The organism is Chroococcidiopsis sp. [FACHB-1243], assembly GCF_014696895.1.
Lineage (GTDB): Bacteria > Cyanobacteriota > Cyanobacteriia > Cyanobacteriales > Chroococcidiopsidaceae > Chroococcidiopsis.
Genome location: NZ_JACJQX010000005.1, coordinates 113420 through 219565, shown reverse-complemented (window position 1 = coordinate 219565; position 106146 = coordinate 113420). Strand labels below are relative to the sequence as shown.

At 45.1% G+C, this 106146-nt stretch carries 107 protein-coding genes, 1 tRNA gene and 2 pseudogenes (1 of these 110 running past the window's edge); 51 read left to right on the top strand and 59 right to left on the bottom strand.

The features are described from left to right. Positions 1-98: 98 nt before the first annotated feature. Positions 99-512, bottom strand: coding sequence for a response regulator (locus H6G17_RS06010; RefSeq protein ID WP_199316536.1), 414 nt, complete (start codon positions 510-512; stop codon positions 99-101). A 198-nt stretch (positions 513-710) separates the two neighbouring features. Beyond that, positions 711-1097 (bottom strand): hypothetical protein, encoded by a 387-nt coding sequence (locus H6G17_RS06005; RefSeq protein WP_192155102.1) that lies wholly within the window; start codon positions 1095-1097, stop codon positions 711-713. Positions 1098-1894: 797 nt separating this feature from the next. On the opposite strand from H6G17_RS06005, the gene H6G17_RS06000 reads away from it, so the two are divergent. The 8 genes from H6G17_RS06000 to H6G17_RS05965 are packed head-to-tail and all read left to right on the top strand — an operon-like array spanning position 1895 to position 5881. Then, positions 1895-2233: a hypothetical protein gene (locus H6G17_RS06000; protein ID WP_192155100.1), complete on the top strand. Its 339-nt coding sequence runs from the start codon at positions 1895-1897 to the stop codon at positions 2231-2233. Further along, positions 2233-2949, top strand: a complete 717-nt coding sequence (locus H6G17_RS05995) for a hypothetical protein (RefSeq protein ID WP_192155098.1) — start codon at positions 2233-2235, stop codon at positions 2947-2949. The genes H6G17_RS06000 and H6G17_RS05995 overlap by 1 nt, the downstream gene beginning before the upstream one ends. Then, on the top strand, positions 2936-3238 hold the full coding sequence (locus H6G17_RS05990) for a hypothetical protein (RefSeq protein WP_192155096.1): 303 nt from the start codon (positions 2936-2938) through the stop codon (positions 3236-3238). The genes H6G17_RS05995 and H6G17_RS05990 overlap by 14 nt, the downstream gene beginning before the upstream one ends. A 29-nt stretch (positions 3239-3267) precedes the next feature. Then, on the top strand, positions 3268-3993 hold the full coding sequence (locus H6G17_RS05985) for a hypothetical protein (protein ID WP_192155095.1): 726 nt from the start codon (positions 3268-3270) through the stop codon (positions 3991-3993). Then, entirely contained in the window at positions 3993-5045 is a 1053-nt protein-coding gene (locus tag H6G17_RS05980) for a hypothetical protein (protein ID WP_192155093.1), read from the top strand. Before H6G17_RS05985 ends, H6G17_RS05980 begins: the two co-directional genes overlap by 1 nt. Before the next feature lie 46 nt (positions 5046-5091). Next, positions 5092-5352, top strand: coding sequence for a hypothetical protein (locus tag H6G17_RS05975; RefSeq protein ID WP_192155091.1), 261 nt, complete (start codon positions 5092-5094; stop codon positions 5350-5352). A gap of 3 nt (positions 5353-5355) precedes the next feature. After that, positions 5356-5658: a hypothetical protein gene (locus H6G17_RS05970; RefSeq protein ID WP_192155089.1), complete on the top strand. Its 303-nt coding sequence runs from the start codon at positions 5356-5358 to the stop codon at positions 5656-5658. A 34-nt stretch (positions 5659-5692) separates the two neighbouring features. Then, the gene (locus tag H6G17_RS05965) at positions 5693-5881 is read left to right on the top strand and encodes a hypothetical protein (protein WP_192155087.1); all 189 of its coding nucleotides are present in this window, start codon (positions 5693-5695) and stop codon (positions 5879-5881) included. Here H6G17_RS05965 and H6G17_RS05960 read toward each other — a convergent pair. From H6G17_RS05960 to H6G17_RS05950, 3 genes are all read right to left on the bottom strand, one after another. Next, positions 5875-6057 (bottom strand): hypothetical protein, encoded by a 183-nt coding sequence (locus tag H6G17_RS05960; RefSeq protein ID WP_192155084.1) that lies wholly within the window; start codon positions 6055-6057, stop codon positions 5875-5877. The two genes, H6G17_RS05965 and H6G17_RS05960, sit on opposite strands and share 7 nt — an antisense overlap. Positions 6058-6435: 378 nt before the next feature. After that, a complete protein-coding gene (locus H6G17_RS05955; RefSeq protein WP_192155082.1) occupies positions 6436-6837 on the bottom strand; it encodes a hypothetical protein in 402 nt (133 codons plus the stop codon). Beyond that, complete coding sequence (locus tag H6G17_RS05950; RefSeq protein ID WP_192155080.1) at positions 6827-6985, bottom strand: ribbon-helix-helix protein, CopG family; 159 nt, start codon at positions 6983-6985, stop codon at positions 6827-6829. Before H6G17_RS05950 ends, H6G17_RS05955 begins: the two co-directional genes overlap by 11 nt. Positions 6986-7415: 430 nt before the next feature. On the opposite strand from H6G17_RS05950, the gene H6G17_RS05945 reads away from it, so the two are divergent. From H6G17_RS05945 to H6G17_RS05930, 4 genes are all read left to right on the top strand, one after another. Then, positions 7416-7682 carry a hypothetical protein gene (locus tag H6G17_RS05945; protein ID WP_192155078.1) on the top strand — a complete coding sequence of 89 codons (267 nt, stop codon included), beginning with the start codon at positions 7416-7418 and terminating at the stop codon, positions 7680-7682. A gap of 212 nt (positions 7683-7894) precedes the next feature. Next, positions 7895-8782 (top strand): hypothetical protein, encoded by an 888-nt coding sequence (locus tag H6G17_RS05940; RefSeq protein WP_192155076.1) that lies wholly within the window; start codon positions 7895-7897, stop codon positions 8780-8782. Further along, positions 8748-9611: a hypothetical protein gene (locus H6G17_RS05935; RefSeq protein ID WP_192155074.1), complete on the top strand. Its 864-nt coding sequence runs from the start codon at positions 8748-8750 to the stop codon at positions 9609-9611. The genes H6G17_RS05940 and H6G17_RS05935 overlap by 35 nt, the downstream gene beginning before the upstream one ends. Before the next feature lie 10 nt (positions 9612-9621). Then, positions 9622-10026 carry a hypothetical protein gene (locus H6G17_RS05930; RefSeq protein WP_192155072.1) on the top strand — a complete coding sequence of 135 codons (405 nt, stop codon included), beginning with the start codon at positions 9622-9624 and terminating at the stop codon, positions 10024-10026. 349 nt (positions 10027-10375) lie between these two features. On the opposite strand, the gene H6G17_RS05925 is transcribed toward H6G17_RS05930, so the two are convergent. After that, a tRNA-Val gene (locus H6G17_RS05925) sits at positions 10376-10449 on the bottom strand. A gap of 99 nt (positions 10450-10548) precedes the next feature. Between H6G17_RS05925 and H6G17_RS05920 the strand changes: the two genes are divergently transcribed. The 5 genes and pseudogenes from H6G17_RS05920 to H6G17_RS05900 all read left to right on the top strand — a co-directional run bounded on the left by H6G17_RS05920 (position 10549) and on the right by H6G17_RS05900 (position 13905). Further along, a complete protein-coding gene (locus tag H6G17_RS05920) occupies positions 10549-10821 on the top strand; it encodes a DUF3596 domain-containing protein (protein ID WP_206757144.1) in 273 nt (90 codons plus the stop codon). Positions 10822-11581: 760 nt separating this feature from the next. Next, positions 11582-11725 carry a hypothetical protein gene (locus H6G17_RS33115; RefSeq protein ID WP_192155068.1) on the top strand — a complete coding sequence of 48 codons (144 nt, stop codon included), beginning with the start codon at positions 11582-11584 and terminating at the stop codon, positions 11723-11725. Next, positions 11703-12079 (top strand): annotated as a pseudogene (locus H6G17_RS33335) (transposase); the annotation flags it as partial. The gene H6G17_RS33115 and the pseudogene H6G17_RS33335, both read left to right, overlap by 23 nt. Before the next feature lie 154 nt (positions 12080-12233). Beyond that, positions 12234-13259 (top strand): 2-hydroxyacid dehydrogenase, encoded by a 1026-nt coding sequence (locus tag H6G17_RS05905; protein WP_192155066.1) that lies wholly within the window; start codon positions 12234-12236, stop codon positions 13257-13259. A 220-nt stretch (positions 13260-13479) separates the two neighbouring features. Then, positions 13480-13905 carry a CAAD domain-containing protein gene (locus tag H6G17_RS05900; protein ID WP_106547809.1) on the top strand — a complete coding sequence of 142 codons (426 nt, stop codon included), beginning with the start codon at positions 13480-13482 and terminating at the stop codon, positions 13903-13905. A 183-nt stretch (positions 13906-14088) separates the two neighbouring features. On the opposite strand, the gene H6G17_RS05895 is transcribed toward H6G17_RS05900, so the two are convergent. The 3 genes from H6G17_RS05895 to petH form a co-directional block, all read right to left on the bottom strand. Further along, positions 14089-15081, bottom strand: a complete 993-nt coding sequence (locus tag H6G17_RS05895; protein WP_192155064.1) for an S-layer homology domain-containing protein — start codon at positions 15079-15081, stop codon at positions 14089-14091. Positions 15082-15367: 286 nt separating this feature from the next. Next, entirely contained in the window at positions 15368-16717 is a 1350-nt protein-coding gene (locus tag H6G17_RS05890) for a homoserine dehydrogenase (RefSeq protein WP_192155145.1), read from the bottom strand. A gap of 69 nt (positions 16718-16786) precedes the next feature. Continuing rightward, positions 16787-18049: a ferredoxin--NADP reductase gene (petH, locus tag H6G17_RS05885; RefSeq protein WP_192155062.1), complete on the bottom strand. Its 1263-nt coding sequence runs from the start codon at positions 18047-18049 to the stop codon at positions 16787-16789. Between the two features lie 551 nt (positions 18050-18600). Here petH and H6G17_RS05880 point away from each other — a divergent pair. Further along, on the top strand, positions 18601-19611 hold the full coding sequence (locus H6G17_RS05880) for a phosphoribulokinase (RefSeq protein ID WP_192155060.1): 1011 nt from the start codon (positions 18601-18603) through the stop codon (positions 19609-19611). Positions 19612-19783: 172 nt separating this feature from the next. Further along, positions 19784-21175, top strand: coding sequence for a glycoside hydrolase 100 family protein (locus H6G17_RS05875; protein WP_192155143.1), 1392 nt, complete (start codon positions 19784-19786; stop codon positions 21173-21175). Between the two features lie 115 nt (positions 21176-21290). Here the strand turns inward: H6G17_RS05875 and H6G17_RS05870 are convergent, their stop codons facing one another. Beyond that, positions 21291-21791, bottom strand: coding sequence for a bifunctional nuclease family protein (locus H6G17_RS05870; RefSeq protein ID WP_015153061.1), 501 nt, complete (start codon positions 21789-21791; stop codon positions 21291-21293). A 322-nt stretch (positions 21792-22113) separates the two neighbouring features. Here H6G17_RS05870 and H6G17_RS05865 point away from each other — a divergent pair, with 322 nt between their 5' ends. Further along, positions 22114-22776: a riboflavin synthase gene (locus tag H6G17_RS05865; RefSeq protein ID WP_192155059.1), complete on the top strand. Its 663-nt coding sequence runs from the start codon at positions 22114-22116 to the stop codon at positions 22774-22776. Between the two features lie 60 nt (positions 22777-22836). Here H6G17_RS05865 and H6G17_RS05860 read toward each other — a convergent pair whose 3' ends face one another. Continuing rightward, positions 22837-24093: a M23 family metallopeptidase gene (locus H6G17_RS05860; RefSeq protein ID WP_192155057.1), complete on the bottom strand. Its 1257-nt coding sequence runs from the start codon at positions 24091-24093 to the stop codon at positions 22837-22839. Positions 24094-24249: 156 nt separating this feature from the next. Continuing rightward, positions 24250-25071 carry a biotin--[acetyl-CoA-carboxylase] ligase gene (locus H6G17_RS05855; RefSeq protein ID WP_242038253.1) on the bottom strand — a complete coding sequence of 274 codons (822 nt, stop codon included), beginning with the start codon at positions 25069-25071 and terminating at the stop codon, positions 24250-24252. Between the two features lie 122 nt (positions 25072-25193). Here H6G17_RS05855 and pgeF point away from each other — a divergent pair, with 122 nt between their 5' ends. Next, positions 25194-26033, top strand: a complete 840-nt coding sequence (gene pgeF, locus H6G17_RS05850; protein ID WP_192155055.1) for a peptidoglycan editing factor PgeF — start codon at positions 25194-25196, stop codon at positions 26031-26033. Positions 26034-26101: 68 nt separating this feature from the next. Here pgeF and H6G17_RS05845 read toward each other — a convergent pair whose 3' ends face one another. Together H6G17_RS05845 and H6G17_RS05840 are read right to left on the bottom strand one after the other, a co-directional pair. Then, complete coding sequence (locus H6G17_RS05845; RefSeq protein WP_192155053.1) at positions 26102-26275, bottom strand: DUF4278 domain-containing protein; 174 nt, start codon at positions 26273-26275, stop codon at positions 26102-26104. A gap of 167 nt (positions 26276-26442) precedes the next feature. Next, positions 26443-26682 carry a hypothetical protein gene (locus H6G17_RS05840; RefSeq protein WP_192155051.1) on the bottom strand — a complete coding sequence of 80 codons (240 nt, stop codon included), beginning with the start codon at positions 26680-26682 and terminating at the stop codon, positions 26443-26445. 110 nt (positions 26683-26792) lie between these two features. Between H6G17_RS05840 and H6G17_RS05835 the strand changes: the two genes are divergently transcribed. From H6G17_RS05835 to H6G17_RS05825, 3 genes are all read left to right on the top strand, one after another. Then, a complete protein-coding gene (locus H6G17_RS05835) occupies positions 26793-26972 on the top strand; it encodes a hypothetical protein (RefSeq protein ID WP_192155049.1) in 180 nt (59 codons plus the stop codon). Positions 26973-26976: 4 nt separating this feature from the next. Continuing rightward, complete coding sequence (bchI, locus tag H6G17_RS05830; RefSeq protein ID WP_192155047.1) at positions 26977-28101, top strand: magnesium chelatase ATPase subunit I; 1125 nt, start codon at positions 26977-26979, stop codon at positions 28099-28101. Positions 28102-28234: 133 nt separating this feature from the next. Continuing rightward, positions 28235-28531, top strand: a complete 297-nt coding sequence (locus H6G17_RS05825) for a hypothetical protein (protein WP_015153068.1) — start codon at positions 28235-28237, stop codon at positions 28529-28531. Positions 28532-28551: 20 nt separating this feature from the next. On the opposite strand, the gene H6G17_RS05820 is transcribed toward H6G17_RS05825, so the two are convergent. The 5 genes from H6G17_RS05820 to H6G17_RS05795 all read right to left on the bottom strand — a co-directional run bounded on the left by H6G17_RS05820 (position 28552) and on the right by H6G17_RS05795 (position 31123). Next, positions 28552-28971: a DUF309 domain-containing protein gene (locus H6G17_RS05820; protein WP_192155045.1), complete on the bottom strand. Its 420-nt coding sequence runs from the start codon at positions 28969-28971 to the stop codon at positions 28552-28554. A gap of 118 nt (positions 28972-29089) precedes the next feature. After that, entirely contained in the window at positions 29090-29455 is a 366-nt protein-coding gene (locus tag H6G17_RS05815) for a ferredoxin thioredoxin reductase catalytic beta subunit (RefSeq protein WP_192155043.1), read from the bottom strand. Positions 29456-29675: 220 nt separating this feature from the next. Beyond that, entirely contained in the window at positions 29676-29825 is a 150-nt protein-coding gene (locus tag H6G17_RS05805) for a hypothetical protein (protein ID WP_192155038.1), read from the bottom strand. 59 nt (positions 29826-29884) lie between these two features. Then, a complete protein-coding gene (gene nblB / locus H6G17_RS05800; RefSeq protein ID WP_192155036.1) occupies positions 29885-30544 on the bottom strand; it encodes a phycobilisome degradation protein NblB in 660 nt (219 codons plus the stop codon). Between the two features lie 117 nt (positions 30545-30661). Then, on the bottom strand, positions 30662-31123 hold the full coding sequence (locus tag H6G17_RS05795; protein ID WP_192155034.1) for a CBS domain-containing protein: 462 nt from the start codon (positions 31121-31123) through the stop codon (positions 30662-30664). Positions 31124-31505: 382 nt separating this feature from the next. Between H6G17_RS05795 and H6G17_RS05790 the strand changes: the two genes are divergently transcribed. Further along, entirely contained in the window at positions 31506-34310 is a 2805-nt protein-coding gene (locus H6G17_RS05790; protein WP_192155025.1) for a hybrid sensor histidine kinase/response regulator, read from the top strand. Beyond that, positions 34307-35359 (top strand): diguanylate cyclase, encoded by a 1053-nt coding sequence (locus H6G17_RS05785; RefSeq protein WP_192155023.1) that lies wholly within the window; start codon positions 34307-34309, stop codon positions 35357-35359. The genes H6G17_RS05790 and H6G17_RS05785 overlap by 4 nt, the downstream gene beginning before the upstream one ends. A 36-nt stretch (positions 35360-35395) precedes the next feature. On the opposite strand, the gene H6G17_RS05780 is transcribed toward H6G17_RS05785, so the two are convergent. Continuing rightward, on the bottom strand, positions 35396-35773 hold the full coding sequence (locus H6G17_RS05780; protein ID WP_192155013.1) for a YggT family protein: 378 nt from the start codon (positions 35771-35773) through the stop codon (positions 35396-35398). A gap of 247 nt (positions 35774-36020) precedes the next feature. On the opposite strand from H6G17_RS05780, the gene H6G17_RS05775 reads away from it, so the two are divergent. Then, a complete protein-coding gene (locus H6G17_RS05775; RefSeq protein WP_192155012.1) occupies positions 36021-37844 on the top strand; it encodes an EAL domain-containing response regulator in 1824 nt (607 codons plus the stop codon). A gap of 50 nt (positions 37845-37894) precedes the next feature. Here the strand turns inward: H6G17_RS05775 and H6G17_RS05770 are convergent, their stop codons facing one another. Continuing rightward, positions 37895-39223, bottom strand: a complete 1329-nt coding sequence (locus H6G17_RS05770; protein WP_192155010.1) for an oligosaccharide flippase family protein — start codon at positions 39221-39223, stop codon at positions 37895-37897. Positions 39224-39769: 546 nt separating this feature from the next. Here H6G17_RS05770 and H6G17_RS05765 point away from each other — a divergent pair. After that, positions 39770-40534, top strand: coding sequence for a YebC/PmpR family DNA-binding transcriptional regulator (locus tag H6G17_RS05765; protein WP_192155139.1), 765 nt, complete (start codon positions 39770-39772; stop codon positions 40532-40534). Positions 40535-40666: 132 nt separating this feature from the next. Beyond that, positions 40667-41935 (top strand): FAD-dependent hydroxylase, encoded by a 1269-nt coding sequence (locus tag H6G17_RS05760; protein WP_192155008.1) that lies wholly within the window; start codon positions 40667-40669, stop codon positions 41933-41935. A 27-nt stretch (positions 41936-41962) separates the two neighbouring features. Here H6G17_RS05760 and cynS read toward each other — a convergent pair whose 3' ends face one another. Beyond that, positions 41963-42400 (bottom strand): cyanase, encoded by a 438-nt coding sequence (gene cynS / locus H6G17_RS05755; RefSeq protein WP_015153079.1) that lies wholly within the window; start codon positions 42398-42400, stop codon positions 41963-41965. A gap of 89 nt (positions 42401-42489) precedes the next feature. Here cynS and H6G17_RS05750 point away from each other — a divergent pair, with 89 nt between their 5' ends. Together H6G17_RS05750 and H6G17_RS05745 are read left to right on the top strand one after the other, a co-directional pair. Next, the gene (locus tag H6G17_RS05750) at positions 42490-42633 is read left to right on the top strand and encodes a hypothetical protein (protein ID WP_192155006.1); all 144 of its coding nucleotides are present in this window, start codon (positions 42490-42492) and stop codon (positions 42631-42633) included. A 524-nt stretch (positions 42634-43157) separates the two neighbouring features. Beyond that, on the top strand, positions 43158-44066 hold the full coding sequence (locus H6G17_RS05745) for a phytanoyl-CoA dioxygenase family protein (protein ID WP_192155004.1): 909 nt from the start codon (positions 43158-43160) through the stop codon (positions 44064-44066). Between the two features lie 81 nt (positions 44067-44147). On the opposite strand, the gene H6G17_RS05740 is transcribed toward H6G17_RS05745, so the two are convergent. Beyond that, the gene (locus tag H6G17_RS05740; RefSeq protein WP_192155002.1) at positions 44148-45344 is read right to left on the bottom strand and encodes a hypothetical protein; all 1197 of its coding nucleotides are present in this window, start codon (positions 45342-45344) and stop codon (positions 44148-44150) included. A 260-nt stretch (positions 45345-45604) separates the two neighbouring features. Here H6G17_RS05740 and H6G17_RS05735 point away from each other — a divergent pair, with 260 nt between their 5' ends. Beyond that, positions 45605-47194, top strand: coding sequence for a glycoside hydrolase family 57 protein (locus H6G17_RS05735; RefSeq protein WP_192155000.1), 1590 nt, complete (start codon positions 45605-45607; stop codon positions 47192-47194). 57 nt (positions 47195-47251) lie between these two features. On the opposite strand, the gene H6G17_RS05730 is transcribed toward H6G17_RS05735, so the two are convergent. The 10 genes from H6G17_RS05730 to H6G17_RS05685 form a co-directional block, all read right to left on the bottom strand. After that, positions 47252-47479 carry a hypothetical protein gene (locus H6G17_RS05730; protein WP_015153083.1) on the bottom strand — a complete coding sequence of 76 codons (228 nt, stop codon included), beginning with the start codon at positions 47477-47479 and terminating at the stop codon, positions 47252-47254. A gap of 175 nt (positions 47480-47654) precedes the next feature. Then, positions 47655-48422, bottom strand: coding sequence for a hypothetical protein (locus H6G17_RS05725; RefSeq protein WP_192154998.1), 768 nt, complete (start codon positions 48420-48422; stop codon positions 47655-47657). A 490-nt stretch (positions 48423-48912) separates the two neighbouring features. Next, positions 48913-49377, bottom strand: coding sequence for an NADAR domain-containing protein (locus H6G17_RS05720; protein ID WP_192154996.1), 465 nt, complete (start codon positions 49375-49377; stop codon positions 48913-48915). 270 nt (positions 49378-49647) lie between these two features. Next, positions 49648-50568 carry a LysR substrate-binding domain-containing protein gene (locus H6G17_RS05715; protein ID WP_192154993.1) on the bottom strand — a complete coding sequence of 307 codons (921 nt, stop codon included), beginning with the start codon at positions 50566-50568 and terminating at the stop codon, positions 49648-49650. 279 nt (positions 50569-50847) lie between these two features. Further along, on the bottom strand, positions 50848-51636 hold the full coding sequence (locus tag H6G17_RS34535) for a BMC domain-containing protein (protein WP_199316534.1): 789 nt from the start codon (positions 51634-51636) through the stop codon (positions 50848-50850). 180 nt (positions 51637-51816) lie between these two features. Further along, positions 51817-52449: a transferase gene (locus tag H6G17_RS05705; protein ID WP_192154991.1), complete on the bottom strand. Its 633-nt coding sequence runs from the start codon at positions 52447-52449 to the stop codon at positions 51817-51819. 234 nt (positions 52450-52683) lie between these two features. Beyond that, positions 52684-54384 carry a ribulose bisphosphate carboxylase small subunit gene (locus tag H6G17_RS05700; protein ID WP_192154989.1) on the bottom strand — a complete coding sequence of 567 codons (1701 nt, stop codon included), beginning with the start codon at positions 54382-54384 and terminating at the stop codon, positions 52684-52686. A 55-nt stretch (positions 54385-54439) separates the two neighbouring features. Further along, complete coding sequence (locus H6G17_RS05695) at positions 54440-54754, bottom strand: EutN/CcmL family microcompartment protein (RefSeq protein ID WP_192154987.1); 315 nt, start codon at positions 54752-54754, stop codon at positions 54440-54442. A 6-nt stretch (positions 54755-54760) separates the two neighbouring features. Then, positions 54761-55102, bottom strand: coding sequence for a carbon dioxide-concentrating mechanism protein CcmK (locus tag H6G17_RS05690; RefSeq protein WP_015153091.1), 342 nt, complete (start codon positions 55100-55102; stop codon positions 54761-54763). A gap of 74 nt (positions 55103-55176) precedes the next feature. Further along, positions 55177-55485 carry a carbon dioxide-concentrating mechanism protein CcmK gene (locus tag H6G17_RS05685; protein ID WP_015153092.1) on the bottom strand — a complete coding sequence of 103 codons (309 nt, stop codon included), beginning with the start codon at positions 55483-55485 and terminating at the stop codon, positions 55177-55179. A 669-nt stretch (positions 55486-56154) separates the two neighbouring features. Here H6G17_RS05685 and H6G17_RS05680 point away from each other — a divergent pair. The 3 genes from H6G17_RS05680 to H6G17_RS05670 all read left to right on the top strand — a co-directional run bounded on the left by H6G17_RS05680 (position 56155) and on the right by H6G17_RS05670 (position 60957). Beyond that, positions 56155-58002, top strand: coding sequence for an NAD(P)H-quinone oxidoreductase subunit F (locus H6G17_RS05680; RefSeq protein WP_192154985.1), 1848 nt, complete (start codon positions 56155-56157; stop codon positions 58000-58002). Between the two features lie 138 nt (positions 58003-58140). Beyond that, positions 58141-59637, top strand: a complete 1497-nt coding sequence (locus H6G17_RS05675; protein WP_192155135.1) for an NADH-quinone oxidoreductase subunit M — start codon at positions 58141-58143, stop codon at positions 59635-59637. A 189-nt stretch (positions 59638-59826) separates the two neighbouring features. Then, positions 59827-60957 carry a CO2 hydration protein gene (locus H6G17_RS05670; RefSeq protein WP_192154983.1) on the top strand — a complete coding sequence of 377 codons (1131 nt, stop codon included), beginning with the start codon at positions 59827-59829 and terminating at the stop codon, positions 60955-60957. A gap of 75 nt (positions 60958-61032) precedes the next feature. Here the strand turns inward: H6G17_RS05670 and H6G17_RS05665 are convergent, their stop codons facing one another. The 10 genes and pseudogenes from H6G17_RS05665 to H6G17_RS05620 all read right to left on the bottom strand — a co-directional run bounded on the left by H6G17_RS05665 (position 61033) and on the right by H6G17_RS05620 (position 67330). Then, positions 61033-61371, bottom strand: coding sequence for a HepT-like ribonuclease domain-containing protein (locus H6G17_RS05665; RefSeq protein ID WP_192154981.1), 339 nt, complete (start codon positions 61369-61371; stop codon positions 61033-61035). Then, positions 61343-61675, bottom strand: a complete 333-nt coding sequence (locus tag H6G17_RS05660; protein WP_192154979.1) for a nucleotidyltransferase domain-containing protein — start codon at positions 61673-61675, stop codon at positions 61343-61345. The genes H6G17_RS05665 and H6G17_RS05660 overlap by 29 nt, the downstream gene beginning before the upstream one ends. A gap of 447 nt (positions 61676-62122) precedes the next feature. Next, a complete protein-coding gene (locus H6G17_RS05655) occupies positions 62123-62539 on the bottom strand; it encodes a PIN domain-containing protein (protein ID WP_192154977.1) in 417 nt (138 codons plus the stop codon). Further along, a complete protein-coding gene (locus H6G17_RS05650; RefSeq protein ID WP_192155133.1) occupies positions 62536-62781 on the bottom strand; it encodes a hypothetical protein in 246 nt (81 codons plus the stop codon). The genes H6G17_RS05655 and H6G17_RS05650 overlap by 4 nt, the downstream gene beginning before the upstream one ends. 143 nt (positions 62782-62924) lie before the next feature. After that, positions 62925-63263: pseudogene (locus H6G17_RS32490) on the bottom strand (type I restriction enzyme HsdR N-terminal domain-containing protein); the annotation flags it as partial. A gap of 388 nt (positions 63264-63651) precedes the next feature. Continuing rightward, entirely contained in the window at positions 63652-64395 is a 744-nt protein-coding gene (locus tag H6G17_RS05640; protein WP_192154975.1) for a carbonic anhydrase, read from the bottom strand. A gap of 103 nt (positions 64396-64498) precedes the next feature. Next, the gene (locus H6G17_RS05635; protein ID WP_015157004.1) at positions 64499-64795 is read right to left on the bottom strand and encodes a nitrogen regulatory protein P-II family; all 297 of its coding nucleotides are present in this window, start codon (positions 64793-64795) and stop codon (positions 64499-64501) included. Positions 64796-64799: 4 nt separating this feature from the next. Continuing rightward, a complete protein-coding gene (locus H6G17_RS05630) occupies positions 64800-65771 on the bottom strand; it encodes a sodium-dependent bicarbonate transport family permease (protein WP_192154973.1) in 972 nt (323 codons plus the stop codon). A gap of 256 nt (positions 65772-66027) precedes the next feature. After that, positions 66028-66669, bottom strand: a complete 642-nt coding sequence (locus H6G17_RS05625; RefSeq protein ID WP_192154971.1) for a Uma2 family endonuclease — start codon at positions 66667-66669, stop codon at positions 66028-66030. 34 nt (positions 66670-66703) lie between these two features. After that, positions 66704-67330 (bottom strand): hypothetical protein, encoded by a 627-nt coding sequence (locus H6G17_RS05620; RefSeq protein ID WP_192154969.1) that lies wholly within the window; start codon positions 67328-67330, stop codon positions 66704-66706. A gap of 118 nt (positions 67331-67448) precedes the next feature. Between H6G17_RS05620 and cobU the strand changes: the two genes are divergently transcribed. Both cobU and H6G17_RS05610 read left to right on the top strand, forming a co-directional pair. Further along, positions 67449-68027, top strand: coding sequence for a bifunctional adenosylcobinamide kinase/adenosylcobinamide-phosphate guanylyltransferase (gene cobU, locus H6G17_RS05615; RefSeq protein WP_192154967.1), 579 nt, complete (start codon positions 67449-67451; stop codon positions 68025-68027). 111 nt (positions 68028-68138) lie between these two features. After that, on the top strand, positions 68139-68564 hold the full coding sequence (locus H6G17_RS05610; RefSeq protein WP_192154965.1) for a hypothetical protein: 426 nt from the start codon (positions 68139-68141) through the stop codon (positions 68562-68564). A 31-nt stretch (positions 68565-68595) separates the two neighbouring features. Here the strand turns inward: H6G17_RS05610 and H6G17_RS05605 are convergent, their stop codons facing one another. Then, positions 68596-69561, bottom strand: a complete 966-nt coding sequence (locus H6G17_RS05605; protein WP_192154963.1) for a ribonuclease Z — start codon at positions 69559-69561, stop codon at positions 68596-68598. 1127 nt (positions 69562-70688) lie between these two features. Here H6G17_RS05605 and H6G17_RS05600 point away from each other — a divergent pair. After that, complete coding sequence (locus tag H6G17_RS05600) at positions 70689-73535, top strand: polysaccharide biosynthesis protein (protein WP_192154961.1); 2847 nt, start codon at positions 70689-70691, stop codon at positions 73533-73535. Between the two features lie 86 nt (positions 73536-73621). Here the strand turns inward: H6G17_RS05600 and H6G17_RS05595 are convergent, their stop codons facing one another. From H6G17_RS05595 to H6G17_RS05575, 5 genes are all read right to left on the bottom strand, one after another. Beyond that, positions 73622-73783 carry a hypothetical protein gene (locus tag H6G17_RS05595; protein ID WP_192154959.1) on the bottom strand — a complete coding sequence of 54 codons (162 nt, stop codon included), beginning with the start codon at positions 73781-73783 and terminating at the stop codon, positions 73622-73624. A 207-nt stretch (positions 73784-73990) separates the two neighbouring features. Continuing rightward, complete coding sequence (locus H6G17_RS05590; RefSeq protein WP_199316531.1) at positions 73991-74860, bottom strand: class I SAM-dependent methyltransferase; 870 nt, start codon at positions 74858-74860, stop codon at positions 73991-73993. Between the two features lie 36 nt (positions 74861-74896). After that, entirely contained in the window at positions 74897-75781 is an 885-nt protein-coding gene (locus tag H6G17_RS05585; protein WP_192154957.1) for a DMT family transporter, read from the bottom strand. Continuing rightward, entirely contained in the window at positions 75778-76542 is a 765-nt protein-coding gene (locus H6G17_RS05580) for an SDR family NAD(P)-dependent oxidoreductase (protein WP_192154955.1), read from the bottom strand. The genes H6G17_RS05585 and H6G17_RS05580 overlap by 4 nt, the downstream gene beginning before the upstream one ends. Positions 76543-76725: 183 nt before the next feature. Further along, the gene (locus tag H6G17_RS05575; protein ID WP_192154953.1) at positions 76726-77301 is read right to left on the bottom strand and encodes an XRE family transcriptional regulator; all 576 of its coding nucleotides are present in this window, start codon (positions 77299-77301) and stop codon (positions 76726-76728) included. A gap of 172 nt (positions 77302-77473) precedes the next feature. Here H6G17_RS05575 and H6G17_RS05570 point away from each other — a divergent pair, with 172 nt between their 5' ends. Continuing rightward, positions 77474-78667, top strand: coding sequence for an NAD(P)/FAD-dependent oxidoreductase (locus tag H6G17_RS05570; protein ID WP_192154951.1), 1194 nt, complete (start codon positions 77474-77476; stop codon positions 78665-78667). Positions 78668-78714: 47 nt separating this feature from the next. Here the strand turns inward: H6G17_RS05570 and H6G17_RS05565 are convergent, their stop codons facing one another. Continuing rightward, the gene (locus H6G17_RS05565) at positions 78715-79434 is read right to left on the bottom strand and encodes a diacylglycerol/polyprenol kinase family protein (RefSeq protein WP_192154949.1); all 720 of its coding nucleotides are present in this window, start codon (positions 79432-79434) and stop codon (positions 78715-78717) included. A gap of 40 nt (positions 79435-79474) precedes the next feature. Here H6G17_RS05565 and H6G17_RS05560 point away from each other — a divergent pair, with 40 nt between their 5' ends. Together H6G17_RS05560 and yidD are read left to right on the top strand one after the other, a co-directional pair. Next, positions 79475-79678 carry a hypothetical protein gene (locus tag H6G17_RS05560; RefSeq protein WP_192154947.1) on the top strand — a complete coding sequence of 68 codons (204 nt, stop codon included), beginning with the start codon at positions 79475-79477 and terminating at the stop codon, positions 79676-79678. A 42-nt stretch (positions 79679-79720) separates the two neighbouring features. Beyond that, on the top strand, positions 79721-79963 hold the full coding sequence (yidD, locus tag H6G17_RS05555; RefSeq protein WP_192155129.1) for a membrane protein insertion efficiency factor YidD: 243 nt from the start codon (positions 79721-79723) through the stop codon (positions 79961-79963). Positions 79964-80067: 104 nt separating this feature from the next. On the opposite strand, the gene H6G17_RS05550 is transcribed toward yidD, so the two are convergent. Together H6G17_RS05550 and H6G17_RS33110 are read right to left on the bottom strand one after the other, a co-directional pair. Then, the gene (locus tag H6G17_RS05550) at positions 80068-82176 is read right to left on the bottom strand and encodes a serine/threonine-protein kinase (protein ID WP_192155127.1); all 2109 of its coding nucleotides are present in this window, start codon (positions 82174-82176) and stop codon (positions 80068-80070) included. Between the two features lie 189 nt (positions 82177-82365). After that, positions 82366-82530 carry a hypothetical protein gene (locus H6G17_RS33110; RefSeq protein ID WP_206757142.1) on the bottom strand — a complete coding sequence of 55 codons (165 nt, stop codon included), beginning with the start codon at positions 82528-82530 and terminating at the stop codon, positions 82366-82368. Between the two features lie 370 nt (positions 82531-82900). Between H6G17_RS33110 and H6G17_RS05545 the strand changes: the two genes are divergently transcribed. Both H6G17_RS05545 and H6G17_RS05540 read left to right on the top strand, forming a co-directional pair. After that, entirely contained in the window at positions 82901-84010 is a 1110-nt protein-coding gene (locus tag H6G17_RS05545) for a WD40 repeat domain-containing protein (protein ID WP_192154945.1), read from the top strand. Next, positions 84010-84699: a M15 family metallopeptidase gene (locus H6G17_RS05540; RefSeq protein WP_192154943.1), complete on the top strand. Its 690-nt coding sequence runs from the start codon at positions 84010-84012 to the stop codon at positions 84697-84699. The genes H6G17_RS05545 and H6G17_RS05540 overlap by 1 nt, the downstream gene beginning before the upstream one ends. A 29-nt stretch (positions 84700-84728) precedes the next feature. On the opposite strand, the gene H6G17_RS05535 is transcribed toward H6G17_RS05540, so the two are convergent. The 5 genes from H6G17_RS05535 to H6G17_RS05515 all read right to left on the bottom strand — a co-directional run bounded on the left by H6G17_RS05535 (position 84729) and on the right by H6G17_RS05515 (position 91998). Next, positions 84729-86306: a DUF6798 domain-containing protein gene (locus H6G17_RS05535; protein WP_192154941.1), complete on the bottom strand. Its 1578-nt coding sequence runs from the start codon at positions 86304-86306 to the stop codon at positions 84729-84731. 115 nt (positions 86307-86421) lie between these two features. Continuing rightward, positions 86422-87969, bottom strand: coding sequence for a glycosyltransferase family 39 protein (locus tag H6G17_RS05530; RefSeq protein WP_192154939.1), 1548 nt, complete (start codon positions 87967-87969; stop codon positions 86422-86424). A 47-nt stretch (positions 87970-88016) separates the two neighbouring features. Further along, a complete protein-coding gene (locus tag H6G17_RS05525) occupies positions 88017-89624 on the bottom strand; it encodes a glycosyltransferase family 39 protein (protein WP_192154936.1) in 1608 nt (535 codons plus the stop codon). A gap of 60 nt (positions 89625-89684) precedes the next feature. Next, on the bottom strand, positions 89685-91238 hold the full coding sequence (locus tag H6G17_RS05520) for a glycosyltransferase family 39 protein (protein WP_192154934.1): 1554 nt from the start codon (positions 91236-91238) through the stop codon (positions 89685-89687). 34 nt (positions 91239-91272) lie between these two features. Beyond that, positions 91273-91998, bottom strand: a complete 726-nt coding sequence (locus tag H6G17_RS05515; protein WP_192154932.1) for a WecB/TagA/CpsF family glycosyltransferase — start codon at positions 91996-91998, stop codon at positions 91273-91275. 229 nt (positions 91999-92227) lie between these two features. On the opposite strand from H6G17_RS05515, the gene uvrA reads away from it, so the two are divergent. Continuing rightward, entirely contained in the window at positions 92228-95257 is a 3030-nt protein-coding gene (gene uvrA, locus H6G17_RS05510) for an excinuclease ABC subunit UvrA (RefSeq protein WP_199316529.1), read from the top strand. Here uvrA and H6G17_RS05505 read toward each other — a convergent pair. Beyond that, a complete protein-coding gene (locus H6G17_RS05505) occupies positions 95244-95420 on the bottom strand; it encodes a hypothetical protein (protein ID WP_192154930.1) in 177 nt (58 codons plus the stop codon). The two genes, uvrA and H6G17_RS05505, sit on opposite strands and share 14 nt — an antisense overlap. 288 nt (positions 95421-95708) lie before the next feature. Here H6G17_RS05505 and H6G17_RS05500 point away from each other — a divergent pair, with 288 nt between their 5' ends. From H6G17_RS05500 to H6G17_RS05470, 7 genes are all read left to right on the top strand, one after another. Further along, on the top strand, positions 95709-98186 hold the full coding sequence (locus H6G17_RS05500; RefSeq protein ID WP_199316528.1) for a tetratricopeptide repeat protein: 2478 nt from the start codon (positions 95709-95711) through the stop codon (positions 98184-98186). Positions 98187-98211: 25 nt separating this feature from the next. Further along, positions 98212-98511 carry a DnaJ domain-containing protein gene (locus H6G17_RS05495; RefSeq protein ID WP_192154928.1) on the top strand — a complete coding sequence of 100 codons (300 nt, stop codon included), beginning with the start codon at positions 98212-98214 and terminating at the stop codon, positions 98509-98511. A gap of 104 nt (positions 98512-98615) precedes the next feature. Next, positions 98616-99407 carry a nucleotide exchange factor GrpE gene (gene grpE / locus H6G17_RS05490; protein WP_192154924.1) on the top strand — a complete coding sequence of 264 codons (792 nt, stop codon included), beginning with the start codon at positions 98616-98618 and terminating at the stop codon, positions 99405-99407. Between the two features lie 158 nt (positions 99408-99565). Then, positions 99566-101323 (top strand): Hsp70 family protein, encoded by a 1758-nt coding sequence (locus H6G17_RS05485; RefSeq protein WP_192154922.1) that lies wholly within the window; start codon positions 99566-99568, stop codon positions 101321-101323. Between the two features lie 22 nt (positions 101324-101345). After that, a complete protein-coding gene (locus tag H6G17_RS05480; RefSeq protein ID WP_192154921.1) occupies positions 101346-101732 on the top strand; it encodes a hypothetical protein in 387 nt (128 codons plus the stop codon). A 63-nt stretch (positions 101733-101795) separates the two neighbouring features. Beyond that, positions 101796-102641 carry a carbohydrate ABC transporter permease gene (locus H6G17_RS05475; protein WP_192154919.1) on the top strand — a complete coding sequence of 282 codons (846 nt, stop codon included), beginning with the start codon at positions 101796-101798 and terminating at the stop codon, positions 102639-102641. Positions 102642-102644: 3 nt separating this feature from the next. After that, complete coding sequence (locus H6G17_RS05470) at positions 102645-103601, top strand: D-2-hydroxyacid dehydrogenase (protein ID WP_192154917.1); 957 nt, start codon at positions 102645-102647, stop codon at positions 103599-103601. Here the strand turns inward: H6G17_RS05470 and H6G17_RS05465 are convergent. Next, positions 103598-106146, bottom strand: the 3' portion of a protein-coding gene (locus H6G17_RS05465; RefSeq protein ID WP_192154915.1) for a carboxypeptidase-like regulatory domain-containing protein. 139 nt of this gene lie beyond the right edge of the window; the window shows 2549 of its 2688 coding nt (coding positions 140-2688); its start codon lies off the right edge, out of view; it ends in the stop codon at positions 103598-103600. The two genes, H6G17_RS05470 and H6G17_RS05465, sit on opposite strands and share 4 nt — an antisense overlap.

Here is a 106146-nt window from a genome sequence, read left to right as displayed (position 1 = left end):
GAGAAAGAGGAAACTATAGTACCAGGCGTGTTAAATTTCACTCGAATCAGTCTAATTAATTTTTTGTTACATACTTGTAAATTTTCCTGTCTACTTACTTAGAAACGGATAATGTTTTCTAACTCATCAATGCTGTAAGGCTTGGTAACGCATTCTAGACAACCTCCTTCTAGAAATCGTTGTTGAGATTCTGCCCTAGCAATAGCAGTAACAGCAACGATGGGAATATCCTTTGTTCGAGGATTTTGTTGAAGACTTTTGACAACTTCTACACCACTGATGCCAGGTAACATCATATCCAGCAAAATCAAGTTTGGGTGGTAGTTTTGTGCAAGAGTTATTGCTGTTTCACCATCCTCAGCAGTAATGAACGAACACTCAACGAACTGGAGTAGCTGGACAAGCAGCTCTAAATTATCTTCATCATCATCAACTACTAAGACTAGAGACTGTTTTAAGTTGTACTGTAGTTGCGTAATTTTCTTCCTATTAGAAATTTCAAGTAAGCACAAGCTTTACTTACTATTAAGATAACTAAAACTATCTATCTAAAGCAATACGTCATCAGACAGTTTTAAGCTGTCAGTCTAACAGTATATTCTGGCACATCTAGTATAGTCTATTGGGTAATCAAGCACCTATTTTAAGCTTACTAAAAGCGTCTCTAAGGCTCATTGTGTCAACACCCAGAATCAATTCAGGTGGCAATACTAAAGATGCTTCCCGACTAGCTTAATTGTTTCTTGCATCATCTGAGCGAAAATGTTAAGTGCATTTATTAATGCAACTCTTGCTTCCAACTGTGACCGTGTAATATGCATCTTCAAGTCTGTATAATAGTCCTCCAGTTCTACCGCTACTTGGGTGTTGGTTTGTGCTTCTTCTGCCAGTTCTATCGCTACTTGGACATAGATGTTTACTTCTTCTACTTTCTGCTGAATGACCTTACCGCATTCCTCAATCAGTTGACCGTATTCCAAGGTTAGTTGGTCGTTATGTTCTTGTATTTCCTTACCCAATTGCTCTATTTTGAGTCCAAGTTCTTGGAATTTCAGCGTGTGTTGCTCCAAGTTGGTAAACACTGTAACTTCAGGCATGATGCTACAAGCAATGGTTTACCAGCAAAAGAATATCTAATCCTACTACGACTAGCTTCTATCGAAAGTTAACAGCACAAATGTTGTATTTATCACTTGTAGCCAACTTGATGACTGTCACAATGCCTCTTGACACGCCTCTGAGCTGGGTGATTATCTTTATGATTAGATGATATTCAATAATGGCGCAAACAAGTACATCCCGTACCCAACTGAACGAAGAGAGGGCGGGAGTCACAGATATTCAAGTCTAGAGTTGTGTAGCAGGGGGACAATTCTTAGACTCAGAAATGTCCCTAGCATAAATTTGTTAGGTGTAATGCAATATAGGAGTCCCAGCAGCGTATCCCCCCGTCACGCCTAGTAAGCTGCTGGACGAACAACATGGTGTCTACACTGATAATGCTGAAGGTATCGATAATGCAAGACTAATCCTGTTAGTGCAGACATAGCAAGGATTATCGCTGGTTGCGCAAATCCTCATTATCGTAACCTTGTATGCAGTATACAGATATTGGATGAGCTGGATGATTAGCCAGATGTAGAGAATGAGAATGTGTTTGCATTTGTAAATCATGGCGATAACAACCGAATCCCATACAAATATGAAAAGATTATGAGAATCCATTCACTGCATCTCACCAGATAGTTAGCCACCTAATCATTGAATAATTCGTGTATCGCAGCAGATAATCCATGTTCTCCATGATGAACGGATGTCTCATGGATAATGCGTTATACACGTATTACAATATAGATAAGGCATGGATACAGTATTCTGTGTACAAGGATAAGGCGTGACTCGCCCATTCAAGAAAGATTCCAAGTATGTCTTCTCGTGGACTATTAGCCCGTTGATGCGAGAGTTCGTGTATCACCTGGCAGGAAACGTAGAATATTGTTCGGCAACATCGTTGCTGCATCGGGCTGTGATTCACTATGCCCTCAAGGAACACAAAATCAGCTATCACGAATTCGTCAAAGATTTGAAGGTGGAGAGTCCTGACGAGTTGAGAATGCAGCTCACGTTATCCGATGCCCGTAGGAGAAACCTTCAGCAAGATTTAAATGAAGCGAGATATGAGCTGCGGCAGGCACGAGAAAAACTTAAAACATTAGGATGGGGTGATAATTGATGATTTCAGCCACAGATTTAGCGCGACTCCAAGAGTTGGGTGTAAATGTTAACACCGAGCGGGTGCATCACCTCGTCAACTCTGGCTACCATTACGATTTTGAAGATAGGCGGTGGTATCATCCAGACAAATTCTATGCCAATGATGCAGCCAAGACCACCGAGGAATTGGAGGAAGAGGTGAGAGGCAGGTCTTTGCCACCTCCAACTGTTACAGGTGGCATGACCACAGTAGTGCTTGATAAAGAGAGATACAAGCCAGCATTCCACGATAACGAGCAAATACGGGAGCATCCGCGCTCTGACGAACCTGTGGTATCTCGCTCTGCCGAGCTTCAGAAGAGATTCAGCAGCCGCTATGCAAATGACTGGGAGCGGCAAGCCCAGAAATTGGAGATGATTCGGCGCTACAACATGGGCGAGGATTTAGAGGGCTGGGTAGTTCGACACAAACCTGGCGGTGGCAACTCCATTGACGATTATGAGGTGTGGAGTCCAACGGAGGTATTGCAGAAGCGCGTTCAGAAACAGCGGCACATGGAGCGCGAGACAGCACGTCAGCAGCTACGGCAGGAACAGCAAACGAGAGAATTCGGCGAATCTGCGCGGATGGTAGAGTTTACCAAGATGTTGAAGGGTATGCCCCGCGAACAATTCCTCGATATCATGCAGCATTTTGGCTTTGTGCCTGGAGGTGTAACAGATGTCCAAGGCTAAACAAGAATCTAGCGATGCGCCTAATGTCAGCATGACTCGCAGCCGTATCAAGCCGATGGGTAGAGTTGGGACGATAAAGATGGAAGATATTCCACCAGAGATGCAACATCTCTATTTAGAAATCGGTGGTCGCTTGTACAACAAAGGCGGTTTATCGCCACAGCAGCTAGCCAAGTTCGACACCCAATACACCACTGCTGAAGGCTACCAGGCTTGTGAGATTAAGAGACAAACCTTTGGTGGTAATGTTCGTGTCATTCGTGATGGTGTGTCGGATACAGAAGCCTAGCACAAATAATTTTGGAGGAAACAAAGACAATGCCAGCAGTGAAGCGCCTAGCAGATAGAGCCATGATGAAAGAGCCACCACCTGAGCCATTACCGTTCTCTAAGTTGGAAGATTTCAAGGACAGTAAGGCAATTAGTCAGCGTTATTGCTTGCCCGAACCCGTATTCAAGGAAGTTGGGAAACAAAAAGATATTGACACATTCTTATCGCAGGCAATCTTAGATTTAATTAACGACAGTCGTGATGTGGTGCGGCTAGAGGAACCGAAATCGAAAGAATCTTGGTACAAAATGGTCAAGAAGGTTCCGCTTCAGAAGTGCTTGACTATGAATTTCAAGCAGGTAGGTGGCAAGGTCGAGCATTATGTCACCACAGAGACGACCATCATCCGCAAGTACATCCCAATCAAGCGAATGCTGAATGTGGTGGAAGGTATGACAGCGGGTACTGTAACCAAGCAGTGCAGTACTTTCATGCTCCCGACACGTCTCTGGAACGAATTCTATCGCCTGTGCGAATACTTCCAACTCACTACGGACGATAGCATCCATCAAGCTGTGGATAGGGCATTCGACAAGATTTACGTCGCTCCCACCAACTCTAACGCTGACAGGCTCAAACGATTTACCGAGCGAGAAGAACGGCAGCAGGAGCAGATGGTTAAATCTATCGCCAAGCGCATTAGTAAAAATCTGCCACAGCGCAGCGACGAGCATAGACAACCTTTGGAGCGGTCGCCGCAGGAGCCAGCATAATGTCTCAGGAACATTCGTATGATGCAGTTATCGCAGCAGGTGCGGTACAACAGCAGCAAGCACAGCAATCGCTTAGGGATGCTGCCGCTCTTGCACAAAAGCATGGTATCGAGCTTGGTCCAGAGGTGAGTGCCGAGCTTGCCAATCCCACCGCCTACACGCCTTGGCAATACGAGCAGCAGATTAGAGATGCTACACCCTCCACATTCTACGAACAAGAAATGTGGATGAACGTGCAGCCACGCCAGCAAGCCAAGCCTGTAGACACTCGCCCTCAGCAGGAAGTTGATTACGAGCAATACCTAATCCAGAAACAAAAAGCCGAACAACCGCAAGAACAAGCCGAGCAAGTCCAAGGTCAGAACGCTCGGCTGGTTGCTGCTAGTCTCGAATATGGCTGGGAAGATTCGGGATTTCAGCAGTATCTCGATAGCGACGACGATGCATATATGAGTATGCGATTATCTCCTCAGCAGTTGCAGCTAGCTAATGAGGTGTGGGGACTGGACGAAGATACAGCACGGGCATACGTTTACCACCACAAACTAACTGCTGATGACCTCGCCCTAATCGAGCAGAGCTTTCTTGGCACTAATCTTGATGCTGCTGGTGATTATGATTCTGTGGCAGCTCTCAATGATGTAGACCGCATCCGTCATACCTATTTCCCCAAGGTGAGTAATGACGAGTGGTCGAAAATCCTGAATGGTGTAATTGATGAATTTGAAAGCTTATCGCCGGAAGAACACGAGAAATACACTGACCCCATAGCTGGTTTCTGGGCTATGCATCTGCGCATCATCTCTCGGCGACAACAGCAGACTCAACCCAAACCTGATGTCGCGGTCAATGATAAGTATCATGGCGACCGCTCCAAAACACAACGCCAGCAGCCGAAGAGAAATACGCAAGGCTTCAGCAATACCGCTCTGACTCCAAGAGGTTTCTTACGTCAGAGCTGGATTGATAAGCTGTCACCTGACGACTATGCCAAGAATGCTGACCGTATAACTGCTTGGTACGTTGCCAAGAAAATTGATTTCAATGCTTAGATTTGGAGTGGTGGATATAGCTGGATGCATAAATTCAGGGGGCAGGATGAAACAAGGCATTAACACCAACAAGCTGCCGCACGCTCACCGCGTTATCAGGCACGAGAACTATAACAAGGCGGTTCCAAAAGAGGTGTTGGCTGCCGCTGACAGGGCAATCCTAATCATGCGGCTGAAGGATGCGCTCAAACACGAAAAGTTCGTACCTGTCGGCATCATTACTGCCCTGTCTGACAAAGATTACGAGGAACTATCAGGGCTGGTGGATGCGCTGATTGGTAAAGGTTTAATCGTGTACAGGGGGTAAATCATGACATCTAACGCATTCAAGACTAACGAGTCCTTTCGAGTAGTGGGAGCGATGACCAGGGTGGCTCTGACCACGGCTCAAACAATTACACTGCCATCAACCGCTACTGGCATATTGATTAGCTTCGAGGGACAACCCGTGAGGCTCACGCTAGACGGTAGCACCCCATCAGGCACTAACGGATTTCTGTTGCCCGTTAACACTTTGTACCGTTTTGATATGCATCAAGGTGGTGTGGTGAGAGTGCTGGAAAGTGCTGCTTCTGCCTTCGCAAATTATCAGGTCATTGTGACGTTGGGTTGAGAGAAAATAGAGATATCCACAGGAGGAAAAAACAATGGCTAAAAGTTCCAACAACGGCGACACACCACGCCGCTACGAAACACAAATCCCAGATTTCAAGCGTGACCCAAAGACGAATTGGAGTTGGGCTAATAGTAACGGTACTTCTAACCTTAACCTCAAATTTGAGAGCGATACTGGCAACTCTAAACCACAGGAAAATAAGCCGAAGATAGATTATTGAATCTCTTCCAAGTCTTCCATTCGAGCGCCAGGGGGTAGCTGATTCACAATGAAGCCAGTACCCTTAATTCTGTATCTCTTGACTGTCATTGCTGGTGGTGTAGTGGGGTCTACAAACACATCTCCCTTTTCTGGAAACTGCTGGAGTTGGTGCGCTCTAATTTGAATTTCTGACATGATATTTACCAAGTCTGTAGATAAATTTATTATAATAGAAGTAAGCCTGCAAGCCCGTTCTAGCCTATATTTAGCTACTATACCTAACTTTATATAAGAAGCGTTTACCTCCTCATTACTAGTTCTGGTTTTACCTTATAACACTGCCCCTTCACTTGCATAGAGGGGCATTTTCATAGCCTATTTTCTGCGGTCGCGGTCTAACATTATGGAAATATTTTATAGCGACCGCTCTAATAAGAATTACAGGTATATGTAGAATCTAAAACTAAATAGGTGAATAATTTTTCGGCTGTTGTTAAACTTGAAATGCTAAAGCAGTGAGATGCATAAAGCAGGCAAGCACCCCAGGTCTAATCGAGGGGTGCTTTGCTGTGTCTAGGTTAATCTCTTGCTCGGTCTTTTTCGGTCTGCCCATAGGAATTTCTTACCAGGATGCCATTCAATATTTAGCGGTGGCTGATACAACTGTATCAAAACTGCTTCTAGGATTTTCTCATCGTCCATTTCGTCAAAACGCCTGCCCTGCTTCAGGCTTATCCAGCTAACCCTAGTGGCTCCTCTTTTACGAAGTTGCTCTAGCTTCATCGGCTTGGGATTGTTCCAACGAAAGTGCATATTTCCAGTTAAGCCAACGTATAAAACCTCATCCTCTTTCATCCACAGGTAGCAGGCAGAGGAGCGCGGCAACTCCTTCAACTCGTCGATAGACACGCTAGGCAAGACATCAGGAAGCAGCGCCAGCAGGTCTTTCAGTAGAGCTGGTGTGTTAACTAGCATCGCCCTTTCTGGCTTTTATAGCCTGCTCTACCAATAATGCTATCTGCCCTGAAACCGTGCGATGTTCTTCTTCGCACATTTTTCTGAGTTCTTCCAGTAGACTCTCTGGAATGCTGATAGAAATCTTGGCTATCTTCTGCTTACTCATGTTTTCCCTCCTCTCTGTCAATACTACCAGGTAGTGCAGATTGCTGTAAAGTATTGTGTCAGTTTTATATGGTAATACCAGGTACTACTATTATAGAGATAAGAGGACAAGGAAGAGATAAACACCCACCTCTCAGGAAACAGAAATCGAAACCAACAGAATATCAACCCCGTGCCTCACTCCGCTAGGAGGATATGCAACTAGGAAAGCTGGTGAAAGCCCAGTAGCCTACGATTCTCTACAGGCTTGCTGCTTGTACAGAGTCCGAGGCAAAAGTCGCACCCACAACGGTTGACTGCGGATACTTGGCTTAATCCCCGATAGGCATCTAGGCGACGAGGGCAACACCATCGGGTTAGGGGCAGGTCAATGGCAGTCGAGTTGTGGAAAAGCAAGAGGACTCCAACCAAATTTTATTCGGAGTAAGTATATGTCGCGGGATAAGTTGAGCGTAGAAGAAAGCCGAAAGATGGCTTTGGAGTTGGAGATATTGACGGCTAAGCTGTGTCAGATGTGCGCTGACGTGAATCACCCATCAGCAGACGATGCAGTTGATTATTTGACGCTGGCACAGTCAGCAGTCCTGAAGCTGTCCAAGGAAGACAGGAGAAGAGACTTGTACCGCATAGCCTATGACGAAGCTGCCAGAGCCGATTATGACTGGCTGGTAAATGAATTCAGCAAGGCTTGGGAATAGTTGACAGGTTTTTGGTGTGAGGAGTGAGCTGTATTCCTCTGTAACTGGGCTAGCTGGTGGTTCGCTAGCCCTTCCTTACTCAGGATTCACAGAACTCAGTATTCAGGAGTTGAAGATATGTGGTTCTTGTTTTTGATGTTCACGGCAGGAGTATTCGCAGGAGCAACCGTAATTGTGCTGCTCCAAGTCGCAGATGATGTAGGGGAAGATTTATGACGACAAATGATTTCATCGATATTGGGTCGAAGCAAAATGCTATAGCCACTGCCAAGTCCAAGCAGAGAAGGGTAGTTGCTACCAGTGACGAGAAAGGCTCGGCTCTAGCCACAACACCGGAGTATGGAACGATTGAGTGGGCTAACTGGGCTATTCAAACCAGCTACAAGCTTTTAAAAGACGGAAGTACCTTACGAGAAGAATTTAGCCTGTGGCTTTTTAAAGAGATTGAAAGTCGGGGATGCACTGCAAAAGAAGCGATAGAAGAGTTTATTGCAAAAGGGTTAGAGATAGAGCCAAAAACAGCATACGGATGGCTCAACTCCCTAGAACAGTATAGACAGTTTCGAGCAGAGAAGAAAGCTAATCCATCCCTTGAAGCAGCAAAGAAAAGAAAACACCGAGACAATTCTGGGATTAAGAAATGTCCCCCAGAGCAGCTTCACACGCTTGAAGCCGATGTAATCGAAAGCCATGAAAATCATGATATGCAGGTGGATACTCCCCAGCCTAAAGCCTTCCCGCAGGCTGAAGAAAATGTATCACAAAATACAGAAATAGAAAAAGTGAAGACAACTGACTTCACTACCGAACCTGACGAGGTAGTAGAAACCGCTAACGAGGGTGAGGAGCAGCTACAGGTTATTAGTTATATCAGCGTCAAGGAAACGAGTCAATACGATTCCTGGCAGTTTCAAATTCAAATCTCAGAGGAGAGCGAGGAGAAACTGTACGACATCGCCAAGAGAAACAAAACCACCCCGCTAGAAATGCTTATCCGTGCCTTGAAAGGGGGGTTGCGCGACTATTTTAATACTGACTTGCAGAAAAGAGTAGGAGAGAAAAACAATGTTGAGCGACAAGCAGATAAAAGCATTGGCTGAAGACAAAAGATTCGACTGGAGCAGTAAAAAGTGCTTTGCTGAGTGGTTTCAAAGATACGGGTCGGAGTTTTTATCAATCAGGCAGATACAGCAGGCATACGCCAACAGTCAGGAATTTTTCGACATTGAGATGATTCCATTCGTACAGTCCAACGTCAACAAGTTGAGCAAGCAAATATTCTTGACTGACGGCTGGATGTTTCAAAATCCAAGAATAGCTAAAGAAAAGTTGATAGGAAAGCCATATCTAATCGGTGGTAGACACAGGTTATTCGCGATTACAGATGTGCTGGGCAAGATAGGCAGTCATACAGGGTTAGGGGAACAGATATTCGAGCAGTTGGTTCGAGTTGAGTTGCTGAAAGACGTGGAGCGAGAAGACATCCCAGAGCTAATCCTAGCCGATAACGGTTCTCGCCGAGTCTCCAAGCCTGAGCGCAACAGCATCCTCGTCCACAAGCACACGAAAAGCCCCGATGCAGATGATTACATTAGAGTGGCGCTCACGTCAGGCGCTAGCCCAATCCAGACAATAAACGCAGTAGCAGCATATTTTCTCAAGAAAGAGGTAAAAATTCGAGAACTGGACGACAGAAAAGCTTACGCAGTAGGGAAGGTATTGGGTGAATACCTGCTGTATGGCAATCGCCCCATTCGTAAAACAGAACCAGTAGCCATCAAAACCGTGACTGAATTCAAGCAAAAAGTCACCAGGTTGTGGAGTTGTGTCAAGGAAGTGGTGAAGCAGGATAGACACCTCAGAGCCGAGGAAATATCGAGTAAAGCAATTCAATTGTACGAACGAGAACAGGTTAACCCGCAGCAATAGGAGGAAACACATGAAAACAATATCGGTAGAAATGGTTGAGCGCGATTTGCTGGGAGTGGCAAGAGTTTGGTTGTTCGAGTACCGGAAACGAGAGTACATCGAAGTCAAGTCAGCAGCCAGGTCAGTACAGAAAACAGAAGACCAACTCCAGAGGTGGTTGGATGCAAACGGATACCTAGTTTTTGATTTCATCGCCTGGAAGGACACGCCAGTTAGAGCAGTTCTGATTAACACGTTCTGGGAGTGGGTGAGCTACGAAGCCGATGAACTAGATAACCCCTTTGCATTCCAGCTCTATAACAGAGCAGTCAAGTTCGGGCTAAAGACGCTGCTAGATGAAGCTGAATCGCAAGGATACGGATATATCGAACTACCTAAAGAATTAGAGGTGATAAGCTGCGCTTTAAAAGGATAGACGGCAAACGAGGAATTCGAGCTGACGATTTTGCTAAAGCATTGGACTTGACAGAGGAGGAAGTAGTGCGGACTCTACAAGACCCCGAATTCTTGAAGTCAATCGATAGAAGTAAGGAATGGGAATAACTAACGAAAGACAAATAAGACCGTTGACCAGTCTTCCATTTTAAGTTTTGTGTATCCGATGGAGTAAGGGCATACTAAAACCGCATACTAATTCCTACATAAGTGACGGCATCAAGCTAGGACGTATAGCTCAGTTGGTTGTGTCTGCTGGCTGAATAGCCAGAAACAGCCGCCAGCAGACACGTTAGGGCGCTACGTTTCTTAAGCAGGGTTTTAGGGAATGGACGTAACTGGATTCGAACCAGTGACCTCTACGATGTCAACGTAGCGCTCTAACCAACTGAGCTATACGTCCGTGGATTAACAAAGATAGCATAGACAAAGGTAGAGATGCAATCACTCGACCGAAAGATACTGCCAATATCTGCTCTGCCGTACTCAAAAACATACTCAAATGGCAAGAGCAAAGAAAGGAACAGTATCAATGGAAATTATTCGTAATAGCATTAGGCTCAGGTTTAGAGTCGATGGGAAGCAGAAAGCATACCACATTGGTTTGCATGACAACGATGAAGGTAGAAAGAAAGCAAAGTTGATAGCCAAGCAAGTTGAGTTGAATTTACTAACCGATCGTTTCGACCAGACCTTTGAGCGGTATAGAGTTTACCCCGTCAATCGGGAACTCCCCAACAATAGGGCTGTGTCTCAGCTACTAACCAGAGCATAAAATAGTGAACAGTCTAGACATCTGCATATGCAAGGATAAGTGGTTGGCTGATTCAGCGACAGACCAATATGCACTCACAATAAACCCGGTGAAGAGAGAGAATCCTAAAACCAGCGTCAAACGAAAAATTGAGAACGGTGGCGGAAGTGGGGTAGTAAAATGAGTTGCTGTGTTTCTGTTTACTGGTCAACATAGAATATGTTGTTTCACGGTTCGCAATGGCAAGCCATTGCGAACCTTCGCATACCCGATATTCTTGGGTGTGGTAAGTAAAACGGTTATGTCAGCTATTCGACATAAACTAGTTCTTTTATTATGTCAGATCTCAGACATATTGCTATGCTCTCGTTTAAGCTACAAAAAAATTGAAAACAGCGATCTTTACTTGGTCGTCTATGTGGGAACGAATTCAGAAAATATAAGCCCCGTTAGCACTCCACCAAGAGCTTGTTTGTATTGGAGAACACAGGCAGACTTAACACGGGTTCATCCCTTTAGGCGAGGAACTAAATTAGGCAGTAAAGTAATGTGGCTGACATAGGGAATAGATTTTCAACCCGTATAGTGGAACGCTTTTGATAGAGAGCGTCAAGTGCGATCGCCCTCCAGCTAGAGGAACTTTTTTCTAGCAATAGATCCAAGGATTGCTATAAGCGTTTGTACTGTTGCCTAAGTCATCCGAATTTGCTGTCAACATTGAGAGCGAGCTAGAGAGGTCTTTTCATCCCGTCAGTCATCCGTTCTCAACCCGAGCGCACCGATGTTTTTAATGTTTGCGTCGTCCAAACCATCCCCAATTCCGGCGAAAAACCGCCTTCTGGCAGCTTTGCCCTTAGAGGAATACGAGCGCCTGTTTCCCGACCTGGAGTGTGTCTCCAGTCGCACTCCGTTTAATCAAGTCTAACGACTTAGTAGCCTATGAAGATTTAAATGTGAAAGGCATGGTAAAAAATCGGCGTTTATCCAAATCGATTCTTGACACTAGTTGGTCAACTTTCCGCCGTTGGTTAGATGATTTTGGCTATAAATACGGGAAGGTAACCCTCATAACAGTCAAAATTGCTCAACCTGTGGTAGAAAAGTGCAGAAGTCTCTATCTACTAGAACTCATGTTTGTCCTCATTGTAATTGTGTGGAAGATAGGGACATTAATGTAGCGATTAATATCTTGCAAAAAGGACTAAGTACCGTTGGGCAAACGGAATCTTATAAGCTTGGGGAGATGGGAGCCTCTGGCTTCATTGGAGCAATCCTGTGAAGTTAAGTTATGTCTCTGAACCAAGAATCCTCTGACTTTAGGACGAGGAGTGTCAAATCTTTACAACAGCACAACAGCTAAAAGTGCACTTTTTTGACTGTTGACTTTTCGATATTGACTTTTCACTGTTGACGTACTGAGTAGAGGAACAAGGATGAAAGTTGCTGTATTTAGCACCAAATCCTACGATCGCACCTTTTTAGAAACTGCTAACGCCGAATACAAACACGAACTGGCATTTTTTGAACCTCGTCTGACCTGCGAAACGAGCATTTTAGCAAAAGACTATCCAGTAGTTTGCGTCTTTGTCAACGACCAATTAGATCGTCAAACCTTGACTTGTCTAGCCGATCGCGGTACGAAGTTAATTGCTGTGCGTGCTGCCGGATATAACAACATAGATATCATCGCTGCTACTGAATTAGGTTTACCAGTCGTGCGCGTACCAGCCTACTCACCCTATGCAGTAGCAGAATATACTCTAGGGATAATTCTTGCCCTGAATCGTAAAATTTACCGCACTCATTATCGCGTGCGCGAGGGAAATTTTTCGCTGGAAGGTTTGATGGGTTTTGACTTACACGGCAAGACAGCGGGGATCGTTGGCACTGGAAAGATTGGGGCGATCGTCGCGCAAATTCTCCATGCTTGCGGCTGTCATGTGCTAGCGTATGACAAATATCAAAACCCTAACTGTCAAGCTTTAGGCGTGCAGTATGTCTCGCTTCAGGACTTATTTGCCCGTACTGACATTATCAGCCTTCACTGTCCGCTAACACCAGAGACATACCATTTAGTTAATTCTGAAGCGATCGCCATGATGAAAACAGGTGTAATGCTAATTAATACCAGTCGTGGAGCGTTGATCGACGCAAAAGCAGCTATTAAAGGCTTAAAATCCGGTAAAATTGGATATCTTGGTTTAGATGTCTACGAGCAAGAAGGAGATATTTTTTTTGAAGATCTCTCAAACACCATCGTGCAAGATGACGTGTTGCAGCGGTTGCTGACGTTTCCCAACGTCCTGATTACTGGTCATCAAGCCTTTTTTACCAAAGATGCACTGACTAGTATTGCCCAGACTACCCTTGCCAATATTAGCGATTTTGAAAGCGGAAAACCTTGTCCTAATCAAATTAAAGTAGAGTCTCCTCAAGCGGTTGCTAGCAATGTCAAGTAACTTAATTTACAACTTATAACAATCTAAGTGCTGACTAACTCGATCTGATTTATCTATCTTGAAGTCGATCGAGTAGTCTGTGGAAGTTAAGTATATTTGAACAATAACCAAGAACTTGTTTTGAATTTTTGATTTTCAAACTAATCAGTTCAGTAGTACATGCAGACAGTTGCTAAATCAGCGATATTAAAGTAGTCATCATCAAAAACAAGGTAAAACTATGGAATCTCAGATACAACAACAAGAATATACCACCACACCTGAAGGAATGCCAGCTAGCGAACCCGCAGGCACTTTGGCGCTTCCTCCCGCGCCTCAGTCAAATACGCAATTGAAAAAACTCGGCGCTCAAGTCCGAGCCTTTCTGGACGAACTACCAGAATACATTGCCAAGTTTTATAACGAAAACCAAAAGCCAATTACTGTTGCTATCTTGATTGTGGCAGCATTTGTCACTGTTAAAGTCGTTTTGGCAATCTTAGATGCTCTCAATGATATTCCTCTGCTTGCACCAACTTTTGAATTAATCGGGATCGGTTATTCTGCTTGGTTTGTCTATCGTTACCTACTCAAAGTAGAGACACGGGAAGAATTGGGGCAAGAAATTCAAGCTATTACCAGTCAAGTCGTTGGTAGCAAGAAATAGTCCGCAGCAGTAGCGGAGATCTGCATAAAAACACAAACAAATAAAAGCGATCGCCCAATACGATTTGTCTTAGCGCGATCGCTTTTTCAGTTGTCAGTTGACAGTGAAGTGACTGGTGACTAGTGACTGGATGAAGAGTCTAGCCAAAGCGTCACTATCCACTCACCAACTACCAACTACCATTTATTGCTGTTGAACTCCAGCAATATAAGGAGATTGAATCGGATCGAGCCGTCCTGCTTTTACCAAAGCTTGGTAAACGATCGCTGCTACATCAGCACGGGTAGCGTTGCTATTAGGATTGAGCTGTTTTGCATCGGGATAATTTACAGCTAACCCAGCTGTAGTCGCTGCGGCAATTTTCTCTCTGGCATAATTGGGAATTTGGTCTGCATCCACGTACAATTCCTTCAAGACTTGCTCTGGTATAGCAGGTGGTGCGAGGTTTAAGCCACTAGCGAGAGACACTAAAACTTGGGCTTTAGGAATTTCTTGCTGGGGTTGAAATGTATTATCAGGATATCCCCGTAAAAACCCAGTTTGAATGGCACGATTAATCGCTGGAACTCCCCAGAAAGTATCGGGAACATCTATGTATTTAGTCTGGTTATCGACTCCAGGCAATTGATTGAAGGCTTCCTGCAAAATCGCAGCATACTCAGCTCTCGTCACCGGATCGGTGGGTTTGAAATAGCCTCCGGGGAAACCGTTGACGATGCCGCGCTCGGCAAGAGCCGTAATAAATGGATATGCCCAATAATCCGCAGGTACATCTTGAAACTTAACTTGTTCCGCTGGAGATGATTCTGGAGATGCTGGAGTGGTTGGTGTAGTGGGAACGGGGACGATTGCCGGAAATGGAGCTACGGGCTGTCTGCGAGGAGTAGCAGGCGTTTCGGGAGCGATCGCCTCTGGTACGGGACTGGGGAGCGGCGCTAGTTCCGTCCTCGACTCGGGACTAGCTTGCGGCTGGGGAGTCAAAGCCACAGGCGATCGCGCTTCTGGGGCAGTCACCAACGGTAAGATATTGGGAATCTGAAAACCTCGCCCCGAACGAGACAGCGACCAAAATAAGATTCCACCGAGCGCAGCTAAAGCCAGCACGACAGCCAGAAATTCATCAAATCCCAACGGAGTTCTGGAAGACCGAGGATCGGGAGGTGGGGAATTAGTCATTCATTTTCGCCCATCATTTCAATTCCTAATAGGAATTAATATATACCCACCTTCAATCCATGTGTACGATACCACATCTCATGTGATGATTATATTTAATTCATATCGGAATAGATATAACTTATAACATTTAGCGATTACTCTACCTTAAGACCAATTTTTTCAATTAGTTGTTGAGGTGCGGTGCGTGGTGCGTAGGTAATTGGTGGTCTTCTCCCTCAGCTCCCGAGAGCAACCTTGCGCCTCCTCAGCTCTCTTCTCCCTGCTCCCATCTGTCCCTGTTCCCTCACTCTCCGCTCCCCTCTTCCAACACGCGCAAAATACTAGGAATACTATCAATTGCTTCAAGCTGGCGAATTTCTGCTAAAGCTTGATGAAAATCGCCTTCGCGCACGTTGTGGGTGACAACGACGATTTCGGCTAAATGTTTGTGAATTCCCGTCTGCACGACAGATTCTAAGCTGACACCGTGGGAACCGAAACAAGTCCCCAACTTACCAATTACCCCAGGATGGTCTTTGGTGAGGAAGCGGGCGTAAAATCGGGTGACGAGTTCTGACATGGGGGCGATCGCGCAGTAGTCTTGATGAGTGCAAGCGAGTAATGGGTGGAGTGAGGCGCTTTCTGTCTCCAAGTGTCCTGTTTTCAACACAGCAGCAACATTTAAAATATCCGAAACAACGGCGCTAGCGGTTGCTCCTGCCCCTGCCCCAGGACCAAAAAACATCACCTGTCCGAGGGGTTCGGCTTCCACCAAAATTGCGTTGTAGACCCCGTGAATGCTGGCTAAGGGATGCGATTGAGGTATAAGAGTGGGGTGAACGCGGACGGAGAGCAGAGGGGCTGAGGGAGCTGAGGAAGCTGAGGAAGCTGAGGGAGTTTCTCTTTGGGCGATCGCGAGTAATTTGATTGTAAAACCGAGTTTTTGGGCGTAAGCAATATCTGTTTGGCTGACTTGACGAATGCCTTCACAGTAAACATCGGGTAGCTTGATCCTGCCACCGTAAGCTAAGGAAGCGAGAATAGCGATTTTATCGCCAGCATCTAAACCGTCTACATCGGCAGTAGGGTCGGCTTCAGCATATCCGAGTTTTTGTGCGTCTGCCAGTACGTCATCAAAACTAGTCCCTTCGGCTTGCATCCGCGTCAGAATATAGTTTGTCGTACCGTTGACGATACCAGTAATAGCATGAATCCGATTCACACCTAGAGTTTGTTTCAGGGGTTGAATGACTGGAATGCCTCCCCCAACAGCCGCCTCTAGCATGACGTAAACTCCAGCAGCGTTGGCAGCATCAAAAATTTCATTGCCGTAACGGGCAACTACAGCCTTATTCGCCGTGACGACGTGCTTGCGATGAGCGATCGCCTCCATAATCAGCGATCGCGCTGGTTCCAGTCCTCCCAATACCTCAACGACAATCTCTAATTCTGGATCGGTGACAATCGCCTGTAAATCTGTCGTCAATATCCCATCTGGTAGGTTGACCGCACGGGGCTTATCGAGCGATCGGACTCCAACTCGATAAATTTCCAACTCCTGCATTAGAGAATGCCGTCCAGCCCTATCCTGCAATAGCTGAACCGTCCCCGTTCCTACCGTTCCTAATCCTAGTAAACCAACCTTAAAAGCCACAACTTTCCCACTTAGTTCGCCAAAAACAATTGTAGGGTGGGCAATGCCCACCCTACTAGCCACTAGCCACTAATAGGTTTCAACGTGCCAGCGTCCGGCTTTCTTCATCTCTTTCTGATAGTCCGACCACTTGATACCAGATTTAGCCGCCTCCGCTGCTAGTGCTTCGTCGATCCCGCCTTCCATACCTTTTAAACCGCAAATGTAGGTGTGGGTATTTTCTTGCTGGATCAGCTTCCACAGTTCTGCTGCTTGTTCGGCTACTCGGTCTTGAATGTACATTTTGCCACCTTGAGCATTTTTCTGCTCGCGGCTGATGGCATAAGTGAGACGGAAGTTATCGGGATACTGCGCTTGTAACTCTTCTAGTTCTTGCTTGTAAAGGATATTGGGAGTTTGAGGAATACCGAAGATCAACCAAGCAAAACCCTTAAATTGATACTCAGGGTTGGTAGCTTTTTCTTCATCCTTAAACATCCGCCACAGGTAAGCTCTAAACGGAGCAATACCAGTACCCGTTGCCATCATAATAATGTTGGCATTGGGGTCTTCTGGCAGCAACATTTCCTTACCGACGGGTCCGGTGATCTTCACGTCTGCCCCTGCTTCTAAGTGACAGAGGTAAGTCGAGCAAACACCGTAGACCGTCTCGCCTGTTTCAGGGTGCTTGTACTCCAATTGACGCACGCACAGAGAAACGGTTTTGTCATCCATTTTGTCACCGTGACGGGTGGAAGCAATGGAGTATAGCCGTAGCTTTTCCGGCTTACCGTTTTTGTCTTTCCCTGGAGGGATGATGCCGATACTCTGACCTTCTAGGTAACGAAGATCGCCACCGGAAAGATCGAAAATTAAGTGACGAACAGTACCAATTCCGCCTTCGCCAACCAATTCTTCATTGGAAAGACACTTCCCAACAAAAGGAGCATTGGGACGATAGGTATTGACGGGGACATCTGCGTGTTTGGCTTTCTCAGGCTTTGGCTGTGCTTGAGTCATGGGCTTGCCTTTATTTTCTGCTTTTTTTTGCTCTTGTGGTGCAGCTTTTGCTGCTTCTTGTTTTGGAGCCACAGCAGGGGCTTTGCCGTTACCGTTGCCATCAACTGTCAGAAGTTGAATATTGACAATTTTGCCTCCCATACGGGCGATCCGCCGCATTTCTTGGTTCATGCGGTTGTAAGGCACTCTCATATATACGCTGCCACTTTGACGAATCGGGTAGCCCATTTGGTCAGTTGTTTCATTCTGACGTAAGCCCACCACTTCGTATACAAAGACGCGGCTACCAGCTTCGGTGTTGGCGGCTGCATCAGCGGCGTTGGAATTGTACATCGATTAACTCTCTCCGAACCCTACATCACTACTGAAAACTGAAAATTGGTGTTCTAAAACAGCTCTCATGAGAGAAAGATTTCTGCTTCTGCAAAAAAGAGTCGCGAGAAATACTTCCAAAAAGTAGCTGTGATGAACTTTTATTATTCTCACCCGTAAAGGAGCGCCTGGGATGGCAAATTCCTTGCTTAACTCCTCTACCAGACTACAAATTTAGTCACTTGCAGAATGTTAAGAGCGATCGAGTTTTGTTTTTTTTAATAAAAATGTGCAACAAAACCTTAGCATAAGTACTAAGCCACTAGACGATATAGCCCAAAAGTAGCCTTGTAAGGGCGATCCCCTTCTGGTAGGATCTACTATAACAGTAGGACTAAATACTTAGCAGCTCTCAGGCGATTTCTTCCATCGGGAAGCGCGATCGCAACAGCTGGAGCTTGGAGGCAACCCAAGCAATACAAGTTAAGACTACCAGATTAAGTTCCAGGCTACCAAGTAAGCCAAACAAACAACATACAAAAACAGCCCATCTTGTCAGTTAGAGGAAACCTATGATCAGTAAGCCGGATCGCGTGGTTTTGATTGGCGTAGCCGGAGATTCCGGTTGCGGTAAATCCACGTTTTTGCGCCGTTTAACAGATTTGTTTGGAGAAGAGTTAGTCACCGTTATTTGCTTAGATGACTATCACAGCCTGGATCGCAAACAGCGCAAAGAAACAGGAATCACTGCCCTCAATCCCAAGGCAAATAATTTTGACCTAATGTACGAGCAAATCAAAGCTCTGAAAAACGGTCAATCAATTGAAAAGCCGATTTACAACCACGAAACCGGATGCATTGACCCGCCGGAACACATCGAGCCAAATCATATCATTGTAGTTGAGGGCTTGCATCCGCTGTATGACGAACGGGTGCGATCGCTACTTGATTTCAGCGTCTATCTTGACATCAGCAATGAAGTCAAGATCGCTTGGAAAATTCAACGCGACATGGCAGAACGCGGTCATCGCTATGAAGACGTGGTTGCTGCAATTAACTCTCGCAAACCCGATTTTGACGCTTACATCGAGCCGCAAAGAGAATTTGCCGATGTTGTGATTCAGGTGTTGCCAACTAACTTGATCAAAGAAGACAAAGAGCGGAAGGTATTGCGCGTGCGAATGCTGCAAAAAGAAAACGTACACGGCATGACACCAACTTATCTATTCGACGAAGGCTCTACCATTCAGTGGACACCTTGCGGACGTAAGCTGACCTGTTCCTACCCAGGAATGCAAATGTTCTACGGGTCAGACGTTTACTACGGTCAATACGTCTCCGTACTAGAAGTAGATGGGCAATTTGACAACCTAGAGGAAGTTGCTTACATCGAAACTCACCTGAGCAACACCTTTACCAAGTATCAAGGTGAAATGACTCATTTATTGCTCCAACACCGCGAATATCCAGGTTCCAACAACGGAACTGGTTTGTTTCAAGTCCTGACAGGCTTGAAGATGCGGGCAGTATACGAAAGCCTCACCGCCAAAGAAATCAAATTGGCAGTCACGGCAAAAGCCTAGCGTGTGAGCTGAGGGAGCTGAGGGAGCTGAGGGAGCTGAGGGAGAAAAATTACTACCTCTTCCTTGTCTTTCTTTTCCCCTACTCCTTCTTCTATTCCCTGCTCCCTACTCCCTGCTCCCTACTCCCTTTAAAATGGAGGTTGCTCAAAAATTTGCGGGGACTAACTGGTTCATGTATACAGAAAAGGAGCTACTGAGTGAGGCGTGGACGAGACTAGAAGCATCGGTTTTAAAGTTTGAGAATGAACCAATTGGTACGGTAGCTGCTGCAATAGATAAAAGCACCCAACAATTCAATTACGGGCATTGCTTTATTCGCGATTTTGTGCCTTCAGCCATAGCATTTTTGACTAGAGGTCAGGGTGAAATTGTCGCTAATTTTTTACGACAAACCTTGAAGTTACAGATTAATGACAAAAATATCGATGAAGTTAGGGCGCATATGGATGGCGTAAGACCAGGTATAGGTCTAATGCCAGCTAGTTTTGAGATTGTCGAAGAAGAGGGAAAACAAGTTGTCAGAGCCGATTTTGGCGAACGGGCGATCGGCAGAGTGACACCTGTAGATTCTTGTTTATGGTGGCTAATTTTACTGCGGATTTATCAAAGAGCTACAGGCGACCAAGAGTTAGTTCAAGAAGCAGGATTTCAGCGGGGAATTAGGTTAATTCTCAATCTCTACATGCTGAAGCAATTCGATATGTACCCGACGCTGTTAGTTCCCGAAGGGGCATTTATGATTGACCGTCGCATGGGAGTTTACGAGCGTCCGCTAGAAATTCAAGCTCTATTTTACGCGGCTTTACTAGCAGCAGATGAATTGCTGTTACTCAAAAATAAACAGGACATTCATACAGAAATCGAGCAGCGACTGGCAAGATTGAAAACGCACATTCGCGAACATTATTGGCTCGATTTGGATAAAGTGAATGAAATTCATCGCTACGAAAACGAGCAATTTGGCGAAGAAATTTGTAATAAATTTAATATCTACCCAGAGTCTTTAGAAACTTGGGCGATCGATTGGGTTCCTAAAGAAGGGGGTTATCTGGCTGGAAATTTAGGTCCAGGGCGGATGGATTTTCGGTTTTTTGCAATTGGAAATTTGATGTCAGTAATTTGCTCTTTAGCAGATGAAGAGCAATCCCAAAAAATCATGAATCTCATCAGCAAGAGATGGATCGATCTAGTAGGGAATATGCCGATGAAGCTTTGTTTTCCTGCCATAGAAGACAAGGAGTGGGAATTAATTACAGGTTGCGACCCAAAAAATGTGAGTTGGTCTTATCATAATGGGGGTAGTTGGCCCGTTCTGTTATGGTTTTTAGTCGCAGCAGCTTTAAAAGTGGGGAGAAAAAGTGTTGCCGAACGGGGAATTAGAATTGCCGAAAGACGTTGGTGCGAATATAAAGATAAAGATCGCTGGCCTGAATACTACGACGGCAGAAAAGGCAATTTAGTCGGCAAAAAGGCAATGCGCTATCAGACTTGGACGATCGCGGCTTACATTGTCGCTAAAGATTTAATGGAAAACCCGCAGCATTTAGAATGGATTACATTTTGACACTTATCACTTAGCGATCGCTCTTGACTCCTGTAGGGGCGGGTTTTGAACGTAGTATTGCCTGAACTCGTCAATCTTTTGCTAAACCCGCCCCTACGATAACTGGTCACTGATTTCAGCCTGTACGAAACTCGCCACCTCCTTGAATCAAATCTTCTGGTCTAATGTTGGAGAGAAACTCTCGAAAAGCTTTCAGTTCAGCTTCATCTGCTTCGCGATCGACGGGAATTGAAGCATCAGCTACCACTTCCTCCATCACCCAGATCGGGCTATTCAGGCGTAGGGCGATCGCGATCGCATCGCTGGGACGAGCATCAATTTCTTTTTTGACCTCACCCTGGCGGGCGCACAAAACTGCGTAAAACGTCCCATCCTGAATTGAATGAATGACTACTTTTTCCAAGGTCATACCCCAGACCTCTAGAATATTTACTATGAGGTCGTGAGTTAGAGGTCTGGGAGGTTTTTGATTTTCCAAAGCGCCGATAATCGCCTTTGCCTGATCTTGATTGATGTAGATGGGTAATGCTCTACGCTCTTTACCGTCTTTCAACAGCACGATTGGACTGCGGTTGACCGCATCTAAAGCAATGCCAGCGACTTTCATTTCGATCATTTGCGTAGCCTCTAAAACTCTCTAGGCAAAGGGTAATTGGTAGATGGGGTTGAAGGTGTTTGATTCTGTATAGCAAAAATAAACATACTTTATAGCCTTACATAACAACTTTTCCGATCTGCTATCAGCAAAGACAGAGAATTGCCCTTAGTTCTTTGCTGTACGATAGCCTATCCTAAGTATGCCCTGATTGTAAGCTGAATTTATGGATTTAGCGTGAGTAAATTTTGCCAGAATCAGTTGTCTAAATTGCATCCAAGACCGCTCGGATGAGACAAACTAGCTAAACTGGGCAAAATTATCGATTTTTGGGAGAAAAAATGTGTTTACGGGATTAGTCCAAGCTTTGGGTCAAATTCGAGCGCTAGACAACTATTATTATCAGATAACTTGCTCTAGCGACGAGAAAAATTTAATTTTGCCAGATCTCGCGCTCGGGGATAGCGTTGCGGTGGATGGAGTTTGCCTCACGGTCATGGAGATTCTACCCCAAGGATTTATCGCCGCAGCCTCGCCGGAAACCCTCCGCCGTACTACCCTGGGACAGCGCGAAGCTGATGCAGGATATGTCAATCTAGAAACCTCTTTGCGTGTCGGTGGTAAAGTGGGAGGTCATTTTGTCATGGGACACGTAGATGGAACGGGGTGCTTGGAAACGGTAGAAGAAACAGCTACCTCATGGGAAATGAGCTTTACTGCAACAGAAGCGATCGCCCGTTACATCGTTCCCAAAGGTAGTATTGCCATCAACGGTGTCAGCCTTACCATTGCCGATCTCGACCCTACCAGAAATTGGTTTAAAGTCGCCGTCATTCCCCATACATACGATTGCACTAATTTGCGCGATCTCCGCCCTGGCAGTTTGGTTAATTTAGAAGCTGATATTTTAGGCAAATATGTCGAAAAACTGCTGAATTACAACTCTCCCCACTCATCTGTAGAAGAGTTATCGCCAGCATTTTTAGTCGAACACGGGTATTTGTAGCGTGGTGCGTGAAAAGACGCGAGAGCCTATAGGTTTATTCATTCTGACTTCTGACTTCTCCTAACTTCTCACAGGGTTGCGATCGCCACGAAGTGCATTAACTAGCTGGACTACGGCAGATTCTAATTCTGCACCAGGATCGCGGGCAACTAAGCTATCCAAATCGACTTGCTGAATTTCAAAGTTGAATCGAGTACTGCTGGCGCTGGCGACGATCGCTTCGCGAACAGTGGCAGGCATCGCCGTTTCGTGACGATCTGGTTGGGAGTTGGCTAAGCGGATAGCTTTATCCAATCGTGCTAGCCCAGTCTTCAAGTATGCTTCAGGATTGGCAACAATCCAGCCGTTTGCAGTCAACTGTCGGGTCTCGAAGTGGAGGTGAGGACCTGTGGAATTACCCGTACTGCCAACCCGCCCGATGACGGTTCCCTGCGGAATTGTTTCTCCTGGGGAGACAAAAATTTCAGATAAATGACCGTAAAGGGTTTGGAGCGTATTTTTGTTGTGGTTGAGAACGACAGTTAAACCGTAGCCACCGACATAATCGGCAATTTCTACCGTACCTGGATAAGCCGCTAACACTGGCGTTCCCAGGGGCGCACCTATATCTGTACCAGAGTGAAAGCTGAAATCACCAAACAGAGGATGGACGCGCCCGCCAAAAACTGAGGTGACGGGAGAGGGAACTGTCAGTGGAAACATGAAATTTCCCTGTCCTTGGGCTTCGGGATCGCGGTATTGATAGCTGAGAACGCTACGCTGGGTTTTCAAGTTGGTCGCCACGCGAAAGCCTTCAGCAGTAATATCGATCGGTCCAAGCTGAATTGGTCTGATGCCGTTGGCAACCGAGTGGCGATCGAGCGGGGCGACGCTTCTACTAAAGTTTCTAGAACGAGCTAGTTGTCTCATCCGCTGCTGGCGGAGGCTGGGACGACAAAGGCTACTCAAACCAGGTCTAGCAACAGCCCGACAACCAGATATTCTGGATTTTAATACTATTGAGCTTGGTGCTTCGTAGCCAGTGGTAGCACCGAGGCTGTATCCTGTGGGGTCGATGTACGCACCACTGGGATCTGGAGCAGGATTATCAGGCAAGTTAGCCGATCGCCTGACAGGTGAAGTGTCTAGCTTTTGTCTCAGTTTTTGCCATCTCTCCGGTTTTACCGATTTTGAATTGACTTGTAGGTTGGGGCTGGGAGAGGTATCCAATGAATTGTCGATCGCCCCTTCCGACTGAGCCAAGACTAAGTTGCCACCAAGCAAGCTAGAAATACTAATAAAACTGATAAGAAATATATGTTTGGAGTTAGTAGGCATAGTAACTGGTAATTAGTAGTTAGTCATTTGTCATTTGTGAGTGGCTAGTGGCTGGTGACTAGTGGCTAGTGGCTGGTGACTAGCCACTAGTCACTCTCTACTGCTCCCTATTACTTTCTTACGATACAAACGAAATATTTATGCTTTGTCAAACAATTAGCCATCATAACCCAGACTCACAGCACCAGGGGGGAGATAAATTTCTGAATTGGGGTTGAAATTGTATGAGTGAGAGTCAAGCCTGACTCGTAATTCGCCGCGATCGCTAATACCAACTACAACGCCGTTTTGTCCTTCTACGGTGATGCGCTGTCCCATATTTATAAATAGTTTGTGGTAAGACGGCAGAAGAGGATCGATTCCCCCTGGGGAGCAAAACTTGTAACCGGAAATTGTGCCTTGTAGTGTCACAGCCGCTAATGTTTCTAGGCAGTCAATTGCAGCCAACGGTTGTTGAGATAAGAAAGATTGCAAACCGATCCCTGTAGCTGGGACAGGGTTAGCCCAGTTAATCCCGACTCCGACTACAGCATGAATAATTTTTTCATGTCTCACTTTTGTTTCTGTCAGAATCCCACCCAGTTTACGTCCTAGCAAAATTAGGTCGTTGTGCCATTTCAATTTTACGGGAACACCGCGATCGCCCAAAGCCGTTGCAATGCCCCAAGCAGTTGCTAAAGTCAATTGATAGCCGCAGTTAACTGGTAAGTTTGGCTTTAGGACTACAGATAAGTATAAACCTCCTGCTGGCGAAGCCCACTGTCGTCCCCATTGTCCCCGTCCAGCTGTTTGTCGTTCGGCAATGATGACCGTTCCTGGTTTTGCCCCCTGCGCGATCGCATCCCAGGCTTTCTGGTTGGTCGAGGGTAGACTCTTGTAGACTTCTACAGCAAAATCCGCTTCTGCTACCATTGGAGCAAGAATTGCTAATAGCTTTTGTCTGTCTAGTGTCACGCTGGCAAGTGCAAACTGTGTCAATTAAGTTAGCATTAATTTGCTGAAAATAAACCTGTCATGCTGTGCTTTTACAGTAGATGGCAATTTGGCTAATTTAGTTTCATTTTGTTGACTAATTGTTTGCTAATTTTTAGATTTAATCCATGCATACTTGGGATTGGCGCGGTTGCGAAGGTTTTCTCTATCTATCCTGTAGCTTGTTAGAAGCATTTCCCCACGGTTTTTTTACGCGACATTTTCATCCTCATGCTCCCCACGACTTGACCTCAGCTTTACACCCAGAAGCCGAGGCTTATCGCGTCAAGCAGGTACATGGGAATGTTGTCGTCACTCCATCTGAGATCGGAGAGTCGGCAGTCGGGAGTCGGGAGTCGGGAGTCGCAGAAGACGATAAGGAAGACAAGGCAGAAGCAGCAATTCTAGCCACTCACTCTAATCCTCTCACAGAGGCAGATGGATTGCTCACAGAACAGCCGCTACAGGCAGTTTGGGTAGCGAGTGCCGATTGTACGCCTGTATTAATTGCCGATCGCCATACCGGACAAGTTGCAGCCGTTCATGCAGGCTGGCGGGGAACGGCGATGAAAATTGTGCCGCAAGCGATCGCTCGTTTGCAAGCACAAGGTAGCAAAATTCAAGATTTGCGCGTCGCTTTGGGTCCAGCGATCGCGGGTAGTGTCTATCAGGTTTCTCAACAGGTAGCAGCTGAAGTTGGAGCTAGCATCACTGCAACTGAAGCCAAAACCGAAATTCTCGACTTTTTAACTGAAATACCCAACTCCCCTTTATTACCCGACTCTCATCCCGAGAGAGTCCGGTTGGATATCCGGCGCGTTATTACCTTGCAATTAGAGCAATTGGGTATTAGTCCCGAACAAGTGGCGATCGCTCCTCATTGTACCTACCAAGAACCAGAACGTTTCTTTTCCTATCGTCGCGACAAACAGAAAAAAGTTCAATGGTCGGGAATTATTAGCCAATAAGTAAGTCAAAAGTTAAAAGTCAAAACTAACTATTCACCAATGACACATGACCAATGACCAATGACTAATTAATATGCTAACCCCCGATATTTCAATTTTTGAGTAAGTTGGGGGGCGATCGCTTGTGTGGTTGGACGAGAACCGAAGCTGACACCTCGATATTTTCCTGCTACTTGCTTAGTAGCTACTTGAGCTGATTGATTAGATTTGGTGTAAGCTAAACCACGATAAGAAAGCTGCATTTGTTGTTTCTCCTTTAGGTAATATGTGTTTGACGAACGTGTAAATAAAACAAATTTGAATGCAGTAGATTCCTTGCTAAAGTTGATTTCTGAAAAATTTTTGAACGCGATATAAATATTGGAAAATTGCAAGAAATTTAGTGGCAAGAATTACCGTTGTCTTACTCTTAACTACCTCTTGATAATTCTGAATTTCGGATTTGAAGGTATGAATTTTTGTGACTAGCCGCAAGTTGAAAGCGCCAATTCATTGCCCGTGGCTGTACGTACTCTGGGAAAGGGCGCGGCGTGGGTTCAAATTTTTGTCCAGGAGGATGAAACCGCCAGTTTAAAGCGTGGGGTTTGATGTAGGGTTGGATAGCAGCAGGTGTATAATCGTAAATTTGAGCGCGGTAGATGAGAAACACTCTGTTACCGATTTCTATCTCTTACGCGCAGCTTGATGTTTATCCTCGGGTTTGTCAGCAGATAGCCTGCCTGTATCTCATGCAGTCCGACACGAGAAATCTGCTGAGGAATGTCACGAGTTACGCTCCACAAAACCGTTACATTTGTCATTTGGGCGAATTCTATTCGCCTGCTGCAAGCTCTAGCACTGCATAACGTGTTACTGGCATTACTGCATTATGTGTCAATGGTGGCACTGCATTATGTGGCAAAATTAAAGACGGTGTTAAGAAAAAACTTTAATAGGTAATCCCGTGACAACTGCTACCGCTGCTCGTCGTGTCGTGTTTCCTTTCACCGCTATTGTGGGTCAGGACGAAATGAAACTCGCCCTTTTACTCAACATTATTGACCCGAAAATTGGCGGGGTAATGATCATGGGCGATCGCGGTACTGGCAAATCCACCACGATCCGCGCTTTAGCTGACCTATTGCCAGAGATTGAAGTTGTGGCGGACGATCCATTTAACAGCCATCCTAGCGATCCTGACTTGATGGGAGATGCAGCACGGCAAAAATTAGAACAAGGTGTAGAAATTCCCGTCGCTCAGAAAAAAATTACTATGGTCGATCTGCCATTGGGAGCGACAGAAGACCGAGTTTGCGGCACGATTGATATTGAGAAAGCTTTATCTGAAGGTGTCAAAGCTTTTGAACCAGGACTGCTGGCAAAGGCAAATCGCGGTATTCTCTACGTCGATGAAGTTAACTTACTTGACGATCACCTTGTAGACGTATTGCTAGACTCCGCCGCCAGTGGTTGGAATACTGTAGAACGGGAAGGCATTTCGATCCGTCACCCCGCCCGTTTCGTTCTCGTTGGTTCTGGCAACCCAGAAGAAGGTGAATTACGCCCTCAACTACTCGATCGCTTCGGAATGCACGCGGAAATTCATACTGTAAAAGAACCAGCCTTGCGGGTACAAATTGTGGAACAAAGGTCGGATTTCGACCAAAACCCACTGCAATTTTCTGACAAATATCAGCCACAGCAACAAGCTTTACAACAACAGCTGATGAAGGCTCAAGAGTTGTTACCTTCAGTACAAATGGATTACGATCTGCGGGTAAAAATTTCTGAAGTTTGCTCCGAACTCGATGTTGATGGCTTGCGGGGTGACATTGTAACCAACCGCGCAGCTAAAGCGATCGCGGCGTTTGAAGGTCGTACTGAAGTCACAGTAGATGATATTCGTCGTGTGATTACTCTATGCCTGCGTCACAGACTGCGGAAAGACCCCTTAGAGGCGATCGATTCTGGCTATAAAGTAGACAAGGCATTTAGCCGCGTGTTTGGCATTGAACCAGCGACGGATGAAATGCCAGAAAAAACAGCGCAAGCTAATGGTATTGGACAAGCAAGCGGACGCTATCGCTAGCCTTAAATTCTTCATGTTGGAGCATTTTGACTTTTGTACGGGCGGGTTTGAACCGCAGAATTACTTGTTCTAGAGCAGGTCTGCCTAAAAAAACCGCCCCTACGACTTTTGAACTTTGACTTTTGACTTGCGTATGAGAATTTGGCTAATTTGGTGGAACACTCTAGTTTTTTCTTGTCAGCACAATCCACCCCAGCTGATCGAAATGCTGATGTTATTGTTGGCAACGATGTTATTGGGGACTTGGCTAATTTCACCCCATTGGTCTTATCAAGCATTAGCCTGGAGTTACTTAATCGGGGTATCGGCTTCCATGTGGATACGTGAAGCGATCGCCCCTACCTACCAAGCGCGTCCCACCCAAGTTATTGCCGTACTGTTATTTATCCTCAGCCTCTACGGTTTTGCTGACTTGTTTCAATACTTGTAGAAGTGAGTAGTCAAGTCTTCCTACAAAATCTCTGACTCAGCTGGTACGATTTTTGGCAGGGGCAAGGTAGAAGTTTCTGTTGCGATCGCATCTTTACCCAATTGCCAAGTACCCACCTTTTCTACACCCGCTTGTTGTAGTGTTTTTAATAAATCGGCGCTAGAAATTATCAATTCATCAACATCAATCCCGCTATAAGCACTAGGATACCTGTCTAGCCGCTTAATGCCTTCTCCTAATAAAATGACTGCCCCGTGCCAATTGTTATTACCCAGATGATAAAGCCCTACAGCAACTTGTAAAACTCCCTGGTAGAAAGTTTTTTCCGGTTCGGTTGCTTCCATCCATAAGGCTTCTAAGGTATCGTGACAGGCGTAGAACTGCCCTTGATTGAACTGTTCTACACCCTGCCAAAACTCCTCTGGTTCCTCTTGATTCAAGATTTTATACCTCACACGCAATTGTTAAATCGGGGCGGGTTTGTCTACTTTTTCTAATGGAAGTAGAGATTTTTGGTGAACCCACCCCTACAATTCCGAATTCCGAATTCCGAATTCTCTATCCCATGCCTTCTCGTACGGTTTTGATGTATTCTAAATCGATGTCCTGTTGTTCTCCAGCAAAGTCGTTGTCTGGAGTTAAGAACAGCATACAGTGACACTCTTTACGTTCGCGCATTGGTACACAAGGGCAATTCCAGAAAGTTGCGTGAACTTCTGCTTCCTTATCTTCATAATGGCGACAGGGACATAAAGGCGCACCAAGATCGTCTTTGTGTTTGGCAAGCCCTTCTACCACTACAGCTGTCACGGAAGGATCGGCGCAAAAATATGTTCCCGTGCGCTTGGCGTAAGTCTGGGAGAACTGCCACATTGCCTCTAGGCTTTTCTCAGTTGATAGAGCGTTGTTTTCTGTCGGGTTCATAACATTTCTTGACGAAACTTTAAGTTTTGTTTACAAGAGCTGAAGCATTGTTTCTAGCATTTTAACAACATAGATGTTGCAAAAGTGAATATAAGTCGTAAGCCAGTAACACAGCTATCTGATGCTTGCAGAGTCCGCCCCAATCATAGGGGCAAGTACAATCAGCACTGACAATTCCCTGTTTGCCCAATTTGATGCGCGGCTGGTAAAGTTCGGAACCTTAACAATCTGCCCACAATACTAAATCTTGACGCATCGGGTTGAGAATTCTGCCTTGGCGATAATAGCGATCGCCACGCTGAAAACTTTGCTCTGTCGCTAGTTTGCGAATTTCTGCTTCAGTCAGACGAGGTAGAGTCGCGATCGCCATATGCTTTACCTCCCAGGTTAGATTTTGAGTGTCAAGCAAGTACGTTTGAGCAAATTTGACTACAAACTATTTTTTGCTTCCTGGGATACAGCTTCAACTTCGTCTTTGGCTAATTGTTCGATCAGAGTCCGAGCTTGTTCGCCGCCCAATTTAGCTAAAGCTTGCACGACGCGATAGCGAATTTGCCAATCGGGGTTGGTAGCAAAAGGAACTAGTAATTCTATTGCTTGCGGATTGCCTAAATCTCCCAGAGAGCTAATTGCCGCAGTTTTATCTAACTCGCTACCCGATTCCAATGCTTCTTTTAATAAGTCAAAAGAGCGCGGATCGCCTAATTCGCCCAGAGTTGCAATAATACTAAACCGCACTAACCACTCGGGCGTACTGTGATAGACTTGCGCTAAATCTGCAAACGCATCAGTTAACTTCAGCGCTCCCAGACAGTCAGCCGCAGCAGCTTGTACGTCTGGTTCGGGGTCGTTGAGCAGGCGATCGCGCAATATATTTAAACTAGTATTTAAATCTTGTCCTCCCAAAGTGTCCAACTGACTCACTGCCGAGTAGCGCACTCTGGCGTTGGGGTCATCAATTGCCTTGAGCGCCAACTCCAGGGCAACTCCTTTATCTTCCAATTCGCGAACTTGATTCATCGCCCGCAAGCGATCGCCCAAATCCTGCGAATCGAGTAATTGCTTTACCGATTCTGGACTAACAGCCATTTTGAATTTGTTATTTGTATTTGGTAATTTGTATTTACTCTTACCATTTTTTAGGGGCAAGAAGTTACAAGTCGGAAGTCAGGAGGCAAAAGTCGGAATTACCTGGTCACTGACTCCCTACTCGCTGGCTGCTAAGTCGCGCACGATATCGCCGCGAGTCAAAATTCCAATTACCTTACCGCTAGGATCGACGACGGGCAAACGCGGGATCTTGCGATCGTGCATGAGTTGCGCTGCATCTCGCAATGGTTTATCAGGAGCAACGGTAATCAAATCCTGAGTCATTACCTCTCCCACCGTTTGCCCTAAAGCTTTATGCAAATCTCGTTCGTATTGAGCCGGATTTTTTAGGAAAATCACGCTATCAAGAAACATGATGTAAGCCGGAGGAGTGACCCCCGTTTCTTGCCACATCAGATCTGTCTCTGAAATCGTACCGATCAACTTGCCTGTATCGTCTATTACAGGTAAACCACTAATACGCTTTTCTGCCAAAAGCTTAATTGCATCATGCAGTGAAGTTTCTGAACGCACTACAATTGGGTCGCGGGTCATGACATCGGCAACAGTCTTAGGCATTTACAAACAGCTCTCTTTTGCAAAATCCTCTAAGTTTATTTTAGAGGGTAAGGGATAAGTCAAAATTCAAAATTCACGCATTCAAAATTGAGAAATCTAAAGATGACTCCTTACGACTTCCTCTGTAGAAGGTGAAGACGCACTGGATCTGTAATATGCCATGATTTCCAGTTACTTTTTCCTCATGACTGTATATTTCAGCTTGAATTTTAGGCAATCTAAATTAGCAATTATTGCTCCAGAACGTCCGCCGCTATACGTTCGGTCGTGATGTTAGGTCAAGCGAATAAAAGAACTATCAATTAACGAGTCATTATGGTACTACTAATATATCAAAATTTGCTCTACATAAAGATGTAACTTTACCAAAATACCAAAAATTATGGTATCTTCGTCAGCTACTTCAACTACTACCAAAGCTGTCCGAAAACTTCCCTTGCGCGCGATTTTGATTGTTCCCTTCGTGTTACAAATCTTTGCAGCAGTGGGAGTGACGGGATACCTATCTTTACGTAACGGACAAAGATCGGTCAACGACCTTGCGACTCAACTGCGCCAACAGGCGATCGCTCGCGTCAGTCAGCATCTTGATAGCTACCTAGCACTGCCACATCAGATTAACCAACTTAATGCTAGGGCGATCGAACAAAGTCTGATTAATCCTAAAGATCTCCGTAGTTTTGGACGCTACTTTTGGAAGCAAATGCGCGTGTTTCCAACATTTGGCTACATTAACTATGGCAATCCTCAAGGAGATTTTATTGGGATTAATCGCGAACCTGATAATAGTTTACGAATGGATTTTATCGAGCAAGCATATCTCGGTAGATATTACGGCTATGCCACAGATAGTCAGGGCAATCCTACGAAACGAATTATGGTCGATGAATTCGATTTCCGTAAAGATAGCTGGTATACTGATGCAGTGAAAATTGGTCGTCCGTTATGGAGCGAAATCTATAACTGGGATGACGATCCTGCCATTATTTCCATTTCTGCTAGCTATCCACTTTACAACAAAGACCGCTCTTTATTGGGTGTCATTGGCATCGATTTAGTCTTATCTCAAATTCATAGTTTTTTGCGTCAAATTAAGATTAGCCCTCAAGCCAAAATTTTTATCCTCGAACGCGATGGAATGCTGGTTGCCGCTTCTAGTAACGAGAAATTTTATACCTTAATTAATGGAGAAGCAAAACGAATTAAAGCTTCGTCTAGTAAAGATTCTAATATTAAAGTTACAACGAAATATTTAATTCAAAAATTTGGTAGTTTAGCTCGCATTCAGCACAGTCAAAAACTCGATTTAGAGATTGTCGGACAAAAAACTTTTGCTCAAGTTACGCCGTGGAAAGATGCTTACGGTTTAGATTGGCTAATTGTGGTCATAGTCCCAGAATCTGATTTCATGGGACAGATTAACGCTAACACGCGCACGACCATTTTATTATGTTTACTTGCATTAGGATTTGCAACAATTTTAGGACTCTATACTTCGCATTGGATTACTCGTCCGATCCATAAGTTAGTGCAAGCTTCTGAAGACATTGCAGATGGCAATCTCGAGCGCCAAGTAGAAGTCTTTTCTGTTAACGAACTAGGAATATTAGGACAGTCTTTCAACCGCATGGCACAGCAACTACGCGAGTCTTTTACGACTCTAGAACAAACTAACGAACAACTAGAAAATCGAGTAGAAGAACGTACTGCTCAACTTGCTAGTGCTAAAGAGCAAGCAGAGGTTGCCAATCAAGCAAAGACAGAATTTCTTTCTAACATGAGTCACGAACTACGGACTCCCCTGAATGGAATTTTAGGTTACGCTCAAATTCTCCAGCGCGATCGCAATTTGACGACTCGGCAAATAGACGGTTTAGGTATAATCTATCGCAGTGGCAATCATCTTTTAACCCTCATTGAAGATATTTTAGATCTTGCCAAAATCGAAGCTCGTAAAATGGAACTCTATCCTAGTGAATTTCATTTACAGCATTTTTTAGAAAGCATTACTGGCTTAGTTAGAATGAGGGCATTAGAAAAAGATATTAGATTTAAATTGGAAATTCAAACCGAATTACAAACTGGAGTTCAAGCAGATGAAAAACGTCTGCGTCAAATATTAATTAATCTTTTAGGTAATGCTGTAAAATTTACCGATCGCGGACAAGTTACCCTGCGCGTTGCTATTAGTCATCCGTCATCAGTCATTGGCACACAACTAAAACAAATGACAAATGATGAAGGACAAATGACTATTCGATTTGAAATCATCGACACAGGTATCGGGATAACTCCAGAACAATTAACCAGGCTTTTTCGTCCTTTTGAGCAATTTGGCGATCGCAAACAACGGCAGAGTGGTACGGGTTTAGGGTTAGCAATTAGTTATCAACTTGTAGCATTAATGGGAAGCAAACTTCATGTCGAGAGTGAATTAGGTAAAGGCTCCACTTTTTGGTTTGAAGTCAACTTGCCAGTAACAGAATTTTGCCTAAAAATACAACCAAAGCGATCGCATCCAGTTCAAGGGTATATTGGACGAAAATACAAACTGTTAGTTGCGGACGACAAGCAAGAAAATCGTTTAGTTTTGCTGAATCTACTAGAGCCATTAGGCTTTGAAGTGATTCTGGTAGAAAACGGACAACAGGCAGTCGATCTCGCCCGAGAAATTCGTCCCGACTTGATCTTAACGGATTTGGTCATGCCAGTGAAAAACGGCTTTGAAGCCATCAAAGAAATTCGGCAAGTTCCAGAAATTCAAAATACACCGATCGTGGCAGTTTCTGCTAGCGTTTTTGATATGGATAAGCAGAAGTGTCAAATTGCTGGTTGCGAGGCTTTTTTACCTAAACCAATTAAAGAAGAAATTTTATTAGATTTGTTACAGCAATATTTACATTTAGAGTGGGTTTACGAAGAAGTCGTAGACGATCGCGAAAACCTTTCTTCTGCTCGTACCGATGAGAAGTTAGTCATACCTCCAGTTACAGAAATGGAGGTATTATACGAATTAGCCATGTTAGGCAGTATGCGAAAAATTCGCGATCGCGCTATTTATTTGGAGGAGTTAGATCCTCAATATCTCCCTTTTGCTCATAAACTGAAAGAATTAGCTCAAGGATTTCAAGAAAAAGCAATTGTGGCTTTAGTCGAACAATACTTGCACCAGGAAGAAAATAAATGAGTGCAATTGCTACAGATACCACAGAAATCGCGTTAAACAACTCCACAATTCTCATTATTGACGATAATCCGACAAATTTGGGAGTAGTTGTCGATCGTTTAGAAGCGAGTGGTTTTGTAGTGTTAGTTGCCCGAGATGGGGAAAGTGGGATTAAGCGCACAAAATTTGCTCGTCCCCACCTTGTATTACTAGACGTACTGATGCCAGGAACGGATGGGTTTGAAATCTGTCGTCGTTTGAAAGCCGATGTCACGACAAAAGATATTCCAGTCATTTTCATGACGGCACTTTCGAGTACGGAAGACAAGGTGAAAGGATTTGCCATTGGTGCGGTAGACTTTATCACGAAACCGATTCACAGAGAAGAACTCTTAGCCCGCGTTACTACCCACTTACGGATTCAAGCGCTGACACAACAACTACAGCGACAAAATCAACAGCTACAACAACAAGCTTGGGAACTCAAACAGGCACAAGAAGCCGCTGAAGTTGCCTATCGCGAACTTCAACGCCTAGCTAATTTGGATAGTTTAACTCAAATCGCCAACCGTCGCCGCTTTGACGAATATCTCAATCTAGAGTGGCGGCGGATGTTACGAGAGCAAACCCCCCTCTCGTTAATTCTGTGCGATATCGATTACTTTAAGCATTACAACGACTGCTACGGACATCAAGCGGGAGATGATTGCTTGAGACAGATTGCCCAGGCGATCGCTCGCACCCTCAATCGCCCAGGAGATTTAGTAGCGCGTTATGGCGGCGAAGAATTTGCCATTATCTTATCCAACACACCAGTACTAGGAGCGGTGCAAATTGCTGAGCTAGTTCTAGCAGGAATCGCTCAACTCAAAATTCCTCATGCTCAATCAGAAGTTAGCACCCACGTTACTGTCAGCTTAGGAATCAGCAGTCAAATTCCTCAAGCTAATTGTCTTCCTCATATCCTCATTACTGCTGCCGATCGCGCTCTCTATCATGCTAAAAAAGTGGGACGCGATCGCTATTGCGTCTATTCAGTCAGCAGAGAGCGCACGAGCAGTTATCAGTGACCAGTTCTAAGTTACTTACGACTTACGACTTACGACTTATTCTGTCCTACTGCCAATTAACCAAACTAATCTTCCTACTAACCAACCAAGAATTGCGTAAGCTGCAATTGCCACGAGCGCGTTAATTTCAAACACCTGGGAATTGCCAAACTTTGGCGTACCAAATAGGTTGGCAACTGGAGCGTAAAAAGGCTCGGAGAGATTATAGATAAATTGAGCGAATGTATTATCTGGATTCGCCCCAAACAGCCGCAAAATCATTCGTAACAACAGCAGCATCCCCAGCGCTCCGGCGAGGAAGTAAATAATTTGTACCAGTTTGCTGACAGTAGCATTACGGCTAGCCAGCGTCACTCGCCGTTCTGCTTCACGTAGCCGAATTTCTTCATGCCTCTGTCGGTCGTCATCCCTCATTTGCTCCTACCTGTACCTTGCGATCGCGATTTTCTTTGTCAGTTGATTTTAATTTTAAAAAAATTATCCAAGTCTCAAGGGTGAAACAAATCCGTATTTTTCAAATCTTCATCGAATTCTTCATTGTACACATACCTAAATTACTCTTGCTTAAGTCACGATAAAAGTACGACTGTCAAAAATTTAGTTATTTTTCTATCCTCAAAGTTAACCGCTAATAGCTAGCTAATCATAGCTATTTCCTGCAATGATCGATATAAATCAGAGGTCTTCTATTTTAATTGTTGACGACAGCCCGCTCAATGTTAAAGGTTTGTTTAAAATCTTACACCACTCTGGGTTTATAGTTTCTGTTGCAAACAGCGGTGAAAATGCTTTATTGGAAATCAAAAATACATTACCAGATCTAATTTTATTAGACGTAGTAATGGTAGGAATGAATGGCTTTGAAACTTGTCGTCATCTCAAAGCCAATCCAACAACTCAAGATATTCCAGTTATTTTTATTAGTGCTTTAGATGAAGCAACCAATAAAGCCGAATGCTTTGCAGTTGGCGGAGTTGATTACATTACCAAACCCTTTGCAGCCGAGGAAGTGTTAGCGCGAGTCAAGCATCAATTGGCATTGCGTGCAGCCAAAATAGAAATCGAACGGCTGAATCAAGAACTAGAAGCAAGAGTTCGCCAGCGAACGCTGCAACTAGAGGCAGTCAACCGACAGTTGCAACAAGAAATTAGCGATCGCCATCAAGTACAAGAGCAGTTAGTTTACAGTGCTTTGCACGATGCCTTAACCCATCTCCCCAACCGTACCTTATTGATGGAACGCTTGGAAATGGCGTTACAACGGGTAAAACGATATCCAGACCATTTATTTGCCGTTTTATTTATCGACTTAGACCGCTTCAAAACGATCAACGACAGTTTAGGGCATCAGGTAGGCGATCGATTGCTATTGGCGATCGCCCATCAGCTACAACAACTCGTTCGCTCCACAGATACAGTTGCTCGCTTAGGCGGAGATGAGTTTATCATTCTCCTCGACCCCATTCAAGATATTAATGATGCGATTCGAGTTGCCGAGCGAATTCACACCCAATTGCGATCGCCACTGCAACTGGCAAGCAGAGAAGTATTTATCGGTGCTAGTATCGGTATCGCTGCGAGTGCAGCTCACTATCAACAAGGCTCAGAGCTGCTGAGAGATGCAGATATAGCCATGTACCGTGCTAAGGAGCAAGGTAAAGCGCGGTATGAAATTTTCGACCGAGCTATGTATGCTGAAGCGATCCACAAACTGCAAATTGAAAACGATCTGCGTCAAGCAGCAGTCGGACGAGAGTTTCACCTCAATTACCAGCCAATTGTCTCTTTAGATACAGGTAGAATTATCGGTTTTGAAGCGCTACTACGCTGGCTGCATCCCGAACGGGGTTTGATTTCTCCGTCCCAGTTTATCCCGATTGCTGAAGAAACTGGATTAGTTGTTCCGATTGGTGAATGGGTGCTTTTCACAGCTTGCAGCCAAATGAAACAATGGCAAACTAAATTTTCTCATCCACCTGCCAAAATCAGCGTTAACCTCTCGCTGCAACAATTGCGAGAACCCGATTTTCTGGAGAAGATAGACCGCATCTTAGCCGAGACGGGAATTGCCGGCGAGAGTCTCAATTTAGAACTGACCGAAAGTATGCTCATGGACAACGTGGAAGAATTAATCTTCGTTCTCGGACAACTGCGGGCGAGAAATATTCGCCTAAGTATTGACGACTTCGGTACGGGTTATTCTTCTCTCAGTTATTTACACCGTTTTCCAATTGATTATTTAAAAGTAGACCGAGCTTTTATCAGTGGAATTGGAGCTGGTGGCAAATCTCGTCAGATTGCAGCCACAATTATTTCCCTAGCTCACCAGTTAGGAATTAAAGCGATCGCCGAAGGCGTGGAAACTCCAACTCATTTACAACACTTACATGCATTAGATTGTGAAGAAGCACAGGGATATTTATTTTCTAAACCCCTAGATTTAGCAGCCGCAGAGTCTTTAATTTTAACCAATCCTCAGTGGTGAGTTAACAGAGTGGCGATTGGTTGATGGCTTCAGTTTCAAATGCGATCGCTTCACGTCCGATGCAGCATTTTTTGTTTGAGTATGTAAAAGTCCGATCGCTTTGCTAGCAAGCTTGGGGGTCGAACCTTTAACACGAGCGGATAGCAAGCCAAGACAAATACGAGTCGGACTACGGTTGAACAGAGTAAAGCCCAACCTGCGCCTTGCAATTCCAACCGAGGCACGAGTAATAACAGGAAGGGAATGCTCAGCCCCAAGCCAATTGTTTGCAGAAGCGTCACCGTTCCAGGTCTTCCTAATGCCATAAATGCCTGTGCCAGTATCCAGACGCTGCCGTCAATTACAGTCATTACAACCAAAATGCGAAATACAGGGACAGCTTCCATGAACTCAGCACCGTAAAGCAAGTTGAGCAGCATCGGTCCTACTATAAATAAAATCGCAGCTGCCATAGTCGTCAGAGCGGTGCTGATACGTACCGCTAGCCCAGTTACAGCAACAACTTCTGCTACGGGACGAGCTGCTGTTTTAGGTAACAGTACTGTGACAATTGAATGCTGAAACAGATTGAGCATCCGAGACAGACTTAGGGAGATGACGTATCTTCCCATAGCTTCGGGTGCTAACAAATTGATAACTAGCGCTTGATCGACTTGTACTGATAGCGTACCGATTAGATCGATACCGTATGCTCTCAAACCATAACTTATCAGACGTTGGTAAGATTTTCTCAACCCGCTTAAACGGGGACGAAAGCGCTGCCATACGCAACGCGATAGCCAAAAAAATATCGGGAGACTGGGAAACGCATAAGCAATGACAGCAGTAAAAGGAGTGAGGTTGTCTGAAACTGCTAGTCCTGTCAAGATGACTAATGTTGTTAATGGTTGCAGATATTGTGCTTGATTGGCAGTTTTGAAATTGTAATCTGCTTCCAGTGCTGCGGTATAAATAGTTGTCAGCATGATTATGGGCGACAGCACCATAAACCATTGAGCGTATCGGATGACTTCTGGCGAATACTGAGTTAACCACTGCGGGATGAAAAGTATACCTGCGATCGCCGCGACTATACCTAAGATCGTACCCAGGACGAGGGTAGCAGAAAAAATCTCTGATTCCTGCTCTGGATTGCGTTTGAGATAATAGCGTAAAGCAATTGGCAGTCCCAAAGTCATAGTAAAGGCTAAAAATTGGGGCCACAGTGCGATCGCTGCTTGTTCGCCTCGCCCATCAGGTCCCAAAATACGTGCTGTAATCGCACCCGTACATGTATTAGCAGCTAAAATTAGTATCTTCGTCAGCAGTGTTTGCAAGGTAGCAGCAGTCGCGCCACGTCCCGCTAGTACCCAACGAACACTAGCACCTACAGTTTTCATCCATTCAACTCCAGTCTCATCAAAGCTCGAATTCTGTTTTTCTATTAATTCCTCTCAATATCGGGAATAAATAGTGAAAAAAGGTCTTATTTGTACTACGTCAAAACTCATTCTCCATTTAACAAAAAATAGCTACTAATGGTTGTTGTTTGTCCATTGATGGCTACTTCAAAACATATTTGCAGAGGTTCTTGCCTCGACAACGGCATTTGTTAACGCTAATGGAGTAAGGGAACATTGTAAATTTAACCATAGATAGATGCAAAAAAATGTAAATGAGAAAAATAATTTCTTCACAATTTTGTCAGTACTTATTCTCGTTGGCTAATTTATACCTCATCCAATCGCTAAACTATTCCAGTGGCATCTATTACTGATAAAAAAATAGTCTCTATTGTTACTTCAACTGCTACATTATGTAGAGGGATTACATACAATATCTGCCTCTCTTTCAGGCAGTGAGAGTGAAGTATGGAAAGAACGATCGAGAGTGATAATAGTCACAACTTTCCCAACTTCAGACAGAGAGTGAAGATAGAAGCAATTATGGCAGGACACAGTAAATGGGCGAATATTAAACGTCAAAAAGCCAGGGTTGATGCCGTTAAGGGGAAAACATTTACGCAATTATCGCGGGCAATTATTGTGGCGGCGAGAAATGGCGTACCCGATCCGGCAGGAAATTTTCAGTTACGAACGGCGATTGAGAAAGCCAAAGCAGCAGGCATTCCAAATGAAAATATCGAGCGAGCGATCGCTAAAGGCGCGGGTACGTATGAAGACTCTGCCAATTTAGAAGAAATTCGCTATGAAGGTTACGGTCCTGGTGGTGTAGCGATTTTAATTGAGGCTTTGACGGACAACCGCAACCGTACTGCTGCTGACCTGAGAGCTGCCTTTAGTAAAAATGGGGGAAATTTAGGTGAAACAGGCTGCGTTAGTTGGATGTTCGAGCGTAAAGGAGTCGCGCTGGTTTCTGGCGAAGTAGATGAAGATGAACTGTTAGAAGCATCTCTAGAAGGTGGCGCGCAATCCTATGAAATTAACGAGGATGAGCATGGGCGATCGGCTACTGCGATCGTAGAGATCGGCAATTTGGAAGCTCTAACTCAGAAGCTGAAAGAAAAAAGTTTTGTTGTAGACGAAGTAGAATTGCGTTGGATTCCCAGTAATACAATAGAAATTACCGATCCAGAACAGGCGCGATCGCTTTTGAAGTTAATCGATGCTTTAGAATCTTTGGATGACGTGCAGAATGCTACCGCTAACTTTGAAATGAGCGATCGATTAATGGCAATGAGCTTTGCTTAAGTCACGAGACTTGCGCCCTCGATCTTTCAGGGGCGTAACTTCCAACTTCATCATGACTTGCTTACCCTGCGGATTCGCGGCAAAATGAAGATAAGTAAATATTCTTAATCAACTCGATATACTTTGTTAGACATGGCGTTCGAGCAACTTTCGCAATCAGTTTCACCTCCGCAAGCGATCGCACCCGATAACGGTTTTGACTACGACTTGGCGATCGTCGGTGGTGGAATTGTGGGCTTAACCCTTGCCTGTGCCTTGAAAAATTCGGGGTTGAGGGTGGCACTAATTGAAGCAAAGCCATACTCCGTAGCAGCGATGAAGGGGCAAGCATACGCCGTTCATATGTCTTCGCGACTAATTTTATCGGCAATCGGTGTCTGGGATAAAATTCTGCCTGGAATTGAAACGTTTCACCACGTCAAACTTTCCGATGCCGATTGCCCAAGCGTGGTAGAGTTCCACCCAAAAGATTTGGGGGCAGAGGTTATCGGTTACGTTGCCGAACACCAAGCTTTATTAACGCCTCTACAGGAATTTTTGCGGGAATGCTCCAACGTGGAGTATCTATGTCCGGTAGAGGTGGTGCGAACTGAGTTTCAATCGCATGGAGTCGAGCTGACACTCAATGTCTCAGGGAAGTCACAGCAGATCTGTACGCGGTTATTAGTCGCAGCGGATGGGGCGCGATCGCGGATTCGCCAAAACGCGGGAATCAAAACCTGGGGCTGGCAGTACTGGCAGTCTTGTATTGTCGCTTTTGTCAAGCCAGAAAAACCCCACAACAACACAGCTTATGAAAAATTCTGGTCGAGTGGACCCTTTGCCATTCTACCTCTGCCAGGAAATCGCTGTCGTATTGTTTGGACTGCTCCTCATGCCGAAGCAAAAGCTTTATTGGAATTGGATGACGCGCAGTTTCTCGCCGAACTCACCCGTAGGTACGGTACTCAGATGGGAGAACTGCAACTAGAAGGCGATCGCTTTATGTTTCCGGTGCAGTTGATGCAAAGCGATCGCTATGTGTTGCCGCGTCTGGCACTGGTGGGCGATGCCGCTCACTGCTGTCATCCCGTGGGCGGACAAGGCTTGAATTTAGGAATTCGCGATGCTGCGGCTTTAGCTGAAGTGCTACAGACTGCCGCTTGTCAAGGAGAAGATCTCGGCAGCTTGCAGGTACTCAAACGCTACGAACGCTGGCGCAAGCTAGAAAATTCAGTGGTTTTGGGTTTTACCGATTTACTAGATCGGACGTTCTCGAATAATTATTTACCCGTGGCGATCGCTCGTCAATTTGGCTTGTGGGTTTTGCGGCGCGTACCTATTGTCAAGCGATCTGCCTTACAACTCATGACTGGTTTAGGAGGACGTTTGCCTCAAGTAACAGTTATCAGTGACCAGTGAACAGTTATCAATTAGATAACTGAATTTTTACCACTTTTTATATGGTAAAAATTTTCCCGACATGATCACTTTGACGCGATCGCCTTTGGGGTCTTCTTCTTTCTCTACATCTAAAGTAAAGTCAATTGCGCTCATAATGCCATCGCCGAATTTTTCATGAATTACGCTTTTGAGTGGCATTCCATACACTTGCATGATTTCATAGAAGCGATATATGAGCGGATCTGTCGGTACGACTGGTCCCAAGCCTTTCAACGGACATTCTGTTAGTTCTGGTGCTAATGTCGTCGGCAGCCCAATTGCCGATAAAATCTTTTCTGCCTCTGCCTGAGAAGCACTGGCTTGACGGTAAAAGACTGCGGCAATCCAAACTTCATCCCTGCCAACTGCTTTTTCTAAATCGACAAAGGACATCCCTTTTTCTTGTTTTGCTGCTAAGAGTTTTTGCGTAATTTCAGGCAGCATTTTTTACCTCTCAATTGCTCGTTTCATGTAATTGTATCGATTGTTCTATTTGGTTTTTGTGATGAATTTTACTGAAAACTACAGGAATTGTGAAACAAAAGTCAAAAAGAACAGAACAGATTTTTGATAGTTTTGCTCTCGACTACAAGGTAATCGCCCCTCTAAACCTTCCTAAATTGATTTCTGAAGTCAGCTCGATCGCTATTCGATTTTCTAGCGATCGCACTGCTTAATTTATGGTTTTGCAACTCGATTGCGATTTCCGTTGCCTTGAATGACAATGAAAAGAACAGCTAAATTTTACACGGCATAATTACCGTAAATTACCGGATAGATTGAACGATTGTCTTTACAATATCTTATGATTTGTGTCTAGAGCATTGGATTTATTTAAAAAGATCGTAAAGTTATCGGTATAGCTATTATTATTTTTTAGTAGTCTTTTATACTTACAGTGTTAGTCATTTAACATTACTTATTGCTCATTTAACCCCGATTCTCAATGAGTAGGACGAAATTTCAGAGGCGGGATGTGTAGCCATAAATAAACGCCTGACTCCGAATCTCCATCGAGCTAATATTTCAAAGCAATTCACGGATGTCTGGTTTGGCACAACAACCTCATTTTCTTCCAATTCATTTTGTTGTGTTGCGTCACCTCTAAGTTATATCAGATCGCTCAAACGTACTAGCAACGGGCAATCGCATTCTCGTGCCATGTAGTTATCAGAAGATCGTAGGGAATTCACGAAAATAGATGATTTCACTAATTAATTCTCAAAAACTATGGCTGAAGTTGCAACGGAGGTTTTTACAATACTTTGCAATCTCGCTCAAGCAGCCGCAGTGGTTGCTGATGTTTGCATTTAGCCGCATTCAGATTATTCGTTTTTTGGTGTTGCACTTAACTAAAAAACCTATAAAAATTGGTTTTCTTAAAGAAAATTCTGTGTTTACAGATCTCGAGCCAGATCGGACGGTTAAAGCTTTAAAAAGCGATGGTTTGCATTTGGGGATTACGATCCCACCGCATCTGCTCAAAGAGATTGTAGATTTTGCCAGAACAGCGACTTACTACGGAAATGGAGACTTACAATTTCCGTTCTCGCTGGCGAATCGAAGAGTGCAAGAAATGAAATCTGGCAAAAATTTTAGGATCGGCTATAACTTTAAGCCCGCATCTCAATGTATGGCAATTAGGAAGTTAGCAGAAGACCTGAAACTATGGGAGATTGCAGCAAAATATTTTGGCAGTCAGCCAATGCTTGCCTGCACTCAGCTATGGTGGACTTTTGTTAACGATGCACCGGCTGAGGGACGCGCTCAAGGTTTTTATCAATTTCACTACGATCTCGAAGACTATGCCTGTGTGAAATTCATGTTCTATCTCACAGATGTCGATCTATTGAGTGGTCCGCACGTCTGTGTGAAAGGCAGTCATAGAAATAAAAAGCTAAGTCACCAGTTCTCTCTTTTGAGAGAAAGAGACGACAGCGAAATCAAAGAATATTACGGGAATGAGAATATAGTGACTATTTGCGATCGCGCCGGGGTTGGTTTCGCCGAAGACCCCTCCTGCTTTCACAAAGGAATTCTGCCCCAAAAGAGCGATCGCCTGATTCTGGAGTTTAAATTTACTCTCAATAACTACGGCATCATTTTGTAACCGTAGGGTGGGCAATGCCCACCAGATTTTTCAATCACTCCGGCATCATTTTGTCACAGTAGGGTGGGATGCCCACCATCTTTAGGGAGTCTCAAGCTTTGACTCAATCTGCTCTAAGTTCAGGTTAAATTTAGTCGCGATCGCCTGAATTATCCGGTCTTCTTCAGATGTTTTGTGTCCGTCCAATCGAGCGATCCGGCAGCACTGAGCCAACAAGGGAATCGCAAAGTCGCGGTTGAGCTGGTTTAGCAGCACTTCTAAAGGTTGGGGTGACTGAATGTTTCTAGAGATTGCCTCTAAGGAAGAAGGACTGAGATTTAATTGCTTTAACTGTGGTTGGATCTCCGACCAAGTTTTTTCTGGGTGACTGGCGAGAATCATGTGGACTAAGATTCGATCCATTACCGCTTCTTGGGCGATCGCCGTTTCCAGATACTTTTTGCTTTGCTGTTCGAGTTGAGCGATTCCCGTTTTGGAGTTGAGGGTTTCTGGCGACTTCAATTTGGCTTCGTAAAAGCGACACGCAGCATATCCCAAGGAGTAAAGCATAGCAGCGTTAGAACTCGCCCCAATAAATGCTCCGGCGAAGGGAACGTTACGCAGGACTCCTAAACCAGCCAGCCGCAGCAATCGGCTGCCACCTAGTCCCAAACCAAAAATTGTTAATACCTCTCCTTTACGGCTAGGGTCTTTTAAACTGAGTCCGTAGGCAACAGCAATTTGATGCACCATTTCCGCTTGCAGTTGGGTGGTTGCAGCTAAATCGACTGCTAAAAGCGCCAGTGCTACCCCTGGCAAGAAACTAGTAGCAAGTCCTATACCTCCAGCACGGGTGGCTTTTTCCACCATAATTCGGTGAGCGATTTGTTCGGGAGACTCTTCGGGATGCTCTTGCTGTAGTTTTTTGACGGCTGCTTCTGCTTTGGCCAAATCTACACTGTCGGTTGCCCCAATCAACCAATTGAGGTTGAGGAAGCGACTAATCCGTCGCACGAACCAGTTATTCCCTACCCACTCGATCGCTTCTCCAGCTTTTGTCGTCGCTGGAGAGATCCAATCGTGGACTTGTTGTAGAGCGACTTCTGGAAGTAGGGCGATCGCTCCTACTGCTTGACCTAATGTCTCAGAAAAGGACGACAACCCACTAGCCGCTTTTTCCCTGGAAGCTGAGACTGGCTGCGCCTCCATTGCCTGATTGTTTTGAGAAGGCGTGACTTGCACTTTAACTTCTTCAACTGAGGCTGGCGATCGAGCTGGCTGTCGCGAATTATCGTCCATTGTTCACCACTGTTGAGACGAACTTTACCTGTTGTGGTTGTAACGAAAAAGCGATTGGCTTGCTATCCCCCTCAAGGTGTAAGATTCTATGGACTCTGCTAGGGGATCGATCCTTACCTAGAAATTTTAGATTTTCTTATCATCTCGCACTTTTGCTACGCTTCCGATCCCGCTTTCGGCATAAAATTTGTTAAAACGGCTTGACTTTCCCTGGTTCCTTCATTGCGATACCCGTTCACTTAACATTTCTAAATCTCATTATGGCTATTGGCTATGTCGCTCTTGTCCTCCACGCTCACCTACCCTTCGTGCGCCACCCAGAAAGTGACTATGTTCTGGAGGAAGAATGGCTTTATGAAGCGATCGCGGAAACCTACGTCCCTTTACTGCTGGTATTTGAAGGATTAAAACGAGACGGAATCGACTTTAAGATTACGATGAGCATGACACCCCCTTTGGTGTCAATGCTGCGCGATCCTCTACTCCAAGAACGGTTTGACGCTCATTTAGCTAAGCTGGAAGAGTTAGTGGAGCTAGAGGCAGAACGTAACGCTCACAACGGTCACATTCGCTACCTTGCCGAACATTACGCCAGTGAGTTCAATCAAATTCGCCAATACTGGAAACGCTTCAACGGCGATTTAGTCACGGCATTTAAGCAGTTTCAAGACAGTAACAACCTAGAAATCATCACTTGTGGCGCGACTCACGGCTACTTACCGCTGATGAAGATGTATCCCCAGGCAGTCTGGGCGCAGATTCAAGTCGCCTGCGAACACTACGAGCAAACTTTCGGACGACCTCCTAGAGGAATTTGGTTACCTGAATGTGCATACTATGAGGGTTTAGAGCGAATGTTAGCCGATGCTGGCTTACGCTACTTCCTCACCGATGGGCATGGAATTCTTTACGCCCGCCCTCGTCCTCGCTTTGGTTCTTACGCGCCCATATTTACCGAGACTGGAGTGGCTGCTTTCGGTCGCGACCACGAATCATCCCAGCAAGTTTGGTCGTCGGAAGTGGGTTATCCCGGCGCATCTGAATATCGCGAATTTTACAAAGATTTAGGTTGGGAAGCCGAGTACGAGTACATCAAGCCCTATATCATGCCCAACGGACAGCGGAAAAATACGGGGATTAAATATCATAAAATCACTGGTCGTGGTCTGGGGTTGAGCGATAAGGCACTCTATGACCCCTACTGGGCGCGGGAAAAGGCAGCAGAACACGCTGGCAACTTCATGTACAACCGCGAACAGCAGGCTCGACATTTACACGCCATTATGCACCGTCCGCCGATTATTGTCTCGCCCTACGATGCGGAGTTATTCGGGCATTGGTGGTATGAAGGTCCTTGGTTTATCGATTACCTATTCCGCAAGTCTTGGTACGACCAGCAGACTTATCAAATGACGCACTTAGCGGATTATTTACAGGAAAACCCGACTCAGCAGGTGTGTCGTCCTTCGCAATCGAGTTGGGGTTACAAGGGATTTCACGAATATTGGTTGAACGAGACCAATGCTTGGATTTATCCCCATCTCCATAAAGCTGCCGAACGGATGATCGAGATTGCCTACCGCGAACCCGTTGATGAGTTGGAATGGAAGGCGTTGAATCAGGCAGCGCGAGAGTTGTTACTAGCGCAGTCTTCCGACTGGGCGTTTATCATGCGAACGGGAACGATGGTTCCTTATGCGGTGAGAAGGACGCGATCGCACTTGATGCGCTTTAATAAGCTCTACGAGGATGTCAAAATTGGCAAAATCGACAGTGGCTGGTTGGAGAAGGTAGAACAAATGGATAATATCTTCCCCGAAATCAACTACCGCGCTTATCGTCCTTTGTAATTTATTGTCAATTTACAGGTAGGGGCGCACAGATGTGCGCCCCTACGGCGTTTAACATTAACCAGGTAAATTATTGCTCGTATAAGCATCCATCCGGTATGCCGGAGTGCGATCGCTGTAATCTATATCAGTACCAGTGATAGATTTGGCTAACTTTTCAAAAGACTTACTACGCCAGTTGCGATCGTGGATCGGTTTTCTTTGCTCTCCTAAAAAATATGCTTGGGTTCCGATGACAGAAGCTGCTACCCAACCGATTACCAATAGTGCAATTAGAATAGTCATCGCTGTTACCTCGCTTTAAGTTGTGTAACTTTATGTAAATAAAAGTAACAGGTGCTTGCTAAAAGCCTCAATATGTGAAAACCGAACATCAAATAGGGAATTCCTCCCTATGACAGAGGGGCGTACAGATGTACGCCCCTAATATCCGAATCGCAATTTCGTGTAGAAAAACAAATCAGGAAAACAAACTATATCTCTGTAATTGGGTTTCAATTGTTTTGGGCAAAATTTTATTTAATTCTTTACCGTCTTTAAATTGTAGAGTTTGTAAAGATGGTAAATCGAAGGGTAATTGTCCTTCTAAATCTCGCTGCATGTGTGCGAGTAAAATTTGCTCGGAACGTTTTGTTTGAATGGCGTAGCCAATTTCTACACAAACATTAGGGCTAGGAATTAACTGATTGCTGTCCTCTTGAGAAATACTCGTAATTGGCGTACTATCGGCAATAAATAGTAAACTTTTACGAATGTTGAGCAGCATTTGGCGATTGAGTCGGAGCGGATTCTCTTTAGAACGATAAGATTCTACTAAGGATATAGGTAAGCGCGATCGCTTATTTAATGTTTCTAGGGCTTGTTGCAATCCTTCCCGTAAAACTTCGCTAGCTGCGCTATATTCTATTTGGTAAGATAAAAAAATTGTCGGGTCTTGTAGAGCAGATACTGCTTGCTTAGTAAAGTAAATTTCGTGACTGATTAAGTCAATATTCGAGATAACGTAACCACCGCTACCCTCAATATAAAACTCAACAGCCTCTCCTTCTAAATAGCGCTGAAACCATGCCGATTTTTTAACTTCCTCGCTGTCGTTTAAAAAATCAGCTCTCAATCCCGATTTCAACAGACTATTCTTACTCAATCGCAAATCGTGAGTGCGTTTTTCTAATTCTTTAACTGGCTCGTATTTTTCTAGAAACCAAGCTTTGAGTGCAATGATTGCCATTCTCGATTTAACCGTAAAACAATAACACCCAGGCTAGCACTAGCTGAGGAATTTCCTCTGTCTTTCAAGCTTAGGTAGGGATATTCTGAACTCTACCTTACTAATACTAGTAAATTAATACTAGTATAGCAAGCTCGGATATATTGCCCTCTATTTGCGCGTATTTGAGGAAATATCAACCTGTGAGTTGGGTGTTATTTTTATTCGATCGGACAGAAGAGAAATCAGCAGTTCTTGTTTACCTCTTAACTCAATAGAAGTTAGCTTTTCAATCTGCCAATTGAAGCTCTTTTGCTTCAAGTACTAAATTATCACTATGAATTTTAAAGGTAGTATGTTAGAAAATAATCTTTACCTTTTCGGTAAAAGTTAATTGAGTAATGGGTAATGGGTAATGGGTAATTGGTAGTTGGTAGTTGCACCTGAAGCCCACCTGCCCACCTGCACACAAAGCTCACCTGTCCCCTACTCTCTGATAACTGATAACTGTTCACTGATAACTGATTTTGGCTATTTCTCGAATTTCCTGACGCACGCTCATCAAGATCTTCCCCAGATAGTTCTGACCCGTGCGATCGCAACCGCAGCCCCAATAGTAATCAGTCGGCGAGTTTTCTACCAGTAATTCGTCTCCAGTTGCAATCAAAATCGATTGAATATCGGGATAGGTAAGAAACTTCTGGCGCACGGCGACGTGCATGACCTGGGTTTTGACTTGTTCCCAATCGTAACGAACTTGAAGAGTGCGATCGCGTCCTAGTGCGGCAGCTTGCTCTGGTGTTGCCGCAGCATGAATGATAGGAATAATGGCTTCATTAGCACTACCGACAAATTTTTGTGCTTGATAATAATGCTCTACTGTTGACCAGTAAGTACCCTGGATGTCGATCGAGTGGGGTGAAAAGTTAGAAAAACACCCGTAGGGTTCGCATACCTTGTAAAAGTAGATTGCCATTCGATTAAATCGTTTTTATTTTTAAATACTTTCTTTAATCGATTATTACAGTTTCTTTGCAGACATCAAATCTATTCAGCCCATTTCAGAGGGCGGATATAGCGTTCCCATTGAAATGCAATACGTTTGTAGGGGCGCAATATTTGTAGTAGGGGCGCACAGCTGTGCGCCCCTACCGATCTGTAATCAAAAACTGCTTTGAGATCGGCGTGATGGACAACAATACCAATAAAAAGGAAATGAGAGATGCAGATGCGATCGCCAGCGTCTCTACAGCGTTCCTTTTGTTTGTTCTACAATTTGCTGGGCAGCATTTAACAAATACTCAAAATAAGTACGGGCGACGACAGACATTTGCTTGCCAGCAGGATAAACCATATACCAGTTGCGCTCAATGGGGAAATATTCCACATCCAGCACGGTTAATTCTGGATTAGCGGATTCTGGGATGATGGTGTGGCGGGAGAGGACGGAAAGACCCAAACCTCCTGCGATCGCCTGCTTGATTGCCTCATTACTGCCTAATTCGAGCTTAACTTTCAGTTTAATCTCCTGCTCGTCAAAGAGCTTCTGTACCGCCGTGCGCGTTCCCGAACCTGGTTCGCGCAGGATAAACGGTTCTTCACTCAGTTGTTGCAAGGAAATATTTTTTTCCCCTGCCAGCGGATGATTGGCTGGCGCAAGCACGACTAAGGGGTTTTCTAAAAATGGCTGGAAACCGATATCGAGATGTTCTGGTAACTGACTCATGATATACAAGTCGTCCAGATTCTCCTTCAGGCGATCGACAATCCCTGAATGATTCGTTACCTGTAAGGCAATATCAATCCCTGGGTAAAGCTGGCAAAATGGTCCTAACAGGCGCGGTACGAAGTATTTGGCAGTGGTGATGACCGCAAGTCGCAACCTCCCCTGCTTCAACCCTTTCAAATCTGCTACCGTCATCTCAAATTGAGCGAGTTTCTCAAAAATTTCCCGACAGGTAGCAAATAATTCTCGTCCTGCCTCCGTGAGGTAGAGGCGCTTACCCACTTGCTCGAATAGAGGTAGACCGACTGCCTTGGTTAGCTGCTTCACCTGCATGGAAACAGTCGGTTGGGTTAAAAACAACTCTTCTGCGGCACGGGTAAAGCTACCATTGCGCGCCGCAGCTTCAAACACCTTTAATTGGTGAAGCGTTGCTTGCTTCACTGCTATTCTCCTAGCAGATTGAATTATAGATATGTACCTATAATACCTATTAAAAACAATGGCTTTTATTTATAGTGAATATGAGTTACCATTCTTTACAACTGAAAGAGCGTAAGATGACTTCCAAGCAGCGTTGCACGTCGCTATGGGGTGTAGGGAATTGATTTACTCTTCTCCTGTGAATGGTCTAGCCCACCAGCCGCAGAGTTCCACCGACATTTCATCAGCGCGTGCGATGCTTTTTCTTAAGTTCTTACGACTAGCTGTCAATAGCAGCAATTACAGATCGCGAGGGATGATTTCTTCTTCTTTAAGTGGCACGGGCAAATTAGCTAAATCTGGTAATTGTACGAGTTCTTTTTCCTTTTCCTTCTCCTTGATAGCGAGTGGTAGTTGTAAAGGTTGCTGTTGCTCGAGCCAGCAGCTTGCCAGTGGTAAGGTCTGTTCTAAATCGTCCAAGGGTCTAGGAATCACCATCACGGCGTTGAGTTCGCCAATCCGTTCTGCCTCGTACATTCCTGCTTCTACAGCGACGGCAACATTAGATACGCTACCGCGAATGATGACGGTACACAACCCAGCACCAATGCGTTCGTAGGAAGCAAGTTGCACGTCGGCAGCTTTGAGCATGGCATCGGCTGCACCTACCATCGCCGGAAATCCCCGTGTTTCTAGCAGTCCGACAGCTTGATGGCTGAGGCGGCTGTAACCTCCGGCTGTCAATTGTTGCAAGCGCAGACCAATTGGTAATACAGCTTCTAGATTCGGCAAGGGACGAGGTATGACTAATGAGGAAACCAATTCGCCAAAGCTTTCAGCCGTTGCCGCACCTTCTCTAACGGCGAGGCGAACATCGGCAGTACGACCGCGCACGATCGCCGTACAGTGCCCGCCGCCAATCTTCTCGTATCCTACTAGGGTGACTTCAGCAGTCTTGAGCATCATATCTGCCGTCCCGACAATCGCGGGAAAGCTGCGGGTAGATACCAAGCCTAAAGCCATTTCCTGAAAGTTTTGTACCCGATGTTCTTGCCCAGAAGTGGCGAACCCTTGATTCTGTGTCTGCATGGTAGATCTAACCGATTTTAGATTCTAGATTTTAGATTTTAAATGAGGATTTGTCGGTGCGTACCGCGACAACGCAAGTCAGAATAATTCTAAAATCGTCAGTCTGGGCATTTTCCGGCTTCATCCTATTTACAGAAAAAGTTAATCCCATCCAAATTCCAAATCTAAAATTGCCTTGACTTAGGTTCCTTGAGATGGAGGAGTATCTGGTGGTGGCTGGTTCAATGATTGACTATGGGGAAACAACGTTGCCATCAACCGCGTGATGGAAGCTTTACCATAAACAATGCGATCGCCACTCGGTTGAGTTGGTTCTGGTTGACTTTGTGCCGATCCAGCCATCTGACCGTTGGACTCAGGTGTTGCTCCAACTGTTGCCGATGTTGGTGGCGATGCCTGAGTTGCATCAGTTGGCAGTGTCAGTGCTGCTTCAACCTCAACAGTAGAATCTACCGTTAGGTGACGGCTGGTATCTCCTAGCAAAGAACCTGGAGGAATCACTTGTTTGGGAGCGACAGAACAATTAAAAACCGTCGTTGCCGCACCGACGCAAGCATTTGCTCCGATTGTAGCTTTACCTACCACTAAAACCCCAGCTCCGAGATTAACTCCCGTCTCGATCTCTACATTTCCGTCATGGGCGTGCAGCACGACTCCCATGCCGATACATACTCCCGCTGCAATAATAATTTTACTGTTTGGGTCGGCATGGAAAACTACCCCAGGAGCGATCGCTGCCGTGCGATCGATTATCACCTCGCCACTGATATGCGAATTAAAGTTACCAATTGGGTGTAGTGGCGATAAAGACATTTAAGTTAAATCCTTTGAACGGGAGTCGGGAATCGGGAAGCGGGTGGAGGGCGAGGTTTCCTCGCCATCGGAACCGCGTAGTCGGGAGTCGGAGAAGAGGAGGAAGACAAGGTGATGGAGATAGTGAGGGAATGAGTTATGTTGTTATTTCCCCTTGTCCTCTTGTCCTCTTGCCCTTCCCTAGCCCCTAGCCCCCCTTCTTTTTCCCTACTTCCTACTCCCTACTCCCTCATCTCATGGACGTTGGATAATCGTTTCCAGCACCCGTCGTTTTTGTTTGGAGTCAATCCCGACCAACCGGACGTATTCACCAGGGTGGTTAGTTAGACAAGTTTCCAGCGCGTTCACTACCTCTGACTCATTCCTGGTAGTAATCGGACTACAACTCTGCCAAGAACCAGTGCGGAAACGGCGTTGGTCTACGTGTTCCGAGCCAATTGTATGCCCAGCTGCCAATAGATGGCGTACTTGGTCTACAACATCGCCCCCCAGCTTAGAACTCGTTACCCTACCTGAATTGGAACTACTGCCATTACCATATGAAGGAGCAGAAGCGTAGTTAGAATGACCTGCTGAATGACCTGCAGACTGAGAAATCACTGGTCCGTCGGGACGCTGAATAATGGTTTCTAGTACCCGCTGTCTGCGTCTGGGGTCAACGCCGATCAAGCGCACGTACTCCCCTGAAAACTCGGCGAGGCTGGCTTCCACGGCTGAAATGACCGGAGCTACCTGGTTAGAGTTAATCGTGCCGCAGCTAGCCCAAGAACCGGTGCGGAAGCGACGGCGATCGACGTGTTCCGTCCCAACTTGATAGCCCTGTGCTAGCAAACCGCGAATTTGCTCGACGGTTTCGGAATCCAGTTTGGAACTGCCTGTCGAGCCACCACCATAGCTGCCACTGCTAGCCGCACTACTGCGGTAGCTGCTGCTAGCAGGTGGTACGCTAGCTCTCGCCGCGCCGTTACTTTGGGTTAAGGCTTGTCCGTTAGGTCTTTGAATAATTGTTTCTAATACTCGCTGCCTGCGTTTGGGGTCAATCCCAAACAAACGGACGTATTCGCCTTCATGTTCTGCCAAACAAGATTCTAAAGCCGCGATCGCCTCTGACTCCGAGCGAGGTTCGAGTGGCGTGCAACTCTTCCACGTCCCAGTACGGAAACGGCGCTGGTCTACGTGTTCTGTGCCAATCTTGTATCCTTGCGACAATAGGTGTCGCACTTGCTCCACTGCTTCTGTATTCAATCTTCTACCCATGATTCCACTAGCACTCCCATTAACGCCTTTATCCCCATCCGCTTGAGGTTGTGACAGCTCGTCGCGAATGGGGGTGATGCAAGCCTTATCGTCAGCGCAAAGATAACCCGATCGCAGCGCGTTATTGACCCCAATGACGTGACGCGCAAACTCTCGGTCTACTTGTTGCACGTCGGGTAAGCGATCGGCTTGCTGTTGGTTTGTAATCGTCGCTCCCGAAGGTACGTACTTCCCAGCCGGGATTTCTACATCTTGGATCAGGACGTGCATCATGACAATGCAACCATTACCAATTCTGGCGTTGAATACGGTGGAACGAAAGCCGATGAAGCAATCGTCTCCTACGTATGCCGGTCCGTGGATCAACGCCATGTGAGTAATGGAAGTATTTTTCCCGACCCATACCGAATATTGTTTGCCATCGTCCCCGATCACGCGACCTTGTTCCAGTCCGTGAATCACTACCCCATCCTGCACGTTCGTGCCTGCACCGATATGAAAAGGAGTGCCTTCATCGGCGCGAATTGAAGTTCCTGGCGCGATTAGGACGTTAGAACTGATATGGACGTTCCCAATCACGTTGGAAAAGGAATGTACGTATGCAGTTTCGTCAATCTGTGGCTCTGCCAAATTTTTCGACCAGGGGGTAGGCGGGGCAGCATAGCTGCGGGCTACCATACGTTAAAATCCTCTGAAATATCCTGTTGCCATGAATTGACTTTGCCGCGATCGCCTAAGGAAAGCTCGATCGATCTTGCTCTCTTTTGCTGTACAGGTTGCGATTGTCTACGCTGACAGTATCGATAATTCCTACTACCAATGCATCTAGGGGACGCGATTGATTGCCCTCGATCTGACGGGCAGCACTGCCGCGACTAACTAAAACCCACTCATCCACACCAGCACCTATCCAATCGGCTGCTACCTCATATTTAGGTAGCAGGCGACCGTCAGCATCGATAAACTGCAACAACAGTAGCTTGGCTCCTCGCAAACTTGGTTCTTTGTGGGTACTGACAACCGTACCCCGAACTTGAGCGATTTGCATTCAGGGTTACGGTCTGTTGTAAGGACGGATACCGCTGACGCTCTCGCGGAACTGTTCTACAGCTTCTGTATAACGAATCGGCAGCACGTATTCTAGGTTTTCGTGAGGACGAGCGATGATGTGGGTAGACAAGACCTGTCCGCCATTCACGCGCTTGACGGAATCTATACCAGCGGATACCGAAGCTTGCACTTCCGAAACGTCGCCTCGTACGATCACCGTGACTCGACCGCTACCGATCTTTTCATAGCCCACCAGAGTGACGCGAGCTGCTTTTACCATCGCGTCAGCTGCTTCCACAACTGCGGGGAAGCCCAACGTTTCAATCATTCCTACTGCGATTGCCATTTTGTTTTACTCCGTAACTGAAAGTAGCGTAAGGTTATCAAACTGAAAAACTGAAAGCTGAGGATTTATCGCGGCTAAGTGCGGAACTGTTCTACAGCCTCGGTATAGCGAATTGGCAGTACGTATTCGAGGTTTTCGTGGGGACGGGCAATGATGTGGGTGGAGAGAACTTCACCACCATTGACTCGTTTAGCTGCTTCAATGCCAGCGGAAACCGAAGCTTGTACTTCTGAAACGTCCCCCCGCACGATCACCGTGACGCGAGCGCTACCAATTTTCTCGTAACCCACTAGAGTGACACGGGCAGCTTTTACCATCGCATCTGCTGCTTCAACAACTGCGGGAAAGCCCTTGGTCTCAATCATTCCAACCGCGATCGGCATTTTTACTCTTCTCCTTGATGGCGCGTAAGCTAAGCCTAGTGGATTTAGTTTGACAGTAAATTTTTGACGAGAATACCCATTCTTAATTAGAAAAAAGTCTTCCTGAAATAAGCATAGGGAAGCTTTGCTCCCCTGACAATATAAATCATTATGATAATTTTGAATGAGAATGTTTAAAAAAACTTAACGGTGTATTTTTCGCTCGATCTGACATCTAAACCGCCCCTGTTTATCGCTATTCTACTTTTGTTTTATAATTTTTTAATTACATTTAGATAAAGCAAACTTATAACTCAGCCACTTCATCCTCTAGAGCGATTGCCGAAGGTCGCGTCTGATGGTTTTAGGAGTTTTTACTGACCAATAGCCACTGATTGACGAAATCTCGCCTGCTTGGGTGCTATAATTGCCTACACTCAAGCTAAATCAGTTCTGCATGAGTAATACAAAGAGTGAATTTTGGCAAGAGTACAAATCATTTGAGAAAATACTTACCCGGCTACATTTTGTAAGGAAAAACTATTAATAACAAAAACATTCAGAGAACAAAAATAGTCCGAACGAGATTGACAAACAGAAATTAAAAAAATTCAAACGTCTCTACTGAGAAGACTAGAATTGCTGCCAAATAAAATTTTTTTTAGTTGCAAATAAGTGGGAAAATTGCAAATGACGCAGTTTTTATTCATAAATAGTTGGTGGGTTCCCTTCTATGGCTTGATTGGTGCAGTCCTCACCTTACCTTGGGCAATGGGGATAGTGCGTCGCACTGGACCAAGACCTGCCGCTTATCTAAACTTATTAATGACGGTGGTAGCTTTTATCCACAGCGTTATCCTCTTCAGGGATATGTGGAATCAAGAGCCGCAGAGCTTTCTCTTTACCTGGTTCAAAGCTGCCGACTTAGATTTATCTTTTGCGTTGGACGTGTCGCCAGTCACCCTCGGTGCAGCAGTTTTAATTACTGGTTTGAGTCTGCTAGCACAAGTTTACGCCTTGGGGTACATGGAGAAAGATTATGCCATAGCGCGGTTTTTTGCTTTGTTCGGATTTTTTGAGGCAGCGCTATCGGGCTTAGCCTTGAGCGATTCATTGATCCTCAGCTACGCTCTATTGGAAATGCTGACGCTTTCTACCTACTTACTGGTAGGCTTTTGGTATGCTCAGCCATTGGTAGTGACGGCAGCAAGGGATGCCTTCTTAACCAAAAGAGTAGGGGACATACTGCTGTTAATGGGTGTTGTTACCCTTGCCTCTTTTGCAGGTAGTCTTAACTTCTCCGACTTGAATGAATGGGCGCAGACAGCGCAACTATCGCCTTTAACATCAACATTACTAGGCATAGCTTTAATTGCCGCCCCAGCAGGGAAATGCGCTCAATTTCCTTTGCACTTGTGGTTAGATGAGGCGATGGAAGGTCCAAACCCCGCTTCCGTGCTGCGAAACTCAATGGTGGTATCAGGTGGGGCATATTTGTTGTTTAAATTGCAGCCAATATTGGCGCTGTCACCTGTGGCATCGTCAGCTTTGATAATTATCGGCACAGTAACGGCAATAGGAGCATCGTTAGTTTCGATCGCCCAAATTGATATTAAGCGGGCGCTGTCCCATTCCACTAGCGCCTACATGGGACTGGTCTTTTTATCGGTAGGTTTGCAACAGGGTGGCGTAGCGCTGATGTTGCTATTTACCCACGCGATCGCCAAGGCATTACTATTTATGAGTGCAGGCTCGATCATTGCCACCACGCACACCCAAGATTTAACGGAAATGGGAGGTTTGTGGTCGCGGATGCCTGCCACCACAACGGCTTTTGTCGTCGGCGCAGCCGGACTAGTGACGCTCATCCCTTTGGGTAGCTTCTGGGCAATGGTGCAATGGGCAAACGGTTTTTGGATAGTTAGCCCTTGGGTTGTCGGCGTATTGCTCGTAGTTAATGGTTTAACGACACTCAATCTCACTCGCGTCTTCCGACTCGTCTTCTGGGGCGACCCGCAGCCAAAAACTCGTCGCGCTCCAGAAGTCATGTGGCATATGGCTTTACCTATGGTGTCGCTGACAATATTAACTCTGTTAGTTCCGTTGATGTTACAGCAGTGGGAATTGTTGCCGAGTTGGGAAAACATCAACTGGCAAGCAGTTACTCTCTTAATGGCATCAAGTGGATTAGGGCTGGCAATCGGCTCGACAATATACCTACATAAAGCTTGGTCGCGACCCGTGCAATTGCAATGGCGATTTTTGCAAGACTTGTTGGGCTACGATTTCTATGTAGATGAGGTTTACAAAGTCACCGTTGTTTTGGCAGTGAATTCGATCTCCAAAATTTCCGCCTGGATCGATCGCTACATCTTAGATGGCTTAGTCAATCTAGTTGGCATTGTCACCATCTTTAGCGGTCAAAGCTTGAAGTACACCATCTCCGGTCAATCGCAAGCCTATATGCTAACCATCCTCCTCGGAGTCGGTCTGCTCGGCTTAATTATCAGCTGGTCTTTAGGATACATTTTTCAATAGTTGGTAATTGGTAATTGGTAATTGGTGGTTGGCAATTGTGTATTGTCAATCGCGTCTTGCTATCAACTATTAACCGTTAACTATCAACTCTTACCCATTACCCATTACCCATTACCCATTACCCATTACCCAATTCCAATGCTCAGTGCTTTCATTTGCTTACCAGTCTTAGGTGCGGTGCTAATCTGGGTTTTGCCTCCAGGTGAGACCCGATCGCGCTATATTGCTCTAGCAGTTACTGCTGCTACATTTATTTGGAGTATTGTTCTCGGGTTTCGATTCGATCCTGCGGATGGTGCTTTTCAGTTTCAAGAAGCACTACCTTGGATAGATGCTTTGGGTTTGAGCTATCGCTTAGGCGTGGATGGGTTATCTTTCCCATTATTGGTGTTGAATGGCTTACTCACTTACGTTGCACTTTACAGCACCAATAACCAAGTGGCGCGATCGCGATTCTACTATTCTCTGATTCTGTTACTTAATACGGGTGTTGCTGGAGCTTTCCTGTCTCAGGATCTCTTGCTATTCTTTCTGTTCTACGAACTGGAACTGATTCCCCTATATTTGTTAATTGCGATTTGGGGTGGCGCAAGGCGCGGCTATGCAGCGACGAAGTTTCTCATTTATACAGCAATTTCAGGCATTCTGATTTTAGCTGCCTTTTTGGGTTTAGTTTTATTAAGCGGTACGGGTTCTTTTGCTTACGAACCTCTACGCACGGCTGCTTTGAGTTTACCGTTGACAGCGCAATTCATTTTACTAGGGGCAATTGTTGTCGGCTTCGGGATTAAAATCCCTCTGGTTCCTTTCCATACTTGGCTACCAGATGCTCACGTCGAGGCTTCTACACCCGTTTCCGTGCTGCTGGCAGGGGTATTGTTGAAATTGGGAACTTATGGTTTGCTGCGCTTTGGTATGGACTTGTTACCGGAGGCTTGGGCAGCATTCGCCCCTTGGCTGGCAACTTGGGCAGTGGTCAGCGTGTTGTATGGGGCTTCCTGCGCGATCGCCCAAACTGATATGAAAAAAATGGTAGCCTATAGCTCTATCGGTCACATGGGTTACGTGTTACTGGCAGCAGCGGCGGCGACACCTTTGAGTATTTTGGCGACCGTGTTGCAAATGCTCAGTCACGGTTTAATTTCGGCACTCCTGTTTCTACTAGTGGGAGTTGTTTACGAAAAAGCGGGTAGTCGCGATACTCAGGTGTTAAGAGGACTACTCAACCCCGAACGAGGTTTACCTGTCATTGGCAGCTTGATGATTTTGGGCGTGATGGCAAGCGCTGGAATTCCTGGTATGGTAGGGTTTGTGGCAGAGTTTCTCGTTTTTCGCGGCAGTTTTCCCGTTTTCCCTACCCAAACTATCCTCAGTATGGTGGGGACCGGTTTGACTGCGGTATATTTCTTACTCTTGGTAAACCGCGCCTTTTTCGGACGGCTATCACCCCAGGTTGAGAATTTACCTAAAGTTTACTGGTCGGATCGTCTTCCCGCGATCGCTTTAGCAATACTAATTGTAGTGTTAGGGATTCAGCCGAGTTGGATGGCACGGTGGAGCGAACGCACAACTACAGCTATGGTAAATAATGTAGAGGCGATCGCTCATCTAGCGGTCAAGAATCCGCGATCGTAAATCAGATGGCTTGGGCTAAAATCTGCCTCTACTAGCAAGATTCATACCTGTAGGGGCAGGTTTTGATAACCAATGTGTGAAACAATAAAAAATAAAGTCTTGTTCTATCAATAAAACTACTTACCAAGCTCTTTGTACAGACGTTCCATTTCATGTCTGACAACTGATAACTGATAACTAATAACTGATATGGTCAGCATCACTAACAAGCCTACCAGCCATCCTTTAGCTGAATACATTCAAAGGTTACAAACAGGAGAAGCTCTACTCGCAGATACTCCTGAAAATGTTTTAGAAGTTGTAGGAATTCTCAAAAGCTACGGTGTGGTTTTAGATGCCTACTGGCGAAATTTAACATATATATCAGAAAACCAGTTTTTAGTCTTTTTCCCCTTTTTTAAGTATTTCAACGGTGAATTTTCGATTAGGAAATTACTCCGTCATTGGTGGCACGATCGCATCAATTTTGAATACGCTGAATACTGCATGAAAGCTATGTTCTGGCATGGTGGCGGCGGTTTGGATGCTTATTTAGATACGCTGGAATTTAAAGAACGAGCAGCAGCAGCGATTCAGGCAAAGTTTAAAAATAATCCTCTAGTTTTGGGATTGAACCAACTTTTCCCAGAATTTCTTCCAGAATTGGTGCGCCAGCAAGCTTATTACAGTGGGTTGGGGCAATTTTGGCACATCATGAGCGATATGTTTTTGCAACTGAGCGATCGCTACGATCGCGGCGAAATCAAAACTATTCCGCAGGTAGTCGAGCATATCTTAAATGGTTTGGTTGCCGATGCCAATACACCAATCACCTACACGGTAAAAATTAAAGGTAAAGAGTACGAAATTATTCCCAAAAGTGCGGGTTTGACTTTCCTTATGGATACAGCCGTACCTTACGTAGAGGCGGTTTTCTTCCGAGGCACGCCATTTCAAGGGACAATTTCTTACAACGCTCAAGCACATCAAATTCCCCCCGATCAAGCGCGATTTGCTTACGGTGCGCTGTATGCAGATCCATTACCAATTGGTGGTGCTGGCATTCCTCCGACGCTGTTGATGCAAGATATGCGGCATTATTTACCTAAATACCTGCATGAAATCTATCGTCGTACCAAGCGCGGCGAAGATGACTTACGGGTACAAATTTGTATGACTTTCCAAAAGTCGATGTTTTGCGTCACCACAGCTGCAATTTTAGGACTAATGCCTTATCCGGCAAATACTGAAGATCCGTCAGAACAGCAGGCAAATATAGCTTATCTCGAAAATTGGATGGATCGGTTTATGACTTCGCGGTTGTTGGATGTGAATAAATAAAGTGGAGGAGGTGCGATCGCCAATCTCTTTACAGTATTGGTGAAGCCTGTCCCTTGCCCAATTACCTCCCCTAATTTACGTTTCAGGAGGAATTTGCGTCTTCAATTCTTCAATCAAGACCGGAATCTCATTTTGCACGACATCCCAAACGATATTGAAGTCGATCGCATCGTATTTATGTACTAGTCGATTTCGCATCCCGTTAATTTCTTGCCATGAAACGCTTGGCAAGGTCTGTCGGGTTGCTTGGGAAACTCGTCTTGCGGCTTCGGCAATCACCAGCAATCGTCGAATTACTGCATCTTGAAGCTGCACATTTTTCACGAACTCGTCTTTCGAGCATTGAGAAGTATAGGTCATGATAAGTTCTGCGGATTGCAGCATATCAAGCAGGAATTGAAGATCCCGTTGCATAAATCACTTGAGCAGAGGAAAGAATTTCTTGGCGGCGTAGGTAATTACGACTAGTTTCAACACTCTGACGGGTAATTAAGTCAATGTCTCGCTGAAAAATAGTCTTTAACTCTGCTTCCATCCGATCCAAAGTACTGAACGTGGGGCAAGCATCTGGATGAAATTGCACCATCACGTCAATATCGCTGTCGGGGCAGAAGTCGTCGTGCAGGACGGAACCAAATAGAGCAAACTCGATAATTTGCCAGCGATCGCAAAATTCAGCAATTTTCTCGATCGGTAATTCAATAGCAGTAATAGTCATGTCAGTTTTGCTCTCGGATCTTAAATTTGCTGATTCATTCATATGGTTGCCGTATAGTTACCTTTGTTTCATCAGTTTTGACCGCCCGTTCTACTAATGAGTGAATTTGCTACAGCGATCGCCCAAAAATACCAACAACGCCTATCTCAAATGCAATAGACAGCAGTAGATCAAAGAGATTAGAGGGGTGACGCGATGTGCTTATGCGGTTTGCGAAGCGATCGTCGCATATTTTAAAGTAGAGGGGTGCGATCGCCTTAAATAAATGCCTCAATCAAATGCTTGCCAAGTTACGGGTTGCAAAGTAGCTTTTTGACCTGGTTCTAAATATAAGCTGATAGTAGATGTTGGCATGGCGATCGCCCTAAAAAATACTTTTTGCCTGAGTGTATTTGATGGTTTTTATGTTCCGGTGCAGCAATTGATTATGCTGCGTCAATATTCCACTTACTCTAATGGCATAACCAAAAACTCCTCTGGCATTACTGCCGGAACTGAAGAAGCAGCAAAATCGGATGTGTTTCGGGTCACAATAATCTCTACTCCTGCGGCACTTGCGGCTTCACTTGTCACCGCATCTTCAAAGTCTGTAATAGAGCTTTGCAACGCAGATCGAATAACCTCGTCAGTTACGCTAACAACTTGAATGTGCTGCAATAATCTTGATAAAAGCTCTCGCGCTGCTTCACTGCCAACGTGACGACGCAAAATATAGAAAATATTCGTTACAGCATGACCTGAAACGTAACCTTGTACCTGCGGTTGCGTCACCATATTCAACGCTCGTGCAGAAGCTACAACAAATGGCTGCCGTTGAGCTAGAACATCGAGCAAAACATCACTATCAAACAACACCCGCCTCAACTATATTTTTCCTCCAGGTAGTCTACGTAAGACTCTGTGGGTTCTTCCGCACTCAACTGAATTACACCAATTAGGCTTTGAGTCCAAGGATCGAGATCTGCAAACGAATTATCTAAGCCTGGTTTTGGAGAGTTTAACAATAGCGTTTCTTGTTGAATTGAAGTCAATAACGACTGAACTAAACGCCAGCGATCGCCAATTGGTAACTGCAACGCCTGGTTTTGTAATTTCTGCAATGTCATCAACCCTTCTCCAAAACTCCCTACACTCATTGTAAATTGCTGTAAAATCAAATGAGCCGCCGCAAATAGCTGAGAATACCCAACAAGAAGCCTCTCGGCGGTCAGCTCCGTAGATTTGTGTATGCCTCTTTCACCTCTGATAACTAATGGTTGGTTGCTTTTTTTGGCTCACTTTCAAGCGATTCACTTTCGATCTCCTCATAGCAAAGCCACTGGCTTAGGTAATTATCGAGCAGTTGATTGAGTAAGGGACGGGCACTCCCGTAATTTTCTACAACACGACGGGAGGGACGACGATTGTGGGCGACACAATTACGCATTGCTTCAAAAATAAAATAAGGATCTTTGCATTCGTCATCTTTGTAGATTACCAAGTCGGCGTAGTCATTGGGAGTACGCCGTGGCACATTGACCTCAAACCGAATGCGGTTTGGATCGTATTCGTATTTGTAAATTAGCTCAGCCCAAAACTCAGCCCGAACTTTCTCCTCTGTATCGGACTATCGCTCAGAGCGATCGACAGCGATGTAGCGGATGCATTCCCTGTTGCCTTCGCCCGTAAGCTCAGCTTGACCGTCTTCAATTGCCTGTTCGAGATAAGTCTTAGGATTTTCCACAGACATTATTACTATTTGTTAACGCAAATTTTAGTCCAGCTATAGTTTAGTCTTGAATCGGCACACTCTTATCTACTGTCAGCTTAATTTTTGTATTCAACTATGCTAGTTTGGATTTGACGCACAACTATTTAATATGCAGAAACTTTCTGTCTGTTATACTGAGCAATATTTAGGGTGGCTATTTAGAAATTATTTGGATATCATCCTTTTTCGGATCGTAGGTGGAGAAATTCTATAAAATTCTTAAACCTCAAGTCACGATCGCGACTTCTCCGGTGTCTAAATCATATCGTCCGCCAACAATTTGCAATTTACCTTCGCGTACCAGTTGCATTAAAAGATCCGATCGCTCTAATTTCTTCACTTGGTAGCGCACGTTTGCTACAACTGCATTTTCAATTAAATCTTTTTCCGATTTATTATTTGATTTATAATCAAGTTGCGCGTTAGCGGAGCTTAACGTAGTTATCGCGGGTTCGATCGCTTTTGCAAAACTACCAATTTGACCTGGAAGTGGCTTGCCTTGAACTGCTGCTGTAACTGCACCACATCGTTCGTGACCTAGTACCATAATTAGGGGAGTCCCTAACATAGCTGCGGCATATTCTAAGCTACCGAGTGCTTCAGTAGTCACGATATTTCCAGCAATTCGCACGTCAAACAAATCGCCAATTCCCAAATCGAACAAAATTTCCGCTGGAACGCGAGAATCAGCACAACTCAAGAGAGTAGCAAATGGGTGCTGTGCTGTAGCCACTTCATGCAAGCGTGTCTGGGACTGATGCGGATGTCTCAGCTTTTGCTGCACGAAACGTTGATTTCCTGCCAACAATCTTTGCAATGCTGTATTAGGACTATCGGGTTCAATATCCTCTATAACTGCGGCTTGCGCCGATCGCGCGTAACCAAGTAAGCTACTTGCAGCAACGCTAAAACCAACACCTGCTATCTTTAAAAACTGACGGCGATCGATAAATTTATTCTTGCGACTCATAATCCTTCCTAACAAAGCAAGTAACTAGACAGCAGCACGCTAGCCACCAGCCACTAGTCACTAATAACTGATAACGTTTGTACAGATGTTACATGTAACGTCTCTACAGCGAGGCAATACATCTAACAGAACGAATCTCCATCGCATCGGAGATATAACAAGCGCCACCGAATTTATTCAAAACTGGTCGAATATTTTCTATGACTGGCTTCACTTGCTCTGGCATACAAAAAGCAATAATGTAGACATTATCTAATTGCGTTGCGTCTGCACCAGGACTTCTACCAACCACGTTGCGGATCACAGTGTGTGCGATGATACCTGCTTTATCCAAGCCTGCTAAAATTTTTGTCAGTTCTACCGAATCTGCAAGGACTTCTATTCTCTTGACTGCGTGCATAATTTTACCCCCAAAGCAGATTGATGCCGTACAAATACAAAGGAATTCCCACAATGATATTGAAGGGAAATGTCAGTGCTAGAGCGGCAGTCACATAAAGGCTGGGATTGGCTTCTGGTAGCGTCATCCTCATAGCAGCTGGAACCGCTATATAAGAGGCACTCGCACACAATACCGAAAATAAAAGTGCATTTCCCTGCGGCATCCCGATCGCTTTTGCTAAAAGTATGCCAATTGCCGCATTCACTATTGGTATCAATATAGAAAAAGAAATCAAAAACGTACCAGTTTTACCTAGATCTTTGATTCTTCCCGCAGCAACTAATCCCATATCTAGCAAAAAGAAGGTCAAGACTCCGTAAAATATGCCTTGAGTAAATGGTTCTTCTACCTTCCAGCCTTTCTCTCCTGACACTGCACCTATTATTAGGCTACCAACTAAAAGAAAAACCGAACTATTCAAGAAAGCTTCTTGCAAAACTTCTGACCAAGAAAAATCGTCATCTTGCTTGTCGATCGCAAATAGTTTTACCAAAAGCAGTCCGACAATAATTGCTGGGGATTCCATCAAAGCTAAAGCCGCTACCATGTAACCGCTAAAATCAATCCCTAGTTCAGTCAGAAAAGAACCAGCAGTAATGAAAGTGACAGCACTGATAGAACCATAGGTAGCCGCGATCGCAGCTGCGTTATACAAGTCGAGCTTGATTTTGAGAATAAAAAATGTATAAATCGGCACGATACAAGCCATCATTACTGCCGCCAAAAGGGTGAGTATGACTTCTTGACTGGCTCCGCTTTTGACAAGTTCGTTGCCTCCTTTAAACCCAATGGCAAATAGGAGATAAAGCGAAAAAAGTTTGGGTAATGGTTGAGGAATTTCTAAATCCGATTTGACAAAAACAGCTAACATCCCCAGAAAAAAGAACAGCACTGGCGGACTCAAAACATTAGACGCAATCAAGCTTACATCCATTCCCACCTCTCCTTGAATCTGCGGGAACAGACGCTCAAAACAGTTTTCAACATCACAAAACTTAATATTTTATCTTAAATGCGATCGCCGGACAATAATCTAGCAACCAAGGTGATTTGACTATTCTAATTCGGCAATTTCTACCAAAAAAAGAACAGCATGAAGCATAGTTTATCAGAAGATGCAACTTTTTCTACATTTGCCAGCACTCATTTATAAAGAGAAGCGGCACTGCAAATCTAACTTGCAAATCTAACTATTGTTGAAACTGAGACAGCAACCACGCGCTAACTCTACCATGATTCATTTGACGAGTTCGCCGCAAAGCTTCTTCTAATAAAGCAATTTCTAAACCTAGTAAAACTTGGGATTGTGTAATTCTTCTACTACCACCATTTGCCACAGAAAAGGCAAAAATTTCAATATTTTTTACATCGACAATCCAATATTCTGCTACTCCTAACTGCTCGTAAAGCAGACGCTTTTCGCCTTTGTCATCTGATAGAGAAGTATTAGCCACCTCGATCGCTAAAGTTGGTGGTGGATAGAGATCGAGATTAATAATTGTCGTTCCCCAAGGAATTGCTTCAGCATTGCCACCAATATAGTAAGATACGTCGGGTTGTGCTTCTCGAATACCTGTCTTCCGGTAGGTACAGTTATCTTTACCATTTAAATCTATGCCTTTTATTCCCGCCCAGAGGTGAACGGCATAAATAACTATCGTGTGGTCGCTAGCATGGTCGTTTCCCACTGGTGGCATTTCAATTCTCATCCTATCGTTGAAATAGTAGCCCTTGGCTTTCTCTAATTGCGGATTTTCAATTATCTGAATGTACTCATCCCAACTAGCTTTCACCCAGGTATCTGTTGGTAGCTCGATCTGCGGGATATTCATAAATCACCTCAGCACAAATTGATAAATTAACCTTTCAAAACTTATTGTTATCTTCTGCGATCGCACCTGGTTTAATTTGAGCTTCCAGTTGTCGTTTTTGGGCTAAAAGTTCTTGGATTTTACGATAGCGCGCGATCGCTACACTCAGCTCCAACAATTGATCCATAGGACAAGGATAAGACCATTGCTCACCGGAGGCATCAAGACCGCACACGCGATAGCTAGTTGGAGATAACGAGCGATCGCTGGATAAATCTGGACGTTCAAACACAATTTCTTCGATCTCGTCGTCCGATTCTGAAGCAAACGGATCGGCATCGATCCACCCATTGACAATTGGACCTTCGTAGTAAAGCGCTTGAATTTTCTGTGCTATCTGTTCTAGAGTGGCAACTGGTGCAGATCGTGGTTTTTCTACTGGAGTTTTGGTTGCTAAAGATGGATTGACACTACTAGCAGAAGATAGTTCGGGTAACTGAGGCGATTGGGGACGTTCGCTCTCGATTGCTGATGGTGAAGGTAAATCGACTTTTGGCGCTACTGGCAAAATCTGAAATGAAATCGGGCGATCGTCGGTGACAGTAGAGGATGCGGTGGTAGACTGCTTGAGCGTCTCTAGTTGGTCTAAAGTTTCGTGAATGCGTTGTAGTGCCTGTTTCATGTGTTTATATTTGGTGGCTAGTGGCTAGTGGCTAGTGGCTAGTAGTTAGTAATCAATAGGGTGTGGGGTGTGGGGTGTGAGTGGTGCGTGTTTTAATTGCGATTTACGACTTACAACAATGATGCCAACTTCTCCTTCGAGTCGAATTGTACTCGTTACTGGACCAACTAAATCTGGTAAAAGCGAATGGGCAGAAACTCTAGCAATGCAATCTGGAAAATCGGTAATTTACATTGCCACGGCTCAAACCAATGCTGACGATGCTGAGTGGCAACAGCGGATCTCCCAACACCGCGATCGCCGTCCTGCTAGCTGGTTAACCGTAGAAGCTCCAGAAAACTTAACCGAAACAATCGCCACAGCTCCCTCCTGTTGCTGCTTGCTAGTCGATTCGCTAGGAACGTGGGTAGCGAATTTGCTTGAGCAGGATAGCATTACTTGGGCAGCAACGGAGCAAAATTTAATCTTAAGTTTAGAGCGCTTAGACAATAAAGATGTAATTGTTGTAGCAGAAGAAGTTACTTGGGGTGTAGTGCCAGCTTATTCAAGCGGCAGGTTGTTTCGCGATCGCTTGGGTCAATTAGTCCGTCGCTTAGGAGCTATTGCCAACCCCGTTTACCTCATCGTCGGCGGACACGTCCTTAACCTCAGCCTGCTTGGTTCTCCACTACCTACCCCTTTAAACGAGAAACGATAGCATAGATTCAGAAGTCAGAAGTCAGAAGTCAGAAGTCAGAAGTCACATTTCTCACTTGTCCCCCTTGTCCTCCCCTGCTCCCTGCTCCCTGCCCCCTACTCCCTTTTCAACATGGCATCCACACAAGACGTTAGAAGATATCTCGCATACTGGTTTCAGTTAGGTAAGCATGTCGTCATCCGCGACGGACAAGAACGCTTGCTACCACAACCAACGATCGAAGGCGATCGCTACAGCCAAGCTTTTGAAGAGTGCTGGCAACGCATTAACGCACCTAATGCAGGCGACTGCTACTTGGAGGCAACAGAGGAATCAGTAGCCGATTTACTCACGCCAGAGTGGGATGTGTCTCCTTGCGCCCGTTGTGCTATGCCCGTACCCATGCGTAATGTGGGAATGCCTCCGGCTTGCTGTCCTTGCAACGACTTACTAAGTTGGCCCAACCTTGACGTTCCGCAGCCGCGATCGCCAGTTAACTCCCAAGTAAAGCTCAAAGATATACAACAACGGCTGATGTCAATGCGCGATCGCGGTTAGATAGCTTAAATAAATTAGGCACGCAGCTCAACTAGACTTTTGCCGCTTGCTTTTCTCCTTCTAATTGGCGACGACGGGGAATTTCATAAGTTAAAAAGTCGTGTGCCATTTCAGTGTTGGGAAAAATCGCCCGCGCTTCCTCTAAAAGATGTTGTAATTGAATATCATTACCAGGAGCGTAGCGGGGGCTAAAATGTGTCATGATTAACAGCCTGACTTGGGCAGCTAATGCTGTTTGTGCTGCCATCGTTGATGTGGAATGCAAACGTTGAAAAGCGAGTTCTGCATCGATATGAGAAAATGTCGCTTCATGGATCAGTACGTCCGCACCTTGGGCAAGGGATACTGCCCCATCGCAGAAAATTGTATCGGTGCAGTATGCTAGCTTACGCCCTTGTTCTGTGTCACCGCATAGATCGACTCCCCGAATTACCCGTCCATCATTGAGAGTTACAGTTTCACCCCGCTTCAGTTGACCGTATACTCTCCCAGGAGGGATGTTTAACGCCTTGGCTTTTTCGACATCGAACCGCCCAGGACGATCTTTTTCAGCAATCCGATAGCCAAAAGCGGGGACGCGATGCTCTAAGCGATCGCAACTCACTGTAAATTCTTCATCCTCGTAAACCATCCCAGGCTGTACTGTATGGACGTGCAGCGGGTAAGATAGATGAGTTTGAGAATAGCGACCGCAGGCGCGGAGATACTCTTCTAACTTTGGTGGACCGTAAATATCAATTCGGTGCGGACTACCCGCTAAACCACAGGTGGCTAGCAATCCCATTAAGCCAAAAACATGATCGCCGTGCATGTGAGTGACGAAAATGCGGTTAATTTGGCTAATTTTTAAGTCACTCCGGATAATTTGATGCTGAGTTCCTTCCCCACAGTCAAATAGCCAGACTTCTGCTCGTTGCGGTAGGCGAAGGGCAACACTAGAAACATTACGCGATCGCGTCGGTACGCCGGAACTCGTTCCTAAAAATGTAATCTGCACTGCGGCTGCTGTCGATCTACGACATGGCTGACGTATTCTTTATCTATACTGCCACGCGATCGGCAATCGTAATCCGCGAATCGGGGGATAGGATGTATTTTGACTTCTGAGTTGGAGACTTCCCTTTTGCCTCTCCTCAACCTAGTCGAATCAAGACCCAGTACGATGAGTTTTAGCTTTAGTATTTGGTAGATTCAGGTTGGTCGAGTTTTTGACATACTACAGTTGTGTTCTTATTTTTAGGTTTTTTAGGGCGATTTTAATTACAAAACGCTTTTTATTAAGATAAATCTAAATATTACCTGTTCTTGCTAGTTTTTCTAGTTGATGATTACTGCTATTTTAATTATTAATAACTGTTTTTATTGGTATGGTAGCTGTAAGCTCAGAAGGTTGTAATACCTCCCTATCTCCAATCTCATTTCCCGTGGTGCAGCTACAGTGGCAAAGCCTGTGTCGAAATTTGCAGTATTGCCCTAAAACCGGGTCGAATTCGAGCCAGTTTGGGTGAAGTTAAAGTTTTTCTTTCACCAAATCTATATGTATCTAAAAATGCTTCGTCAACTGTAATTTTACTGATATTCAGTCTCAGTAAAACTCAAAATTTTATGAATCTGCGGTAAAAATTCTTTCAGGGGCTGTGAAAGTTGTGGTAAACTCTTAGCGAGTGTTGATATATAGAAGAGGAGGAATACAAAGAAAAAAGTAATGATTAATAACTCCATTTTTTGCGGTCGGACTAGCAAAGTTTAAAGATGCTGATGTAAATCCTGGCATCATATTATTGATTTATCTACAACGTTAAAATCCATTCAATTAAAATAGAGCGTATTAGCTTTTTCTGAAAAATTGGATGAGAAGCTCGGTCTGATTTGGCGAGCATCCTGTCGTTGTGCTAGAGATATCTAAGCACTAAATTTCTCATGTTTTTTCAGATTTCAAAAATATCGTAGTATCCTGAATTGGGCGTAAAATGCCTGGATTGTTCGGCTATTTACTCCAATTGCCGAGTGTAGCGATCGAAAGCAGAGATAAGTATTCGTGCAAAAATTGCATCTAGTATCTGCTGCAAAATCTTAAGTAAATGATGCTTAAACTCTTCAATTTCCGAAGCGCCTGTCAACAAAATGAAAATCATAGTAGAACAAGTATCCAAAGCTTTATTGGGAATCAGAAATCGACATTTTATTATTCTCGACACAATCGTATTTTCGATCGCGCCAGTTCTAGCACTAAGCCTGCGCTTGGACGAATTTAACATTGGTGAAACCCTCAACACTCATGGGCTTCAGTTAGCGATCGTCTCTACACTATTTATCATCGTAAAACTAAGCATCTTATATAGTTTTGGTTTTTATCGACGGTGTTGGCGCTACGCTAGTATTGATGAGCTGACGCAAATCGTCATGCTGACGTTAGCAGCGATTGTCCTCGAAACAATAATTGTCTATGCCTTCAATAACTGGTCTAATTTTTCTGCTGTCTTGCCGCGATCGCTAGCGCTGCTAGATGGGATGCTCAGCCTGATCTTCGTAGGTGGACTTCGCTTGAGCATTCGAGTGGTCGAAAGAGCAAACTACAGGCAGGCTCAACCTAAAAGTAGCGAACGCTTGCTAATTGTTGGTGCAGGTAATGCAGGCGTGACAATTGCCCAACAGATGCAGCAGAACCCACACTTCAATCTTTACCCCATCGCTTTTATCGACGACGATCCGGCGAAATTACAATTAAGAATTCGCAGTTTACCTGTAGTTGGCGATCGCCATCAGATCCCGAAAATTGTCCGATCTCTGCGCGTCGATCGCGTCGCGATCGCCATGCCGAGCGCCCCTGGCGAAGTCATTCGCGAGATCTTAGATATCTGCCAATCGAGCGGCGTGCGTACCAGCACTTTACCTAGCGTCAGCGAGATCGTCAACGGTTTCAACGGTCGCGTGGCGATCGAAAGCATTCGCGAAATCAAAATTGAAGACTTATTGCGTCGGGAACCAATTCAAACAGACGGGCAGAAAGTCTCGCAGTTATTAACAGGTAAGAAAGTACTCATCACTGGCGCAGGTGGATCGATTGGTAGCGAACTTTGCCGTCAAGTCTTTCGCTGTCGTCCCGCAGAAATCATGCTGGTAGGACACGGCGAAAATTCGGTTTTTTACATTCAACAAGAATTGGAACGAGTCATGGAAGTGCTGCGGCAAGACGGCGCGATGCAGGGATATATGCCACGTCTGCGCGCTTTTATCGCCGATATTCGCTTTCCATCGCGCTTAGAGTATGCTTTTGACCAATTTCGCCCAGATATCGTTTTCCATGCTGCCGCGCATAAGCACGTACCCCTGATGGAGGTAAACTCACCAGAAGCGATTACCAACAACGTCTTGGGGACGAAAAACCTGCTCGATCTTGCACTGAGATACGATGTCAACCAATTCGTCATGATTTCTACGGATAAGGCAGTCAACCCAACTAATATTATGGGAGCCAGCAAGCGGACTGCCGAAATGCTCGTTCTGCAAGCAGCGCAAAAGAGCGGCAAACCTTATGTCGTCGTCCGGTTTGGTAACGTGTTGGGTAGCAGAGGTAGTGTCGTTCCTACCTTCAAGCAACAAATTGCTAAAGGGGGACCGATTACCGTTACTCATCCCGATATTCGACGTTATTTCATGACAATTCCCGAAGCCGTGCAATTAGTATTGCAAGCGGCGGTTGTTGGCTGTGGCGGAGCCATATTAATGCTAGATATGGGACAGCCAGTGAAGATTGTGGATCTAGCGAAAGATTTGATTCGGCTGTCCGGATTGCAGGTCGATAAGGATATTAAAATTCAGTTTACGGGGTTGCGACCAGGAGAAAAGCTATTTGAAGAACTGTTCATCTCTGGCGAACAGTACGAAAAAACAGAACACGAAAAAATTCTGATTGTCAAAAATGCCAGTAACTTTACGCCAAAAACTTTAAATTCTTTGGTAGAAGCACTGTGCGATGCCGCACGGCAAAATGATGCTCCGGCGATCGCCTTCTTATTACAACAGCTCGTACCTGAATATAAGCCACAAAACTCTCCAATTCCCAAACAATTACCTGCAAGCCAAGAAAAACTGCTGGATGAACTTATCGTTCCAAGATCGAAGCGGCAGCATATTCTAGATACGCCTATTGCTGCCCTCGATCGCCAGTCCAAAATTCAGCTACAGGAAATTGAGCAAGCATTCGAGCAGGGTGAATTTGAGATTCACTACCAACCGATTGTTGTGTTGCAAACCAATAGAATTGTTGGGTTTGAAGCGCTCTTACGCTGGCAGCACCCCACGCAAGGTATAGTTTCACCTACGGACTTTATTTCTGCTCTAGAAGCAACAGACGCGATTTCAACTATCGGCTGGTGGTCGTTGCGGCAAGCTTGTCAACAGCTACGCCTGTGGCAAGAGTGCTATCCCAACATTCCTTTGACTGTGAGCGTGAATCTTTCCAGCACCCAGTTCGCCCATCCAAATCTCGTGGCGCAGTTGGGACTCGTTCTGGAACAAACTGGATTGAATCCTCGAAATTTGCGTCTGGAAATTCCTGAAAGCGCCATCTTATCGGATATTGAATTTGCGAATCAAAGGGTTATCGAACTCAAAGCCTTAAACGTAGAATTACAGATTGATAATTTGGGTATTGGCTATTCATTTTTGAGCTTACTGCAAAGGCTCCCCAATCGCATGTGCTATGAAAAATTCGATCGCCTCAGCGTCGATCGTTCCCTCGTCAATCAGATTGATACTGATGAAGAGAGCTTGGAGATTTTGCGGACAATCGTGGCGATCTCCCGTAACTTGGGTGTAGAGACAACGGTAACTGGTGTAGAAACTGCGGCTCAGCTAGCACAACTCAACGCTCTAGAATGCCAATACGGACAAGGCTACTTTTTCGCCAAACCCATTAACAAAGATGCTGCCAGTACGCTGATTAATTCGCAATTGCAACCCTTATGAGGGAGCAGGGAGTCGGGAAGAAGAGAGCTAAGGGAGCTGGGGGAGAAACTACCAATTACCAATTACCAACCACCAACCACCGACTACTATCTACTAGTGACCTGATGAATGCTTCTGAGATAATGCACGATCGCCTCTGCGGTAGCAAGATTAGTTGCTAGTAAAATTTGGTTGAGATGGCACGATCGCATTAAGGTTTCCCAATCTTCCTGTTCCGAGCGTGGAAGTTCTAAGATGTCTTGTAACACGATATCTGAGTTTATCGCCGGAGATAGAATAAAGATTTCGCCCGTCGATAGAGCGGGAATTTGAATAAAAGTTGCTCGATCAAAAGCGATCGCGTGATTGTCATCTTGAATAAAATTATCGTTCGCCCCCTCGGAGTTTATAGACTCTTTGAGTAGTATGAATTGACAGTTTAAATCAATTTTTATTGATGTAAATTCCTAGAATTATTACAGACTACTTTCTTCTTTCTTCGCCGTTACTAAAAAAGAGCGTCGCACACCTTTAATTTCGCGTGGAGTCAGTTGAACGGCATACCGATTGTAATTTGCTCTGATGTCTCCTGGTTGAATAACTGAAGCATTCCAACCGCGAGTAGCAAACAACTGTTCTGGTTCATCTGTACCAAAACGCCAATGCTTGCTAATCAAGCCCTTCTGGTGTTGAAACCCAACCTGCCACGACTTAACGCTGACTAGATCGGCACCTAAGTAGCTGCCATCTGCACTCAATTGGGAAATAGTTTTGAGCAATTCATGCACTTCTGCCTCGCTGAGATACATCAACAGCCCTTCCATTACCCAAAGTGTGGGAGCTTCAACCTTAAATCCTTCTTGTAAAAGTAGATACGACCAAGGTTGAGTTAGGTCACTAGCGATCGCATGACGATGGCATTTCGCTGGTTTATGCTTGAGGATTGCTTCCCTATACTCCATTAGTTCTGGTAAATCTATCTCGTACAAATTTATTTCTGAATGGAAAGGCAGACGAAACGCTCTTGTATCTAATCCAACTCCTAGAAATACCACTTGATTAACTTTGGGCAACACAGATAAGATGAAATCATCGAAAAAGCGAGTGCGTACTGCAACAAACTGGATGCGAAGTTTATTGCCGCGAGGATTGCCACTATCTTCTCGTTCCCATTTTTCTCGCCAAGCTTGTCCAGTATCTCCAGCTAATTGTGCTGCCAGCGAGTCATCAAATAGGTGGTCTGGTCTTTCGGTTTCGATTGCTCGTTTGACAGCCATTACTAGGGCTGTGCGACAGACTTCATCTTGGATCTCAGGCACTTGATTGAAGATAGTTTCCTTTTCCATTACCTACGGTTTAAGTAATTGCAGTAGCAGTAGCAGTTAAATTTTCTCATCTTTTTTTGCGTACAGTCTAGTATCACTGGTCAAATTCACTATAAAAATACCTACAAGTGTAATTATTCCACCAATTACAGATAACAAACTGGGTAATTCTTGCAGCCAGATCCAGGCGATCGCGATCGCAAAAAATGGTACGAGATAAAGATAGCTAGCGGCTTTGGCGGCGGAAATTTGCGATAGAGTGTAAGTCCAAGTCATATAAGCGATCGCAGCAGGAAATATGCCTAAATAGGCGATCGCTAGAGTTGATTCTAAGGAAGCTAGCCGCACTGATGCTGTATCTGGTAAAAATCCTAGTAACGCGATCGTGCCACTCCAAATTGTATAAGTAGCTAACTCAAACGCACCGTACTTTTTCAACAGCGGTTTTTGTAAAATGAAATAAAATCCCTGAGAAATGGCAGCTAACACAATTAGCACCGCGCCGAAGTTGAAGTGAAATCCTCGTATTTCTCCCAGTGAAATTAAAGCAGCACCAGTAAAACTAATGACAATCCCCAGCCATCCCCGTGCTGTCAATTTTTCACCCAAAAAGGCTGTTGCTAATAAAGCAGTAAAAATTGGACTAGAAGCATTCAAAAGACTCGCTGCGCCTGCGGTGACAGTTTGTTGTCCAAATGCTAAACATAAATGGTAAGTGCTAATACCTAAAAATCCGCCAAGGGCGATCGCGGGTAAGTCTTTCACTTGTGGCAAACGCATTCGCGTCAGATATGCATAACCTACCAGGACAAGGGAGGCGATCGCAAAGCGCAAGGCAACTAAATGTTCGGGGCTGTAGCCGCGTAAACCTGCCCGCACGCCAGCAAAGCCAGAACCCCAGAGGATGAGAGTTACCAACAGAGCAAATAGTTTTTTATTCACGCTGCATGATAGCCCCCGTCTACATACAGCACCTCACCTGTAATGTATGAAGCTGCATCGCTGGCAAGGAAAATATATGCACCAAGAAATTCTTCTACTTTTCCTCGCCTTCCCATTGGCGTAAATTTCGTTACCCGTTGCTGATAGGGATCGTTTTCGTCATACTCAACGCCTACCATCATATTGTCAATGTACCCAGGCGCGACAGCGTTAACTCTGACTCCTTTTTGCGCCCATTCCACAGCCATTGTCCGCACCATTTGATTAATTCCTCCCTTAGAAGCGGCGTAAGGGACTAACCCTGGTATTCCTACAGCGCCAGCAATAGAAGAAGTCATAATGATACTACCAGCACCGCGATCGAGCATTTGTTGGGCGGCGAACTGGGCGCAGAAATAGTATCCCCGCAAGTTAATATCGATAATTTTGTCCCATTCTTCCGCTTCGTATTGCTCGGCAGGTTTGATAATATCGATGCCAGCATTGCAAATTAAGATATCGATCGCGCCATAATGCTCTATTGTTCGGTCTATGAGTTGCTGGCAACGATCGCGTTTACTGACATCAACTTCAACAGCATAGACTTCTAAACCTTGTGACTGAAACTCGCGTTGGGTTGCTCCTAGTTCCTCTAAATTCCAAGACGAGATAACCACTTTTGCACCACGTTCGGCAAAACCTCGCGCAATAGCTTTGCCCAATCCTCTACTAGAACCAGTAATGCAAACAACTTTACCCGCAACGCTGAATATATCTGTCATAAGTTTTAGCCAGCGATCTTAGTTCGGATGACCGTTACTTAAGATACTACAAAACTAATCTTTGTTCAATATATTGAATTTTTGCCATATCAAAAAAATGTAACAATGAACTAACTCGCCGCTTACGGACAGGGGGAGTTCAATATATTGAATTTTTGACTTCTGCTTCAGCTGCAAAACATACTACAAAACATAAACGAGTAATGCCCGCGCTTCTTGCTCGCCAAGATTTTGAATTTGGTGTTTGGTATCAGCCGGATATCTCGCTGTATCGCCTGAGTTTAGAGTTTGCTCGCATGTGCCGCTTTTAACCAGTAAATCTCCGCTTAAAACAGTTAAATGCTCGTAACTACCAGATGCGTGCGGTTCGCTCTCCAAACAAGCATTTGGTTCCATCACCAGTTCGTACCACTCAGTAGCACCAGCAGATGAGATCGGGCTTAAAATTCGTAACTTACACTTACCATCTTGGTTAGCAATTGTGGGAGTATGGTGCGATCGCATCACCTCAATTTTCGTAGGCGCGATCGCGGTTTCCACGTGCGCTTGACTAACTAACTCGGTAATACTGACATCTAAGGCATGGGCGAGACTCCATAAAGTGGCGATCGTCGGATTTGTTAACTCTCGTTCGATTTGCGACAGCATTGACTTAGAGACGCGAGAGCGTTGAGCGAGTTGTTCCAGAGTCAAATTACGGCGTTTGCGGATAGATTTCACGATCGCCCCGATTGCTGGCGGGGAAGGCTGGCGAGTCATCTACAGTAACAGTACGATTGTATTTTTTACTCTAGGAGATGACAGCAGCAATTCGCCAATGCCAAAGTTGCGGTAACTCAAATTAACTCCCGCAGCAAGAGCAGGAATTTGTAATTGCTTTGTTAGAGTGAAGAGAGTAGCCCTACTCGCAATTCGATCGCCCCTCAGAATTATGTCCCAACAACCCGCACGTATTTGTATTCTCGGTGGCGGCTTTGGCGGTTTATATACGGCACTACGCCTGAGCCAATTACCTTGGGAATCGGAAAAACCAGAAATTGTCCTAATCGATCGCAGCGATCGCTTCTTATTTTCACCCCTGCTGTACGAATTGCTCACGGGTGAATTGCAAACTTGGGAAATTGCCCCGCCGTTTGTCGAACTCCTCGCCTCAACTGGGATTCGCTTCTGCCAGGGTGAAGCAGCAGAAATCGATATTTACGAACAGCGAGTCCGGCTGCAAGATGGAATCGAAATTCCCTACGATCGCTTAGTACTAGCTTTAGGAGGCGAAACGCCTCTAGATATGGTTCCTGGGGCATCCTCCTACGCTTTCCCCTTCCGTACCCTTGCCGATGCCTACCGCATGGAAGAACGGCTGCGACTACTTGAAGCATCTACAGCAGATAAAATCCGCGTGGCAATTGTCGGGGGAGGATATAGCGGAGTAGAATTGGCGTGTAAGCTGGCAGATCGTGTTGGTGAAAGAGGACGCTTCCGATTAGTAGAACTGAGCGACCAAATTCTCAGAACTTCCCCAGAGTTTAACCGCGAAGCAGCCACAAAAGCATTGGAAAAAAGAGGGATTTGGCTCGATCTGGAAACCAAAGTCGAGTCAATCGAACCGAATGCGATCGCCCTAGAGTATAAAAATCAAGTCGATATTATTCCCGTAGATCTTGTCGTTTGGACTATAGGCACGCGAGTCGCGCCAATAGTGCGATCGCTGCCCCTCAAACAAAATCAACGCGGACAACTCACGGCAACATCAACTCTACAAGTCATAGATCGTCCCGAAATTTTTGCTTTGGGTGACTTAGCTGAATGTCGCGATGCCGCAGAGCAACAAGTTCCCGGTACTGCCCAAGCTGCCGTACAACAGGCAGACTATGCCGCTTGGAATATTTGGGCTTCCTTGACCCACCGTCCTTTACTTCCCTTCCGCTACCAGAATTTAGGGGAAATGATGACTCTGGGTATTGACAATGCCACGCTTGCAGGTTTAGGAATTAAGCTAGAGGGTTCTCTCGCCGCGATCGCCCGTCGCCTTGCTTATTTATATCGACTGCCAACTCTAGACCATCAAATTAAGGTGGGCATCAATTGGCTTACCCGCCCATTTTTGCAGGGACTAGAAGAGAGCTGAAGTTATAAGTCGTAAGTCGTAAGTTGGTGCGCGTACTCGCTACTCTCTTACAACAACTGAGTTAAAAGAAATCCCAATCCGGCGCTAGCTATGGGTACGGATAAATTATCAATGCCGTACCAAGAAAAAGCTTCTAGACCTGTAGCTACTAGAGCAACTACAAAAGCCACAAGCCAAACTAACCAAGAATTACCGTGTACGGCTACGAGAATGGAGCTACTCACAATGTAGCTGACTACAGCCATAGTCAAAGAGCCTTCCCAGCTTTTTTTCACACCCCCAACCTTGTAGACATGCTTTCCGTAACGCTGTCCGATTAAAGCTGCGAGTCCATCACCCCAAGTCATAATGAGTATGCCCAAGGCAGCGAAGTAGGGTTTCTGTACTGCCCAAAACCAAGCGACCAAAACGCCGATGCTTACAGCGTAGAAAAACGTCCCTAAGCTCTTGCGTCCGATACTGTTGATTCCTGGTAGAAGTGGCAGGCGATAGGATAATAAAGTCGCAATACCTGCTAATACTGATGCGCCAATCCCTACCCAGGCAGGAATATTGAATAACCAAGCGAATAAAATGACATTGCCAGTACCAATGTGAACGATTTTCCGCACAATTTCGGGATCGCTACTTGCGAAACGGCTAACTGCACCTGCGATCGCCAGAACAATTCCCAGCCAAACTCCTACCACCGCTATTTGCAGCCAGAGAGGGGGAATTCGAGCCAGTAGCGGAAAATCAACCATCAACGACTCAATCAAAACAGTCATAAAAGCTACTACATCAAATGTAGTAGATTTGGGATACATAATGAAGAGGGAACAGGGAGCAGGGACGAGCTGGGAGAGATCGAGCAGAGGAAGCAGAGGAGCAGAGGAAGCAGAGGAGCAGAGGAAGCAGAGGAGCAGAGGAAGCAGAGGAAGCAATTCTAGTCACTGGTTCCACCAGCCACTAGCCACGCACTACACCCCACACCCTACACCCGCATCAACAGGCACCACGCACCACTTATGACAAATGACAAATGACCAATAACATTGGAGGAAATTATCGGTGTTGAAGATCGGATTAATTTGGTTAATTCGGGGCTATCGAATGTTAATTTCTCCTCTATTGCTGCCATCGTGTCGGTTTCATCCTACCTGTTCTACTTACACCATAGAAGCGATCGAACGTTTTGGTGCTTGGCGGGGTGGAATTTTGGCAGTGCGACGCATCTTACGCTGTCATCCCTGGCATCCAGGCGGCTACGATCCTGTACCAGCAGGGAGGGAGCAGGGAGTAGGGAGTAGGGAGTAGGGAGACAAGGGGGAGCTGAGGAGGCTGAGGAGGCTGAGGAGATAAAATACTAACTGGTCAGGAGTCACTCCACACCCCACACCCCACAGCCCACACCCCACGCACTAAGGCACGGTTTTTGTTTGCCAGTTGTATAAACTTCTGGTGTTTCCCACTGGAAAACGGGCGCGTCTGCGGATTGGGCGGTTGGTGCGTCTGGCGATCGCGGGTTTGACTCGTCTGGAGATGGGTCGCGATCGCTTTACAGTCGTTCGTCTCAAAGTCGTTCGTCTTATCGTCGATTGAGGACGGGAGGTAGAAGTTGCGATCGCGGTTCTAGAGCGGTTGGGGCGGCTGCGGGGGCGATTGGTAACGGTTTTGGGTCTAGATGGAGTTACGGGTTGCGTTCGAGGTTGAGGTGGCTTTGCTGTCGTTCTAGACTGTTGCGGTGGGATAACAGTATGGGACGCTAAAGCAATTTTAATGGCTGCTTGTTGGGCAAGAGGAGAGATCTGCTGTTGCCAGTAGGGATGAATAGTAACTTTTCTAGTAGCTTTGAGGACATCTTGCCACTTGCCAACAGCGGCGGCGCTTTTTGCTGCTTCCCAAGCGGCGCGGTTGTTTTGCCAGTCTCGTTGCCATTGGGCAATTGCAGTTTGGGCTGTTTGATAGGCAGGGTTAGTTATAGAAATTGCTTTAACTAAAGCGATCGCCTGTGGTAAGTTTCCTGCTTCGTAATCGGTTTTCGCTTTTTCTAATAAACGGTTCGTCCACTGAGCGATCGAAGGCTTAGCTACGGGATAAAGTGGATCGGTGCTAGGAATTTGACTGCCTAGCGCGATCGCCGCCGATAGATCGGTGGTAGCTAGCTGCTGTGCCTGGGCGAGGCGACACTGTTGGAGTCCGGCTTGAACTTTGGCATTGGTACTACTGTGAGTCGATGCTAGATCGATGCACTCTTGGTATTTTCTCGCAGTTTTGAGCGCGTTCATCTGCTCCAGAGTTTGCTCTGGATCTGCGACTGGATACCAATTCGTTACGTACATTGCTGCTACGCTTGCTAAGACAGCCGTGAGTGCTGCTCCCACGCGGAGGGGATAGCGCTGTCGCGTTCTGGAGGCTTTAGCAGGAGTTGATCGATCGGGGTTTACTAATGCTACAGCGGGTGGGTCGGGTATCCGTTCTAGAACTGGTAGTGCTTGGGTGGCAACCTCGGTAGTTGGGGTCGTGTCGAGTTCTGCCATCGTCACAGTATGATTCTCAGGGAGATCGGTTTTCACCTCACGCTCTATGCCTTTAGGAGTGCCAACCAGAGTCAGATATTTCTCGACGTTCGACTGGTTGAAACGAGATGCAGGTGGCGGTTGAATTCCTATAACTGGTTGCAGTAATGTGGGAAAATTGGCGAGTTGGCGCAGGGCAACCAAAGCAGCTACCGCCGTTTGATAGCGATTTTTGCTGTTGTAGCGCACCATTTTGGCAATGACTGCCCCCAGTCCCTCGCTGACTTTGGCATGTTGTCGCCACTCAATTTCGCCAGTATCCGACTGTTCTGCTAACTGGGAAGGATTCATCCCTGTCAGAGCTTGAATGGCGATCGTGCCGAGGGCATAAATATCGCTATTGGGTTGAGGTCTACCTTGACCTTGTTCTGTAGGCATATAACCGGGAGTACCGATCGCGATCGTGGCTGGTGGGCTGTTTTCCTGTTGCCCGGTTCGCGTAAACACCTGCGTCCAAACCTGTTTGACTGAACCAAAATCTACTAAGACTAACTTGCCATCTGCGATTCGCCGGATGAGATTGTCAGGTTTAATATCGCGATGAATTGCTGCGTGAGCGTGGACGAAAACCAATATTTCTAGGACTTCTTGTAGTAGTTGGTAGACTTTACTTTCTTCCCAGCGATCGCCCGGAATTAATTCTTTGGTAAGAGTATGCCCTTGAATGAACTCTTGAACGAGATAAAACTCTTGATGTTCTTCAAAATAAGCTAGTAACCGAGGAATCTGGTCGTGATTGCCAAGTTGCTCTAAAATTTCTGCTTCTGTTTGAAACAACCGCCTGGCATTGTGCAAAAATTTAGAGTTGACGCTAGCAGGCTGGAGGTGCTTAACGACACATCGAGGATTTCCTGGTCGATGCATGTCTTGGGCTACGTAGGTTTGACCAAAACCACCATTGGCTAGAACTTCTACAACTTGGTAACGCCCGCCTAGCAACTTGCCTCTCATCACCTGAATTCCCAGAAAATTAAGAACATGTTACAATATTTACAAGCTCTCTACTTACTCCTACGGTAATAATTACGTATTCTTTAAATTAAATTTTGAGTTGGTCTCAGGTAGTGTAAGTCCTCGGATATTGTTGAGAATCAGCAGTCGTAAAAATTTAAGGATCGAAAACTTAAATTTAGTGCTTTCTCACAAAGATGTCGTTTCAAGTGCATGAGTTCCTAAAAACAAAGCTAAAATTTTAAATCCCAGTGCCAAAAACAAAGTTTTTACAACGCTCTCAAGTTTGATAATGGTATCTTTATCGATCGCCGTGTAGTAAAACAGACTATACAGTGGAGAAAACACAATCATTCTATCTTGTAAAGGTTCTGCTTTTCTCCCTCCTGCTTGCTTGCACTTGTTGGCACTTTGCTTTTTGACAGCAAAGTCCTCAAAAGAACTGTTAATAATAACCTAACTGCATGATGTGAAAAATTTATTCAAAGATCGCCAGAAATTCAAAATTTGCTTGCCACCAAATTTATTTCAACTTGGCAGGTACGAGCGATCGCGTCGATTTTTGGTAAATTTATCCCTAGTAACTCTATTCCTAGTAAAAAGGTAGTTCAGTCCGTCCACTTTGTCTAGCCTCTAGAGATTTTTACTCAAACAAGAGAGCCATTAGTCCAAAAACTATTTCTAGGTTAGCAATAATACAGCCAGTATCACTCCAGCTTCATCTATGCCACCTCAGTCTTTAGTTTCAATTGCTATTGCGATCGCGTGTCAGTTGTCAGTTGTCAGCTATCAGGGAGCAGAGAGCAGGGAGCAGGGAGCAGGGGAAAAAGAGCTGAGGGAGCTGAGGGAGAAAAAATACCACGCACCACTCTCTTACCGTCAACTACCAACTACCAACTACCAACTACCATTACTCCTAACTCGTCTATGGCAGGGAAAATTTCAAGTCGATACGATTAGCGGCGGGCATCGACGGGCAGTTTATTCAGTAGCGTTCAGCCCGAACAGTCAGATGATTGCAAGTAGCGGTGGAGATCGGACGATCAAAATTTGGTATTTGGCAGGGAAAAGATTGTTGCAAACCTACATAGCACACAGAGATTGGGTGAGTTCTCTCGCGTTTATGCCCGACAAAACCGGACAAAAAACGATTCTGGCTAGTGGGAGTGGGGATAGAACGGTTAAGCTATGGAATTTGCGGCATCGAAAATTAATTCGTACCTTTGTGGGACATAAAGATTGGGTGAGTTCGGTAGCTTTTAGCCCGAATGGAAAACTTTTGGCAAGCGGTAGTGGAGATAATACCGTGAGGCTATGGAACCTCAGAACTGGAAAAGCCTTGCGCATCATCAGCGAAGGCAGTGGAGTTACGGCGATCGCCTTTAATCCCGATGGTAAAACCCTAGCTAGCAGCACTTTTTTCAATAGCGTCCAACTCTGGGATGTCGAGAGTGGCGAACTGATTCGTACTTTTACCGGACACAAACGTCCAGTATACGCGATCGCCTTTAGTCCCGATGGCGAAACCCTTGCCAGTGGAAGCAATAACGGGCAAATTATTCTATGGCGAGTTGAAAGCGGTAAGTTGCAAGAAACTATCAAAGCCCACAAAAAAGAAGTCACATCGCTATCTTTTAGCGCGGATGGCGACACCCTCGCCAGCGCCAGTGGAGACAAAACGATTAAATTGTGGAATCCAGCCAACGGAGATTTATTGCGTAGCTTATCAGATCATTCAGCCGGAGTCACTGCCGTTATCTTCAGCCCCAGAGGACAAACTTTCGCAAGCGGTAGCAAGGATAGAACGATTAAAATTTGGCGAGAAGAATCTTGATGAAACCTTACCAACAGATTCAAATTACAGAATCTGGGGAACCGCTAGTAGAAATTCCGCTAGAAGAGTTTGCTGTAGAGTCACCCCATCCCTACCAGTTACTCGGTGCGCCTTATCAAGGGCGATCGCCTTATCATTTACGACAAGGGGTACTGAATCGCCTCCTGCAAGCCCAAATCTATCTTCAACAGTCTCATCCCCAGTGGCGCATTCAAATTTTCGATGCCTATCGTCCAATTGCCGTGCAAAATTTTATGGTAGATTATGCTTTTAGTCAAGTTTTGCAAGCAGAAGGACTGACGGTAGAACAATTATCTCCCGACCGACAACAGGCTTTATGGCAGCAAGTGTATCAAATTTGGGCAGTTCCTAGCACCGATCCCAAGACTCCCCCACCTCACAGTACGGGTGCAGCAGTCGATATTACCTTGGTAGATGCGGCTGGAATGACAGTAAATATGGGTTCTCCAATTGATGAGATGTCAGCGCGATCGCAACCCGATTATTTTGCAAATAGCGCCGATCCTGTAGAGCAAGAATATCACGAGCGCCGCCAGTTATTGCGAGATATCATGCTCAAAGCTGAGTTTACTCGCCATCCTGGGGAATGGTGGCATTTTTCCTTCGGCGATCAAATGTGGGCATGGCTGAGCGATCGCCCTGTAGCTCAATATGGTGGTATCGTGTAGAGACGTTACGTGTAACGTCTCTACACGACTCACTTTTTAAGCTGATAAACCCCATAGCGATCGTCTTTGTATAGTTGAGCTAAAAAGGTGCAGTTAGCATTGAAATTTTGGCTTTCGGTGACGACTTTGTTAATTTGATAATCGGCTATGAGTTGTTTTAAAATGTCGCACTGGCGATCGCTTGGCGATTCATAAAATACTTGTGCGGCTAAATTTCTTTCATACCATTCTAAAACTTCGACATCTTTATATGGGTGTGATTTAAAGTTAACTAGAATAGGAGCGCCTGTATAAACTCTAAATTTGCGTAACTCTTTATTTTTATTTGGGACTAGATAGAGATCTTCTTGTTGCGTTGTTTCTCTAACATAATTCAACATTGGAACGCTTCTATCTTGTTCTACAAACATTTGTCCTTGGTTGTACAAGCCAAGCACAAAAACCATAGATATTGTAGCTAAACTCGCCGCCATCACCGAGCGTTTGTGTTTGACTTGAAAGTAGCGATCGAATAAGTAAGATACGAGCCAAGCAACTATAATACTAGTGGCGATCGGCACTAAAACCGCAGAAAGCCGCCAAGGAGCAACAAAAGCTATTGTGTTATTGGGGTAGAATATTTGAATAATAGTTAAAGTAACAATAATTAAGAAAGGAATAAATAGAGTCGCAAAAACTTTAGTTTTTCTAATTAAATACAGTGCTATAACAACTAAAAAAATTTGTAAATAAGCTGAAGGTTTACTTAAAAAAATCTGCGGGATGGAGTGGTGAGGAATTCTTAATTGGACGATGATATATTGAGATTTTGCCCACAGTTCAGAGGTGGTTGGTCTGAACTGAAAATACATATAACTAAATACTGGTAGTAATAATAGAGTTGATAAGACTCCAACTGATATGACTTTAATCAAACTACCTTCATTTTTATAGATAATAATTAAGTAAGTTAAGCAAATAATTGCCGCACCCATAAGATAGGTAGGATGAAAGGTAGCTGCTAAAGCTAGACAAGCTACAGCTAAGAAATAATTTCGGTGGAGAAACCGATAGATCGAGAAAATGATAAAAACACCAAAATTACTTGGTTGAAAGTAAGGTCCAAGAACGTACTGTTCTGCAACTCCATAATGAATATTTAAAGCCGTATCTAAATCGAGAACTTTAATTTGAATATTGATAGAATGAAGAACGAGCAGGACAGCAAAAAAAACTAAATATTGCAGGCGATCGCTATGATTTTTAGAATCTATAGCTATTTTAGAGTTTATACCAATTGGGAAAATAAATGAAATAATTCCAGTCAGACTGTAAATATATACGCCAAAAATAATTATATAATAAAGATAAAAAGCATATTCATTTAAATATAAATGAGTTATCTTGACTAAAAAAGTAAAAGCTGGTAAAGGATCGATAGTGCTGGCAAACCAATCATTTTTTAAAAAACCATAGCCAGCTTGTGCTAGTCCATGTAAAAATTTAGTTGTTTGATTGTCGTAGTATAAAGGTCTTTGAGTGTAGGAAATTCCAAAGACAAAAGCAATGAGTAAAAACTGACTTATTGACAAAAGTTTTTTCTTCAAAGGAATTAGATTGATTTTCATTTGTATTCTTAACCGGGCGTTATCTGTTTATAGCGGTTTCCATATAGATACAATACGTCTGTAGGGGCGCACAGCTGTGCGCCCCTACTACAAATATGTGTACCTCTATCATCTTTTAAGAAAAATCATACAAGTACGCAAACGAACCGGGAACTGTAAAAACATCAATTTTTTGACCCATACTATCTAAATAAGTTAAAATTCTTTGCTGCTCATTTGGAACGTGAGTAATGTGAGATAATACGATCCACACCCTTTTATTACCACGCAGTTTATCGAAATCATTTTGATATCTTTGCCATTCTTGTTCTGACATTCCCTTCCCATCATATTCATCGAGATCGTCTATTCCAATAATGTAATCACCCTCACGGTAGCCATATTTTGCAGCGTAGTATCTAAATTGATATTCAGCTCTTTGATAAATGTATAGAATATCTCCTGGTTGTTGATGAGTTTTTACGTAACTCATAACTTGCTTGATTTCTTGTTTCGTTTGTGGCTGTACTAGACGATGGCTAGCATTAGCTATAGGAACGGCAAGCAGCAAGCTGATAATTAACATACCGATAATAGCAGTCAATTTATTTCTACAAGTTTTCTGCCAAATGAAATAACTTCCCTCTGCAATTCCTAAAATAAAAAAGGGAGTTAAAAAGACAACTAAGCGACTGTGGAAAGGATATTTTTGCAGATAACCTGCAAGCAACGTCACTAAGAAAGGAGAAATTAGAATAAATAGGATTTCTCTTTTCCGATACCAAAAGGAGATAAATCCAGCTAGACAAACTAAACGAGGAACAACAACCCAAGGTTCGGGAAAACCTAAAGGATCTTTGAACAATTTGATATATCTTAAGTACGACCAGTTAATATCAAATATTGATGTAGGAAAAGCATACTTATTTGTCCACGATCGCAATAAATATTCACTTTCACCTAGATTTCTCAAAGATAAAAAATATAAGCTAGCAAAACTTAACAACCAAATTGAAGTTACTGCCAATACTATAATTAACTTTTTTCTATTTTTTTGCTGCCAATTAGCTAATATATGATATATTCCCACACCTGCCAAAACAAAAATTGCTGGATGGGAAAACCAAACTGCGATCGCACCTCCTATTGCATATGCTATTAGTTGAAAAGGCTCGCTCTTTTTCCGATTCAAAGATACTCCAATTGTAGAGCAAAGTATGGCAATGGCTACATCAGTTGAATACTGTTTAACTTCGGAAGCAAAGTAAAGCAAATATTCTAAACCAACAAAGAGAGTTAAGGCAATCAGAACGGCTGGTTTTTGCAAACATTTTTTTGCTAGATGGTAAAATAAAAATAAAGCAGCAATACTAGAAATTAAAGGAAAGAGTCTTAAGGCATACTCGTTGTTACCGAATAACTGAACTGCTAGCTTTTCTATCATTAAAAAGCCAATGGGTGCGCCTTGGTTATAATCTAAAGGCTGGAGCAATTCTAAATACGAGCGATTGACAATATTTAAAGCTAGTGCGGCTTCGTCATTCCATAAAGAACGATTAAATAGATATTGAACTAGCCTAACTAAGATACCAAAGCCGATAATGACGAGTGATATTCTGTTTAGAGTGAAAGCAGTAAATTTACTTGGTTGAAGCTTTTTAAATTGCTTTATAGTAGTTTGCATAAAGTTGGATAAATATAGAGTTGCGATCGCAACAGTAATTGTTATAACTAGTTTAGGGAAATTGATTGATCTTGGCTCAACCTCCAGAGACGGGCGGGTTCGTAAACCAATTTTGTTGTACAATTCTGTATTTGGTTAAACTTGTTTAACATTTCCTCTGAAGGTTTGTACGCAAATATGTCACTGTAGTTCGTAGAAATCTCGGAATCAAAGGACAGATTAGATGTAAAATCGAGTTGGCAAGTATGGCATTTGGGGTTGAGCTGAAATTGAACCTTTGGTTCTAGCAAATAGCTTAAAGAAATAATTCTGCCAATCTTAGTATCGCTAATTACTAATGGACGATTTGCCTGATTTATGATTTGAGCAACTTGAGGATTTTCAGCACTATTACCTTTAGTCCACCAAGTCTCCGTTCGAGCGCTGACTACACAGGATAAAATACCAGAAGTTAACAGCACGAGTGTTAGTAACCGCCAAAATTTTTGCTGTTTGACACTGCTTGATGAGAGTTTAGTAGCTAGTAAATAAGCAACAGCAATTTGAATCCCTAAATAAGTAGGAATGAGATAACGCATCGTCAGCGATCGCTGTCCTCCTAAAATCAAATCTGGTAAAATTAGGGGTATAGTTGGTACGACGATCGATAGCAGGATAAATAATGAAACCTGCTTAGTTGTTGTCCGATACAGAAAATAGAGAGAGTATCCTGTCAGTAATAAGAATGGCAAAATGATAAAATGTGCTAGATCGAGTCTAGATTCTAAACTTGACTGTCCCCAAACATCAAAAAAAATATAACTCAAGTTGAAAACCCAGGTTTTCGCTAAACTGATTAGGGGTACAGCTTCATCCTTATTGACATTACTGTTAATTTCAGAAAAATTGCTGACAACAATAACTAGCCAAGGTATAAACGCTGCGATCGCGGTGAGAGAAGCGATAAAATAAGCAGAGAATGCTTTGCTAAATTGTGATGTCTTCAAGCTAAATAAATATAGTCCGTGAGCGATCGCGACTAAACCAGTAAATAAAAATGTGTATAATCCTACAATAAGACTAATTGCGTACAGTCTCCAACTTAGTTTACTGCTGAGACGAATAGCGCGTAGTACAGACGCACTTGATAGTAAAATTATCACCGTCCACAAACTATACTGACGTGCTTCCTGAGCCATTAAAACATGAAATGGCGAGACTGCGACTAACGCCATAGAAACCCAAGCAACCGAGGGTGATGGAAATAATTCCCTACACAGCCAGTAGATACTAGGAAAGACAAGCACGCTAATTAGAGCCGATAAACCTCTAATTGCAGCAATTGAATCACCCAACCATTTTACCCAAAAATGAGCGATCGCATAATACAGCGGCGGATGCTGAAAATCTTCCGTAGCCAAAGATTTTATCGTGTCTAATAAGTTTCTCCCAGCATCGTGCTGATACCGTTGTAAATCTTCTACACTCACAACAGGATGACGAGAAACTTGTTGAATGACTTCTGCTTCCGTGTAGCCAAAAATACGCAATGAAGTGAAGACTTCATCGTACCAATAAACTTTGCGATCGAGATAGAGAAATCGAAAAAATATACCGATAACTAGAAAACTGATAATTAATAATTGCCATCTAGTCAATGGTAAGTCATACTTCATGAGAATTATCTTACTAAATTATCGTTTAGGCGATCGCAGTGTGACATATCTACTTGCTGGCTAATTAAAATCATACAAATATACAAAAGAGCCTTCCTTCTCAAAAGCATCAACACGTTTACCGATACCATCAAGATAAGCTAAAACTCTTTCTTGCTCATCTTCCCAGCGCCGCAAGTGGGATAATAAGATCCACACCCTTTGCTTACCGCGTAACTTATCAAAATCGCTGGTATATCGCCGCCATTCTGCTTCTGAAATACCTTGTCCATCTTGACGATCGAGATCGTCTATCCCTAAAATATAATCTCCTTCCTGGTAGCCATACCAATTCGCATAATATTTAAATTGATATTCAGCGCGTTCGTAAATATAAATAGTATCTCTTGGTTGCTGATGACTTCTCATGTAACTAAGAACGGGTTTAATTTCTTGTTTAGTATAGGGATCGAAGATGAGATAAGCAGCAGTTCCTATCGGAGGAACGAGAAGTAATATCAAAATTAGAGTACTGATTTTCCTCAAAACTCGATGATGGCTTATCTGTCGAATTGCAACTGTTCCTTCTGCAATGAAAAGGATAAAAAAAGGAATTAAAAATATGACTAGCCTACCGCTAAATGGATATTTTTGTAAATAAGCTGCGAAAAAAGTTACTAAGATAGGAGCCAATAATGTCAGTAAAATTGCTCTGTTTTGAACCCAGAATGAGATACAACCAGATAAGAACGCCAGAATCGCAATTCCCAGAAAAATATCGGGAAGTCCTAACGGAATGTGAAAAAATTCTACAAAAGCATTAAACAACCAGCCAAAATCCCAAATAGATGTAGGAAATGTACCGCGTCCTGCCCAAGATTTAAATAAAGATTGATTGCTGGCTATATTGCGTAATGAAGTAAAATATGAAAGACCAAAACTAAACGCCCAGATAGCATAGATAGCTAACAGCTTTAAACTCAAGGAAAATTTCTTTTGAAATAAACTTATGAATAAATAGCTCGTCCCTATCCCAGCTAAGATAAAGACAGCCGGGTGAGAAAACCAAACGGCAACAGCGCCGATAAAGCCAAATTTTAAGATTTGTCTTAGTTTAATTTGCTGTCGTTCTATGCCAATTAAAATAAAAGATAGTATGACCGCGATCGCCACATCGCTAGAATATTGTTTTGTTTCTGTAGCAAACTGAAGCCAAATATGTACGGTGGAAAACAAAGTAAGAGCGATAATCGCAGCCTGACGAGATTGCAAGCATTTTCTAGCTAATTTGTAAAAAACAAATAAACTTGCGATCGCACTGACAAAAGGAAATAATCTCAAAGCATATTCGTTGTTTCCAAACACCTGCACCGCTAACTTTTCTACCATCAAAAAGCCAATGGGTGCGCCTTGGTTGTAATCTAAAGGCTGGAGCAATTCTAAATACGAGCGATTGACAATATTTAACGCTAGTGCGGCTTCGTCATTCCACAAAGAACGATTAAATACATATTGAACTAGCCGTACCAAAATACCAAAGCCAATAATTGTATATGGCAGCTTTTGAGGTGAAAATAGAGAAGAAACAGCCTTTTTACTAAAATAAGATTTTTGCAATTGAAATACACCGCGCATAGAATTGCTTGAGAAACGATCGGAGATTTCGATATCAATGAGTTAAACGATAAACAATTGCCTTACCTGCAAACTGAGGTAAAGCCAGCATCCGCCGCCAGCGCCAGGGTTCTTGATAGAGACGGTAAAGCCATTCCAAATTATTATTTGCCAACCATGCAGGCGCTCTTGATTTCGTTCCTGCCCAAATATCAAAGCTACCACCAACACCAATCCAAGTTGCATTAGGACACAAATAACGATTTTGGGCAATCCATAATTCTTGACGTGGCACTCCCAAACCCACCAAAATCAATTGAGGTTGGAGTTGACTGAGGTTTTGCTGAAATTGTTCCGCCTCTTCTGGGGAAATGTAGCCGTGCTGCGTACCAACAATCTTTAAATCTGGGACTTGTTGTCGCCACGTTTCGGCGGCTTTGGCTACTACTCCAGGCGCACCACCATAGAAAAATACCCGCGCCTCCGTATTCTGCAATAGAGATTCTGCCAATTCAATCCCAGGACATCGCTGTACCTGTTGGTGAAATAGTAATTTTAGGTAGAGTACCACCCCCGCACCATCGGGAATCACCAACTCTGCTTGCTGAATAGCGTTGCTTAAAGCAGGGTTTTGTTCGGCTTGCATACTCATTTCCGCATTAAGCGTTACGACATGAGTACCGAGTTGCTGCCCGATGCGCGATCGCAACCAAGCCGTATAATCATCAAGCAGATGGACTGGTAGCCCCATGACCGAAAAAGGCTTTACAACCGCACTCATAACCGTACCCCAACCCCCGCGAAAAACTCTTTAGCAAGGCTACCTTATTTACGCACGAGAGGCTAGTAAGCGAAATCGCAAGTCGCAAGTCGCAATTCTAACCCCACACCCCACACCCCACACCCTATTTACTAGCCACCAGCCACTAGCCACCAGCCACTGACAACTGAATAGCAAAGACAGCCGGAAAATCGTTAAAATCGTCAACGGACTCTTTCGCCTTGCCCTCATGAATTACCGTCCCGATGCAAAGATTGAAGTCACTGAATCCGCAAACGGGCATCATGCAGATACTTCTAACCCCAATAGCCAAAATACCATCCGTATTCGCGGCGCGAGACAGCATAATCTCAAAAATATTAGCTTAGAAATACCCCGCGATCGCCTGATCGTGTTTACGGGGGTTTCCGGTTCCGGTAAGTCTTCCCTCGCCTTCGATACCATCTTTGCTGAAGGACAGCGGCGCTACGTAGAGTCTCTCAGTGCCTATGCAAGACAATTTTTAGGGCAAGTTGATAAGCCAGATGTGGAAGCAATTGAGGGCTTGAGTCCGGCAATTTCCATCGATCAAAAATCGACTTCCCATAACCCCCGTTCTACGGTAGGGACGGTGACGGAAATTTACGACTATTTACGCTTATTATACGGACGAGCGGGTAAACCGCATTGCCCGATCTGCGATCGCTCGATTGCGCCTCAGACGATTGATGAAATGTGCGATCGCATCATGGAATTACCCGATAGAACTAAATTTCAAATTTTAGCACCCGTCGTACGGGGTAAAAAAGGGACGCACAAAAAATTACTCTCTAGTCTGGCTTCGGAAGGATTCGTCCGCGTCCGCATTAATGGCGAAGTGCGGGAACTCAGCGATTCGATTGAATTAGATAAAAATCAAGCGCACAATATTGAAGTCGTGATCGATCGCTTGATTAAAAAGCCAGGGATGGAAGAGAGATTGACTGACTCCCTCACCACCTGTCTGCGGCGTTCGGAAGGGATTGCTGTCATCGATTTATTGGATGGAGAGACAGTAGGGGCGCACAGTCGTGCATCCGCACAGGAAGGCAATGTATTAATCCATCCCACTTTACAGGCAAAAGTGGCAGAAGGGGCGAGTGCCTACGAAGTCGAAGAGAAAGATAGGGGAAGAGAAAAAGAATTATTATTTTCCGAAAACTTCGCCTGTCCCGAACACGGCGGGGTTATGGAAGAGTTATCGCCGCGTCTATTTTCTTTCAACTCTCCCTACGGTGCTTGTCCTCACTGTCACGGCTTGGGGAGTATGCAAACTTTCTCACCTGAATTAGTCGTACCCGATCCGAGTCAATCAGTCTATGCTGCGATCGCCCCTTGGTCGGAAAAGGATAACTCATATTACCTTGCTTTACTCTACAGCTTAGGGAAAGCTTTTGGATTTGAAATTCAAACCCGCTGGAACCAGCTAACTTCAGAACAGCAGCAGACAATTTTATACGGTAGCGACCAACCCGTTTGGATTGAAGAACGTAAAGATTATCGGCGTTACGCTGGGGTTATCCCCATCCTCCAGCGCCAGTTTGATGAAGCGAGTTCTGAATTAATCAAACAAAAGTTAGAACAGTATGTCGTGCAACAACCTTGTCCTGTATGTCATGGCAAGCGGTTGAAACCAGAAGCTTTAGCCGTGCGTCTGGGACAATATCACATCCTCGATCTTACCAGCGTCTCAATTCGAGAATGCCATCAGAGAATTGGTAGTATTACACTGAGCGATCGCCAAATGCAAATTGCCGATTTGGTGTTGCGCGAAATCAAAGCCAGATTGCAATTTCTCCTCGATGTAGGTTTAGATTACCTCACCTTAGACCGTCCCGCCATGACGCTTTCGGGGGGAGAAGCCCAACGCATTCGCCTCGCTACCCAAATCGGTTCCGGCTTAACAGGAGTACTCTACGTCCTTGACGAACCCAGCATCGGCTTGCACCAACGGGATAACGGGCGCTTGCTGCAAACTTTAACCAGACTGCGAGACTTGGGCAATACATTAATTGTCGTCGAACACGACGAAGAAACCATCCGCGCCGCCGATCATTTAGTAGATATTGGCGTAGGGGCGGGAGTCCACGGCGGAAATATCGTCGCCCAAGGGAATTTGCCAGCTTTACTCGCTGCACCGGAATCTTTAACTGGGGCATATTTATCGGGAAGGCGAGTGATTCAAACTCCCGCCCAACGTCGGGAAGGAAACGGACGAGAGTTAGCGATCAAAAATGCCTATCGCAACAACCTGAAAAATATTGATGTCGAAATCCCTTTGGGAAAACTCGTTTCGATTACAGGGGTATCCGGTTCGGGAAAATCTACCTTAATTAACGAATTACTTTACCCAGCTTTACAACACCACCTGACGCGCAAAGTTCCCTTTCCGAAAGATTTGCAGGAAATGAAGGGCTTAAATGCAGTTGATAAAGCGATCGTGATCGATCAATCTCCCATCGGACGCACTCCCCGTTCTAACCCAGCTACATACACGGGTGTTTTCGATGCGATTCGAGAAGTATTTTCCCAAACTATCGAAGCAAAAGCTAGGGGTTATAAACCAGGGCAATTCTCCTTTAACGTCAAAGGAGGGCGCTGCGAAGCTTGTGGCGGACAAGGCGTAAACGTGATTGAAATGAATTTTCTCCCCGACGTTTACGTGCAATGCGAAATTTGTAAAGGGGCGCGATATAACCGCGAAACGCTCCAAGTCAAGTATAAAGATAAATCGATCGCCGATGTTTTAAACATGACTGTAGAAGAGGGCGTAGATTTCTTTCAAAATATTCCCAAAGCATTCAATAAACTACAAACTTTACTTGATGTTGGCTTAGGATATATGCACCTGGGGCAACCTGCAACTACTTTGTCGGGGGGAGAGGCACAGCGGGTTAAGCTTGCCTCGGAATTATCGCGTCGCGCTACTGGAAAAACTCTGTATTTAATTGACGAACCAACGACAGGTTTATCATTTTACGACGTGCATAAATTACTCGATGTTCTGCAAAGATTGGTAGACAAAGGTAATTCTATTATTGTCATCGAACATAACTTAGATGTAATTCGTTGTAGCGATTGGTTGATAGATTTGGGACCAGAAGGAGGAGATAAGGGAGGAGAAATTATCGCTGCCGGAACGCCAGAAATAGTCGCAAAAAATCCGCGGTCTTACACCGGGCAATATTTAAAGCAGGTATTGCAACAATATCCGGCGGTTGGGGAAGTCAAAAATATGTAGGGGCGGGTTTTGAGCAAAAGTTTCTAGTTGTGGTTGTCAATTTCTCTGCTAAACCCGCCCGTACAGTAGGGGCGGGTTTTGAGCAAAGATCTAAGGTTAAGGCTGTTAAGCTATCTGCTAAACCCGCCCGTACAAAAGTTAAGTAGGGGCGGGTTTTGAGCAAAAATTTCTAGTTGTGGTTGTCAATTTCTCTGCTATACCTGCCCATACAGTAGGGGCGGGTTTTGAGCAAAGATCTAAGGTTAAGGCTGTTAAGCTATCTGCTAAACCCGCCCGTACAAAAGTTAAAAGCAATTAAAAAATGTGAATTCATCTAGTTACGCGATCGCCAAGAACTGCATGATGTTAGGCTAGAAATCGAATTAATGACTATTCTTCTAGCTCCTCCTGCCTCGCTTCAGTATAAGTTTTGCTGAAAGATATCTTTGCCAAATTTATCAGGAGTACGATCGTGAACAAGCGTCGGCTTAATCAGAAAGAACTACAAGGTGCAGCCAGCAAAGAGCGATCGCCCGTTCAAAATCCCTTTCAAATGCAACTTCAAGGGTTACTCAAGCAGCAAAAATATCGACAGGCATTGGAGGAAATAAAAAAAATTCGCCGAACAAATCTAGAAATTGAATTTACACCTTCAGAAGCCGAAATCTGGTTGTTGCGAGGGCAGCAAGAATTCCAAAAAAGCGATTTTAAGCAAGCCGAAACATCCTTTCGACGGGCGTTAGAACTAGGGTTAAGTGGAGAGGCACATTACTGGACTTGCCGTTGTTTATTATTGCAAAACCGTCTAGATGCTGCCCTAGAATTAATTCAAAATGCTTTCGAGCAAGAGATTTTACCCAAAGATTATGCGATTTGTTATCTGAAACTACTGTTGCTCAAGGGAGATACTGCTACAGTCGAGCAACTAATTGACAAACAAGTAAAACGATTTAGTGCCGCGCAACTCCACTGGGCAAAGGGAGTTTTAGCCCTAAAAGCACAGCAACCCGATGCTGCCCTTACCGCGTTTACCAAAATTAAGCGTCCGCTGACACCAGGAGACGTTCCCGATGCTTGGGTTGTCTACACTCAGCAGGCTGTGGAAAATTGGCAGGCAGCGAGTTCTATTCTAGGATTGCAGGTTTCCTCTATGTGGGGATTTCCTTTAGGCAAACCAAAATTTTTGCAGCAGCCGATTTTGCAAAGATTAGCAACTCTCCAGCAGGCGAAAACGGGGGAACCGCCCCTAGATCCGTCCGTGCAGTCGGAAGATCTGGAATCTCAAGAAGCAGTGACGGCATTAGCAATCTTACAAATGAGCGATCGCGGCGACTACCATAATGCCGCTCACGCGCTCCTCAATCTGGGACATCGCCCAATTCAACTACCCCAACTGAAAGCTCTTCGCCCTACCCTGTTGACGCTGGCAGGGCAACAAGCACTGATGCAAGGGGAAACGGATTGTACGGAAATTTTCTGGAAACCAGTGTTGGTAGAACAAGGCTTTAATCCTCAACTGGCGGTGAATTTGATCGCAGCGATGGATGCAAACGAATCGTATCGCGAGCAGCAACGCCTAATTACCCAATTATTGAAATGGGTGGAAAAGGATGGGAAGCAAAATCCGCAAAATTGGACTGGCGATCGCCTAAAATTAACCTTAGCAAACTTGCATTGTCGGTTGGCAGATACCTGGATGGCGATGGGGCGCTCTCGTACGGCGCTGGGTTCCCTGCAACAAGCAGAACGCATCTATCCAACTGCTCCAGAAGTCATCGGACGTAAAGGATTGGTGGCATTCACGGAGGATAAATACGAGGAAGCAGTCAAACTCCTCTCGCAAGCATTGGAGCAAGGCTGTCGGTATGAGGAGGTTTATGCCATGCTGCTACGCTGCTGGGACAAACTCGATAACCCGCAGGCACAACTAGAAGCCCGTCGTCGTTTTGGTAAGCACTTTGGCGATCTCAACCCAGAAGCAGAGGTGGAATTTGCACCCTGGCTCGATGCTTTATACACTCAAAACTACAGTTTTTTTCAGCGTCTCGTCCAAACAGAAAAGAAATCCGATCCTCCCTTGCGTGCCTGCCAGCTTTTTGTCGCAGCCGTGCAAAGTCCGCCCAACTCCGGCGGACGAGTTTCCCTCAACCAAGAGAAGGCAAAGCAGCAGTGGGATGCACTACTGGAGGAAATATCTGACGAGCAACAGATCCAAACCTTACAGGCGATCGCTTTGTCGATTCAACTGTTTGCCAAGCGAGAAAAGGGGATCGCGGCACTAATTAATCCATATGTTGCCAGACTTGCCGAGCTTGGCAGCGCCTATCCCCAAGCCAAAGAAGCCCATTTAATCGTTCTCGCAGTCAAAGAAACTAATCCTAAAAAGTTGGAAGCTCCCATCCGCTCTTATCTCAACACTACGCCCCAACCAGGCAACACCCTAGCACAAATCCAGCTTCAAGTACGCCGTTTTGGTTGGTCGAGAAACCTAATTCCGGCGATCGAAGCAGCCCTGAAGCGAGAACCGCAAAATTCTCTCCTGTTGTTGGCAAGAGCCACCACCTATCCCATCACCACGCCTCAGTACGAGGAGCTAAAGCAACAGGGTTTTGAAATTGCCCGTCGGCTTCAGGATGCCAAAGCCCTGCAAGCTTTTCGCGAAGAACAGGCATTCGTTGCCTTGCGACAGACTCAGGCAGTCCTACCCGATCCAGATGACTTCGATGACTTTGATGAAAATGACATGTCGGATGTTGTAGAAGCAATGATTCGGCAAATGTTTGGGCAGAAAATTCCGAAAGCAGAGCTAGAGCGAATGCTGCCCGAATTAAAACGCCAATTGCTTAACACTATACCCGATTTTGAGGATGACGAAGATGATGATTTTGACTTCGTTCCTCCCTTTGGTTTCGGGAAACCCAAACCACCCAAACACGGCTTCGGTCGGTAAATGATTATGACTGTGACTTCTCCCTATGACTTCTGCCTACGATCGCCTCGGCATCTCTCCTGATGCCACATCTGCCCAAATCAAAGCGGCATATCATCAAAAATTACGAGAATTTCCCGCCCATACCCATCCTGAAGAATTTAAAGCGATTCGGGCTGCCTATGAAGCGATTCGCAACCCAGAGACGGCAAAAGCAGACAACGATTTCTTAAAAGTGCGTCCCCTAGAGGCAACCCTCGACCCAGAGTTAATGCAACAGCTAAGAGAGCAAGCAATGGCAAGGCTTGAGCTGAGTTTGGACGACTTAATTCGGGAAACCTTTTAGTCGGGGAGCAGGGAGTATGGAGTAGGGAGCAGAGGGGCAGAGGGAGCATTACAATCCAAAATTCAAAATCTAAAATTGATTCACGCACCACGCACCACTCACTCATGACTAATGACAATCGCCAAGCACTTTTGGACAAACTTTTAGACTACCTCCAGTCACCGCTGCCGCCACCGGAGTATTTAGGCGAACCACCTGAATCTGCGCCAGCGTTCGACCCCTACCAGATGGTGAGCGAGTGGATTGCCCTCAGACAGGAGATGAAACAACAGGGGAAGCTACTCCAGACGGCTCAAGAGCGATTGCAGCGGGAACTGGAAGCAGCGCGATCGCAAAACGAACAACTGCAAAAACGTCTAGAAGCGAGCCAGCAACAAGTATCGGTACAGTATGCCAGCGAATTCGCCGCGCAGGAAAAACGGTTTGAGAAGGCGCAAGAAAACTTTTTAAAAGCGATTTTGGGGGTGCTAGATGCCCTCGATCGCGCCTGCGCCCACTGGCAGGAATCTTCATCACTTGAGATGCCCCTATCGTCTCCGTCGCAGAGCTGGCGAGGAAAGCTAGGACGTTGGCTGAGTCGCCTCGGTCAGAAGTTATCGTCTGATTCTACAACTTCTGCCCCGACTGCTCTAATGGAAACGCTTGAAAGCGATCGCCAAGGAGTAGAATTAATTCGACGGACGCTGCTAGATATTCTGAAACAACAACAGGTAGTGCCAATTGTGGCGCAAGGACAACCCTTCGATCCACAACGAATGTACGCGATCGGTCGGCAGGAGAGCGACGAACCAGAAAATACGGTGATTCAAGAAGTCGTGCGGGGTTATTTATGGCGCGAGCGGATATTGCGGGAGACACAGGCGATCGTCTCGGCTGGCAACAACACTTCTCGCTGAGGAGGCATAGTCCTTGAAGATCCCCCATCCCCCGATGAATTGGGGGCGAGATTCCCCCCCTTTTTAAGGGGGGCTAGGGGGGATCGGTGCGTAACTCCGGTAAAATTTTGAAGATCGGCGTCGATCGCTTCATGACTCACAACTAACATTTATTAATTATGGGTAGAGCAGTAGGCATCGACTTAGGTACGACTAACTCTGAAGTGGCGATCGTCGAAAACGGACAAGCACGGGTGTTAGGGGGAGAAGATGGCGACCCGATCTTGCCCTCTTGTGTTGGGTTTAGCGAAACGGGCAAGCTACTCGTCGGACGGGAAGCCCTACGTCAGTATGCCGCAGCTCCAGAGCGGACGGTTAAATCGATTAAACGCTGGATGGGGACAGACCACAAGACAAAGTTGGGCGATCGCGAATATTCGCCCCAGGAAATTTCAGCCACGATCCTACGAGCGCTAAAACAAAGAGCGGAGAAGGCTCTGGGCGAACCCGTGACTCAAGCAGTCATCACCGTTCCCGCCTACTTTACCGATGCCCAGCGACAAGCAACCAAAACTGCTGGGGAAATTGCCGGATTTGAGGTGTTGCAAATTATCAACGAGCCAACAGCCGCAGCACTGGCTTACGACTTGCGATCGGAGGAGACGGAACGAGTCCTAGTTTACGATCTAGGCGGCGGGACTTTTGATGTCTCGGTGGTAGAAATTTCTGGAGAAGTCACAGAGGTACTGGCAAGTCATGGCAACAACCGCCTCGGTGGAGATGACTTCGATCGCCGCCTGCAACTCCATCTGAAGCAATTATTCCGCCAGCAGCACGGGGTAGACGTGCCGGACGACCCTGCCGCCGATGCCCGTTTGCTCCAAGCCGCAGAAAGTGCGAAGATTCAACTTAGCTCTCATGGCTTTACCACCGTGCGAGAAGCCTTTTTGGGTAGCAAGGGCAAGACAGCATTGCACCTAGAAGCCGAGATCTCTCGTCCTGACTTCGAGCAGTCGATCCGTCCGCTTGTAGAAGAAACTCTAGAAGCGATCGATCGCGCTTTGGCAGATGCCGAGTTAGAACCCAAAGACCTCGATCGCATCATTTTAGTGGGCGGTTCCACGCGCATACCCCTGATCCAACACGCGATCGAAGCACACTTGGGACAGTCTCCTACTGATGGCATTGAGCCAGATCTTTGCGTGGCATTGGGGGCATCGCTGCAAGCGGGAGTGCTAGTAGGCGAAGCCGTCGATGCGATTCTGGTCGATGTTACCCCTCATTCCTTGGGAATTTCGGCAGCGATCGATACTCCAATGGGAATCATGCCTGGATTCTTCAGCGTGATTATTCCCCGCAACAGCGTCATTCCTGTTTCTCGTGCCGAAGTTTACTCGACCATGAGAGACAATCAGGAAGCAGTTGAGATTGAGGTGTTTCAGGGCGAGAATCCTGCTGCTGAAGAAAATGTCCCCCTCGGTTCCTTCAAAGTGGAAAACTTGCCACTTAAATCGGCTGGTAGCGTCCAGGTGGAAGTTCACTTTGATTTTGACTTGAACGGTATCCTCACGGTTACAGCAACCGAGAAGGGGAAGGGACAGCAAGGAAAGCTAGTCGTGAATAATACTGGGGTGCATCGCCTCTCTAGCCACGAACTCCACCAAGCACGGTTAGATTTGGAAGAGTTGTTTGAGGATGATGAAGCCATCGAAGTAGATGCTACCGATTCATCCACTGTAGTTCTAAATCCCGAACTGACAGCTTTAATAGAACGGGCGCAGGTAGCTATAGAACAGTTGGATGAGGATCGCGCCGCACAATTGCAGGATCTATTAGACCAGATCGAAGCCGCAGCTAGCGAGGATGATGCCGAGTTAGAAGAACTCCAGGCAGAACTGGAAGACTTTCTCTACTACGCCAACACAGATGCAGAATAAGTATACGTAATTAAAATTAGCAATGAAATGCCCCGTTTGTCGCGCTACTTATCGCCCTAATGAAACTTTCTCCTGTCAACGTTGCAAAACCGATCTATCTCCCCTGATTCAAATTCACGATCGCGCTGTTTGGCATTATCGGCAAGCCCTACAGCTTTTTACCACAGGAGATTATCTAGCGGCACAGGCGCAGAACGACCGAGCGATCGCTCTACACTCAAACAATGCTGATTTTCACGCCCTTGCAGGGCAACTGTGGGCGCTTCAGGGAGATTTTCAGCAGGCGATCGTCGCTTGGAAACAAGCCCAAAAACTCGAACCGTTGCATCCAGTTGCTGACAATTGCTTGCAAGTTTTGACCAGAATAGGGAGCAGGGAGCAGGGACGAGCTGGGAGCAGGGGTGTATAAAAAAACTTTAGTTGGGAGATACAAGCTCTCTAGAAAAGGTAATTCGATTGCGGTGAGGAATATATGAATCAGGGTAAACAAAGACAAAATCGAACTTGGCGAACAATTTGGATATATGGTTTACTAGGCGCGATCGCAATTTTAATGCTGTTCCCTCTGTTGTGGCTGCTGAGTACGTCGCTGAAGTCTCCTACAGAAAATATTTTTCAGTTTCCGCCGCAATTTTTACCCAGTCAGCCAACATTTAATAATTTTATCCGCGTTTGGCAAACAAATCCTTTTGGCAGGTATTTATTTAACAGCACGCTCGTAGCATTACTAACAGTAGGGTTAAATTTGTTATTTTGTGCTTTAGCAGCTTATCCCCTTGCCCGTCTAGAATTTCGCGGTCGAGAAATTATCTTTACGGCAATTGTCACCACGATTATGATTCCGTTTCAAATTGTGATGATTCCGCTATATATCTTGACAGTACAGTTAGGGATGAAAAATACCTATTTAGGAATTATTTTTCCGGCGATCGCCTCTGCTTTTGGTATATTTCTACTACGGCAAGCCTTTCAAGGCGTTCCCAAAGAATTAGAAGAAGCTGCCCGCATTGATGGCTGTTCGGAATTAGGTATATGGTGGAACGTCATGCTACCCGCGATTCGCCCTGCCCTCGTCACGTTGGCAATTTTTGTCTTCATCGGTGCTTGGAGTGACTTTCTTTGGCCCCTCATTGTCATCGATCGCCCCGAACTTTACACTTTACCTTTAGGGGTGGCAATGTTAGCAGGAACCTTCTCTTTGGATTGGCGATTAATTGCTGCTGGTTCGATAATTTCAATTGCACCAATTTTAATTTTATTCCTATTCGTGCAACGTTACATCGTACCCACAGCAGCAGGTAGCGGCGTGAAAGGGTAATTTATGAAAATTGTTTTACCCACTAATTTAGCAGCACAGATCGAGTCTCATTTATCCAACGACGATCGCATTGTCAGGCTCGATCTTCAAGGCAATCTAAACGGAGATCCAAGCGATGCTGAGGTGTATCTTCATGAATGGTCTTATAATGCTTTTTTCGAGCGAGTATTATCACGATTACCTAATTTACGTTGGCTGCATACTGAAAGTGCGGGAATTGACCATTTACTCATACCAGCCTTAATATCACGCGATCTAATCGTGACAAATAGTGCCGGAGTTCATGCAATTCCCATTGCTGAATTTGTCTTAGCATATATGCTCGATCGCGCCAAATGCCTATCTAAATTTAAAGCCCAACAGCAAGATCGTTGGTTGTCATATCCAGAATTGGAAGTTTTGGGAATCCAAGAATTGATGGGTGCAACTATCTTAATTATCGGTGCTGGAGGTATCGGTCAAGCGATCGCCACCCGCGCTCAAGCTTTTGGAATGCGCGTCTGGGGGAGTTGCTTGCATCCGCGATCGCTACCTGGTTTCGATTTAGTTGTTGGGGCTGAGGAATGGCGTACACTTTTACCAAAGGTAGATTATCTCGTCCTCGCTACGCCTTTAACGGCTCAAACTAAACATTTAATTGATGCCAATGTCCTAAAATCCATGCAGGCAAGTGCTTATTTAATTAATATTGCCCGTGGCGGAATTATCGATGAGAATGCTTTAGTTCACGCTCTCCAAAAAGGTTGGATTGCAGGCGCGGCTTTAGATGCTTTTACTGTAGAACCACTACCAGCAGACAGTCAGTTGCGATCGCTACCCAATGTTTTTATTACACCCCACTGTAGCGGCATATCTCAACAGATGCAGCAACGGGTAATAGGGTTATTTCTAGAAAATTTGACACTTTATAAAGCTGGGAAATCTTTGCGCAACATCGTAGATAAAGCAGCTGGATATTAAACCTTGGTTTTCAAGTTAAGTTCTTGAAACGGTTTGGTAGATGTATCTAATTTCAACCGCAACTGCGAGTTACCATTTACTGTCAACGTATACTCGCCCTGGGATAATCCTTCTAGATAGTAAACTCCGGCGCTGTTCGTCACAGAAAATTTGCGCTGACCAGATTTTCCTATAGCTTCTACCGTTGCACCAGCAATCGGTCGATCTTGCGTATCGGTGACAACTCCAGTGCGGCTATAAGCAGGAACTAGAGGCACGAAAACAGGGGTGTAGCTGCCAGCACTGACAACCACAGCCACAGCTTGTAGGTGTGCTTGCCAATCGGGAGGGAATCCCGCCGGATCGAAGTCTAAGCGGTAGGTATTAGGTGGTAGGCGTAGGAGAATGCGGTTGTGTTGAATTTTCGGTCGCCAAGCGGTTAGTGGTTGATTATTCAGTATGAGTAACAGATCGCAGTTTTCGGTGTAAATCTCTTCACTTGGGTCGCGTTTTGAGTTGTTGTTGCGGTCAAAAAACGGTTGGATTAATAAACCGCCTTGGGTACGGAACTCGCTCGTATGCCTGTCGCCTGGGCTAATACCCGCCTGCAAGCCCAAGCTAGAAACCAACTCGATGCTGAAACTCGATTCATCAGAGATGAGAGATACTCCTTGGTAGCGTCCGCGTAACATCACGCCTGGTAGGACTGTCGTTCCTAGTGAGGCAAATAAACCGCCACCTCCAGAATTCATCCCGTAACCTAGTTGGGCTTCCCATAAATAGTTTCCATCGCTTGTCCGTTGTGGCGATCGATACTGCCAACCTAAAGTGAGTAAGCGATCGCTTCTACCTTGACTGCGAGTCTCATAATTTAATAGCAACGAGTGTCCGGTATTGCCATTGTCTTGAGATAAGTTGTACGTCAGTGCCGAATTCGTGCCAACTTCGTTACCTTGTAAGTTCAGTTCCAATCTGCCCAAACCTTGCAGTAAGTACCAACGCAGGCGACTTTTTGTATCCAAGCCAGCACGGACAAAGGTGAAGAAATTTTTCCTGCTAAAGCTAAATTGCACTCCTCCAGATGTGGCATCGCGACTGTTAGCTGAGGCGTATAAGCTGAAACTACGCGACAACTGCCAATTGAGATTCAAACGACTGGAATATCTATCACTCGATAGCAACGCACTGAAATTGGGTGAGGGAGTAAATTGAATATCGGCGATCGCCTCCAATTTAGAACCCGCCAGCGCCGAGACTGCTACCTGTAAAGGCAAGTTATCGGGTCGCCAGAAGACCTCTGCCAAGCCTTGTAAAGAGTCGTCGTAGACCCCTCCTAAGCCTACAGTCAACGTTGGCGATACACCCCAGCGTCCGGCGACTCCGCCACGAAACTCCCGCATGGAAGGAATTTGCGTGTCCGTATCGCTTTGCCAACCGCCAGACACGACGAACGCCGAAGCACCTGCGGGAATTTGTCCTGGTACGGTCGAAAAACTCGCTTCCCGAATTTCTGGTGGTGCAGTCAGCCGTCCTTGGGGATAGAGGAAAACACGGTAGTTGCTGTCATAAGCGCGATCGGATTTAATATTTTCAAAGCGATAGATTCCAGAAGAATCGACTAAAACTTCTGCGATCGCCCGACTACCAAATCCTCGGACTAACCTAACTAAGGTTCCTGGTTCGGCTTTACCGGCGATCGTACGTCCCACGACAGCAGCTTGCAAGCGTTGACGCGGATCGGAACTCCCAGCAGATAGACCCTGAGGTGGAGAAAAGCCTTGTCTTTGAACTAAGGTTAAACCCCAATAATTTCTCGTTTCTTGACTTTGCCAAAATGTCGGTTGAGAGCCTACAAAATAGTCGGTAAAATCGGTTTGACGCAGAAATTGAGCTTCGGCAAGTTTCCAAGTGGAGAAGTTTTGCAATTGGGATTGGGTTGTACGGACAAACCAAGAACCACCAAAAGCACTACCAACAGCAAGTGTGTCTCCCGTGTAAGTGGGTGTGGTGTCTCCCGTTCCCGTAGCATTGACCCTTTGTTCCATACCAGCAATATTTAATCTGCCAGGATAGAGGCGTTGTAAGCCATTTAAGACAACAGGTGTTTCGGTTTCTTCAAATGTATTTGTTGCTGGCTGAGTCAGCCAAGGCACTTCTAAAATAATTGCATATTCATTCAGGTCGAATTTCGCTTTTATTCCAAATAATGTTTGTAAATCTTGAATCGAAAATACTAAGCCTAGTTCGGGATCGGTACGCAGTTTTTTGGGATTGAGACGAGTCACAATTCCAGCGGAACGAACTTCTATTTGACCGTCTGCTAAAGTGGTGACGTTAAATTTTAAGACTTGAATGACATCATCGTAAGATAATTGCCAATTGGCAAAGTTAAGCGCTTGTCTGCCGTCTTCTTGTCCTCGGACTAAAGCACCAGATTTGACATTGCGATCGCCTATATTTATTCCTACAGGAAAAACGCTAAACTCAGTCGGCAAACTGACGAGATGTGTCTCAGAAGGCGTTAACGATTTGTCTGAACTGTTGACAAGAGTTACTGGTGCAGCAG

What these genes read in the sequence shown, in the direction of transcription:
- H6G17_RS05575 (WP_192154953.1), bottom strand. Translation starts at nt 77,301, where the DNA reads ATGACTCGCCAGCCTTCCCCGCCAGCAATCGGGGCGATCGTGAAATCT.
- H6G17_RS05735 (WP_192155000.1), top strand. Translation starts at nt 45,605, where the DNA reads ATGGCTATTGGCTATGTCGCTCTTGTCCTCCACGCTCACCTACCCTTC.
- H6G17_RS05550 (WP_192155127.1), bottom strand. Translation starts at nt 82,176, where the DNA reads ATGAGAGGCAAGTTGCTAGGCGGGCGTTACCAAGTTGTAGAAGTTCTA.
- H6G17_RS05665 (WP_192154981.1), bottom strand. Translation starts at nt 61,371, where the DNA reads ATGCAACGGGATCTTCAATTCCTGCTTGATATGCTGCAATCCGCAGAA.
- H6G17_RS05620 (WP_192154969.1), bottom strand. Translation starts at nt 67,330, where the DNA reads ATGAAACAGGCACTACAACGCATTCACGAAACTTTAGACCAACTAGAG.
- H6G17_RS05995 (WP_192155098.1), top strand. Translation starts at nt 2,233, where the DNA reads ATGATTTCAGCCACAGATTTAGCGCGACTCCAAGAGTTGGGTGTAAAT.
- H6G17_RS05740 (WP_192155002.1), bottom strand. Translation starts at nt 45,344, where the DNA reads ATGGACGATAATTCGCGACAGCCAGCTCGATCGCCAGCCTCAGTTGAA.
- H6G17_RS05640 (WP_192154975.1), bottom strand. Translation starts at nt 64,395, where the DNA reads ATGAGTCGCAAGAATAAATTTATCGATCGCCGTCAGTTTTTAAAGATA.
- H6G17_RS05560 (WP_192154947.1), top strand. Translation starts at nt 79,475, where the DNA reads ATGAAGAGGGAACAGGGAGCAGGGACGAGCTGGGAGAGATCGAGCAGA.
- H6G17_RS05930 (WP_192155072.1), top strand. Translation starts at nt 9,622, where the DNA reads ATGAAAACAATATCGGTAGAAATGGTTGAGCGCGATTTGCTGGGAGTG.
- H6G17_RS05805 (WP_192155038.1), bottom strand. Translation starts at nt 29,825, where the DNA reads ATGGCGATCGCGACTCTACCTCGTCTGACTGAAGCAGAAATTCGCAAA.
- H6G17_RS05720 (WP_192154996.1), bottom strand. Translation starts at nt 49,377, where the DNA reads ATGGCAATCTACTTTTACAAGGTATGCGAACCCTACGGGTGTTTTTCT.
- uvrA (WP_199316529.1), top strand. Translation starts at nt 92,228, where the DNA reads ATGAATTACCGTCCCGATGCAAAGATTGAAGTCACTGAATCCGCAAAC.
- H6G17_RS05950 (WP_192155080.1), bottom strand. Translation starts at nt 6,985, where the DNA reads ATGAGTAAGCAGAAGATAGCCAAGATTTCTATCAGCATTCCAGAGAGT.
- H6G17_RS33115 (WP_192155068.1), top strand. Translation starts at nt 11,582, where the DNA reads ATGTTTTTAATGTTTGCGTCGTCCAAACCATCCCCAATTCCGGCGAAA.
- H6G17_RS05825 (WP_015153068.1), top strand. Translation starts at nt 28,235, where the DNA reads ATGAGAATTTGGCTAATTTGGTGGAACACTCTAGTTTTTTCTTGTCAG.
- H6G17_RS05770 (WP_192155010.1), bottom strand. Translation starts at nt 39,223, where the DNA reads ATGAAAACTGTAGGTGCTAGTGTTCGTTGGGTACTAGCGGGACGTGGC.
- H6G17_RS05675 (WP_192155135.1), top strand. Translation starts at nt 58,141, where the DNA reads ATGCTCAGTGCTTTCATTTGCTTACCAGTCTTAGGTGCGGTGCTAATC.
- H6G17_RS05790 (WP_192155025.1), top strand. Translation starts at nt 31,506, where the DNA reads ATGGTATCTTCGTCAGCTACTTCAACTACTACCAAAGCTGTCCGAAAA.
- H6G17_RS05895 (WP_192155064.1), bottom strand. Translation starts at nt 15,081, where the DNA reads ATGACTAATTCCCCACCTCCCGATCCTCGGTCTTCCAGAACTCCGTTG.
- H6G17_RS05985 (WP_192155095.1), top strand. Translation starts at nt 3,268, where the DNA reads ATGCCAGCAGTGAAGCGCCTAGCAGATAGAGCCATGATGAAAGAGCCA.
- H6G17_RS05785 (WP_192155023.1), top strand. Translation starts at nt 34,307, where the DNA reads ATGAGTGCAATTGCTACAGATACCACAGAAATCGCGTTAAACAACTCC.
- H6G17_RS05970 (WP_192155089.1), top strand. Translation starts at nt 5,356, where the DNA reads ATGACATCTAACGCATTCAAGACTAACGAGTCCTTTCGAGTAGTGGGA.
- H6G17_RS05515 (WP_192154932.1), bottom strand. Translation starts at nt 91,998, where the DNA reads ATGAGTGCGGTTGTAAAGCCTTTTTCGGTCATGGGGCTACCAGTCCAT.
- H6G17_RS05530 (WP_192154939.1), bottom strand. Translation starts at nt 87,969, where the DNA reads ATGCAAACTACTATAAAGCAATTTAAAAAGCTTCAACCAAGTAAATTT.
- H6G17_RS05495 (WP_192154928.1), top strand. Translation starts at nt 98,212, where the DNA reads ATGACTTCTGCCTACGATCGCCTCGGCATCTCTCCTGATGCCACATCT.
- H6G17_RS05870 (WP_015153061.1), bottom strand. Translation starts at nt 21,791, where the DNA reads ATGATCGAAATGAAAGTCGCTGGCATTGCTTTAGATGCGGTCAACCGC.
- H6G17_RS05880 (WP_192155060.1), top strand. Translation starts at nt 18,601, where the DNA reads ATGATCAGTAAGCCGGATCGCGTGGTTTTGATTGGCGTAGCCGGAGAT.
- grpE (WP_192154924.1), top strand. Translation starts at nt 98,616, where the DNA reads ATGACTAATGACAATCGCCAAGCACTTTTGGACAAACTTTTAGACTAC.
- nblB (WP_192155036.1), bottom strand. Translation starts at nt 30,544, where the DNA reads ATGGCTGTTAGTCCAGAATCGGTAAAGCAATTACTCGATTCGCAGGAT.
- H6G17_RS05980 (WP_192155093.1), top strand. Translation starts at nt 3,993, where the DNA reads ATGTCTCAGGAACATTCGTATGATGCAGTTATCGCAGCAGGTGCGGTA.
- H6G17_RS05760 (WP_192155008.1), top strand. Translation starts at nt 40,667, where the DNA reads ATGGCGTTCGAGCAACTTTCGCAATCAGTTTCACCTCCGCAAGCGATC.
- H6G17_RS05935 (WP_192155074.1), top strand. Translation starts at nt 8,748, where the DNA reads ATGTTGAGCGACAAGCAGATAAAAGCATTGGCTGAAGACAAAAGATTC.
- H6G17_RS05845 (WP_192155053.1), bottom strand. Translation starts at nt 26,275, where the DNA reads ATGCAGCTTTCTTATCGTGGTTTAGCTTACACCAAATCTAATCAATCA.
- cobU (WP_192154967.1), top strand. Translation starts at nt 67,449, where the DNA reads ATGATGCCAACTTCTCCTTCGAGTCGAATTGTACTCGTTACTGGACCA.
- H6G17_RS05475 (WP_192154919.1), top strand. Translation starts at nt 101,796, where the DNA reads ATGAATCAGGGTAAACAAAGACAAAATCGAACTTGGCGAACAATTTGG.
- H6G17_RS05480 (WP_192154921.1), top strand. Translation starts at nt 101,346, where the DNA reads ATGAAATGCCCCGTTTGTCGCGCTACTTATCGCCCTAATGAAACTTTC.
- H6G17_RS33110 (WP_206757142.1), bottom strand. Translation starts at nt 82,530, where the DNA reads ATGATTGTGTTTTCTCCACTGTATAGTCTGTTTTACTACACGGCGATC.
- H6G17_RS05920 (WP_206757144.1), top strand. Translation starts at nt 10,549, where the DNA reads ATGGCAAGAGCAAAGAAAGGAACAGTATCAATGGAAATTATTCGTAAT.
- H6G17_RS05835 (WP_192155049.1), top strand. Translation starts at nt 26,793, where the DNA reads ATGTCACGAGTTACGCTCCACAAAACCGTTACATTTGTCATTTGGGCG.
- H6G17_RS06005 (WP_192155102.1), bottom strand. Translation starts at nt 1,097, where the DNA reads ATGCCTGAAGTTACAGTGTTTACCAACTTGGAGCAACACACGCTGAAA.
- H6G17_RS05690 (WP_015153091.1), bottom strand. Translation starts at nt 55,102, where the DNA reads ATGGCAATCGCAGTAGGAATGATTGAAACGTTGGGCTTCCCCGCAGTT.
- H6G17_RS05705 (WP_192154991.1), bottom strand. Translation starts at nt 52,449, where the DNA reads ATGTCTTTATCGCCACTACACCCAATTGGTAACTTTAATTCGCATATC.
- H6G17_RS05815 (WP_192155043.1), bottom strand. Translation starts at nt 29,455, where the DNA reads ATGAACCCGACAGAAAACAACGCTCTATCAACTGAGAAAAGCCTAGAG.
- H6G17_RS05795 (WP_192155034.1), bottom strand. Translation starts at nt 31,123, where the DNA reads ATGCCTAAGACTGTTGCCGATGTCATGACCCGCGACCCAATTGTAGTG.
- H6G17_RS05520 (WP_192154934.1), bottom strand. Translation starts at nt 91,238, where the DNA reads ATGCGCGGTGTATTTCAATTGCAAAAATCTTATTTTAGTAAAAAGGCT.
- H6G17_RS34535 (WP_199316534.1), bottom strand. Translation starts at nt 51,636, where the DNA reads ATGCAGACACAGAATCAAGGGTTCGCCACTTCTGGGCAAGAACATCGG.
- H6G17_RS05695 (WP_192154987.1), bottom strand. Translation starts at nt 54,754, where the DNA reads ATGCAAATCGCTCAAGTTCGGGGTACGGTTGTCAGTACCCACAAAGAA.
- H6G17_RS05780 (WP_192155013.1), bottom strand. Translation starts at nt 35,773, where the DNA reads ATGAGGGATGACGACCGACAGAGGCATGAAGAAATTCGGCTACGTGAA.
- H6G17_RS05670 (WP_192154983.1), top strand. Translation starts at nt 59,827, where the DNA reads ATGGTCAGCATCACTAACAAGCCTACCAGCCATCCTTTAGCTGAATAC.
- H6G17_RS05975 (WP_192155091.1), top strand. Translation starts at nt 5,092, where the DNA reads ATGAAACAAGGCATTAACACCAACAAGCTGCCGCACGCTCACCGCGTT.
- H6G17_RS05625 (WP_192154971.1), bottom strand. Translation starts at nt 66,669, where the DNA reads ATGAATATCCCGCAGATCGAGCTACCAACAGATACCTGGGTGAAAGCT.
- H6G17_RS05580 (WP_192154955.1), bottom strand. Translation starts at nt 76,542, where the DNA reads ATGACAGATATATTCAGCGTTGCGGGTAAAGTTGTTTGCATTACTGGT.
- H6G17_RS05965 (WP_192155087.1), top strand. Translation starts at nt 5,693, where the DNA reads ATGGCTAAAAGTTCCAACAACGGCGACACACCACGCCGCTACGAAACA.
- pgeF (WP_192155055.1), top strand. Translation starts at nt 25,194, where the DNA reads ATGCATACTTGGGATTGGCGCGGTTGCGAAGGTTTTCTCTATCTATCC.
- H6G17_RS05730 (WP_015153083.1), bottom strand. Translation starts at nt 47,479, where the DNA reads ATGACTATTCTAATTGCACTATTGGTAATCGGTTGGGTAGCAGCTTCT.
- H6G17_RS05485 (WP_192154922.1), top strand. Translation starts at nt 99,566, where the DNA reads ATGGGTAGAGCAGTAGGCATCGACTTAGGTACGACTAACTCTGAAGTG.
- H6G17_RS05745 (WP_192155004.1), top strand. Translation starts at nt 43,158, where the DNA reads ATGATTTCACTAATTAATTCTCAAAAACTATGGCTGAAGTTGCAACGG.
- H6G17_RS05525 (WP_192154936.1), bottom strand. Translation starts at nt 89,624, where the DNA reads ATGAAGTATGACTTACCATTGACTAGATGGCAATTATTAATTATCAGT.
- H6G17_RS05905 (WP_192155066.1), top strand. Translation starts at nt 12,234, where the DNA reads ATGAAAGTTGCTGTATTTAGCACCAAATCCTACGATCGCACCTTTTTA.
- H6G17_RS05940 (WP_192155076.1), top strand. Translation starts at nt 7,895, where the DNA reads ATGACGACAAATGATTTCATCGATATTGGGTCGAAGCAAAATGCTATA.
- H6G17_RS05700 (WP_192154989.1), bottom strand. Translation starts at nt 54,384, where the DNA reads ATGGTAGCCCGCAGCTATGCTGCCCCGCCTACCCCCTGGTCGAAAAAT.
- H6G17_RS05660 (WP_192154979.1), bottom strand. Translation starts at nt 61,675, where the DNA reads ATGACTATTACTGCTATTGAATTACCGATCGAGAAAATTGCTGAATTT.
- H6G17_RS05635 (WP_015157004.1), bottom strand. Translation starts at nt 64,795, where the DNA reads ATGCACGCAGTCAAGAGAATAGAAGTCCTTGCAGATTCGGTAGAACTG.
- H6G17_RS05535 (WP_192154941.1), bottom strand. Translation starts at nt 86,306, where the DNA reads ATGAAAATCAATCTAATTCCTTTGAAGAAAAAACTTTTGTCAATAAGT.
- H6G17_RS05470 (WP_192154917.1), top strand. Translation starts at nt 102,645, where the DNA reads ATGAAAATTGTTTTACCCACTAATTTAGCAGCACAGATCGAGTCTCAT.
- H6G17_RS05725 (WP_192154998.1), bottom strand. Translation starts at nt 48,422, where the DNA reads ATGGCAATCATTGCACTCAAAGCTTGGTTTCTAGAAAAATACGAGCCA.
- cynS (WP_015153079.1), bottom strand. Translation starts at nt 42,400, where the DNA reads ATGCTGCCTGAAATTACGCAAAAACTCTTAGCAGCAAAACAAGAAAAA.
- H6G17_RS05570 (WP_192154951.1), top strand. Translation starts at nt 77,474, where the DNA reads ATGTCCCAACAACCCGCACGTATTTGTATTCTCGGTGGCGGCTTTGGC.
- H6G17_RS05545 (WP_192154945.1), top strand. Translation starts at nt 82,901, where the DNA reads ATGCCACCTCAGTCTTTAGTTTCAATTGCTATTGCGATCGCGTGTCAG.
- H6G17_RS05685 (WP_015153092.1), bottom strand. Translation starts at nt 55,485, where the DNA reads ATGCCGATCGCGGTTGGAATGATTGAGACCAAGGGCTTTCCCGCAGTT.
- H6G17_RS05900 (WP_106547809.1), top strand. Translation starts at nt 13,480, where the DNA reads ATGGAATCTCAGATACAACAACAAGAATATACCACCACACCTGAAGGA.
- H6G17_RS05860 (WP_192155057.1), bottom strand. Translation starts at nt 24,093, where the DNA reads ATGCCTACTAACTCCAAACATATATTTCTTATCAGTTTTATTAGTATT.
- H6G17_RS05650 (WP_192155133.1), bottom strand. Translation starts at nt 62,781, where the DNA reads ATGACATTGCAGAAATTACAAAACCAGGCGTTGCAGTTACCAATTGGC.
- H6G17_RS05600 (WP_192154961.1), top strand. Translation starts at nt 70,689, where the DNA reads ATGAAAATCATAGTAGAACAAGTATCCAAAGCTTTATTGGGAATCAGA.
- H6G17_RS05875 (WP_192155143.1), top strand. Translation starts at nt 19,784, where the DNA reads ATGTATACAGAAAAGGAGCTACTGAGTGAGGCGTGGACGAGACTAGAA.
- H6G17_RS05590 (WP_199316531.1), bottom strand. Translation starts at nt 74,860, where the DNA reads ATGGAAAAGGAAACTATCTTCAATCAAGTGCCTGAGATCCAAGATGAA.
- H6G17_RS05945 (WP_192155078.1), top strand. Translation starts at nt 7,416, where the DNA reads ATGTCGCGGGATAAGTTGAGCGTAGAAGAAAGCCGAAAGATGGCTTTG.
- H6G17_RS05565 (WP_192154949.1), bottom strand. Translation starts at nt 79,434, where the DNA reads ATGACTGTTTTGATTGAGTCGTTGATGGTTGATTTTCCGCTACTGGCT.
- H6G17_RS05680 (WP_192154985.1), top strand. Translation starts at nt 56,155, where the DNA reads ATGACGCAGTTTTTATTCATAAATAGTTGGTGGGTTCCCTTCTATGGC.
- petH (WP_192155062.1), bottom strand. Translation starts at nt 18,049, where the DNA reads ATGTACAATTCCAACGCCGCTGATGCAGCCGCCAACACCGAAGCTGGT.
- H6G17_RS05610 (WP_192154965.1), top strand. Translation starts at nt 68,139, where the DNA reads ATGGCATCCACACAAGACGTTAGAAGATATCTCGCATACTGGTTTCAG.
- H6G17_RS05540 (WP_192154943.1), top strand. Translation starts at nt 84,010, where the DNA reads ATGAAACCTTACCAACAGATTCAAATTACAGAATCTGGGGAACCGCTA.
- H6G17_RS05990 (WP_192155096.1), top strand. Translation starts at nt 2,936, where the DNA reads ATGTCCAAGGCTAAACAAGAATCTAGCGATGCGCCTAATGTCAGCATG.
- H6G17_RS05960 (WP_192155084.1), bottom strand. Translation starts at nt 6,057, where the DNA reads ATGTCAGAAATTCAAATTAGAGCGCACCAACTCCAGCAGTTTCCAGAA.
- H6G17_RS05765 (WP_192155139.1), top strand. Translation starts at nt 39,770, where the DNA reads ATGGCAGGACACAGTAAATGGGCGAATATTAAACGTCAAAAAGCCAGG.
- H6G17_RS05775 (WP_192155012.1), top strand. Translation starts at nt 36,021, where the DNA reads ATGATCGATATAAATCAGAGGTCTTCTATTTTAATTGTTGACGACAGC.
- H6G17_RS05955 (WP_192155082.1), bottom strand. Translation starts at nt 6,837, where the DNA reads ATGCTAGTTAACACACCAGCTCTACTGAAAGACCTGCTGGCGCTGCTT.
- H6G17_RS05630 (WP_192154973.1), bottom strand. Translation starts at nt 65,771, where the DNA reads ATGGATGTAAGCTTGATTGCGTCTAATGTTTTGAGTCCGCCAGTGCTG.